Raw genomic sequence first — 111,675 nt, 5'->3', positions numbered from 1 at the left:
GCGGAACCGTGAGGCGACCGGCGTGCGCGGAGCATAGGTCGTAGCAATGCGGTTCGGCATACGTCGCCAGCGGCCCGAGCACGGCGGTGGATTCGGCGTAGACATACGTCAGTGTCGCCACGGCCGATTCTCGGCAAGTCGAGCGCGAACAGAGTCTGATGGATCCCACGAGCAGTAAGCGTACCCGTACCCGGGCCCAATCCGGGGGAGGCCGCGAAGGCGGTTCACGGCGCACCCGAGGTTGGATAGGCTCGGTGCATGCCCCATGGATTCCACATCGATCTGGGCGGAAACGCACCGCGGCGCCCGGACTCCACGGCCCGCGAGTTCGCGCGGCGACGCCGCAACCGCCACGGCCGCGGACTGCGCGGTCAGTTGATGCTTCCGCAGCTGCCCGGGGCGCGGACCCGCTTCGAACGCTTTGAGGATCTGGTGGCCGAGGCCGCCGAGCGCCTCGAGGAGCTGTGGGGGGCGCGCATCGCGGATGTGGCCTTTTCGGTGGAACTCGTCCCCGGGGCCAAGGCCCTGCGGCGGGCCGAGGCTTCCGGCCGGGGCGTTCCGCTCGGAACGACGCGCGGGGCCTCGCCGCGCCGGGCCGCCAGCATCGTGGTCTACCGGCGTCCGGTCGAGCAGTTGGTGGACCATCCCGTCGAGCTTCCGGAAGCCGTGCACGACGTCGTGGTCGAACTCGTGGCCGAATTGCTGGCGATGGCCCCGGAAGATGTGGACCCGACCTACGGCAGGTGGCCGCGCGGGCCCAAATAGGGCCCCGGCACGGACTCTCCGGAGCGCGATAAGGTTTCCCTCATATCGGATGTCGACCTAATACCGGATGTCGACGGAGACGTTCCTCCGACCCTCCGTTGCCGGCGGAATCCCCATCGTCGATATCCCGGCCGTGCCGAGCGTCATGATCTGCGCGCCGTAGACGGGTTCGCCGGACGCGCCGACGATGACGGCCACGACGTCGTCACCGAGGTCCTTGATGCCGATTCCCGAAGTGGTTCCCGCGGTCGGTTCGACCATCCGTTCATCGCCGATCGAACCGTCCGCCGCGACCGGTCGAAGCGAGACCGCCGAGTCACCGCCGATGGAGCCGAAGGAGAGGCGGGCGTTGCCGTGTTCCGGCACCACCACCAGGTGTTGGTTCCCGAGGCGCCCGGCCGCCGCGCTCCACGCGACATCCACGGGCTTCCCCTTGTCCGCGCCCCGGACCACGCGCGCGCCGGCCGCGATGGGCTGGTCCGCCTCGACGACGATCGTGTAGTCCCCCGCCGGCAGCGAGTCCAGCGGGATCCGTGCCGTGCCGCCTCCCGCCGCGGTGTGCACCCCGTTGTCAGGCAGGGTCGCCTCGCCGGAGTCGCCGTACGCCCGGACCTTGAGGCCGGCATTCTGGCCGCCGGGCACGGCCACTTCGAGTTCCGGCGTGGCGTCCGCATAGCCCTCCTGCGACGAGACGTCGCCGGTGTCCTTCCGGTCTTGGATGGCGACTCCGGGCACCACCTGTGTCTGGCCCGCCCGACCGGAGGGTTCAATGTAATCGACGCCGCCGGCAGTGAGCCCCCTGAGGACGCTCTGCTGCACGACGGCAGTGACGGGCGCGCCAGTCGCGGACACGCGCACTGAAACCGCGGGATCGTCGGGCACAAGTCCGCCGAGCACAATGGTGCGCGACTCGCCCGGGGCCAGCACGAGGTCGCGCGTGTTGCCCGCTTCGACGCGTCCCTTCGAGGACAAGAGCTCGAGGTCGACGCTCGAACTGTTGACCGACGGATTCGACAGGACCAGCAACGCGGTCCGGCCGACCTCCGTAGAGGCACCCACGAGCCACTGGTCGTTCGCCGGACTTTGGCACCGCGACGCCGCCAGGCCCTTGAGATCGCCGTCGGAGGCCCGGTAGCTGCGGACCATTCCCGCGACCGATTTGAGGTTGCCGAGGGGCTGCGCACGCAGGATGGTCGCGCCCGTTGCGGGCAGACCGGACTCGGTCGAGGCCGATTGCCCGGACAACCCGTCCTCCCCCGATGTGGCTTCGCGCCCCGCTTCCTCCTCGGACAGTCGCGGGGAGATCTCGCGCAGCGTCTCGCCCTCGGCGTTCAGGATCGACGCACCGGGAGCGCGGTCCGCGGCGTCGCTGAGCACGGTGGCCCTGACCGAGGTCCGCGCCGACTCCGAATCCGGCGCGAAGTCGGGGTCGGTGCCCTGACCCGCGGCTCCCTCGACGAGCCGGACCGACGGCGGACACTCCGCCACATAGTCGCCGGCGGGAACCGTTGCCGCCGGAATGCCGATTTCGCGCGGTTGCACCGCCGGCGCGTTGATCGATCCCGCGGCCACGCCGGCCGTGAGGACCAGCAGTGCGGCTCCGATCCCGGCGGCCGGCAGCCGGCGTGCCCGGGCACGGGCCGCGCCCTGGGGTGTGGGGCTCATCGTGTCGTCTCCAGATCGGTGGCCTGCCCGCGCGCGGGCTCGGCCGTGGGTTCGGCAGCGGGCTCGTGAGCGGCCGCGGCGGTTTCACCGGTGCGGTATTCCCCGTGCCGCCGCTGACCGGACCGGCGCCGCTGGGGAATCGGCAGGGCCAGAAGCAACGCGCTGCCGAAAACCACGCCCTGCAGGAGCGCCACCGGCAGCGCCCACGGATTGACGTACCGGACATCCAGCACGCCGGCGCCCTGCGGCAGTTCGAAGGCCTGCGCCCATCCGACGGCGGTCGGGGTCAGGGGGCGCCCGTCGAGTGTCGCTCTCCAGCCCTGGTCCGCCCGCTCGGCGAGGACCACCATACGGCCGGCGCCGCCGTTCGGGATGCGTTCGTCCTCGACGCGGGCGTCCCGGGACGGAACGAGCCCGGTCGTTGCGCCGTCGGCGTCCACCAGGCGGACGCGGCCCGTGAAGTCGGCCGGGTTGTCCGAACCGGCCAGTGCGGAATTGGCCTGCACGCGCCACAGCCATCCGGAACCGGTCCGGCCGACGGGCGCGAGGCCCGGCACGGAATCGAGCTGGCCTGCGAGGACGTCCGATGCGGTGTCCGTCTGCTGCAGAACCACGAACGCGACGCCGAGCTCCTGCAGTTCCGCCCGGGGATCGATGGACTGTCCGGACATCAGCGACGCGACGGTGGAGCGTACCGCGGCGGTGGCGTCGTCGTCGGCCGTCGGATCCGGCGCCAACGGGTCACCATGAAGCCTGGCTGCCAAGGCGACGCCCGAAAGCTCGTCGAGCGTCGTACCTGTCCCGCCCATCAAGGTGGCGGACACGCCGCCGTCGTCCGCCCGCGAAACAACCAGTGTGCGGTCCTCGTAGCGTCCCGTCCCGCGGTCGGCGGCGGTGGCCGGCAACGTCCTCTCGGAGGCCGGAACCACTTGCTGGGCAGCGCCGAAATCGGCGGGCGGCACGTCCTGGCTCCCTGCGGCAGGTACCGGCGGCGCAGGCGACACGCGGGGGGCCAGCCAGAGCGAACCCGCCACCGCACACGACGCCGTCAGGAGCACGACGGCGACGGCGAAGCCACTCCGCGCCGCGCCGAACCGCGGGCCCCCGCCCGCTCGTCCCTCACGCAGGGCGTCGTAGCCCACGGCGGCGGCAAGCAGGATGCCGAAGCCGAACAGCGAAACGAAGGGGCCCGTGAAGGCGGTGGTCGTGACGCCGCCGGCCAGCGTGGCGGGCGCGAGTTGGGCCAGGAACGCAACGGCGAGGCCGGCGAGGCCGGCGAACCAAGCGGTCCTGGCGATCCATCCGATGCGGCCGATGCGAAAGAGGCCGACGGCGGCGAGGAGCACCAGCGGCGCGCCCACCAACGCCGCCGCGATGCCGGCCCACGGGAGCTGTGCCCACGCGGTGGCACCCACGAGTCCGGCCACGGGGGCCGCGGCGTCGAACACGATCGGGAACCCCAATGCCTGTTGCCACAACGGGGCGGGGGAAAAAGCCATGGGCACGCCCGGGTCCACGAGAAGGAGTCGCGGGTTGGCCAGCGCGCCCGCCAGGGTGGGCGCCGCCAAAGCAAGGGACGGCACGGGGATCCACCAGAGCGTCTTCGCCCCGCGGCCCAAGGTCAGGGCCAGCACGAGCGTGGCGACGAGAGCCACCGGGAGGAGCAACGGAGCGGCAGCCGTGCAGGCGGCGAGGGCCAGTGCTGATCCGGCGGCGGCGGTCCAGGAGGCGACGCCGTTGACACCGGGACGCCGCGGCATGGACGCGGCCTTCGGTCCGGCCTCGGGCCGGTGCCGCGACCGGGCTGCCCCGACGCTGCGTATGGCGCCGAGGACAACGAGCGGCAGCAGCACGTGAACGACGATCGCCCCGGGACGGCCCGAGCCGAGCGCCACCTGCAACGAGGGCGAAAGCCCCCACGCGGTGGCGCCGAGCAGTCGGCCGGAGCGGCTTGCGGTGACCGCGCCCAGGCTGATCCACGCGAAGAAGGCAGCGAGCGGCATGGCCGCGAGAACCAGGACGACTGCCGCCGCATTGGCATGTCCGAGGCCCAGCATCGACAACATCCAGAGGACGGCGTCGAACGGATCCCCGTGCCCTGCATGACCGGACCCCAGCGACTGCCACCAGCCGGTGGCGTTGGACCAGATGTCCCCGGCCCCCGCGGAGAGGGGCAGCAGGGACCCACCGGCCAGGGCGGGAGCCCCCACGAGGGCGCGCAACCCGATGAGGGAAACAGCGAGTGTGGCACCGACGGCCAGGACCGCACCGACTCCGGCGCTGGTCCGTTGCGGGGCGGCGAGCGCGGCGAAGTCGTCGTTGTTGTCCCCCGAGGGGTTGGAAGCCTGCGATGTGGAACCCGAACCGTCGCCGTGGACGCGACCGGATTCCAGACCCTCCAACAGGTGCCGCCGATGGGACCGGACCTCCTTGTAGGGAACCAGCAAGGGGTGGACCATCTTGCGGGGCACCGTGCGGGTGCGGCTCGCCGCCCGCCGGGACTTCGCCAGTCGCACCGGGCGCAGGACGCCGCCCAGCGAGGCTCCCAGTTGCCCGACGGCGTAGCCGGGATCCTTGGCGACCAAATGGGACACGAAGCCGAGGACTCCGCCGAGCACCACGCCGAATGTCACGAACGGCAGTTTCCACAGCGGGGCGTGCTTGAGTCTGAGGTGGACCTCGGCGCGGCGGGCGGCGACCGGGCCCGCCACGGAGCGGACCGTGTCCGCGGCATGGAACATCCGCGCGCGCGGGACCACCACCACCCGGTGACCGGCCAACCGGTTCCGCCAACAGAGGTCCAGATCGTCCCCGATGCCCGGGAGCGCCTCGTCGAAACCCTCCAGGTGTTCCCACGCGTCGCGGCGAACCAGCATCCCGGCGGAATTCACGGCGAAGCTGTCCGTCTTGCGGTCGTGTTGTCCCTGGTCGAGTTCGTCGACATCGATCATCGCGAGGCGTTCACCCCAGCGACTGATGCTCAGGCCGATGTCGAGCAGGCGTCGCGGGGCGTCGCGGTCGAGCTGCTTGCATCCGGCGATGGTCACCGACGGCGCGGTCTCAACGGCCGCCAACAAGCGCTCAAGCGCGTCCTCGGCCGGCGCCGAGTCATCGTGTATCAGCCAGATCCAGTCCTGCGTGGCGGCGGCGGCGGGTGGAAGCCGACCGTCGAGGCCCACACGGACCGAGTGGCCGAATCCGCGGGCGGACGTTTCCGCAAGGGGGGTTCCCGGGGGCAGTCCATCCCGCAGCAGACCGATCGAACCGTCGCTCGAGGAGGCGTCCACGCCGATGTAGCGGTCCACCGGCCGCGTCTGGTGGGTGAGTGCCTGGAGAGTCCGGGGAAGAAAGCGGGCACCGTCGCGGGCAACGACGACGGCGGTGACGCGGACGTGCGAGTGAATCAGACCGCTCGCTTCCTCAGCCTGCGGCGCTCGCGCTCGGACAGGCCACCCCAGATGCCGAAACGCTCGTCGTTGGACAGCGCGTATTCGAGGCATTCCGCCCGGACGTTGCACGCACCGCACACCTTCTTGGCGTCGCGCGTGGATCCACCCTTTTCGGGGAAGAAGGCCTCGGGGTCGGTTTGGGCGCACAAGGCCTCGGTCTGCCACCCCAGCTCGCCTTCGTCCTCCGCGCCGGGGAACCCGGGCATGCCGATCCACAGCTGCTGTGCGGGTCGGGCCTCGGTGACCGTCCGCTCCAGCGGAAGCTCGCGAACCGGAGGCGCGGCCAGCGCGCTCGGTTCCGCCATTCCGGATTCATGCGCCGCGAGGAACGCCGTGGCCTGGTCCTCGATGCTTTGGGCCGCGTCGGCGCGGAACCTTTCCGCGGCGGAGTCGTCCGCGGGATCGAGGAACCAATCCGCGGGCACGCCGCGGGCACCGTACTTCTTCGAGGCTTGGGCCGCCGTCGAAGTGTGTTCGTGAATCCGCTCTACATTCCCCATGGATCTGAGCCCTTCCGCTGGTTGGCTGACATTGAAACGGCCACACCGCGCCCCACTCGCTCCTCGGCCACTGGCCGTGCGGGGAGGTCCGGTGCGAAGACTCGGGTCCGGGAGTGGACTTAAGCCGGTTCGCACTCTAATTACACTGGTGTAACTCCCGGCGCGTCAAGTGGAGGCGGTGATTCTATAGAAACGCACGGGCGGAAACACGTCACGCCACGCCCGGCTTTTTTCGGTTCGGCCCGGCGTGTCACGATTACCGCGGATTCACAGGTATTTACCAGACTACTCAGGAGCGCCCCATGGCCACCGATGCCAATTCGTTAAACTTTACGGACAACCTGCTCTCGCCTTTCCGCACATCCACCTCCCCCCTGCTGGTGTGGCACTCCGCCGACGGGGAGCGCGTGGAACTCAGCGGCCGGGTGTTCGACAACTGGGTCGCCAAGACCGCCAACCTGCTCGTGGAGGAGCTTGACGCCGGGCCGGGAACCGTGGTCGCGCTACGGCTGCCCGCGCACTGGAAGTCCTTGGCACTGGCCCTCGCCGCGCTGCACACCGGCGCCGAACTCCAGGTGGCGCCATTGACAGGGTCCGGCGCGGTGGACATCGTTGTTTCCGACGACCCCGTCGGCGCCGCTCGCGAACACCCCGGCGCGGCCGTGGTCGGCGTGGCTCTCGGGATGCTGGACCTGGCGTTCCGGGGACCGGTCCAGGACGGGATGGTCGACTACGCGGCGGAGGTGCGGGCCTTCGGCGACTATTTCCTGCCCGATCCGGTCGCGGGCAGCGAGCCCGCGCTGCGCGATGCGTCCGGCTCGACGACCTACGCGGAGATCTTCGCGGCCCGGAACCCCGGCGGCACGGCGCTGCTGCGGGCCGACGTCGGACTGGGTGCCGCGCTGCGGGAAGCCGTCGCGCTGTGGGCATCCGGAGTCGCGCTGGTCCTGCTGGGCGACGGGGTGGAGCCGACCGAGCGGCTCCGGGAGTCGGAGCGCGTGGCACGGGTGCTCGGATCCTGAGGCCCCGGGCGATCCCGGGACATGGTGATGCGCGGTGTCCGTTGGCGCGGGTCAGGCCGGAGGGGCCTGCCGCGCCGCGGGTGCCGCCGACTGGGCGGGAGAACTGCCCTGGCGACGCGGTGTATCCGCGGCCGTCTCGGCGAAGGGCGCCTCCGCTCCGGCGTCGTGGTGCACCGGATGGAGGATTTCGTGGTCGTGCTCGAAGGCGGGCTCCGCATCGAGCTCCTCGGTGAAGACCCAGAAGCGGTACGCGAAGAAGCGGAAGATCGTGCCGAGGACGAGCCCCACCACGGAGCCGGCGATGAACAGGCTGGTCTGGTCGGCCAGGCCCAGCCAGTACTTGGTGACCCAGACGCAGGCGGCGGCGATGAACAGGCCAATCCCGTTCATGAGGAGGAACATCGCGAGTTCGCGGACCACGGAGGCGCGGCGGCGGTGCCGGAAGGTCCAGAAGCGGTTGGCCACCCAGGAGAACATGGTGGCCACCACGCCGCCGACGATCTTCGCCTTGACCTCGGAGCCCTCGAGCGGACCGTTCATCATCCACAGGAAGACGGCCGTGTCGATGACGAACGCGATACCGCCCACGACGCCGAATTTCATGACCTCGCGCCACAGTAGCGAGAACAATCCGCTGGCTTTTTCCAACAACCCCTTGAGCATGACCCTCCACTGGCCGAAGACCTCTTAGGCGGCGCCGGAACGGACGCACTGCCTTGATTGGCGCCCGGCTTCGGCACGCCACCGACCCTCAATGATAGGCGCGCCCCCTGTGTGTTTCCTCAGGGATGCCCCCGCACGGGTGCACCGGCAACACCGGAACCGCCCCGGTTCGGTACGCTGTGCTGGTGAAGTTTCCTGTGATTGGCGTGGTCGGCGGCGGCCAACTCGCCCGAATGATGGCGCCCGAAGCGGTCAACCTCGGCCTCGAACTGCGGATCCTGGCCGAGGCGCCGGATGTCTCCGCGGTGGCCGCCGTGCCCCTGGCGCCGGTGGGCGACTACCGCGACCTGGCGACCCTGCGCCGCTTCGCGGAGGGTGTCGACGTGTTGACGTTCGACCACGAGCACGTCCCCAACGAGCACCTCCACGCCCTGATCGCCGACGGGGTCAACGTACAGCCCCGCCCCGCCGCGCTGATCCACGCGCAGGACAAGCTGGTGATGCGCGAGGCGATCGCGGGGCTCGGGCTCCCCAATCCACAGTGGGCCGCCGTGGAGTCTGTCGCCGATTTGGTGGCGTTCGGCGACCGGATCGGATGGCCGGTGGTGCTCAAGACGCCGCGGGGCGGCTACGACGGCAAGGGAGTGCGCATCGTCGACGACGCCGGCGCCGCGGCGGACTGCGCCGACTGGTTCGCTTCCGGTACCCTCCTGGTCGAGGAGAAGGTGGCTTTCGCCCGCGAATTGTCCGCGCTGGTCGCGCGCACCCCGGGAGGCGAGGCGCGCGCCTGGCCCATCGTCCACACCATCCAGGTCGATGGAGTCTGCGACGAGGTCATTGCGCCCGCCCCCGGCCTGGATCCGGCCGCGGCCGCGGCCGCGCGCGACGCCGCGCTGCGCATCGCGGAGGCCTTCGGCGTGACCGGAGTCATGGCTGCGGAGCTGTTCGAAACACCGGGGGTTGGCGTCGGGTTCGTCATCAACGAACTGGCCATGCGGCCGCACAACACCGGGCACTGGACCATGAACGGGTCCGTCACCAGCCAGTTCGAGCAACACCTGCGGGCCGTGTTGGATCTGCCGCTCGGAGACACGTCCGCGCTGGCGGAGGTGACCGTCATGAAGAATTATCTGGGCGGCGCCAACCAGGATCCGTTTACCGCGTTCGCGGCCGCCATGGAGGCGGAGCCACGCGCCAAGATCCACTCCTACGGCAAATCCGTGCGTCCCGGACGTAAGATCGGGCACGTCAATGTTGTCGGAACGCGGGGGGAATCCCCCGAATCCGTCCGCCGGAGCGCGGAACGTGTGGCCGCCATGATCCGCGACGGTGAACCGCGCGCCCAGCCAACGAAGGAGCCCGGTAGATGAGCAACGCAAGGCCGGTTGTCGGCGTCGTCATGGGGTCCGATTCGGATTGGCCCGTCATGCGGCTGGCCGCCGAGGCGCTGCGGGAATTCGGCATTCCGTTCGAGGCCGACGTGGTGTCCGCCCACCGCATGCCGGAGGACATGATCGCGTACGGCAAACAGGCCCACGCCCGTGGTGTCCGTGTCATCATCGCCGGCGCCGGAGGTGCCGCGCACCTGCCTGGAATGCTCGCCTCGGTGACGCCGCTTCCCGTGATCGGCGTCCCCGTGCCGCTGAAGACCCTGGACGGCATGGACTCGTTGCTGTCGATCGTGCAAATGCCCGCCGGTGTGCCCGTCGCCACGGTGTCCATCGGCGGCGCACGCAACGCCGGGCTGCTCGCCGCGCGCATCCTCGCCGCCGGCGAGGACGAGGAGGCCGGACGCCTCCGGGTCCTCCTTCTCGACTTCGCGGACGGACTGCGCCAGACGGCCGCCGACAAGGGCGCGGCCCTCCGGCGAACCGTCGCCGACGAGAACGCCAACGGCTAGTCGCCAATGAACCCGCGAGCGCAACGGCAAACAGACCCCATCCGCAATCCCGAGGGAGCGTCGGCACGGACGCGCAGCAAGCGCGCCCTGTTCCTGCTGCTGCTGACCGTCTTCATTCCCGGCGGGGCGCAGGTCGTCGCGGGCAACCGCTCCCTGGGCCGGAAGGCACTCGCTGTGACCCTGGCCTGTTGGTTCGCCATCCTGCTGGTCATCGCGGTTGGAGTCGTGAACCGCGGCCTCGTCATTCAGATCCTCGCGCGCCCGCAGGCCCAACTGGTTCTGGCCTTCGCGTTGGTCCTCTTGGCCGTCGGCTGGCTGATCCTGTTCGTGAACACCCTGCGCATCATCCGTCCCGGCCTTCTCTCCCCCGGGATGAAGGGCATCATCGCCGCGGTCACCGCCGTTCTCGTCGTGGCCACCAGCGGTGCCCTCGGCTACGGCGCGTACGTCTTGAACACCGGGCGGGGAACCATCGAGAACGTTTTCACTGCCGGTCCCGCCTTCGACCCCGTCGACGGCCGCTACAACATCCTCCTCATGGGCGGGGATGCCGGCGCCAACCGCGTGGGGCTGCGCCCGGACAGCATCTCGCTAGTCAGCATCGACGCGAAAACGGGGCAGACGGCCGTCATTTCCGTCCCGCGTAATTTTCAGAACGCCCAGTTCCCCGCTTCCTCCCCGATGAGCGAGGTCTTCCCCGACGGCTTCGACTGCGGCGACGAATGCATCATCAATGCCCTCTATCCCACCGTCGAAAACGACTACGCGGACCTCTACCCGGGCGCGGCCAACCCGGGCGCCGAGGCCATGATGGACGCCATCGAGGGCTCGACCGGAGTGGAGGTCCAGGCCTATGTGCTGATCGACATGGCAGGTTTCGAGGAGTTCATCGACGCCATGGGCGGAGTGACGCTGGACTCGGGCGGCTGGGTTCCCTACCGCGGGCCGCAGCGGTCCGACTCCCCCATCCGCACCCGCTGGTTCCCGCCGGGCGAGATCAACCTCAGCGGCGCCGACGCGCTGTGGTACGCACGTTCCAGGTATTTCACGACCGACTACCACCGCATTCGCCGCCAGCAGTGCATGCAGCAGGCGATGATCAGCCAGTTCAACCCCCAGACGGTGCTCACCCGGTTCTCCGGAATCATGTCCGCGGGCGAGCGCCTGCTGGAGACCGACATTCCGCAGGACCAGCTGGGAAGCTTCATCAACCTGGCGGACAAGTCCAGGAAGTCCCCGACGGCCCGTCTCACCCTCGGCGCGCCGGACTTCGGCACCAGTTCGGACCGTTTCTCCACGTTCCCCGATTTCGGCCAAATCCACACGCGGGTCGACGAACTGCTCCTCGAGGCCTCCGCGGATGCCCCCGAACCCAGCAGCGCCGCGCCGGCCACCGGGTCCGGCGGATCTGATTCCGGCGCATCCGATTCGCCCGCCAAGTCCCCGGACCGCGAATCCGCCGACGCTGCCTCCACCGCCGTCGCGACAGCCGCGTCGACCGCCGCCCCGGCGAAGTCCTCGTCGTCCGAGACCATCGAGTCCGGCGCGGGCGACGATGTTCCCACCACGCAGCCGGACGGTTCCCCGATCACCGAGGAATACCTGATCCAGCTGGAACTGAACGGGCAGACCGACCTGCTCTCCCGGATCGCATCCAACAACAACGAGTGTTCAGCGCCCTAGGAGCAGCATGCACCGTCTCGAGAATTCGATCCGCGACTATCCGTGGGGGTCCACCACCATGCTGCCCGGGCTTCTGGGCACCGTTCCCGACGGCAGGCCGCAGGCGGAGCTGTGGATCGGTGCCCACCCGGATTCCCCCTCGGTGGTCCGGTTGCCGGACGGCTCGGGGGTCCCGCTCGATGCCCTGGTGGCCGCGGACCCCGGGGGCACCCTCGGCGCCGCCGCCGCCCAGCGCTTCGGTGGGCTTCCTTTCCTGACCAAGCTGTTGGCGGCGGACGAGCCGCTGTCCCTGCAGGTCCACCCCACACTCGAGCGTGCCCGGTTGGGCTTCGCGGCCGAGGACGCCGCGGGTGTCCCGCGCGGCGCCGCGCACAGGAACTACAGGGACGACAACCACAAGCCGGAGATGATCTACGCCCTGACGCCCTTCACGGCGCTGAGCGGCTTCCGCGACCCCGGGGAGTCCGCGGCCCTCTTCCGCTCCCTTGCCACGGCCATCGGTTCCGGCTCCGCGGCCGGCACGGCGGCCCTGTCGGCAACCGGCGCCGCGGAGCGCACCGCCGCGCTCCTCTACGGCGGCGACTTGCGCGCCGCCTTCACGCACCTGCTCGACGCCGGTCCCGACGTCGTTGCGCTCGTGGGGCAGGCGGCCGCTGCCGTGTCCGCGAATCCGGCCCTGGGCGACGACGCCGGCCTCGCCGAACTGCCGTCGCTGGCCGAACACCACCCCGGCGACCCGGGCGTCCTGGTATCGCTGATGCTGAACCACGTCACGCTTGATCCCGGCCAGGCGGTGTATCTGCCGGCGGGGAACGTCCACGCCTACCTCCGCGGACTCGGCGTCGAGGTCATGGCCAGTTCGGACAACGTCCTGCGCGGCGGCCTCACCGGCAAGCACGTGGACCTGCCCGAGTTGCTGGCGACGGTCGACTTCTCCCACCTGCCCGCGCCCTTCCTCGAGCCCGAGACCACCGGCCTGGGCCAAGAGGTCTACCGTCCGCCGTTCGAGGAATTCCAGCTCCAGCGCATCCATCTGCCCGGCGGCGGGCCGGACGCGGCCGGGGGCGCAGGCATGGCCGGGACCGACATTCCGCTGGTGCAGAACGGCCCCGTCGTCGTGCTGTGCGTGGCGGGCGAACTGCTCCTGGACACGCCCAAGGGCGACGAGCGCGTGGGGCGAGGAGAGTCCTTCTTCGTCGGCGCCAACGAGAGTCCCGTGATCGCCAAGAGCCTGGGAACGGAACCGACGCTCGCCTTCGCGGTCACGCTGGCCGAATAGCCGCGCGAAGCCACCACACGACGCCGGCCGGCGTCGTGTGGTGCGGGATCCGCCTAGCGGACGTAGGCCTCCCACTTGCGGGACTGGTGCTCGCCCTCCACGGTGCGGATGGTGCCCGACTTCGAGCGCATCACGATCGACTGGGTGTAGATCCTGTCGTTCTGGTAACGCACGCCCTTGAGCAGATCGCCATCGGTGATGGCCGTCATCGAGAAGTAGCAGTTGTCGCTCGTGACCAGGTCGTTGGTGGTCAGCACGCGATCCAGGTCGTGCCCGGCGTCGATCGCGCGCTGCTTCTCATCGTCGTCGACCGGCCACAGCCGGCCCTGGATGACTCCACCGAGGGCCCGGATGGCGCAGGCGGTGACGATGCCCTCGGGCGTGCCGCCGACGCCCATCAGCACGTCGACGCCCGAGCCTTCACGGGTGGCCGCGATGGCCCCGGCCACGTCGCCGTCCATGATGAACTTCGTGCGTGCGCCGGCCGCGCGGATCTCGGCCACCAGCGGCTTGTGGCGGTCGCGGTCCAGCACGCAGACCGTGACCTGGCTGATCGGCTTGTTCTTCGCCTTGGCGATCAGGTAGAGGTTCTGCTTGACCGGCAGGCGCAGGTCGACGAGCTCGGCCGCCTCCGGGCCCGTGACGAGCTTCTCCATGTAGAACACGGCGGACGGATCGAACATCGATCCGCGCTCGGCCATCGCCAGGACGGCAACGGCGTTGTTGATGCCCAGGGCGGTCAGGCGCGTGCCGTCGATCGGGTCGACGGCGACATCGACCTCAGGACCGCTGCCGTCACCGACGTGCTCGCCGTTGAAGAGCATTGGCGCCTCGTCCTTCTCGCCCTCACCGATGACGACGACGCCGTTGACGGAAACGGTGGAGAGTAGGGAGCGCATGGCGTCGACGGCCGCGCCGTCGGCGGCGTTCTTGTCGCCGAACCCCACATAGGGGCTGGCGGCGATGGCGGCGGCCTCGGTCACACGGACCAGCTCAAGCGCCAGGTTGCGGTCCGGTTCGGCATCGCCGACCGAAAGTCGCGGGGACAGTTGGGAATAGTTCGTGGCTTCTGTCACGGTAGTCCTCGTCTTCGAGTGGATGCTTTGGCCGGTGGACGACCCACTCGATCATATCGTTCGCCGGGACGCGTCCCGCGGGAGCCGTAACATCGGCGACAATGGAGGGGTGACCGAAACGCCCAGCACCTCCCCGCATCCCCCGGCCGGCCCGCCGAAGCCCGTCCTGACCGCCGCGCAGGCGAAGCGCGCGAACCAGTCGCTCAAGGGCATGGTCATCTCCGTCCTGTTGACGGTCGCCGTCGCCGTTCCGGTCATCGCGCTCAATCCCCCGAGCACGGAAAACACGTACAAGCGGGACATCGACGTCGCCGCCGTCGCGGGCCAGGCCGCCGCCGCGGCGGATTTCACGCCGGTCGCGCCGGTCCTGCCCGAGGGCTGGTACCCGAACTTCGCGCGCTGGAACTCCGGCAGCGCCGACGGCATCGACTATTGGGAGGCCGGATTCGTCACTGCGGATGAGGGCTTCGTCTGGCTCCGCCAAACCGGCGACGCCAATCCCACGTGGATCGCCCAGCACACCGAGAACGCGCCGGTGACCGGCGTCCGCGGCGTCGACGGCGTCGACTGGGAACTGCGCGACAGGGAGGGCAAGCGCACGCTCGTCCGCGAGGTGGCCGGCTCCACGGTGATGATCACCGCGGAATCCTCCTGGGAGGAGCTCGACGCGGCCGCCCGAGCCGTCACAAAGGGTCTCGCGGAGGCTCCGAAGGATTAGCCGCCGCGCCGTACCGCCGTCGGCGCGCTAGTCTTTTGCCATGCCTGACGCCGCTTCCCCCGTTGTCCCCGAGTCCCTCACGCCCGCCGATGCCTGGCGCCGCCTCCGCGAAGGAAACGACCGCTTCGTCGAGGGAGCGACCGCCCACCCGAACCAGGACGCGCCCCGCCGCCACTCCCTCGTGGCCACACAGCACCCCTTCGCTGTCATCTTCGGCTGTTCCGATTCGCGGTTGGCCGCCGAGATCATCTTCGACGTCGGCCTCGGCGACGTCTTCGTGGTCCGCACCGCCGGGCACGTGATCGACGACGCCGTGTTGGGTTCGCTGGAATACAGCGTGGCGCTGCTGAACGTTCCCCTGATCATCGTCCTCGGGCACGACAACTGCGGCGCGGTCACGGCCACCATGGAGGCCTTCGAATCCGGCGTCATGCCTCCGGGCTTCATCCGCGACCTGGTCGAGCGCATCACCCCTTCGGTGATCACGGCCCACCGCAACGGCATCCACGACGTGAACTCCAACGTCGTGGAGCACGTCCAGCAGACCACCCGGCGCCTGGTCGACTCGTCGAAGGTGATCTCCCAGGCCGTCGACGGCGGCGACACCGCGGTCATCGGCGTGACGTACCGGCTCGCCGAGGGCAAAGCGGAAATGGTCTCCGGCTTCGGATCCCTGTAGCGCCCCCATCGGTGGAGGTCGATCCGGGCCGGGCGTAGGCTGACCCCATGGCCGACTCCACAGACTTCCGCATTGAACACGACACGATGGGCGAGGTCCGGGTTCCGGCCGACGCCCTGTACCGCGCGCAGACGCAACGCGCCGTGGAGAACTTCCCGATTTCCGGCAAGACACTCGAGCGCAAGCACATCGAGGCGCTCGCCCGGGTGAAGAAGGCCGCGGCGCTCGCCAACGCCGAGCTGGGAGTCATCGACTCCGAGTTGGCGAACGCGATCGCCGCCGCGGCGGACCGAGTCGCCACTGGCGAGTTCGACTCGCACTTCCCGATCGACGTCTTCCAAACCGGCTCGGGAACGTCGTCGAACATGAACACCAACGAGGTCCTCGCCGAGCTTGCCAGCCGCGCGCTGGCGGAGGCCGGCAGCGACAAGGTGGTCCACCCCAACGACCACGTCAACGCGTCCCAGTCCTCCAACGACGTCTTCCCGACGTCCGTCCACGTCGCGGCCACATCGGCCCTCCTGGGGGACCTCGTGCCCGCCCTGGAGCATCTCGCCGCGTCGCTCGAGCGCAAGGCGGCGGAATTCCAGGACGTGGTCAAGTCCGGCCGAACGCACCTGATGGACGCCACGCCCGTCACCCTGGGGCAGGAATTCGGCGGCTATGCCGCCCAAGTACGCTACGGCGTCGAACGCATCCACTCCGCGCTGCCGCGCGTTGCCGAGGTGCCACTCGGCGGCACCGCCGTGGGAACGGGCATCAACACCCCGGCGGGCTTTCCTGCCCGCGTGATCGAACTGCTGGCCTCCGACACCGGACTCCCGCTGACGGAGGCGCGGAACCACTTCGAGGCGCAAGCGAACCGTGACGGGCTGGTCGAGGCCTCCGGGCAGCTGCGCACGATCGCCTATTCGTTCATGAAGATCAACAACGACCTCCGCTGGATGGGCTCCGGACCGAATACCGGCCTGGGTGAGATCAACCTGCCGGACCTACAGCCGGGATCCTCGATCATGCCGGGCAAGGTCAACCCCGTCATCTGCGAGGCCGCCATCATGGTGGCCGCGCAGGTCGTCGGGAACGACACGACCATCGCGTTGTCCTCCACGAACGGGGCCTTCGAACTGAACGTCGGGATTCCCGTCATGGCGGCGAACCTGCTGGAGTCCATCCGCCTGTTGGCCAACACGTCGCGTGTGATGGCCGACAAGATGGTCGACGGCATCACGGCCAACGTGGAGCGCGCCCGCTTCCTCGCCGAGGCGAGCCCCTCGATCGTCACTCCGCTCAACAAGTTCATCGGCTACGAGAACGCGGCCAAAATCGCCAAGAAGGCGGTGGCAGAGGGCCTCACGGTCCGCGAGGCCACTCTCGCGCTGGGCTTCGTCGAGCGCGGCGAGCTGACGGAGCAGCAGTTGGTCACGGCCCTGGACGTGACGACCATGACCTCGCCTTAGTCAGGGTGTTTTTTCGTCGTCTCCTGAGGTGAGGTGCACGGCGGCCTCCGGCGTGGCAACGCGGAAGCTGAACGACTGCTCAAGGTACAAGTGGATGTTCCGGGCGTCGTGGTGGCTGTACCCGATGGAGAGATCCTGGCCAGATTCGAACAGGAAGTCCCCGCCGCGAAGGCTCATCACCACGGCGCCGCGGACCCCGGGCGCCCAGACGATCGGCCCCTCCAGGACGCGGCGGAGGTGCTCGGCGAGCAGATACCCCCCGCGTTCCGTGGCCTGCGTCACCGCCGTATAGTGCCCCGGCCCGAGGGCCAGGCCGAACGGCCCCGAGATGCCCTCCCGAAGCAGTTCGGCCACGGCCGTGGCCACGCGTTGGGGGTAGTCGGAGAAGTCCTCCACCCTGGGCACCGTCGCGAGCGTCGTGGCCTGCGTGATGCCGGTGATGTGTGCCTGCCGCCAGCCGTGGAACACTGCGCGGTTCTCGGCGCTCGCGATGAGCACGGCCGCGGCGTCGAGGTTCGACAGGTCAATGTCCGCGGCGCCGCGGTCCGCATCCAGCAATTCGTCGCGGGAGACCGTGAAGTCCACCCGCATTTCCGCAAGCGGAAGCACGCGCCGGCGCCGCGAGAGGAGGCCGTCGCCGTCGGGTGCCGCCAGGGACTCGGTGCGCCCGAGGTTCGTGGCCGAGTAGTCCCATCCGAACGGCCCGGAGAAATCAACGAGTTTCCGGGCACCGAGGGTGGTCGTGAGCCGGTCGCGCGCCTCGTCGTCGAGCAGTTTCCAGCCGGCCTCCGTGATCGGGGCGAGTTCGCGGAGCAGATGGTTTGCGGTCATGACGCGATTCCTTTCAATGAACCGATGCCGAGGGATCCGTGGGGCGGCCCGCCGGCGGGCCGCACATCGGGTCCGCTGGCCGCACCCGCGACCCCCGATCCGGCATCCGGGCCCGCGGCCTCCTCCGCGGCGCGGCCGTTGACGACGATGTCGCCGTCGCGGAGCAGCGTGCCGCGCGCGATCGCTCCCCATTGGGGTTTCGCCCGCAGGAGAAACTCCAGTTCCATGCAAAAATGCTTGAACTCCTCGCCGAGCGAGTCCTCCATGATGGCGCGGGCCGCGGGGTCGGACTCGAGCGAGATCCGCTGCTGGTACCAGCCAATCGCCTCGGCCTCCTCCGTGAGGTTGGCGCACATGCGCGCGAAGGTCCGGGTCTCGGCGGACAGCTCCGCGGGTGGTTCGTGGTACTGCTCGAATCCCATGTTCGCCCCTTCGGTCCGCGCCACCGGAGCATCTCCGCCCGGCGGTAACCTGTGGTGGTCTGCCTGCCGCCAGCCTAGACCCGGGGCACGGGCATCCACCACCGGTTGGGGGCAACCGATCGGGCAGGCGGGCTTCAGCGCAGGAACTCGGCGGCGGCCCCGCCGGAACGCGCCCACATCAAGGCACGCTCGTGTTTTGGCGGTAGCACGGGACGGTCTATGTCATGAAACCACGCCACGTCCGTGTTCTCGTCGTCGTTGACCCGTGCCTCACCCGCCAGGTATCGACACTCAAGGACGATGTCCAGGTACTGGGCGCGGTCGCCGTTGGGATACGTGACCGGGTCCGTCGTGCCGACCCCGGCGAGGCGCACCACCTCGACGTCGACCCCGGTCTCCTCCTGGACCTCGCGCACCGCGGCCGGTGCGGGCTCCTCGCCGGGCTCTAGGATCCCCGCAGGCAGGGTCCACAGCCCGTTGTCGGCCCGGCGGACCAGAAGAACGGCGCCATCCTCGCGGTGCACCACCGCCTTCACGCCGGGAAGCCACAGGGCGGCCGTGCCGATCTGCGCGCGCAGATCGCGGATGAAATCGGGTACTGGCATGTCCTCAGCTTGCCACGTGTCGCGCTTGCCGCACGCCGTTAGCCGGCCACGACGAGCGCAGCCGCCGTGCCGAGGATCATGAAGGGCCCAAACGGAATGGACGACTTCCGGGTCGCCCTCCGGACCGCGATCATGGCCAGACCGAATACCCCGCCCACGACGAACGTGGCCAACGTGGCCAGCAACAGGTGCTCCCACGTGAGGAAGCCCAGGTACATGCCCAGGATGCCGGCCAGTTTCACGTCGCCGAGCCCCATGCCCGCGGGCTGGATGAGGTGCAGCACCAGGTAGAACGCGAAGAGGGCGGCGCCGGCGAGCACCAGGCGCAGGAGCGCGGCCCAGTCCCCCGACACCGCGGAGGCCGCCCCGAGCAGAACCAGCGCCGCCGGGTACCAGGGGAAAACGATCCGGTTCGGAAGCAGGTGGGTCCGCGCGTCGATCCACGCGAGCCGGAGACCGTTGACCACGAACAGCATCAGGGCCAGCGCCAGGAAGACGGCGGCGACGGGTTGGGCGGCGCGCAACTCGCCGAGGGCGTCGATCATGGAACCACGCTACTGCAAACCCGGGCCCGCCACGGCCGCGGAGTCTAGACTGTGGACATGGGGAACCAGCCCGCATCGACGGACAATCGTGGACCGGCCTCGGCGGCTGCGGCGGCGGCTTTCCGGCGTCTGTGCCGGTCCTCGCCGTGGCGGTGGGAAAACCTGCGCTTCGAGGTCGAATGGTTTCCGCCGACGTCCGCCCAAACCGATCCGGTCCCGGTACCCCGCGTCCGCGCCTGGTTGCGCCGCCCCGACGCGCTGCGGGTCGAGGATCCGGAGGGATCGCTCCTGTTCAGCACCACGCGCATCAACGATTCGCGCGACGCGTTCTATGTTTCCGGCAGCCGCAGGTCCTGGCTGCTGCCTCCCCGGCTGACGACGCCGGTCTACGACCACGACGGACTCGTGCGCCGGCGCCCCGAGGCCGCCTACGGGGATCCGGGGTTCGCGGACCCGCGCTGGGCCGCCATGCTCGATCCGGTGGAACTGGCGGGCAACGCCCCGGTGCCGCTGGAGTTCCCTTTCTCCAACGTGGTGGAGATCCATTCCGTCAGCGACGTACTCCAGGGGGACCGGCCCGCCGTCGAGGCCGTGGTCTCCCCCAACGAAACGTTCCGTCCCGCCTCCGCCGGTAGCCCGCTGATCGCGCCCGGCAAGACCCGGGTGCGGATCGACCGGCAGACCGCGGTGTGCGTTCTGGCGGAGGCGCTCGACGGCGACGACGCCGGTCGCGGCCACAGCCTGCGCATCCTGGCCGTGGACGAGTACATGCTCGACGACCTCTTCGTGGAACAGTCGATGCACCTGACCGATGTGCGGGACCACATTCCATGGATCGTCCACCCTGAGCGCGGCAACTAACGCGCCCTCGGCGCCACTGGTTGGGTACGGCACCATCCGGTGTCCCCCGGACCGTGCCGTACCCGACCGTCGGCAGCTACTGCCCCGAGTCCTCGAGCATGTCCGTCACCAGCGCGGCGATCGGAGAGCGCTCGGAGCGGGTCAGCGTGATGTGGCCGAACAACGGGTGGCCCTTCAGCGTTTCAACGACGGCGGCCACCCCGTCGTGCCGACCGACCCGGAGGTTGTCGCGCTGGGCGACGTCGTGGGTGAGCACGACCTTCGAGTTCTGCCCGATCCGGCTCATCACCGTCAGCAGGACGTTCTTCTCCAGCGACTGCGCCTCGTCGACGATCACGAACGAATCGTGGAGGGACCGTCCGCGGATGTGGGTCAGCGGAAGGACCTCCAGCATGCCGCGGTCCACCACCTCGTCCATGACGTTCGGGCTCACCAGGGCGCCGAGCGTGTCGAAGACCGCCTGCGCCCAGGGGTTCATCTTGTCGTTCTCCGAGCCGGGCAGGTACCCGAGTTCCTGGCCGCCCACCGCGTAGAGCGGCCGGAACACCACCACCTTGCGGTGTTCGCGCCGCTCCATCACGGCCTCGAGTCCCGCGCAGAGGGCCAGGGCGGACTTGCCGGTGCCGGCGCGCCCGCCGAGGGAGACGATCCCGACGTCCTTGTCCATCAGCAGGTCGATCGCCAGCCGCTGCTCCGCCGAGCGGCCGTGCAGCCCGAACACGTCGCGATCGCCCTTAACCAGCCGGACGAGGCCGTCGTCCCCGACGCGCCCCAGTGCCGATCCGCGGTTGGAGAGGATCACCAGACCCGTGTTGACCGGCATGTCCTTGGCGTCCTCGATCAGGACCGCCTCGTTCCCGTACAGCGACGCGACATCCTCGTCGACGACGTCGACCTCGGCCATGCCCGTCCAGCCGGAGTCCTTCACCAGTTCGTTGCGGTATTCGTCGGCCTGCAGCCCCATGGCCGACGCCTTGACGCGCATGGGCAGGTCCTTGGACACCACGGTCACGTCCCGGCCCTCGTCGGCGAAGTTCTTGGCGACGGCGAGGATCCGGGAGTCGTTGTCCGTCCCGCGGAAACCGACCGGAAGGACCTCGGTCGAAATGTGGTTCAGTTCGATCCGCAGCGATCCGCCGTCGTCCCCGAGCGGCAGGGCCTTGTCCAGTCCGCCGTGTTGGACGCGCAGCTCGTCCAGGAGCCGCAGCGCCTTGCGCGCGAAGTAGCCGACTTCGGGGTCGTTGCGTTTCTTTTCCAGCTCGGAGATGACCACGATCGGCAGGATGACCTCGTGCTCGGCGAAACGGAGCACGGCGCGCGGGTCCGAGATGAGCACCGACGTGTCCAGCACGTAGGATTTTTCGCCGACGCTTTGGCGTTCGGCCGTGGCGGGCCGGGCTGCGGCGCCCGGAAGGTCTGCGGTCCTGCCGCCCGCCGGGCTCGTGCCGGGTGCGGACTGGGTCTTTGCTGCCACGATGACTCCCAACCAGGGCGCGAGCCCTAGATAATCGCTACGGGTGTGCCGGAGCGGCCGCGAGGCCGGTTCCGGCCTCCCGCGTTCTTGAGAGAAATCCTCAACGGGTGGCCTTTCCGATCGACTGGCCCTGTTGCCGGCCGATGTCCCAAAAGTAGCCCCGCGGCACGCCAGGAGGGCATCGACGCACCGGCGTTTCGATTAATTTCGGATGAACGGCAGAACCAGGGCACGACGCCGGGGCCCGGCTAGCATCCGAAGCGTCGCTGCCGGTCCGCGAAGTCGCGCAACGCGCGCAGGAAATCGACCTTCCGGAAGTCCGGCCACAGCGCCTCGCAAAAATAGAACTCGCTGTAGGCGCTTTGCCAGGTCATGAACCCGGAGAGACGCTGCTCCCCCGACGTGCGGATGACGAGATCCGGATCCGGCTGGCCACGTGTGTAGAGGAAGCGCGAAACGTCTTCGATCCCGAGTTCGTCGGCGACCTGCGCGGCGGACTTTCCCCGGGCGTGCGCGTCCCGGAGGAGCTCCTTCACCGCGTCCACGATCTCGCGGCGGCCCCCATAGCCGACGGCCACGTTGACGTGCAGTCCCCGTGCCCCGCGGGTGGATTCCGCCAGCGCGGAGAGCTTGTCGGAGAGGTAGTCCGGAAGCAGTTCCTGCGCCCCGACGGGCTGGATCCGCAGTCCGGGATTGGCGCCGAGGCGGTCCAGCATGTTGGCGATGATGCCCATCAGCTGGTCCAGCTCGTCGCTGGAGCGGTTCATGTTGTCCGTGGAGAGCATGTACAGCGTCACGGTGCCGATCCCGAACTCGTCGCACCAGCCCAGGAATTCCAGGATGTTGTCCGCCCCGGCCTGGTGGCCGTGGGACGTCGGCGCGCCGGCGAGCTTCGCCCAACGCCTGTTCCCGTCGACCATCATGCCGATGTGCCGCGGAAGCTTCTCCGGTGGCAGGTCCCTGCTGATGACCCGCCCGTAGAGTCGATAGAGGAGCTTGGGCAACCTCACCACGCGTCCTCCGATTCCGTCGTCGCGGCCCGGCCCACCTCGGGCCGCCGCACAGCCAACGCTACCCGCTACCGCGCCCGTCCGCCCAAGCCCTCAGCACGTGCACCGGGGCCACGCCGCCCGGAAAGGCCGCCCGACGGCCCCTCACCGGGCAACCACCGCACTTGTTACCCGTGAGTACGGATAGAATTGGCTTCATGCCCACGCATGGCGGCGACGCCCCCTTGACCGATGAACTGAAACCGCATCTTCGCGGCTGGCTCCACGCCGGCATGGCGCCGCTGGCCCTCGCCGCCGGCATAGTTCTCGTCGCGTTGGCGCCGTCGGCGGCGGGGAAGGCCGCGTCGGCGGTGTACGCCGTCACCGGCCTCCTGCTGTTCACCGTCTCCGCCATCTACCACCGCGGCAATTGGTCCCCGCCCGTGAAGCGGCTGCTCAAGCGGCTCGACCACACGAACATCATGCTGGTCATCGCCGGTTCCTACACGCCGCTGGCCTGGGCGCTGCTCCCGCAGGGCAAGGCCGCCTGGCTTCTGGCGCTGGTGTGGGTCGGCGCCATCCTCGGCGTCCTGTTCCGCCTGCTGTGGACCGATGCGCCCCGCTGGCTCTATGTGCCCGTCTACATCGTCCTGGGACTGGCGTCGATGCTGTTCATCGGCGACTTCTTCGCCGCCAACGTCGCCGCGGCCGTCCTCGTTTGTGTCGGCGGAGCCCTGTACATCGCGGGAGCCGTTTTCTACGCCCTCAAGCGACCGAACATCCACATCGAGTGGTTCGGGTTCCACGAGTTGTTCCACGCATTCACGGTGGGCGCGTTCACCTGCCACTACATCGCCATCATGTTCGCGGTCCTGGGAACCCGCTAGCCCCACTCGACATGTGCACCATTGCGCACATATGCTAGCCGGATGTTGAGCGTCCTCCGAAACCCCACGTACGCCCGCCTCTTCGCCGCCCAGGTGCTTGCCCTGTTCGGCACGGGCATCCTGACCGTGGCCCTCGGCCTGTTGGCCTTCGACCTCGCCGGCGAGCGGGGCGGAGCCATCCTCGGCACCGCCATGACCATCAAGATCGCGGCCTACGTGTTCTTCGCGCCGCTGGTCTCCGCCGTCGTCGGCCGCTTGCCGCGCAAGGCCGTGCTCATCGGCGCCGACGCGGTCCGCGGGCTCACCGCGCTCTGCCTGCCGTTCGTCACGGAAGCCTGGGAAATCTACGCCCTCATCTTCCTGCTCCAGGCTGCCTCGGCGACGTTCACCCCGACGTTCCAAGCCCTGATTCCGGCGGTCCTGCCCGACGAGCGGGACTACACCCGCGCCCAGTCGTGGTCCCGGATCGCCTACGACATGGAATCGATCCTCAGCCCGCTGGCGGCCGCGGCCCTGCTGAGCCTGATCTCCTTCCACAACCTGTTTTCCGTCACGGCCGCCGGGTTCGCGTGCTCGCTCCTGCTCGTGGCCGCCACCCGTCTGCCGCGCGTCGCCGACTCCGCCCGGGGATCCCTCTGGCGGCGCACGACGGCGGGCACCCGCATCTTTGCGACGAACCCCACGCTGCGGGCGCTCTTGGCGCTGGACCTCGTGGTGGCGTGCGCCTACGCGACGGTGCTGATCAACACTGTGGTGCTGGTCAAGGGGCCGCTGGGCCTGGGGGACGCCGAACTCGGCATCGCCCTGGCGGTGTTCGGCGCGGGGTCGCTGGCGGTGGCGCTCGCCCTACCCCGGTGGATCGACGCCCGCGGCGAGCGTCAAGCGATGCTGGCCGGATCCACCGTGGTGGTGGCGGGACTGGCGGGAACCCTGCTGGTCAGCCAGGGCCCACCGGGCGCCGCCTCGTGGCCCGGCCTGCTGGCCTCGTGGCTGCTGCTCGGGGCCGGAACGTCGATGATTTCGACGCCGGCCGGGATACTCCTGCGCCGCGCGTCGTCGCCCGAGACCCGCACGGCGGTCTTCGCCGCCCAGTTCTCGCTCTCGCACGCCTGCTATCTGCTGACGTATCCGCTCGCCGGTCTCGCCGGGGCGGCACTGGGACTGGGGACGGCCGCATCGCTGATGCTGTTCCTCGGGCTGGTGGGCACGGCCGCCGCCGTCGTGCTGTATCCGCGCCGCACGCCTAGGCTGGTGCGATGACCGAGCCCGGCGCTTCCCCGATCCACCCGATGGCGCCGGACGCCGAGCGCCTCGGCGCCGCCGCGTCCATGTTCCGCCTGATGTCCGACGAGACCCGCCTGAACATCCTGTGGTTGCTGACCGAAGGCGAGCGGGACGTCGCGGGACTCAACGCCGCCTGCCCGGGATCACGCACCTCGATCAGCCAGCACCTGGCCAAGCTGCGCCTCGCGGGGATGGTGGACGCCAGGAGGCAGGGACGCCGCGTGCTGTACCGGCTCACGGACGGCCACCTCGTCCGGCTCCTCCGCGAGGGCTACAACGCCGCCGACCACCGCGTGACCGGCGAGGCGCACCACCGCTGAGCGGCGGGGCGGAACCGGCGCGGAACGCTACGGGCGCCCGCGGCCCTCCCCGTCGGACTCGTCCGGCGGGACGCCGTCGCCTGCGGCACGTTCCTCCGCGTCGTCGTCCCGCAGCAGGCGCCCGCGTTCGACCAGCTCCTGCTGGCGATCCTCCGCCTGGGCCGTGTAGCGCACCCGGCGAATGCGGCGGACCATGTCGCGGATCAGGAAGATCACGACGATGACCAATAGGGCGGTGGCGACAAAGCCCGCGAATCCCGGGCCGATCTCGCGGGCCGCATCCCCGGTGGGGACGGACGGCGCCGAGCTGGCGGAGACGGCGAATGGGTACATCAGGTTCACAGGGCGGCTCTTTCTGGTGCGTCGCCGGCCGGCGCCGGCGCACATCCATCCTAGCGCGGGCGCGGCCGGCCCCGCCTACCGCAGCCCGGCGAAAAGGTCGCTTTCCGGCACCGACGTCTCGACCCTGGACGTCACGAGGGTGAAGTCCTCCCACGGCCAGTGCTCGGCGTAGACGTTCGTCGGAACGGCGAAGAAGAACCCCTCGGGGTCGATCTGCGTCCTGTGCGCCAGCAGCGCGCGGTCGCGGTGGCCGAAGAAGTCCGCGCAGGCGATTTGTGTGGTCGTGGAGTGCGGATTGGCCCACGGGAACATTCCCTCCTCCGGGTGCTCCTCCCAGGACTCGACCCGCTCGCGGTAGGGCGATTCCACGCCGCGGGAAAGCATCCCGTAGTGCAGCGCGCGGAAGCGGTCCGGGCTGAAGGCGCGGTCGAAGTACAGTTTCGACGGCGCCCACGGCTCGCCCAGACCGGGGTAGCGATCCGCGTCCCCGGCCGCCTCGAAGGCCTCGACGGCGACGCGGTGCGCCATGATGTGGTCCGGGTGCGGGTAGCCGCCGTTCTCGTCGTAGGTCGTGACGACGTGGGGGCGGAACTCGCGGATGAGACGGACCAGCGGCGCCGCGGCCCGCTCCAAGGGCTGGAGCGCGAAGCATCCGAACGGCAGGGCCGGCAGCGGATCGCCTTCGGGAAGCCCCGAGTCGACGAAGCCCAGCCACCGGTGCGTGATCCCCAGGACCTCGGCGGCCTCGGCCATTTCCTGGCGCCTGAGGCCGGCAAGGTCGCGGTGCGCGTGCGCAAGCTCACCGGCCGCCGCGTTGAGGATGTCGCCGCGCTCCCCTCCCGTGCAGCTCGCAACCATGACTTCGGCCCCGGCCGCCACGTAGGCGGCCATCGTTGCGGCGCCCTTACTCGACTCGTCGTCGGGGTGCGCGTGCACGGCAAGCAGGCGCAGTCCATCGGACGGCGGAATCGGGACAATACGGGGGTTTTCCACTGGGTGTTGCTCCCTCCGGTTCCGGTGCGGCCGGTGGGCAGCAGCCGGAAAGGACATAGACTGGACGGGATGAATTCCCACCAGTCAGCGGCCGCCGGGAGTCCGGACAACGCGCCGGTCTCAAGCCTAGCCAATCGCTATGGCGCGCCCAAGCGCGCCATCGCCCCGCGGCAAAGAAATATCGCCATCATCGTGGCCCTCGTGCTGTCGGTGGCCGCCGCGGGCCTGTTGGCCGTGTGGAACACGCAGGACATCACGTCCAAGGACATTGCCTTCGAGATCAACTCCCCCGCGTCGGCCACCGTGGTCTTCGACGTGGACAAGAACGCCGCGGACAGCGTGGAGTGCTCCGTCCGCGTGCTCAACGAGAGCTACGCCGTCGTCGGCTGGAAGACTGTCGTGCTGGAAGGCGGCAAGGGAAACGGTCGCGAAAAGACGCGGCAGGTCGTCGACATGCGCACGGAATCCCTGGGCGTCACGGGCGGCGTCGGCTCCTGCTGGGAACGCTGACCCGCGGACTTGCGCGCCACATGGCGCGTCGCCGGTTGGGGTTTGGCCAAGATAGTGGCTAAAATGTATCTAATACGATCCACCCCGCCATCGTTGGTGAGCGAATGCCTTCACCAACCCGCAGGCGGGGTCTTTGCTTGAGAGGGCACTTCCCGCCATGGGGAGCGCCTCCTGGAGTCAGAGGAAGTTCTGCGGCCGGACAGGCGTCCGGCCCATCACTACAAGGAGAAGTACGTGCCCACGAACAATGAAGCAGTCGTCTGGCTCACCCAGGAGGCCTTCGACCGCCTGACCGTCGAACTCGAACACCTGCAGGGACCGGGTCGCTCCGAAATCGTGGACCGAATCGAGCAGGCCCGCTCGGAGGGCGACCTCAAGGAAAACGGCGGCTACCACGCCGCCAAGGAGGAGCAGGGCAAGGCCGAGGCCCGCATCACCTACCTCAAGGACCTCCTGCAGAAGGCCCACGTCGGCGAGTCCCCCGCGGACGACGGCATCGTCGAGCCCGGCATGCTGGTCGAGGCCGTCATCGCCGGCGACGACACCACCTTCCTCTTCGGCAGCCGCGAGGTCGCCGGCGACTCGGGCCTCGAGGTCTACAGCGAGCGCTCCCCCATCGGCGCCGCCGTGCACGGCAAGAAGGTCGGGGACAAGCTCTCCTACACCGCGCCGAACGGCAAGGACATCAGCGTCGAAATCGTCTCCGCCAAGCCCTTCCAGGGCTAGCCGAGGCGCCACAAAGGGCGGGCCGGTCACCTTTCGGTGGCCGGCCCGCCCTTTTCGCGCCGGGCCGCCCGACGGACTAGGGGTGCACGACGACGGGTTGGAAGCCCTCGGCGCGGAGGTTCTGCAGCACCTGCTCGGAATGGATGTGGCCCTTGGTTTCCATGTCGATCGTGATGGCCACGTCGCCCATGCTCAACGAACCACCGACACGCGTGTGGTCCACTCGGGTCACATTGGCGTCGGACTCCGCGATGACGCGCGAGATCGTGGCCAGTTCGCCTGCCCTGTCGTCCAGCATCATGCGCACCGTCAGGTAGCGGCCGGCGACGGACAATCCGCGCTGGATCACCTTAAGCATCAGCAGCGGATCGATGTTCCCGCCCGAGAGGATGACGGCCGTCTTCTTGGACTCGATGCCCATCTCGGCCAGCTTGCCCTCCAGCAGCGCGGCGACTCCCACCGCGCCGGCGGGCTCCACCACCAGCTTCGAGCGTTCCAGCAGGAAGACCAGTGCGCGCGCCAGCGCGTCCTCGCTGACGGTGACGACGTCGTCGACGAGCTCCCGGATGATCTGGAACGGCAGCTGGCCCGGGCGCCCCACCGCGATGCCGTCGGCCATCGTCGAGACCTTCTCCAGCGGCACGAGGGCGTCGGCCGCGAGGGAGGGCGGGTAGGCCGCGGCGTTTTCGGCCTGGACGCCGATCACCCGGATGTCGCGGCCCAGCTCCAGCGCCTTGGCCTTGATGGCCACCGCGACACCGGCCAGCAGCCCTCCGCCGCCCACTCCCATGAGGACCGTGTCGACGTCGGGCAGCTGTTCGAGCACCTCGAGGCCGATGGTTCCCTGGCCGGCGATGATGTCGGCGTTGTCGAACGGGTGGACGAAGACCGATCCGGTGGCGTCGGCATACCGTTTCGCCTCGGCCAAGGCCTCGTCCACGTTGTGGCCATGCAGCACGACCTCGGCCCCGTGGTCCTTGGTCGCCGTGAGCTTGGGAAGCGCGACGCCGAGCGGCATGTAGATGCGCGCCTTGATGCCGAGCCTGTCCGCGGCGACCGCGACGCCCTGCGCATGGTTGCCGGCCGAGGCCGCCACGACGCCGCGCGCCCGCTCCTCGGGCGAGAGCCTGGCCATGCGCACATAGGCCCCGCGGACCTTGAACGAACCGGCCTTCTGCAGGTTCTCGCACTTGAGGAACACTTCCGATCCGGTCACCAGGCCGATGGCGCGCGAGTGCTCCACCGGCGTGCGGGCAATCACCCCCTCGAGGAGTTTCGCCGCCGATTCGACGTCCGCGAGGGTGACTGGTGCGGTCTTGGTGTTCATGTCCGGCTTTCTCGAGGGGTCGTTGTTCATGGGGTGCCTACCGTGCCTGGGACGAACGGCCCCGCGCGCGGCGGCCCCTCGCCGTCCGTGTCCGCCGGGGCCTGTCCGGCAGGCGGCGGCGGATTCGCGGCGGGACCGTCGGCGTCCCAACCGCGACCGGCGATATAGCGCACCATCGTGCTCAAGACGGCCATCACGGGAACCGCGAACAGGGCGCCGGCGATGCCCGCGATCATCGAGCCGCCCGCGACGGCCAGGACCACCGCCAGCGGGTGCAGGCTGACCGCCTTGCCCATCACCAGTGGCTGCAGGATGTGCGACTCCGCCTGCTGCACAATCAGGACGATCGCCAGCATGATCAGCGCGTTGACCCACCCGTTGGCCACGAGCGCCAACAGCACGGCCAGCGCGCCGGTCACCAGCGCACCGAGAATAGGGATGAAGGATCCGATGAAGACCAGCACGCCGAGGGGCAAGGCCAGCGGCACCCCCAGGATCAGCGCGCCGAGGCCGATGCCCACGGCGTCCACGAACGCGACAAAGAGCTGGACGCGGACGTAGTTGACCAGTGTCCGCCAGCCCAGGCGTCCGGCACCGCCGGTTGCGGCCTGGGCCTGCCGGGGCATCAGGCCGACGAGGAATCGCCAGATCCGGCCGCCCTCGAGCAGGAAGAACACCAGGGCGAAGACGGCCAGCAGGAAACCCGCCGCGAGGTGCCCGAGGGTGCTGCCCCAGGACAGCGCGCCGGTCACGATGGACGCACTGTTGTCCTGCAGTTCGCGCAGCGCGTTCTCGATGTAGCCGTCGAGTTCCTCGTTGGTGATCTGCAAGGGACCCGTGGCGAGCCATCCTTGGATCTGCGCGAGTCCGGTGAGGGCTTGGTCCCAAAGGGACGCGAAGCCGCGCGCGAGGGTGCGGCCCACGACGGAGAGCGATCCGACGACGACAGCGAGGAAGCCGACGACGGTCAGCGCCGTGGCGACGCCGTTGGGCAGCCCGTGCCGCCGCTGGAAGGAAACGATCGGCGAAAGGAGCCCGGACAACAGCGCCGCGACCATCACCGGGATGACGAGGAGCGACACATGGGACAACAGCCAGACGACGATGCCCGCGGCGAGGATGATGGCGATCATCCTCCACGACCAGGCGGCGGCGATGCGCACACCGTACGGGACGTCCTCGTCCGGCGCCCGCCGCGGCAGCGGTGGCGTCACAGCCATGATTGGATGCCCCAGGTGCCGGACAGGCTTTCGCCGGCGGCCAAGCGGACGAGGCCGTTTCCGCTGTTGTAGGCGTCGGCCGGCGCGGACATGGGCTCCACCGCGACGGCGAGCGGCCGGCCGCGGTAGGTCTCCGTCACGAAGATCTGCGCGTAGGCGAATGTGGCATCGGCCCATAGAGCCACCTTGCGGCCATCGGGGGCCTCGAGGACGTGCCGGTACGGGCCGTCGGCGTCCGGCACCAGCCCGGTGAGGGCCACGTCGACGCGCACTTCGTCGAGGCGTCGTCCGCGGCGGAAATCGACGTCGCCGGTGACGCCCTCCTCCGACGTCGGAATAAGTTGCCCGTCGGTGACCAGCCTGCGGTGTCCTTTCACCGTGAGCACCAGGTCCCCTATGGGTACGTGCCCGATCCGCAGGTAGGGATGCGCGCCGATGGCGGCGGGCGCCGAACCGGCTCCGTGGTTCAGGAGCTCCTGGCTCACCGCCAGGTGTCCGTCGTCGTCGAGGGCGTACTTCGCCGTGTGCGTCATGCGGAAGGGGAAGCCGTGCTGCGGAAAGATCTCCCCCCGCAGCGTCACGGACGCGGGTTCGACGGACACCGGCGCATACCCGGTGTTGCGCAGCAGTCCGTGCGATGCGTTGCCGCGGGACGGTTCGGTGATGTCGAGTTGCTGGACCTTGCCGTCCAGTGTCCACCGGCCGTCGCGGATCCGGTTGGCCCAGGGCGCCAAAAGGATTCCGGAGCCCGACGGCGGAAGCTCGTCGGCCGCGTACGGCTCCACCAGATCCAGGCCGTGCCTTCGGTAGGAACGCAACGAGGCGGCGAGTTCGGTGACCGTGGCCTCGGCGGGCCCGTTGCGGATCGTCCACTGGCGGCCCGTGGCGGCCGGTCCGGGGGCCTCCCGTTCTTGCTCGGTCATGGACTTACGTTAGCGCCATTGCGTGCCGCCGGCGGAATAGGTGACGATGGCGGCACCCGTTCGGGTGCCGCCATCGTTGGTTCGCCGTGAGCCGGGTGGCTACTGGGTCATTTCCCTGATGATCGCGATGATGCGCAGGATCTCCACGTAGAGCCAGACCATGGTCACGGTCAGGCCGAACGCGGCGGTCCAGGAGTACTTCTCGGGCGCGCCGTTGCGGACGCCCGCCTCAATCGACGTGAAGTCGAGGACCAGTGCGTAGGTGGCCATCAGGACGGCCAGTGCGCCGATCGCCAGACCGAACCAACCGGTGCGCATCCCGAACATGCTGTCGGTGACCCCGAACATCATCATGCCGAGGTTCACGAGCGAAAACACCAGGTACCCGACCATGGCGATCATGAACATCTTCGTCATCTTGGGGGTGGCGCGGTACTTGCCCGAGCGGTACAGCACCAGCGTGACGGCGAAAACGCTCAACGTCGCCGCGACGGCCTGGATCGCGATCCCCGGATACAGTGACTCCAGGACGCCGGACAGCCCGCCGATGAAGACGCCCTCGACTCCCGCGTAGAGCAGGATCAGCGCCGGCGAGGGCTCCTTCTTGAAGCTGTTGACGAGACCCAGCACCAGCCCGATCAGCACCGCCGGGAGCATGAGCCCGGGGAGCTGCCAGCCGACGAGGGCGCCGACGACCAGCAGTCCGAAGGACATCAGCGTCTTGGTCACGACGTCGTTGTACGTCATGCGTCCGGTGTCGGCAGGGCCGGCCGAACGCTGGCTGTACAGGTCCTCAAGCTGCTGGGCGTTCATGGTGGCCTGCGACTGCTGCGCCGTGGCCATGCCTCCCATGGAAGCCTGCGGATTGGTCTGTGAGCGGAAGGACTTCGAGTTGAAGACCGGATTTCCCCCGAGTGCCATTGATTCTCCTCAAATGGTTGTTGATGACAAGCCTACTGTTACAACGCGCAACAGCCGCCGATCTATCCCCGGATTGTCCACAGGGCGAAATTTTTCCCCCAAGGGAACCCCCGTCGCACGGCACAGAACCCCGCGCCGCGGTCCAACCCCTGGCCGGTTGTCAAGAATTGACAGTCGTTATCGTATTGCGACCTCCCAGGGAACATTAACTTGACTGACAGGAAACATAGCGGCGCTACGATAAGCGGTACTAGTGACACAGGTCACAGGCTTATCGCCGCACCGTTCATTCCCGCCCACAGGCGGGGACGCCCCCACACCGGAGGTCCACCACGTGATTCACTCCCGACGCCTGACCCGCTGGGGTTTCCTTGGCGCACTGATGCTGGCGCTGCTGGCATCTTTGTTCGCCACCGCGACCGCGGTCCACGCCCAACCATCGACGGCGACCCCGCAGATGGTTGCGGCGCAGGCATCCGAACAAGAGCTCGCCATCCGCGGAACCCTGCGCAACGGCCCGGAACCGTTGGAGGGGGTCCGCATAACCGCCACCGGCACCGGCTTTAGTGGCGAAGCCGTCACGGATGACAACGGACGCTGGGAAATCGTCGTCCCCGAGAAGTCCACCTACCAGGTGGAACTCGACACCGGCACTTTGCCCGACGACGCCCCGCTGGGCGAAGGCCAGCAGAACCCCCGCACGGTGGAGTTCGGAACGACGTCGAACGTCGGCGTGATCTTCCAGGTCGGCGAGGCGGCCGCGGCCACGCAGGTGAGCTTCGTGGACACGCTCGCGGAACGGGCGTTGGCGGGACTGAGCTTCGGCCTCCTGCTGGCCCTCGCCGCCGTCGGCCTGTCCCTCATTTTCGGCACCACCGGGCTCACCAACTTCGCGCACGGCGAGATGGTGACGTTCGGCGCCGTCGTCGCGTTCGCGCTCAGCACGACCGGCATGCCGGTGTGGCTCGCGATGATCCTCGCGGTCGTCGCCGGCGGCGCCTTCGGGTACGTCCAGGACTGGGGACTCTGGCGCCCCCTCCGGCGCCGTGGGTCCGCCCTGGTGCCGATGATGATCGTCAGCATCGGCCTCGCGTTGGCCGTCCGCTACATCATCCAGTTCTTCTTCGGCGGATCCACGCGGCAGCTCCCCGGTGCGCAGAGCCCGATCATCGAGTTCGGCACGGTGGGCATCACGCGGAACAACCTGACTTCTCTGGTCATCTCGCTGGTGGTCATCACCGTCCTCGGCCTGCTGCTCCTGAAGACCCGCTGGGGCAAGGCCACGCGTGCCGTCGCGGACAACCCGGCGCTTGCCTCCGCGTCGGGCATCGACGTCGATGCCGTGATCCGCATGGTGTGGGTGGTCGGTGGCATGCTCGCCGCGCTGGGCGGCATCCTGTGGGCGTACTACCGTCCCGGGGTGTCCTTCAACATGGGCCAGCAGATCCTCCTCCTGATCTTCGCGGGTGTCACCCTCGGCGGACTAGGCACCGTCTTCGGGGCCCTGATCGGGTCCGTCCTGGTGGGTCTCATGGTGGAGATCTCCACGATCTGGCTCGAAGCCGACCTCAAATACGTCGGGGCACTATTCGTTATGATCGCCGTCCTCCTCTTCCGGCCCCAGGGCATCCTAGGCCGCAAAGAGCGAGTGGGCTAGGAGAAAACCATGGACTTCGCAACCATCTTCGGAAACGCCCTCGGCGAGATCGTCAGCCCGCAAACGGCCGCCTACGCACTTGGCGCGCTCGGACTCGCCGTGCACTTCGGCTACGGCGGCCTGCTGAACTTCGGCCAGGCCGGCTTCATGGCCGTGGGCGCCTACGGCTTCGCCATCTCCACGCTGACCTTCGACGCGCCGCTCTTCGTCGCGGTGCTCGCGGCCATCGGCTGCTCGGTGGTCTTCGCCCTGCTGCTCGGCATACCCACGCTCCGGCTCCGGGCGGACTACCTTGCCATCGTGACCATCGCGGCGGCGGAGATCGTCCGCTATGTGGTGACGACCAACTCCCTCACCAGGGTCACGGGATCCGCCAACGGCCTCGCGTCCTTCGAGCGGACGTTCTACGCGATGAGTCCGTTCACGGCCGGATCCTACAATCTCGGCCCCCTGCGCTTCAACGATCGCAGCCTGTGGATCACACTGGTGGCATGGACGGTTGTGCTCCTGTGTGCCGGCATTGTCATGCTGCTGATGCGCAGCCCGTGGGGACGCGTCCTCAAGGGCATCCGCGAGGACGAGGACGCCGTTCGCTCCCTGGGCAAGAACGTGTTCGTCTACAAGATGCAGGCGCTGATCATCGGCGGCATCTTCGGCTCGCTGGCGGGCATCATCTTCACGCTGCCGACCGGGGCCGTACAACCGGCCAACTACGGCACGGAACTGACGTTCTTCCTCTGGACGGCCCTGCTGCTCGGCGGCATGGCCACGGTCTTCGGATCCGTGATCGGGGCAATGATCTTCTGGGTCGTGCTCTCGCTGACGCAGGGCATTCTGCTGGGTCTGATCCAGGCGGACGTCATCACGTTCCTGAGCGCCGCCCAAGCCGGGCAGTTGCGCTACATCCTCGTGGGCGTGGCGCTGATGGCACTAATGGTCTTCCGTCCGCAGGGAATCCTCGGCAACAAGAAGGAGCTGGCATTCGCATGAGCCACGCCGCACAACCGGCCGGATCCCCCCGGGACCACGGCGCAACCCTCACCGACGACAACCACATGACCGACAGCCGGCCCATCGCCACCGGCCCGGCCGGCCCCGGGTGCGCCAAGCGCGACCCCATCCTGGTCGCCCGAAACGTCACGCGCTCGTTCGGGGCGCTCAAGGCCGTCGACGTCGACTATCTGGAGATCCCCCGGCACAAGATCACCGCACTGATCGGCCCCAACGGCGCGGGCAAGACGACGCTCTTCAACCTGTTGACCGGCTTCGACGTCCCGAACAGCGGCGACTGGGAGTTCGACGGCCGCAAGCTCGCCGGCGTCGCCCCGCACAAGGTGGCGCGCATGGGCATGGTCCGCACGTTCCAGCTGACCAAGGTCATGGGCAAGCTCACCGTCATCGAGAACATGCGCCTCGGCGCGGACCGGCAACCGGGCGAGAGCCTTGCCAAGGCCCTGTTCGCCGGCCTGTGGCGGAACCGCGAAAAGGAGATCACGACGACGGCCGACGGGCTGCTGGCGAAGTTCAAGCTGGACACGAAGCGCACCGACTACGCGGCCTCCCTCTCGGGCGGACAGCGCAAACTCCTGGAGATGGCCCGTTCCCTGATGACCAACCCACGGCTGGTCATGTTGGACGAGCCCATGGCCGGCGTCAACCCGGCTCTGACCCAGTCCCTGCTGGACCACATCAAGAACCTCAAGGGCGAAGGAATGACCGTGCTGTTCGTGGAACACGACATGCACGTGGTCCGCCACATCGCGGACTGGGTCGTCGTCATGGCGGAGGGACGCGTCGTCGCGGAGGGTCCGCCCGCCGAAGTCATGCAGGACAAGGCCGTCATCGACGCCTATCTCGGCGCCCACCACGACGTCGATCTGGGTTCGGAGCACGGCGCCGAGGTGCTGGAGGAACAGCTCGCGGCCGACGAGGAGTCGGTGATCGGAACCCAGGATGCCCGAATCCTCCCCGGACCCTCCGGCTCGGACGCCTCCCCCGGCGGGCGATCCGCCACCCCCGAGGGACGAACAGACGACACGCAGGACGATTCCACGGAGGGCAAGCGATGACCAGGCACCAGGGCAACTCGGAGGCCGCGCGCGCCCAGGACTCCGACGCGGTCGTGACCGTGACGGACCTGGTCGCCGGGTACCTGCCGGGGGTGAACATCCTCAACGGGTGCAGCATCGAGGCCCGCCAGGGCGAGTTGATCGGCATCATCGGACCCAACGGGGCCGGGAAGTCGACGCTCCTGAAGGCCATGTTCGGACTCGTCAAGGTCCATTCCGGATCCGTCGTGGTCCGGGGGCAGGATCTGACGGGACTCAAGGCCAACCGGCTCGTGGCCCGCGGCATCGGATTCGTCCCGCAGACCAACAACGTGTTTCAGACGCTGACCATCGAGGAGAACCTCCAAATGGGCATGTACCAGCGCCCGAAGGACTTCTCCGAGCGATTCGACTTTGTCGCGTCGCTCTTCCCCGAACTGGGCAAACGCCGCGCCCAGCGCGCCGGATCGCTTTCCGGTGGAGAGCGTCAGATGGTGGCAATGGGTCGCGCGCTGATGATGGATCCGGCGGTGTTGTTGCTCGACGAGCCGTCGGCGGGGCTCTCCCCCGTCAAGCAGGACGAGACGTTCCTGAGGGTCCACGAGATCAACCGCGCCGGGGTCAGCGTCATCATGGTCGAGCAGAACGCGCGTCGCTGCCTGCAGATCTGCGATCGCGCCTACGTCCTGGACCAGGGCAAGGATGCCTACACGGGCACCGGGCGGGACCTCATGAAGGATCCGAAGGTCATCGAACTCTATCTGGGCGACCTCGCGGACAAGGTGGCGAACGGCGACAAGTAGCCGTCCGAAGCCCTCCGCAACGAACGCGGCCGCCGCACTCCCTTGGGGTGCGGCGGCCGTTCCCGTGGGGGCACCAGAGCGGTTTGCGCGTCAGCCGCCAACGCGGAGGGCCCGCCGCTTTCCCCCTGCGGCGGGCCCTCCGGATGGTGCGGGTGTTCGTGCGTTAGACCGCCCCTGCCTCTTCCTTCGACGGCTGCGGAACGTTGTTCTCGTCGTACTGGTAGATGCCCATGATGCCCTCCGAGACGTCACCCTTTTCGGAGAAGCTGATCGGACCGGAGATGCCGTCGTAGTCGATGTCGGTTCCGGCGTCGAGCAGCGTCTTGCAGGACGCGAAGTCGTTGCACTTTTCGCCTTCGACCGAGACTTCCTGCAGCTTCTCCGCGACGGCCTTGCCGTCGGTGGATCCGGCGGCCACGGCGGCAAGGGCCACCAGGTTCGTCGCGTCGTAGGACTCGCCCGCGTAGTTCCAGACCTCGAGCGAGTCGTCGATCTCGGCCAGGCGCTCCTTGAAGTCGTCCTTGGCGAAGGAACCGGGCTGGGTGCCGTAGGCGCCCTCCAGCGTTCCCTTGTCGAAGTCCTTCGAGTAGTCGGACAGGTTTCCGTCGACGAAGTACATCTGGTCCGGCGTGACGCCCTTCTGGACGAGCAGCGGGACGATCGACTTCGACTGGTCGAAGGAGATGATCGCAATCGCGTCGGGGTTTGCCGCGACGACGTCGTCCACCTGCGAGGAGAACTGCGAGTCGCCCTCGTTGAACATCGACTCGGCGACGATGGTGCCGCCCGCGCCCTCCACCGATTCCTTGATGTTGGTCGCCAGGCCGGTGCCGTACGCGTCGTTGAGCACGATCATGCCGACGTTGGCCGCGCCCTGGCTCACCATGAAGTTGCCGAGGATCTTGCCCTGCATGACATCCGACGGGGCGGTGCGCCAATACAGGTTGTCGTCGTCCCAGTCCGTGAAGTCCGGCGAAGTGTTGGCGGGCGAGAAGTGGATGACGCCTGCGCCGGTGATCTGGTTGATGACCGTCTTGGAGACACCGGAGGATGCGGCCCCGATAATGGCGGACACGCCCTGGCCCAGCATGTCGGTGGTGGACTGCGTCGCGATGTTGGTCGTGGTGTCTCCCGAGTCGCGGTGGATCACCTCGACGTCCTTGTCGTTGACCCCGCCCGCCTCGTTGATTTCCTTGATGGCCAGGTTCACGCCGGCGATTTCCGGGGGGCCGAGGAAGGCCAGAGCGCCCGTGGTGGGCAACAGGGAACCTATCTTGAGCGCAGCGTCCGACTCCTCGGACGTGTCGCTGGTGGATGCGCCGCCACCACAGGCGGTGGCCATCAACGCGATCGCCGCGCCGGCAGCCAGGAACTTGGCACCGCGGGCAAAGCGGGCATCGTTGGATGCAGTCATATGGGTCTTCTCCTCGGCAAAGAGCGTGATGGGCTCTGTGATGCATGTCTCAGGGTTTCCTGATTACTAGAAAGTAGTCCAGAAAGCAGGCCGCCGTAAGGGTTTTTTGTTACATCCTTGTAACGTCACTCACATTCGCTTCAGAAGTCACCTGTTTTCTGCCTGCGAGGGAACATCCGGTCCGGAAACCGGTCCAGATACGACAACGGGCGCGGCCGGCGAGAGAGCCGGTCACGCCCATGGTTTTGCACTCGTCTAGCTGTCGCAGTCCCTGCAGATGCTCATGCCGCCGGACTCGCCGACGATCTGGGAACGGTGGCGCACCAGGAAGCAGCTACCGCAGGTGAACTCGTCGTCACCCTGGGGAACCACGGCGATCACCAGTTCCTCGTCGGACGGTTCCCCTCCCGGCAGTGTCACGCCGTCGAGGTTCTCCGATTCGTCCAAATCGGCCGAAATGCTTCGCGCGTCGGGGGCGTTCATCGTCTGGACGGTCTTCAGTGTCGCGTTGCTCGCTTCGGCAACGTCCGGACGCATCTCGTCGTAGTCCTGGGCCATGTACAGCTCCTCATTGGGGTGGTGGTTCGTGGGCGGGCCGACCGGTTGGACTCCGGACATGCCGGGGCGCGGGTCGATAAACCTGTACCCCCAGTCGGACTCGAACCGACAACACAGGGATTTTAAGTCCCCTGCCTCTGCCAATTGGGCTATGGGGGCGTGCGGATAGATCCTACCGTGGTCCGCAAGCATGGCGGGGACGGAACGGCGCCTGCCGTTCCGCCCCCGCCGGGAGTGATCTTTCGGCTATTTTGCCGTCGTCGGCTCCGAGATCCTATCAGCGTTCTCCGGCTTGGGCTTCTCGGCCTGCTTGGGCTTCGGCGTCGCGGCCTCCACGAACTGGCGGCGCGGCGTCTGCAGGTCGAAGATCTGCGTCGTATCGCGGTTGAAGAACAGGCTGAGGAACCATCCGCTCACCACGCGGAACTTGCGCTCGAACGTCGGCATCGCCATGCCGTGGTACCCGCGGTGCGCCACCCAGGCCGGCGCACCCTTGAGGTGGACGCCCATGATCTTGGCCACGCCCTTCCAGGCGCCGAATCCGGCGACCGCGCCGAGGTTCTGGTGCTTGTAGTCCTTGATCCGCCCCACGCCGTAGCGAACGGCGTAGATGTTCTTCGCCAGGAGCTTCGCCTGGCGCACGGCGTGCTGTGCGTTCGGCACGCATGTCCCGTCCGGAAGCCCGCCGGTCGTATCCGGCACCGCAGCCACGTCGCCCGCGGCCCAGGCTCCCTCGACGGGGTTGCCCTCGGCGTCGACGATTCGCAGATCCACCCCGGCGGTCACACGGCCGCGGGGCTCGATGTTGAAGTCGGTGGAGCGGACCATGGGGTTGGCCTGGACTCCGGCGGTCCAGATGAGCGTGTCCGCGCCGAAGACGCCTCCGGGGCTCTTGTCCGCCATGTTCATCAGTTCAAGGATCCCGCCCTCGGCCTTGGCGAGCGAGGTGTTGAGGAGGACCTCGATGCCACGCGACCGCATGTGCTCGACGACCCATTCGGCCTGTGCCTCGGTGACCTCGGGCATGATGCGGCCCATGGCCTCGATCATCACGAAGCGAAGCTCCGTGTTTTCGATCCTGTCGTTCTGCGCGACGGCGGCGCGCGCCATGTCCTCGATCTCCGTAATCGCCTCGATGCCGGCGAACCCGCCACCGACGACGGCGAACGTCAGCGCGCGCTCGCGGGCGACGGCGTCGGTCATCGTCGAGGCCGACTCGATGCGCTCCAGGATCTGGTTGCGCAGTGCCACGGCCTCTTCGATGGTCTTCAGTCCGATCCCCGTCTCCGCGAGTCCCGGGATCGGGAACGTGCGGGTGATCGCGCCGGCGGCCACGACGACGTCGCGGTACTCGAACTCGATCGGCTCGCCCTCGGTCGGCACGACGACGGCCTTCCGGTTTGCGTGGTCGATCGCGGTGACTCGTCCAGTGACGAGCTCGGTGTGCTTGAGGTGCATGCGGTGGGAAACGATGGCGTGGCGCGCCTCGATCTGGCCCGCGGCCACCTCGGGCAGGAACGGCTGGTACGTCATGTAGGGAAGGGGATCGACGAGGGTCACGATGCCACCGTGGGCGCGGACCTTCTTCTGCAGTTTCATGGCCACATAGAGGCCGACGTAGCCGCCGCCAACGACGAGAACGCGCGGACGGTCAGAAAGCTGGAGGGTGTTTGGCATACCACCCATGGTACGCGAAATCAGGATATTGTGAAAGTCTTCACTAGCGACTTTCGGGAAGATAGTCGAACGGATCGCGGCGCTTGTCCGCCTCGCTCCATTCGTGCGTGGCGATCGCGCCGTCGTCGACGTTTCCCCTGATCCGGGCCCGGCGCACACGCAGGACGTGAATGGCGCCGGCGCCGGCGACAACGGCCAGCAATCCGCCGAACCCGAGGACCAGAACAGCCGGAAGCGCGCCGCCGGGAACCTCGGGAACCACCGGCGTCGGCGCCGCCACGGGCGGAACCGTTGATTCGGACTCCGGGCTGGCGGTCGGCGCCTGCGCCGGGGCCTCGGCCGGGCCCCGTCGGTGGATCCGAATCCATTCCGCAATGGTGCCCAGCGGATTGGCCCCCACCGGCGCGACGTCCGCGGAAACGGCGGCGGCGGCGTCCAGCAGCCCGTGGCCGTAGAGGCTGTCCGCGCCGGGCTCCCCCGCGTCCCGCGCCGTCGCCAGGATGCGGTTGATGACCTCGGGGGCGCTCAGCTCCGGGTACTTGGACCGGATCAACGCCGCGACCCCGGCGACCAAGGGAGCCGCCCCGGACGTCCCCGACCAGTCGGCGTACCCGCCCCCCGGAAGACCGCCGATGAGCGGATCCGCCGGCGCCGCGACACCGATGCTGATGCCCTGGGTGGACGAATCGAAACTGGCTTCGCCCTGTTTGTCCACACCTGCGACCGTCAGCACACCCGGTATGGTGGCGGGCGCGCCCACCTGTTCCATCCCTCCGGCGCGGTTGCCGGCCGCGGCGACCACAACGACGTCGTTCTGCTCGGCGTAGAGGAATGCCTCGTCCCAGCTCGACGGCCAGTCGGGTGTCGTCGAGCCCAACGACATGTTGATCACCTGGGCACCCTGGTCGACGGCCCACTTCACGGCACGCGGAACCTGCTCGTCGACCTCGATGCCACTCGGATTCTCCGAACCCAGCCACAGCGAGACGGCCAACAGCTTGGCCTCCGGGGCCACGCCGATCATGCCGTCGGGGCCGGGACCGGGGGCGGGGACCTCAAGGGGTTCCGGCTTTTCCGGCGGCTCCTCGTCGTTCTCCTTCGCGTCGGCGACGGCTCGCCTCCAGGCGATGTCCTGCTGCTGCGACTCCGCCTTGGCGCGCGCAACGGCTTCCTTGTTGTTGCCGTGGCCGGCGAGCATGGTGGACACGAGGGTCCCGTGTTCGGGCAGGGCGCCGATCGGCTCGGTTCCGTCCGGGGCGCCGCTGCCGGAGACGTCGACGCCGCCGACAACCGCCCCGGTGATGTCCGGGTGCGTCGCGTCCACGCCGGTGTCGATCACCGCCACCGTCACGCCTTCGCCCTTCGTCTCCTTCCACGCGTCCCTGACCCCGTAGTCGGATAGCCAATACTGGCTGTCCCGGACGTGGTCGACGGTGGCGTACGCGGGGGCGGCCAGCAGTGCGCCGGAGGCGAGAACGGCCGCCAGCGCCATGGCGGCAGAGCGGCGAATGCGGTGCCTCACGTGGCCAAGCCGAGGGCGATACCGTCGAGGATGTCGTGCTCGCTGGCCACGGCGGTCCGGATCCGACCGTCCGTCTCCGATTCCAGCCGGCGCAGGATCGCGCGCCAGATCAGGGCGCCTGCCCCGATGACGTCCACGCGTCCGGGGTGCATGAAGGGCAGGGCGCCGCGCCGGTCGCGGGTGAACGCGAGAAGTTCGGCCGCGGCGGCCTCGACGACGCGGACCGGCAGGCCGGTTCCGTCGATCTGGTCCGGCTGGTAGCTGTCCAGGTCCAGGGCGTGCGCCGTGATGGTGGTGATGGTTCCGGCGACGCCGATGACCCGGTCCGCGTCTCGCAGGGGCACCACCCGGGCGACCGCGTCGAGCGTGCGTTCCACTTCGGCTTCTGCCGCGGCCACCTCCGCCTCCGACGGCGGGTCTCCGTGCAGGAAGCGCTCCGTGAAGCGGACACAGCCCATGTCCACGCTGAGCGCCGCCTCGACTCCCGTCCCCGAACCGAGCACGAACTCGGTGGAACCGCCGCCGAGGTCCACCACCAGCACGCGCTCACCGTCCGCGGGCGGCAGCACGGAGACCGCGCCCGCGAAACTGAGGGCCGCCTCCTCCTCGCCGGTGGCGACTTCCGGGTCGATGCCGAGCCGCGCGCGCACCCCGTCGACGAAGTCCTGCCGGTTCGACGCGTCGCGGGTGGCGGACGTCGCGACGAACCGCACCGCCTCGGCGTCGGCCGCGCGGATCATGCCCGCGTACTCGTCGATGGCCGCGAAGGTGCGTTCGAGCGCCTTGGGCGCGAGCCTGCCGGTGGCGTCGACTCCCTGCCCCAGCCGCACCACGCGCATTTCGCGCACGACGTCGGAAAGCCGGGTGACGCCGTCGTCGTCGGCGATGTCGGCGATCAGCAGGCGGATGGAATTCGTTCCGCAGTCGATGGCGGCAACGCGCATCAGGGCGCACCCCCGTCCGGTGCGATCGCTTCCGGCGCGGCACGCCGCGCGCGGGCCTCGGCCCGTTCGACTTTCTTCGCCTCGGGGTCGCCGGCCTGTGTCTTCACATGGCGGCTGCGGTCCCGCGCCGGCGTCTCCCCGGCGGTGTCCCAAGCCCCGGCGCAGTGGCAGCGCCCGGCCGTCCACCACTCGGAGATGTTGGCCAGCGCCTCGTCGCCGAGCGGATTCACGCCCGGTCCGGCGGCGAGCGAGTGGCCCACCAATACGTGCAGGCACTTCACCCGGGTGGGCATGCCCCCGGCGGACACCCCGGCGATCTCGGGAACGGCGCCCGTCCCCGTCCTGGCGCCGATCGCGTCCCGCGCGGCCAGATAGTCCTCGTGCGCCGCCCGGTGCGCGGCGGCCAGTTCCGCATCGGATTCGATCCGCGCGGTCATCCTGGCCATGTCGCCGGCCGCCTCGAGGCGGGAGACGGCGGCGGTGATCACGGGGTGCGTCAGGTAGAAGGTCGTCGGGAACGGTATTCCGGACGCCAACCGCGGCGCCGTCGTGGCGACCAGCGGGTTGCCGCAGACGCAGCGTGCGCCGATTTCGACGACGTCGCGCACCGGCCGGCCCAATTGCCGGCTCAGCGTGTCGAGGTCCCGCTCGGTCGGAACGCGCTGGCTGGCGTCAAGGCTTTCGTGGCGCGGGGCGCTGGCGTTGCTGTCCACCGGCGGGACCTCCTCGGGTCGTTGGTCAGTCGGTGGCGGAGCGCTTGACGGTGTCCCACAGCGCGTCAACCCACGGCAGGTCCGTGCGGACCTCGCCCGGGCTCTGGCTTTCGACGACGGGGTCCTCCCCCGCCGACCCGATCACCATGTACTTCCGCTCACCGGGCATCACCAAGTTTATGCGATCCCTGGCCTGCTGCTTGATGTAGACCGGATCGTCCCACCGCGCGATCTGTTCGTTGAGTTCCGCCTGCTCCGCCTGCTTGGCCGCGATCGACTCCCGCAGCTCGCCCATTTCGGCGCGCTGGGTCATGTACGTGCCGACGCTGGGCAGCAGCAGGATCGTGATGGCGACCAGGACCACGGCCAGGGCCAGCATGCGGCCGGAGAAGCTCCGCGCGGGTACCGGCGCGGCGGCCTCCGGCTGGGCTCCGCCGACGCCGCCGGCGCCCGGTGGCCGGGACGGCGCCTCCGGCCGCGTGGCACCTGCGGCCATGTTCTTGGGCGCACGGATGGAACCGGACAACTCGACCCGCTCGCGCAGGCGGCGTTCGGAGGCGGGGCGCCGGGGGCGCGCCGCGGGCGCCGCGCCCAGAGGGATGACCTTGGCGGGCGGCTCCGGCGCTCCCGAACGCTCCTGGGCTCCCGCGCGTTCGGGCACGCCGGCATGCGGCGCACCGGCACCCCGCTGGGCACCGGCGTCGCGGTTGGCACGCGGCATGTTCGGACGTCGGGTGGCCATCTTCGCTCCTGCCGGTCGCTCGTGGTGTGTGTGCACTCGGTGTGGTGAATGCCTTGAGGGAACCACCCGTCGGGCGGTTCCCTCAAGACCTTACGCGTTGCCGGTACCGGCTAGGCGGTGAAACGCGGGAAGGCGCCCCGACCCGCATAGACTGCCGCGTCGCCGAGTTCCTCCTCGATGCGGAGCAGCTGGTTGTACTTCGCCACGCGCTCGGAGCGCGCGGGCGCGCCCGTCTTGATCTGGCCGGCGTTCGTGGCCACCGCGATGTCGGCGATCGTGGTGTCCTCCGTCTCGCCGGAGCGGTGCGAGGTGATGGTGCTGTAGCCGTTGCGCTGGGCCAGGGACACGGCGTCGAGCGTCTCCGTCAGGGAGCCGATCTGGTTCACCTTGACCAGCAGCGAGTTGGCCGTCTTGCGGTCGATTCCGTCCTGCAGGCGCACCGGGTTGGTGACGAACAGGTCGTCGCCGACCAGCTGGACCTTGTCGCCGATGGCGTCGGTGAGGGTCTTCCAGCCGTCCCAGTCGTCCTCGTCCAGCGGATCCTCGATGGACACCAGCGGGAAATCGGCGACGAGCTGCGCGTAGTAGTCGCTCATTTCCTGCGCGCTGAGGGACTTGCCCTCGAACTGGTAGGCCCCGTTCTCGAAGAACTCGGAGGACGCGACGTCCAGGGCGAGCGCGATGTCGGAACCCGGCGTGTAGCCGGCCTTCTTGATCGCCTCGGTGATCAGCTCCAGCGCGGCGCGGTTGCTCGGCAGGTTCGGCGCGAAGCCGCCCTCGTCTCCGAGACCGGTGGACAGCCCCTGCTCCTTCAGCACGGACTTCAACGAGTGGTAGACCTCGACGCCCCAGCGCAGGCCCTCCGAGAAGGTGGAGGCGCCGACGGGCACGACCATGAACTCCTGGATGTCGACGTCGGAGTCGGCGTGCGATCCGCCGTTGAGGATGTTCATCAGCGGCACGGGCAGGACGTGCGCGTTCGGTCCGCCCAGGTACTTGTACAGCGGCAGGTTGGAGGACTCGGCCGCGGCGCTGGCGACGGCCAGCGAGACACCGAGGATGGCGTTGGCGCCCAGGTTGGACTTGTTCTCGGTGCCGTCCAGGTCGATCATGACCTGGTCGATCGCGCGCTGGTCCGTGGCATCCAGGCCCGAAAGCGCCGGCTGGATGGTTTCCAGCACGGCGTCGATGGCCTTGCGGACACCCTTGCCCAGGTAGCGACCCTTGTCGCCGTCGCGCAGCTCGACGGCTTCGAATGCGCCGGTGGAGGCGCCGGAGGGGACGGCTGCGCGGCCCAGGGAGCCGTCGGACAGCAGAACCTCGACCTCGACGGTCGGGTTGCCTCGGGAGTCGAGGATCTCGCGGGCGTGGATGGCGTCAATCAGTGCCATGGAAGGTGCTCCTTCGTGGTGGGGTGGTGGGCTGTGTCAGCCTTCTGGGGCGGGGCGACGTTGCCTCGGCACTAGCCTAGCGCGGGCGGGCATCGAGTGTGACCTACGTTGCGTCGGGTGGGCGCCAGTCCCCATCGGTGTAGCGTCCGACGGCGGTGCGCAGCGCGCGCTCCGCGTCCAGCCCGCGGGATCTGGCGTCGCGGACGACGCCGAGGAGCAGCTCGCCCAGCTCCTCCTCCGTCGCGGGTCCCGCGCCTTCCGACGCCGCGGTGACGCCCGCGTCCGGTTCCCACCGGGTGGCACGGCCCAGCGTCTTGTCCGCCAGGGCGAGCGCCGGAAGGGCTCTGGGCAGCCCCTCGAACGGCGAGGTCCGCTCCGGGCGTTCGGCCCGTTTCGCCGCGTCCCACGACCGGATGATTTCGTCAAGGCTGTCCGGAAAAACACTCCGCAGGGACCCGTCGGGTTCGAAGACGTGCCGGTTGCGGCGCACCATCTTGTCCGCGAGCGCTCCGGCGACGTCGTCCAAGGCGAACGCGCCGCGCTCCTCGGCAATGGCCGCGTGCAGCACCACCTGAAACAGCACGTCGGCGAGTTCGCCCTTCAGCTCCGCGTCCGGGTGTCCCTCCTCGATCGCCTCGACCAGCTCGTAGGCCTCCTCGACGAGGTACTCCACCAACGACTCGTGCGTCAGAGCCGCCGTCCACAGGCAATGCCTGCGCAACGCGGACACCACCCGGACAAGGCGGTCCATCTGGCCGGACATGCTTGTCCTCCCCGACTCCGGTCGGCGCCTATAACTCTTCGTCGTCCGCGGGGAATTCGTCATCGTCCTCGTCGTCGGAGAGCTCGTCGTACGCGTTGTTGATGTACTCGACCAGCGCCTCGCGCTCCTCGAGCGGGAGGAAGGCCGCCTCTGCCGCGTTGAGCGTCAGCTCCAGGAGGTCGTCGAGGTCGTAGTCGAAGGCCTCGACCAGGAGTTCGAGCTCGTCGGAGAGCGTGGTTCCGCTCATCAGCCGATTGTCGGGGCTGACCGTGACCTTGAAGCCCGTCTGGTACAGCAGGTCGATCGGGTGCGACTCGATGCCCTCGCCGAATCCGGCGGTGGCACCCGTCTGCAGGTTCGACGACGGGCAGATCTCCAGGGCGATCCCGCGGTCGCGGACCCAGTTGGCCAGCGGGCCGAGGGTCACCAGCCCGGTGTCCTCGCCCACATCCTCGCCGTCGTCGTCCGTCCCGCCGAACTCCACCTCGATGTCCTCGGCCACGCGGACGCCGTGGCCCAGGCGCTGCGCGCGGCCGACGATCAGCGCGTCGGCGATGCTGTCGAGCCCCGCGGCCTCGCCGGCGTGGACCGTGGCCGGGAAGAAGTTGTCGGCGAGCAGCGAGAACGCGTCGGCGAACCGCGACGGCGGGAAGCCGTCCTCGGCCCCGGCGATGTCGAAGCCGACGGCTCCGGCGTCGCGGTGGCGCAGAGCGAGTTCGGCGATCTCCAGGCCGCGGTCGGCGTGGCGCATGGCGGTGATCAGCTGGCCCACCTGAATCGGACGCCCGGAGGCGGCGACCCGCTCCACGCCTGCGGCGAGTCCCGCCTGAACGGCCTCCACGGCGTCGTCGAGGCTGAGGCCCTGCGTGAGGTGCTGCTCCGGTGCCCAGCGGACCTCGCCGTACACGACGCCGTCGTCCGCGAGGTCCTCGACGAACTCGCGGGCGACGCGGAAGAGGCCTTCCTTGGTCTGCATGACCGCGATGGTGTGGTCGAAGGTCTCGAGGTACCGCTCCAGCGAACCGGAGTCCGCGGACTCGCGGAACCACTCGCCGAGCGCGCCGGCGTCGGTGGCGGGAAGCTCGTGGCCGATTTCGGCCGCGAGTTCGATGATGGTGGCGGGCCGGAGGCCGCCGTCGAGGTGGTCGTGCAGCGACACCTTGGGGAGGCTGCGGAAGTCGAAGTCGGGATCGTATGCGGTGTGGATCAGCTCGTCAGTCACGCTCCCAGCCTACTGATCCGCGCACACCGCGGCTAGCGGGCGTCCGGGACGTCGGCGTCGGCGTCGTGTGGCGCGTGCAGAAGTTCGTACTCCGGGGCTTCGATGGGCTTGCCCAACCGCTTGAGCACCGCGTAGATGACCCGGTCGAGCACGTAGCCAAGGACCACCGCGATGACGATCGAAATCCCGATGCCGAGGAGCTTGTTGTGCTCCATCCAGTTCCCCGCCACCGCCCCGATCGTCGCCGAATAGGCCCCCCAAGTCAGGCATCCGAGGACGTCCAGCACGGTGAACCGCGTGATCGAGAACCGCGTGGCGCCTGCGGTGAAGTTCACGGCCACCCGCCCGATCGGGATGTAGCGCGCAGTGAAGATCAGCAGCGCACCGCGCTTCATCAGCTCGTGTTGCGCGAAGGCGAAGACCTTCCGCGCGCGACGGGTGCGCATCCACCGGAACCGGGTGGTGCCCATCCGACGGCCCATCCGGTAGGCGATCTGGTCGCCGGTGATGGCGCCCGCGGCCCCGACCAGGGCCAACAGCGCGATGTTCGGCGTTCCCGAGCCAACGGCCACGCTGGCCAGGCCCACGATCAGGGTCTCGCTGGGGAGGATGGGCAGGAAGCCGTCGATGAGGCAGAAGACGTAGACGATCGGCAGGATCCACCACGCACCGGATGCGTGGACGATCGCCTCGTTGATGACATCCACTGCGTAGGTCCCCCTGAGTCGCCGGTGCCCCGCCCCGTCCGCCCCGTCGGCCGGGGGCACGATCCCCCGTCGGAACCGTTCATCCATTGTGACGCATGCGGCCGCCCCGCGTGACCCGCCCGCGGACAACCCGGGGCGAATGGGTGTGTTCCCCTAGGGGGCGATCCGGTCGATGACGAGGCGCTGGTCCGGCCGGTCCCCGTCGGGCGCGATCACGACGGCGCCGTCGAGCGCCTCGTGCGCGCGGGCGAACTTGTCCGGGGTGTCGGTCAGCAGTGTCAGCAGCGGTTGGCCGCGGCGCACCGTGTCCCCCGGTTTTGCGTGCAGGCGCACTCCGGCTCCGGCCTGGACGGCGTCTTCCTTGCGCGCCCGGCCGGCGCCGAGGCGCCAGGCGGCGACGCCCACGCCCAGGGCGTCGAGCTCCGTCAGCACGCCGTCGGCCTGGGCGTACACCGTCTCGGACTCCCGCGCCACGGGCAGCGCCGCCCGCGGGTCCCCGCCCTGCGCCTCGATCATGCGGTTCCAAGCGTCCATGGCGCGGCCGTCCCGAAGCGCGGCGGCAGGATCCGCGCCGCTGACCCCGGCGGCCTCGAGCATCTCGGAGGCCAGCCGCACGGTGAGTTCGACGACGTCGGCCGGACCGCCGCCCGCCAGGACCTCGACGGATTCCCCGACCTCGATGGCGTTTCCGGCGGTGAGCCCCAGGGGCGTGCGCATGTTGGTCAGCAGGGCAACCGTCCGCACGCCGGCGTCCGTGCCGAGGGCGACCATGGTCTCGGCCAACTCGCGTGCCGAGGCCTCGTCCTTCATGAACGCCCCGGAACCGACCTTGACGTCCAGGACCAGCGCGCCGGTGCCCTCGGCGATCTTCTTGCTCATGATCGAGCTGGCGATCAGCGGGATCGCCTCGACCGTGCCCGTGACGTCGCGCAGCGCGTACAGCTTCTTGTCCGCCGGCGCCAGCCCGGCTCCGGCCGCGCAGATCACGGCGCCGACGTCGCGCAGCTGCGCCATCATGTCCTCGTTGGACAGCGTGGCCCGCCACCCCGGTATGGACTCGAGCTTGTCCAGCGTCCCTCCCGTGTGCCCCAATCCGCGGCCGCTCAGCTGGGGGACCGCGACGCCGAACACGGCGACCAGCGGCGCCAGCGGCAGGGTGATCTTGTCCCCCACGCCGCCGGTGGAGTGCTTGTCCGCCGTCGGTTTGGCCGCGCCGTCCGGGCCGCGCAGGCCGGAGAAGTCCATGCGTTCGCCGGAGTCGATCATCGCCGTGGTCCAGCGGGCGATCTCCGGCCGGCCCATGCCGTTGAGCAGGATGGCCATGTTCAGCGCCGCCATCTGCTCGTCGGCGATGGCACCGCGCGTGTAGGCGTCGATGGTCCAGTCGATCTGTTCCGGCGACAGCGTGCCGCCGTCGCGCTTGGTGCGGATGATGTCGACGGCGTCGAAGGCTTCTGCGCCCATGGCGGCCTCTCTTGGAGCGGTTGGCCGGAGTCCTCCGGCGGATGGGTGGGTTCAGGCGAGGTTCTGCGGCCCGAAGGCGTCGGGCAGGACCTCGTCCATGGTCTTGACGCCGCTGACGGTCATCAGCCGCATGCCCGGCGCGCGGTGTTCGTAGAGCAGCTGCCGGCAGCGCCCGCACGGCATCAGCACGCTGCCGTGGCCGTCGACGCAGTAGAACGCGCGGATCCTCCCGCCGCCGGTGAGCTGGAGCTGCCCCACCAGGATGCATTCGGCGCACAGGCCGACGCCGTAGGCGGCGTTCTCCACGTTGCACCCGCTCAGCAGCCTCCCGTCCTCGGTCAGGGCCGCGGCGCCGACGGGGTACTTGGAGTAGGGCGCGTAGGCGTGCGCCATGGCCTCCCTCGCCGCCGCGGCGAGGCGTTCCCAGTCGGCGTCGGTGGGTTCTCCCGCGACGCGGGACGGGGCACTCGCTTCGTTGTCGGTCACGGCCCTATTCCTTCACGTACGGAATGCCGTTCGACGCCGGCGGCCTGCTCTTGCCGGCCAGGCCGGCGACCGCGAAAATCGTCACGGCGTACGGCAACATCTGCATGAACTGGCTCGGGACCGGCGTTCCCAGGATCGTGAGCACGAACGAGAGGTTGAGCGAGAACCCGAACAGCAGGGCCGCGAAGAAGGCTCCGATCGGATTCCAGCGGCCGAAGATCAGCGCCGCGAGGGCGATGAATCCCTGGCCGGCCGTCATTTCCTTGTTGAAGCTCGAGGACGTGACCAGCGTGAAGAAGGCACCGCCGATTCCGGCGACGACGCCGGCGAGCACCACGTTCCAGAAGCGCATCGCGTTGACCTTGATGCCCACGGTGTCCGCGGCCTTCGGGTGCTCGCCCACCGCGCGGACGCGCAGTCCCCAGCGGGTCTTGAACAGGCCGAACCAGACCAGGAAAACGGCCACGTACATGCCGTAGCCCAGGATCGTCTGGTTGAAGAAGATCGGACCGAAGACCGGGATGTCCGCGAGGCCCGGGATGCGGAGGGAACCGAAGCTCGGCGGGCTGTTGAACCGCGCCGCGTCCGAGCTCATGACCGTGGAGAACAGGAAGCTGGTCAGTCCCGCGACGAGCACGTTGAGCACCACGCCGACGATGACCTGGTTGACCAGGTACTTGATGCTGAAGACGGCCAACACCGCGGACACCAGCACGCTGCCGAACACCGCGGCCATCAGGCCCGCGGCGAGGCTCTGCGTCATGGAGCCGACGATCGCCGCGCAGAAGGCGCCGGCCAGCAGCTGTCCCTCGATCGCGATGTTGATGACGCCCGCCCGCTCGCAAAGCACTCCGGAGAGGGAACCGAAGATCAGCGGAATCGCCAGCGTGAAGGAACCGGCGATCAGGCCGGAGAGGTAGACGTTCGGGTTGTTCGCGCTGCCGATGACCCAGACCAGGAAAGCGATGACGAACACCGCCGCGAACACCGGCGTGGCCCATGCCGGGACGCGCCGGTGCGCCGTCGTGAGATACACGGCGTAGCCCGCGATCGCAAGCAGGACCGCGGCGCCGAGCCAGCCGACCAGCGTGGTCCCCAGGACGACGTCCGGGACGCGCAGCGCGTCGCCTTCGTTCGAGATCCTGAAGCGGGCCGAGCTGTCCGGGCTGCCCAGCGCGAATCCGGCCAGCGCCACGAGAGCAAGGACGGCGAATGTCACCGGCGCCCCCCAGCTGCGAATCGCGGCGCCGTTTCCAGCCGCCCCGGGGGCGGAGGTGGCGGCGGTGGCGGTTGCGGCGGTCACGAGACACCTCCGGCCTGGGCGGCCTTCGCGGCCGGCTGGGTGGACTTCGTCGGGCGGTTCTTCACGCCGATGCGGAAAATGGAGCGCACCAGCGGCGGCGCGGCGATGAACAGCACGATGAACGACTGGACCACCAGGACGATGTCGATGGGGATGCCGGTCTCCGACTGCATGCCCACACCCCCGGCCCGCAGCGCCCCGAACAGGATGCCGGCGAACAGGGTTCCGATAGGACTCGAGCGGCCCAGCAACGCCACCGTGATCGCGTCGAACCCGAAGCTTGCCGCGATGTCGCCGCTCAGCGAGCGCTCCGTACCGGAGATCTGCGCGGTGCCGGCCAGGCCCGCAAGCCCACCGGCGACCAGCATGGCCGTGAGGTACGCGCGGCTGACGTTGATGCCCGCGGTCTTCGCGGCCAGCGGGTTGGCGCCGACGGCACGCAGCTCGAAGCCGGTGGTGGACCGGTTGAGCAGCCACCAGACGAACGCGACCGCGGCCAAGGCCACGAGGAACCCGTAGTGCAGGCGGAATCCGGCGCCGAAGATCAACGGATAGGCCGCCGATTCCGCGATCGGGGGGCTGACCGGGTTGTTGGAGCCCGGCCGCTGGAAGGCGGGCGTGCTCAGGAGATACAGCAGCAGGTAAAGACCGATGTAGTTGAGCATGATCGTCACGATCACCTCGTGGGCTCCGCGTTTGGCCTTGAGCAGGCCGGCGATGCCGCCCCACAGGGCGCCTCCCGCGAATCCCGCCGCGATGGCCACCAGCAGGTGGATGCCCAGCGGCAGGTCCAGCGTGAAGCCGATCCAGCCCGCGAGGGTGGCGCCGAGGATGATCTGTCCCTGGGCGCCGATGTTGAACAGTCCCACCCGGAACGCCAGCGCGACGCCGAGGCCGGCCAGGATCAGCGGGGTCGCCACCGTCAGCGTTTCCGTCAGGGGGTAGATGGCGTTGGCGAAGCCGTCCGCCTCCGTGTTGAGGATGGAACTGCGGAACAGCGCGCCGTAGGCATCGGCCACCGCGTCCCAGACCGCGAGGACCATGTCCGCGGGGCGGGCGAAGAAATAGCCGGCGGTTTCGTTGACGCGGTCGTTGACGACCGCGATCAGGACCGCGCCCACCAACAGCGACAGCGCGATGGCCAGGAGGGACACCAGGCCGTTGCCCGTGACGATCCGCTTCAGGACACCGACGTGTTCGCCCGGACGGTGGCTGGCCTCGGCCAGCTGCGCCGGGGTGTTTCCCTCGGCGGGGCCGCCGGGAACCGACTCCGTCGCCATGGGCTGGTGCGGCGTGCCGTCCGCCTCCGGTTTCGCGCCCGGCAGGTTGGCGTCACTCATTCTCTGCCCCTGTCTGGTGTGGGTTGTGTTGCCGCGCCTCGTCGATTCCGGCCCCGGCCATCATCAGGCCAAGCGTCTCGCGCGGGGTGTCGCCGGGAACGATGCCCACCAGCCGTCCCTTGTAGAGGACGGCGATGCGGTCCGCGAGTTCCACGACCTCGTCGAGCTCGGTGGAGACGATCATGACGGGGGTGCCGACGTCGCGCTCGGCGATAATGCGGCGGTGCAGGAATTCAATGGAACCCACGTCGACGCCGCGCGTGGGCTGCGAGGCGATGAAGAGCTTCAGCGGCCGCGACAGCTCGCGGGCCATGACGACCTTCTGCTGGTTCCCGCCGGACAGCGTGCCGACGTTGACCTGGCCGCCCTGGGTTCTGATATCGAATTCCGCGATCTTGGCGTCCGCGTTCCGGGCAATCACGGACGGCTTCATGCCCAGGCCACGGGCGTACGGCGCGCGGTCGTACTGGTTCAGCACCAGGTTCTCCGCGACCGTGAACGTGCCCACGAGTCCGTCCGTGCTGCGGTCTTCGGGAACGAATCCGACGCCGGAGTTCACGATCTGCTTGACGGTCCGGCCCAGCAGGTTCTCCCCGTCCAACATGACGGCTCCGGTCACGTGTGGCAGCAGGCCCATCACCGCCTCGGTCAACTCCGTTTGGCCGTTGCCCTGGACACCGGCGACCGCAAGGATCTCGCCCTGGGCGATCCCGAACGAGACGTGGTCCAGCGCGACGTGGCCCGTGGCCGTCCGGACCGTGAGGTTCTCGACACGGAAAGTCTCCCGGCCCGGCTGCCCGGACTCCTTGTCCAGGCTCAGGCTCACGGAGCGCCCGACCATCAGGGAGGCCAGTTCGGCGGGGGACGCGGTCGGCTCGGCGGTGCCGACGACCTTGCCCCGGCGGATCACCGTGATGGTGTCGGAGATGGCCTTGACCTCCCGCAGCTTGTGCGAGATGAAGACGATCGCCGTCCCCGATGCGCGCAGCTGGCCGATGATGGACAGCAGTTCATCGGTCTCCTGCGGCGTCAACACGGCCGTGGGCTCGTCGAGGATAAGCACCTTGGCCTCGCGGACGAGGGCCTTGATGATCTCCACGCGCTGTTGCACCCCGACCGGCAGGTCCTCCACGTGGGCGTCCGGGTCCACATGGAAGCCGTAGCGGTCGGAGATCTCGCGGATCCGCCGCCGGGTCCGCTCGAGGTCCAGGATCCCGCCGGCCCGCGTGAACTCGTCGCCGAGGGCGACGTTCTCTGCGACCGTGAACACGGGGACCAGCATGAAGTGCTGGTGGACCATGCCGATGCCCGCGGCCATGGCGTCGCCGGGGCCGTTGAAGCGCACGGGCTTGTCGTCGATGAGGATCTCGCCCTCGGTGGCCTCGTACAGGCCGAAGAGGACGTTCATCAGCGTGGATTTTCCGGCGCCGTTCTCGCCCAGGAGCGAATGCACCTGACCGGATTCGACGACGACGTCGATGTGGTCGTTGGCCACGAACGAGCCGAATTTTTTCGTGATGCCCCGAAGCTCGAGTTTCACTTGCCGTACCTGTTCCCTTCTGTGCGGCCCCTGTGACGGCGGGGCCGCGATTCATCCGGAGCGGTCTGTGCCCAGCGTAACCGCGCGTCCGGCGGGCATGGCCGTAAACGCGCCGCCCGCCCGCGCAGGGGTTCCTGCGGGGACGGACGGCGCGTCGGCGTATGCCCGCCGGTGCGTGGCGGCCGGTGCGCGGAAACCCACCGGCCGCGGCTGCTACTTGGGGCTGGAGGGGGACTCCGCCTTGACGTCGCCGGAGATGATGTCCGCCTTGAGCTGCTCGAGTTCAGACTTCAACTCGTCGGAGACCTCGGAGTCGAGATCGTGGAACGGGGCCAGCGCGACGCCGTCGTTCTCCAGGGTTCCCACGTACGGGGTGTTGTCCCAGTTGCCGTTGACGTCCTCGGTGATGACCTGCTGCACGGCCTCGCCCATCAGCTTCATGACCGAGGTCAGGATGAACTCCTTGCCGTTCGGGACCGTGAGGAAGCCGTCGGAGTCGACCCAGATGACCTTGACGTCCTTGCCGCCGGCGTTGAGTTCCTTCACGGCGTCGAGCGTTCCCAACCCCACCGGGCCGGCGACGGGCAGGACGATGTCCGCGCCCTCGTTGACGAAGTTGGTGGTGTTCGTCTTGCCCTTGCCCTGGTTCTCGAAGTCGCCGGTGAAGGTGCCGTTCTGGGTTTCGGAGTTCCAGCCGAGGACCTCGACGTCGGTGCCCTTCTCCGCGTTGTGGTGCGCGACGCCCTCGGCGAAGCCGTCCATGAAGATGGTGACGGTCGGGATGTTCATGCCGCCGTAGGTGGCGACCTTGCCGGTCTCGGTGGTTCCCGCGGCCAGGTAGCCGGCCAGGAACGCGGCCTGCGCCGTGTCGTAGACGATCGGCTTGACGTTGTCGGCCTCGATCGAGCCGTCGTCGACAATGGCGAAGTGCGCATCCGTATTGGCCGCGGCGATCTTCTTGGTAGCGTCGGCGAGCAGGAAGCCGACCGTGACGGTCAGATCGCATCCGCCCCGCACCATGGAGTTCAGATTCGGCTCGAAGTCCGTCGCCGCCTGGGACTCGGCCTGCTTCGTGGAAATGCCGAGCTCCTCCTTCGCCAGCGTCAGCCCCTCGTAGGAGGACTGGTTGAACGAGCGGTCCTCGAATCCGCCCGAATCGGACACGATGCAACCGGTGTAGTCGGCGGCGCCGGCCGGCGCGGATCCGGCGGCGCTGGACGGTGCGGCTTCGGGTGCGGCGCCGCAGCCGGTGAGCGCGAGTGCGGACGCGCCGAGGACGGCGGCCGCAACACCGGTGGAGCGCTTGAGCTTGCGCAGTGAATTCTTCAAGATTCCTCCAGTAACGAGTAAGCCCAGCACCGATCCACGGCGAGTGTCCGCACGAGTGTTCTGTTTTCGACGGGCGTGCTGAAACACGGGCGCGACCGCGCCCGGAATTAACGAACCAAGACTAGCCGTGGCCCGTCGATGCCCACCACCCCAGGGAGCGCCGGATATCTACATCGTTGACGTTTTGTTACCAAGCCGTAGGGCTATTGGCCGGAACGTCTTTCGAGTTCCGCGGCGGCGCGCAGTGCCGCGGACGCCATCACCCGCACGCCGGTCACGATCGCGCGCTCGTCCGGCGCGTAGTCGCCCCGGTGCAGGTCGTATGTCTCGCCGCCGGGCGTCCGCGTACCCAGGCGCATCATCGAACCGGGGATCCGGTTGGTCATCCAGGCGAAATCCTCGCCACCCATGGACTGCGGCGTCAGCACAATGGCCCCCGAACCGAACTCCGCGCGGGCGGCATTCTCGATGAGGTCCGTCTCCGCCTCCGTGTTAACCACCGGCGGCACCCCCCGAGTGTGCTCCAACTTGACCTCGACGCCGTAGGGAACGGCGACCTGCCGCACCACCTCGTCCAGGAGGTCGCCGGCACCCTGCCAGGCCTCGCCGTCGAGGCAACGCATGGTGCCGGCCATGTAGCCGGTCGCGGGGATGGCGTTCGGGGCCGAGCCCGCGTGGATCTGGCCCCAGACAACGGACACCGCGCTGCGCACGTCGATGCGCCGGTTCAGCACCGCCGGGACGTTGACAGCGATCTCCGCCAACGCGAACACCAGGTCCTCCGTGAGGTGGGGCCTGGACGTGTGCCCGCCGCGTCCCGTGAGCTCGATCTTGATCGTGTCGCTGGCGCTCGTGATGGCACCGATGCGCGTGCCGATGGTGCCGGCGTCGATCCGGGGTTCGCAGTGCAGCGCAAGGATGCGCGGGACGTCGTCGAGCACGCCCTCCTCGATGACGGACAGCGCGCCGCCGGGCATTGTTTCCTCGGCGGGTTGGAAGATGATCCTGATCCGGGCCGCGAGCCGCCCCGCGTCCAAGAGCCTCTTGAGCGTCAGCGCGACGCCGAGCATCACCGTGGTGTGGACGTCGTGGCCACACGCGTGGCACACGCCCGTCCGGGTCGAGGCGTACTCGAGCTCCGTTTCCTCCAGAATGGGAAGCGCGTCGATGTCAGCGCGCAGGCCCAGCGCGATCGGACCCGCGCCCACGTCGACGAACAGGCCGGTGCTTTCCAGCCGCTGGGGCTCCAGGCCGGCGTCGGACAGCGCCTCGACGAGCTTTTCGGTGGTGCGGAACTCCTTGAAGGACAGCTCCGGGTGCGCGTGCACGTCGCGCCGGAACGCGACAAGCTGGCCCACCAGCGGTTCCACCCACTCCCCCAGTGGCGGAATGTGCGGCTCGGCGTCGGTTACGGATCTCACAGGGAAACCCTACGTCCAAGCGCCCGGAAACCCACGATGGGCGCCCGACGCGTCATGAACGCCCTAGAGCACATCCACGTCACCGGAGGCCTTGAGCGCCGCCACCGCCTCCTTGACGGACTGCGCGTGCTCCTTGGTGGTGACCAGCAGCGCGTCGGGGGTGTCCACGATGACCACGTCCTCGATCCCGATGAGCGCGATGACGCGCTTCGAATCGGACACCACGACGCCGGAGGCGCGGTCCGCGTAGACGCGGGCCCCCTCCCCGAGAACGGTGATGTGGCTGCTCTCCGCCGCGGGGTTGAGCCGGCCGATCGCGGCGAAGTCGCCGACGTCGTCCCAGGTGAAGGTCCCGGGGATCATCGCCACGTCGCCGACGGCCGCGGCCGGTTCGGCGACGGCGTAATCGATGGCGATCTTCGGCAATCCCGGCCAGACGCGCGCCATGACCTCGTCGCGTTCGTCGGTGTCCCAGGCCGCCGCGATCTCCAGGAGGCCCCGGTGGAGTTCCGGCTCGTTGCGTTCCAAGTGGGCGAGCATCAGGGCCACCGGCGCCACGAACATGCCGGCGTTCCAGAAGTAGTCGCCCGTGTCGATGTAGGACTGCGCGACGTCCTCGTTCGGCTTCTCCACGAATTCGACGACATCGGTGGCGCTGGGCGCCCCGGCGACCTCCAGCGGAGCACCGCTGCGGATGTAGCCGAAAGCGGTCGAGGCCACCGTGGGGCGGATGCCGATCGTCACGATTTTTCCGCCGGCCGCCGTGTGCACGGCCTCGCGCACGGCCTGCTGGAAGACGTCGACCGGGCCGATCACCTGGTCCGCGGCGAAGGAACCCATGATGGTCTCGGGATCGCGGCGGTAGAGGATCGCCGCGGCCAGCCCAATGGCCGCGGCGGAGTCCTTGGGTTCGCTCTCCAGGACGAGCTTGCCGTCGTCGAGCTCCGGCAGCTGGCCCAGGACGGCGGCGCGGTGGGCCTGGCCGGTGACCACCATGATCCGCTCCCCGACCAGGGGGCACAGGCGGTCGTAGGTGGCCCTGATGAGGGTCGTGCCGGAACCCGTCAGGTCGTGCAGGAACTTCGGCGCGGCGGCACGGGACAACGGCCAGAGGCGCGTTCCCACGCCACCTGCCGGAATGACGCAATGGAAGCGCCCCAACGGATCAGAGTTCATCACCACAGGCTAGCGGATCCGCCCCGCGGGACGGCCCACGCGCCCGTAGCCATTTAGGGCACGTCGACGTTGCCGAATTCGGCCACATTTCGCGGATTTCCGGCCGCGTCGCGTCTCATTGGTGAGGCTTCTCACAAGAGGCGCCGCAATGATGCGGGCGCAACAGCCCCGTGGTCTAAGATCGGGCTTGAACGCTCACGCACCGGCGTCAATTTTTTGTGTGGCAGCCGCACAAGCGCCCTTGCGATGCATGGAGGTTAATTCAGTGTCGAAGACTTCGTCAGGCACCCTCTACCGTGGCCGCGAAGGCCAATGGTCCTGGGTCGGACATCGTGTCACCGGTGTCGTCATATTCTTTTTCCTATTGGTGCACGTGCTCGACACGTCCCTGGTCCGGGTCTCCCCCGACGCGTACGACGCCATCATGGAGACCTACAAGAACCCGTTGATGGCCCTCGGTGAGCTCGGCCTCGTGGCAGCCATCATGTTCCACGCGTTCAACGGCCTGCGGCTCATCCTGGTCGACTTCTGGAAGCAGGGCCCCAAGTACCACCGCCAGATGCTGTGGGGCGTCTTGGCCGTGTGGGCCGTCACGATGATCGGTTTCTCGATCCGCCACCTTTCCCTCGCATTTGGAGGCTACTAAGCCATGGCAACTGAATTCGTAGCCCCGCGTTCGGGCCGCATCGAGGCCCGGTACAACCGCGCCAACAGCAAGAGCAGCAACTTCGAGATGCTGGCGTGGCTGTTCATGCGCCTCTCCGGCCTGGTCCTCGTCGTCCTCATCTTCGCCCACCTCTTCGTCAACCTGCTCGTCGACGAGGGCGTCCACGGGATCGACTTCGGTTTCGTCGCCGGCAAGTGGGCCAACCCGGTCTGGCAGTTCTGGGACCTGACGATGCTCTGGCTGGCCATGCTGCACGGCACCAACGGCGTGCGCACCATCATCAACGACTACGCGGACAAGAGCGGCACCCGTTTCTGGCTGAAGACGGTGCTGTACGTCAGCACGGCCGTGATCATCGTGCTCGGCACCCTCGTGATCTTCACGTTCGATCCCTGCATCGCGGGCTCCACCCTCCCCGTCTGCCAGTAGTACCGGCGCACTGCGCCGACACCAAAGTCTTAGAGAAGAGAGAGCATCCGGTATGCAGGTACATAAGTACGACGTCGTCATCGTCGGCGCAGGTGGCGCCGGCATGCGCGCCGCCATCGAGTCCGGCCAGCGCGCGCACACGGCGGTACTCACCAAGCTTTACCCCACGCGCTCCCACACGGGCGCCGCACAGGGCGGCATGTGCGCGGCACTTGCCAACGTCGAGGAAGACAACTGGGAGTGGCACACGTTCGACACCGTCAAGGGTGGCGACTACCTGGTGGACCAGGACGCCGCGGAGGTCATGGCCAAGGAGGCCATCGACGCGGTGCTGGACCTGGAGAAGATGGGCCTGCCCTTCAACCGGACGCCCGAGGGCAAGATCGACCAGCGCCGCTTCGGCGGACACACCCGCGACCACGGCAAGGCGCCCGTCCGGCGCGCGTGCTACGCCGCGGACCGCACCGGCCATATGATCCTGCAGACGCTGTACCAAAACTGCGTGAAGCACAACGTCGAGTTCTACAACGAGTACTACGTGCTGGATCTGCTCACGGTCGAGGAGGAGGCCACCCGCGAGGACGGCACCACTTTCCTGCAGAAGCGCGTGGCCGGCGTCGTCTCCTACGACCTCGCCAGCGGCGAGCTGCACATTTTCCAGGCCAAGTCCGTGGTTTTCGCGACCGGCGGCGCGGGCAAGGTCTTCAAGACCACGTCCAACGCGCACACCCTGACCGGCGACGGCATGGGCATCGCGTTCCGCAAGGGCATCCCGCTGGAGGACATGGAGTTCATCCAGTTCCACCCGACCGGCCTGGCCGGCCTGGGCATCCTGCTCTCCGAAGCCGCGCGCGGCGAGGGCGCGATCCTGCGCAACTCCGAGGGCGAGCGCTTCATGGAGCGCTACGCGCCCACCATCAAGGACCTGGCGCCGCGCGACATCGTGGCCCGTTCGATGGCCAACGAGGTACGCGAGGGCCGCGGTTGCGGCCCGAACAAGGACTACGTCCTCCTGGACCTGACCCACCTGGAGCCCGCGCACATCGACGCGAAGCTTCCGGACATCACGGAGTTCGCCCGCACGTACCTCGGCGTCGAGCCCTACACCGAGCCGGTTCCGGTCTTCCCGACCGCGCACTACATCATGGGCGGCGTGCCGACCAACATCAAGGCCGAGGTCCTCCAGGACAACGACACCGTGGTCCCCGGCCTGTACGCCGCCGGAGAGGTGGCCTGCGTTTCCGTGCACGGTTCCAACCGGCTCGGCACCAACTCCCTGCTGGACATCAACGTCTTCGGCAAGCGCGCCGGGATCCAGGCCGCGGAATACGCCAAGACGGCGGACTGGGTCGATGTGCCGGAGAACGCCGCGGCGGAAACCGTCGCCCTGCTGGAAGTCGTGCGCAACGGCGGCGGCAGCGAGAAGGTCGCCGCCATCCGCAAGGACCTGCAGGACACCATGGACCTGAACATGCAGGTGTTCCGCAGTGGCGACACGATCACGCAGACGCTGGCGGACATCACCGCCCTGCGTGCGCGCTACGCCAACATCACCGTGCAGGACAAGGGCAAGCGCTTCAACCTGGACCTGCTCGAGGCCGTCGAGCTCGGCTTCCTGCTGGACCTAGCCGAGGTCATGACCGTGGCGGCCATGCACCGCAACGAATCGCGCGGCGGCCACTTCCGGGAGGACTTCCCGGATCGCGACGACGCCAACTTCATGCAGCACTCGATGATCTACCGCGACGCGGCCGCGGAGACCGAAGGCGTCAAGGGCATGCGTTTCGACACCAAGCCCGTGATCTTCACCCGTTACCAGCCGATGGAGCGTAAGTACTGATGAGCACCGAACTTCCCGAACCAGCATCGAAGGTGGACCTCGCAGAGAGCGCGGGCGGCGGAGAGATCCCCCAGTTCGACATCACCCTGCGCGTCCGCCGGTACAACCCCGAGGTCTCCGAGGACGCCACGTGGGAGGACTTCGAACTCACCATGTACGGCACCGACCGCGTGCTGGATGCCCTCCACAAGGTCAAGTGGGAACACGACGGATCGCTGTCCTTCCGCCGCTCCTGCGCCCACGGCGTCTGCGGCTCCGATGCCATGCGCATCAACGGCCGCAACCGCCTGGCCTGCAAGACGCTGCTGAAGGACCTGGACACGAAGAAGCCGATCACGGTGGAGGCCATCAAGGGCCTGCCCGTCGAGAAGGACCTGATCGTGGACATGGAGCCGTTCTTCCAGTCCTACCGGGAGGTCATGCCGTTCCTGGTCTCCAAGGGCCACGAGCCGGCCAAGGAGCGCTACCAGTCCGCCGAGGACCGGGAGCGCTACGACGACACGACCAAGTGCATCCTGTGCGCCGCCTGCACGTCGTCCTGCCCGGTCTTCTGGACCGACGGCCAGTACTTCGGCCCGGCCGCGATCGTCAACGCGCACCGCTTCATCTTCGACTCGCGCGACGACGCCGGGGACATGCGCTTGGAGATCCTCAACGACAAGGAGGGTGTGTGGCGCTGCCGCACCACCTTCAACTGCACTGAGGCCTGCCCGCGGGGCATCCAGGTCACAAAGGCGATCTCCGAGGTCAAGCAGGCCATCCTGGCCCGTTCCATGTAGTTTCCGTTGTGCCGGAAGGCGCCGCTGCCCGCCGGCAGTAAGATTCCCTCGTTCCTCGGGAATCCATCCCGGCTTGGCGCAGCGGTGCCTTCCGCTTTTGTGGTCGGTTAAGCCTGCCATCCGTCCACTACCCTGCGTCCACGAACGCACACATCGAATCGAGTCGACACGCATGGCCCACGAGAAGTTCACCTTTGCCAGTGCCAGCGGCCACGAGCTGGCCGCCGTCCTCGACCTGCCGGAGGGCGAGGTCCGCGGGTGGGGCGTTTTCTCGCACGGGTTCACGCTCGGCAAGGACTCGTTGGCCGCCTCGCGCGTGTGCCGCGGCCTCGCGGCCGAGGGTATCGGCATGCTCCGTTTCGACAACCTGGGACTGGGCGACTCGACCGGGGACTTCGCCGAAACCTCGTTCAGCCTCAAGGTCCGGGACACGGTGCTCGCCGCGCGTGCCCTCAACGAGCGCGGCCACGCGGCGGAGCTGCTCGTGGGCCACTCCCTCGGAGGCGCCGCGGTCCTGGCCGCCGCGGCAGAGGTCCGCCCCCGGGCCGTCGCCACGATCGGGGCGCCCTACTCCCCCGGGCACCTCACGCACACCATCGAGCACCTGCTCGCGGAGATCGAGGAGACCGGAAGCGCCGAACTGAACCTCGGCACACGCAAGCTGGAGGTAACGCAGGCGTTCGTGCGCGATCTCGATGCGCACGACCTGCGGGCCTGCATCAACGGCCTACAGGCCGCCCTGATGGTGATGCATGCCCCCACGGACAACACGGTGGGGATCTCCAACGCCGGCGATATCTTCCAGGCCGCCAAGCATCCCAAGTCGTTCCTGTCGCTGGACCGCGCCGACCACCTGCTGACGCAGCGCGTCCACGGGTCCCGGGCGGCGCGGATGATCGCGGCCTGGGCCGAACAGTATCTGGACTCCAGCCACTAGATCTGGACCCCACCACTCATGGCGACGCGAGCCGTTCAGCGGCGCGCCTGCCACCCGGCGCCGCCGGGGGTGCCTGCCTGCCGGCGTTCGACGGCCTGGCGCTTGAGGCTGAGTTGGCCGGTCCGGGCCGCGTGCCGGGCCTCTGAATCGGCCTTGCCGACGGCTCCCCAGGCCGTGGCGATCAGGTAGACCTGGCTGAGGAAGAAGAACCAGATGAACAGGCCGAGGATCACCGCGAACGACGCCAGCAGGGGGTTCCTCGTGGCGCCGCCCAGCAGTTCGGAACTGAAGTAGCGCAACAGTGTGGACCCGGCACCCGCAAGCAGCGCCGACTGGATCATGACCATCCTGGGCATCCGGATACCGGAGGCGAGCCGGAAGAGCACCACGGCCGCCATGGCGTCCAGTAGAAGCATGACGACGATGCTGGTCAGGCGCGTCATCACGACGGCGAACAGGGATTGGATGTTCAGCAGATCGATCACGACGTCAAGCGCCGCACCGGCGACGAGTCCGACGGCGGTGGTCACCGCAAGGGAGAGGCCCAGAATGGCCAGGACGCCCAGGTCCTTAAGCTTGAGGAAGACGGGGTTCATGGCTAGCGGCGGCAGCCCGAAGACTCCTCGCATGCCCTCCCGAAGACCGGCGATCCAGCGCAGCGAGGTCAGCAGCATGGCGGCCGTGGAGATCGCGAGCGCCAGACCGAAGCCGCCGGAGTTGAAGAGCTGTTCCGGCTTGGCAAGCCCGCCCTCGCCGGTGTCGATGAGTCCGGGCGTCGACTCGGCCACCGTGTCCACCACCGCCTGTTGCAGCCCGGGGTTGCCGCTGGCGACGAGGCCGAAGATGGAGAAACCGGCCACCAGCAGTGCGGCCACGGAAAAGAACATGTGGTAGGCGCTCCCCGCGGCCATCAGCGGGCCGTGTCGCCGGCGGTAGAGGTTCCAGACTCGCATGAGACGCCAACCGTTCAAGAGGGCCAGCAACCAGCCCGATAGTGCCTTCGCACGTGCCGCGGCGGGGGCACCTTCGCGTCTGGCCCGACCCCAAGCCGTTCGTTTGCGCAGCGTTTCGGCCCGCAGCCCCGCCTCATCCAGGGGCGTCGCTGGCTTATCCGGCGAGCGGTCGTCCCCCGCCGGACCGCCGGCCCCGGCCGCGGACCGCTGCGGGGTGGATGCGCTAGTGCGTTTGGTCTCCGGTGCCACCAAGGTGCAACTCCTCACGTAGGGCCCACAGGCCGCGGGAATCGTGCTCGAACAGGCCGACCTTCTCGACCATGAAATCCGCTTCGTAGTCCTTCAACACCGTCATCGCGTGGTCCATGCCGGCCTCCGTGACGTCGTGGGCGACGGTCAGGTGTGGGTGGTACGAGAATTCGGGATCGTGGTCCAGCGGGCCGGTCTGCAACTGCCTGTGCAGCCGGACGCACTCGTCCCACCCGCTCGTGACGTTCAGGTAGACGACCGGGGAGACGGGTCTGAAGGTGCCCGTTCCGCGCAGCCGGACCCGGAAGGGCCTGCCGGAAGCGGTCACCCGCCGGACGTGCGCCTTCGCCCGCTCCCAGTCGTCCGTGGCCGTCCCGGTCACCAGCGTGATGTGCGGGGGCACGACGGCGGCCATCGGATCTCCGAAGGAAGCACGCCAGCGCTCAAGCTCGCCGCTCAGGTCCAGCGGCAACCCGATGACTATGCCGACGCGGTTCATCTCGGCGTCGTGGACCTGGCCCACCACGCCCGTCGCCGCATCGGGCCTCCCCTCGACGCGGCCCATTGCCTAGAGGGCCGTCCCGGCGCGGCTGGCGGCGAGCTTGCCACCGGTCGCGGTGGCCGGCGTCGCCTGTTGCAGGAAACCGACTTTCTCGTACACGTCCTCCAACGTAGCAGACGCCGTTTCGCGTGCCTTGAGCGCCCCGTGGGCCAGCAGCCGGTCGAGCTCCGCGGGGTCGTCCAGCAGTTCGCGCGTCCGATCGCGGATGGGTGTGACACGCTCGACGACGGCTTCGGCGACGGCGACCTTGAGGTGTCCGTACATCTTGCCTTCGAATTCAGCCACCAGCGTCGCCACCGGGATCTCACTGACCGCGGAGAGGATCTCCAGCAGATTGGTGACCCCGGGCTTCCGCTGGCGGTCGTGGGCGATGACCGTATCGTCGTCGGTCACCGCGGACTTGATCCGCTTCGCGATGGTCTTCGGCTCATCCAGGATGTTGACGAGTCCGTTCGGGGTCGATGCCGACTTCGACATCTTGGTGGTGGGGCTCTGGAGGTCGTAGATCCGGGCGCCCTCCTTCTGGATGAACGCCTCCGGGACAGTGAACGCCTCGCCGAACCGGTGGTTGAAGCGCTGCGCCAGATCGCGCGCCAACTCCACGTGTTGCCGCTGGTCGTCGCCGACGGGGACGCCCTGTGGCTGGTACAGCAGGATGTCGGCGGCCATGAGGACTGGATAGGTGAAAAGACCGACACTGGCGGTGTCCTGCCCGCCCTTGGCCGACTTGTCCTTGAACTGCGTCATCCGCGATGCCTCGCCGAATCCGGTGATGCAGTTGAGCACCCAGGCCAGTTGCGCGTGCTCGGGAACCTGCGACTGGACGAACAGGGTGGACTTGTCGACGTCGATTCCGCCGGCGATGTACTGCGCGGCGGTGGTGCGGGTGCGGGCCCGCACGGCCGCCGGATCCTGCGGGGTGGTGATCGCGTGCATGTCGGGGACAAAGAAGTAGCAGTCGTATGCGTCCTGGGTCTTGACCCAGTTGACGAGGGCTCCGAGGTAGTTGCCCAGGTGCAGGGAATCGGCGGAGGGCTGCATGCCGGAGAGGACGCGGGGGCGAACGGCTCCTGCGGAAAGCGATTCAGTCATCGTGGTGTCCTTCAGAACTGGTAGTCGACGACCAGCGGTGCGTGGTCGGAGAAGCGCGTGTCGTAGGAGGCCGCGCGGTCGACGACGGCCTGGGACGCGAGGGCGGCGAGTTCCGGCGTCGCCATCTGGTAGTCGATGCGCCAGCCGGTGTCGTTGTCGAAGGCCTGCCCCCGCCACGACCACCAGGTGTACGGGCCGTCGACGTCGCCGGCGAGTTCGCGGGCAACGTCCTTCCAGCCGATCTCCTCGCCGAAGAAGCGGTCGAAGTAGGCGCGTTCCTCCGGAAGGAAGCCCGCCCTCTTGACGTTCCCCCGCCAGTTCTTGATGTCGCGCTGCGTGTGCCCAACGTTGAGGTCCCCGACGACCAAGGCGAAATCCTTCTCGGCCCGCAACGCCGGCAGCCGGCCCAGCATCACGTCGAGGAACCGGTACTTGTCGACCTGTTTGGGGGTGTCCACCTGTCCCGAGTGGACGTACGCGCTGGCGACGGTCAGGATCCTGCCGTCGCCCAACGGCAGGTCCGCCTCCACCCAGCGTCCCGCCGTCGCGAAGAACTCGTCCCCGATGTGCGCGCGCGTCTGAACCGGCTCCCGGCGGGAGGCGATAGCGACCCCGGCACGGCCCTTCGCCTCGGCCTCCGCGTGCAGGATATGCCAACCCTCCCCGATCAGGTCGCGGAGGATGGCGTCCGGTGCACGGACCTCCTGCAGGGCCAGGACATCGACGTCGCGGTCGGCCAGCCAGTCCGCCATGCCACGCTTGTAGGCGGCACGGACGCCGTTGACGTTGACCGAGGCGACGCGCAGCGCACCTTCGGACTTGGACAGCTTCGATTCCACAGCGGCACTCACCCGATCCAGCTTACCCAATGGGGGCTAGTCGATGACCTCGCCCGAGAGCGGTCCGGAGCCGTTCGCCGGCTTCATCATGCCGCGCGCGTTGTGCGCGGTGATTTCGATCGTCTCGACGGCGCGTTCGACCATGGAGCGGGCTTCTTCCCCGGACTTGCCGACGTGCTCCTTGATGACGCCGGCCTGCACCTGCACGATCTTGAGCGAGTGGTCCAGCTTGAGGTCGCGGTTGCGCGTCGCCTCGTCCACCACGACGGTCTGTCCCGGACCGGCCGAGCGGGACGCCATCCCCGCCGTCGCACTCTTGAGCTGGTCCTGCATCTTCCGCGCGCCACGGCGCAGACCGAAGACCAGGAAAGCCGAGAGCATCAACCATCCCAGCGATACGATGGCCACGATCCAGCCGATGACGTCGTTCTCGTTCGCCGCGAAAACGACGGCGACCAGGAATACCGTCACCATGACGGCCAGCGACAGCGTGCTTGCCTTGAGGGTGATCTTCTTGTCCTGCGCGGTGGTGGCATTGCCGAGGGATTGCATGGGTACATTGTCTCAAACGCAACCGCCTCCCCCGCGCCGTTCTACCGTGGGCGAACAGCGCAACGCTGCGCCGGCGGCCAGACGGGGTTTTACGCCTACCAGGTCACGAGGCAGAACGGATGCCGCTGCGGGTCCAGGTACACGCGGTAGTTCTGCCCGCCGGTGTTCACGGACGTCGCGCCCAATTTCAGCACCTGTTCCTCCGCGAGGTCGAGGTCGTCCACGCGGATGTCCAGGTGCGCCTGCTGCGGGTGCACGTGTCCGGGCCATTCGGGCGGCACGTAAACATCGACGCGCTGGAACGCGATGGCGGGCCGGTCGGGCGCGTCGCCGATGGTGATCCAACCGTCGTCGTCCTCCTGGACGCGCACCATTCCCAGCGCCTGCTCGTAGAATGCCGCGAGGGTGTCGGTGTCCTCGCAGTCGAATACGACGGCATGCCACTTGCCGATCATCGTGCCTCCTCCGGTTGGGGCTATCCAGCCTACCCTCCGCGCGGTCCCTCCGGGCGGGCGCCTACTTGAGAAAGAGCGTGCGCAGGCGTCTGGTGGTCAACACCACGCCCACGACGATCATGACCACGTAATACAGCACGTGGCCGGCCATCGCCCAGCCGAAGGCGCCCACGCCGAGTTGGCGCAGAAGCTCCACGCCGTGCCACAGCGGCAGCGCCTGGATCATCCACTGCACGGCCTGCGGATAGACGTCCAGGGGGTACAGCGTCGCCGAGAAGAGAAACATCGACAGCATGACGAAGTTGATCCATTCCATCTGCTGGAACGTTTTCATGAAGCTCGTGATGCCCATCCCGATCGAGGCGAAGCCGAAGGCGACCAGCACAGAAGCCGGAATCATGAGCAACGCCCACCACGAGGTGATCAGGCCCATCATGCCCATGACCGCGGTGAACCCGGTGGCGTACAGGAATCCGCGCAGCACAACCAACATGTAGGCCCAGAAAGTGATTGGCACAACTCAATCAGAGATGGATTCAAATGTGCCCCGGGGCGGCACGCAAACGGCGCCGGCGCCGCGGGGGCGCCGACGCCACGCGTCGTACCTGTGGGACCCTACCGTCCCTCGCTAGGCACGGTGGCGGGGATCGTGCGGATCCCCGTGGGTGGACCCTGACGGCTTGCCGGTTTCCGGGTCCAGGTCGGGATCCTCCGGACGCGTACGCGGATCGGCATCCTGATCCAGTCCGCGCTGGTCCGCATCGCCGGTGGAGCGTCCTCCCGGCTCCCAGGAGTCCTCGTCCGAGGTAGCGGCGCGAGCGTTCTGGTGGCCCGGCCCACCGTCGTGCTCAGTAGACCGTCCGGCGGAGCCGTCCCAGCCGTCGTCGGACGCTGGCTGCGGGTCGGCGCCGCGCTCCGGGTCCTTGTCATACAGGCGTTGGTGGCTCCCGCCCGCTTCGTTCGGCGCGGCTCCGGCGACCGGCCGGTCGCTGCTCGCGCCTCCGTACTCGGACGAGTCCGTGGCTCGGCCGTGGTCGTCACCGGCGACGCGACTGGGGCCGTCGTCGTCGTCGGCACGCGTCCGGTCGTGGCCTGTTGCGGCGGCACCGGTGCCGGCAGCGGCCGGTGCCGCTTCCCCGCGGGGGTTGCCGTCACCATCGCGCGACTTCCGCTTGCCCACGTCCGGGTCGAGCTCGTCCGCCCGACGCATCTGCTCGTCGGTTTCCTCGCGGCTGGACCGGGCCTCGGCCGCCTTCGCCTCGGCCTCCTGGCGCTTGCGTGCGGCCGCATTGTCGGCTTCCCTGGCCTCGACCTCGGCCTTCTCCGCCTGAACCTCGCGTTCGCGGGCCGTCAGATCCGTCTCCTGCGCCGACGCGCGGATCTCCTGGGCCTCGTGCCGGTCCCGTTCCTGCTGCTTCCGGCGCTGCCGCTTGCCGATGGCAAGGGCGATGCCGATTAGCACCAGCAACACCACCACGGCGACGACGATCCACACAATCTGGGTACTGTCCATTGCTCAAAACCCCTTTTCTGGGCCGTTTTCCTCTGGACCCTGCCAGCCCTTTCTACCACCTTCACGCGTCGCTGGACACAGTTCGGCCTCCGCTCCCCGAGGGGTACGGAGGCCGCTGACTTGACCTTTTGTCTACCTACTGGGCGGGCTCGACGCTGCGCTCGGCCGCCTCGACCACGTTGGACAACAGCATGGCGCGCGTCATCGGACCGACTCCGCCCGGGTTCGGGGATATCCAGGAAGCCACCCCGACGGCCGCGGGGTCGACGTCGCCCGTGACGACCGCCTTGCCATTGCCGTCGTCGACACGGCTCACGCCGACGTCGAGCACGATCGCCCCGGGCTTGAGGTCCTCGGCTTTGATCATGTGCGCCTGTCCGGCCGCGGCCACCACGACGTCGGCGCCGCGCAGATGCGCCGCCAGGTCTGCGGTTCCGGTGTGGGCCAGCGTGACCGTCGCGTTGATGTCGCGGCGCGTGAGCAGGAGTCCGATCGGTCGCCCGATGGTCACTCCGCGCCCGACAACCAGAACATTCTTGCCGGCGAGCGACAACCCGTGGCGCTCGAGCAGTTCGATGCATCCCTTGGGCGTGCAGGGCAAGGGCGACACCATAGGGCGGTTGACGTTCGCGACGAGCCGGCCGAGGTTCATCGGGTGCAGTCCATCGGCGTCCTTGTCCGGGTCCATGGCCTCGAGGACGGTGTCCTGGTCGATGTGTTTGGGCAACGGGAGCTGGACGATGTATCCGGTGCAGTCCGGGTTCTCGTTCAGCTCGCGGACCTTGGCCAGCAGTTCCTCCTCGGTCGTGTCCTCAGGGAGGTCCACGCGGATGGAGTTGATGCCCACCTCGGCGCAGTCCTTGTGCTTGCCACCCACGTACCACTGGGAGCCCGGATCCGAGCCCACCAGAATGGTGCCGAGCCCGGGAACCACTCCTTTGGTTTTGAGCACGGCGACGCGCTCTGTCAGTTCCGCCTTGATGGCGGCGGCTGTGGCCTTGCCGTCGAGAAGCTGCGCCGTCGCCTGCTCCACCGATTTTTCGTGTGCCATGTTAGGTGTTCAACTCCTGTTCTAGTAGGAAGGCTTTCCCGCGTTCGCAGCAGCCTGTAAAACAGCACTCCGCCGCGGGGATGTCGAATTCGTCGGATGCGGCCGCAGCGGAAGCCAAGGCGCCCGCGGGCAAATCCGCATCGCCGGCAGCGCCTGGATCAGCTACCACTGCTCCAGACCCTGGTACAGCGGTAGCCCGGTCGCCAGCTTTTCGACCCGGGCGCGCAGATCGTCGAGGTTCGCCGCGGCCCCGTCGCGCAGGGCGGACGCGATGATCTCGGCGACCTCGGTGAACTCCGGCGCCCCGAATCCACGGGTGGCCAGGGCCGGCGTGCCGATCCGCAGACCGGAGGTGACCATCGGCGGCCGGGGATCGAACGGCACCGAGTTGCGGTTGACGGTGATGCCCACGGAATGCAGGAGGTCCTCGGCCTGCTGGCCGTCGAGTTCGGAGTCGCGCAGGTCCACGAGCACCAGGTGGACATCCGTGCCGCCGGTCAGAACCGAGACGCCGCGGTCCGCGACGTCCGCCTCCGTCAGGCGCTCGGCGAGGATGCGCGCGCCTTCCAGGGTGCGTTCCTGGCGTTCCTTGAACTCGGCCGAGCCCGCGATCTTGAAGGCGACGGCCTTGGCCGCGATGGCGTGCATCAGCGGCCCGCCCTGGTGGCCGGGGAAGACGTTGGAGTTGATCTTCTTGGCGAGGTCGGCATCGTTCGTCAGGATCAGGCCCGAACGGGGTCCTGCGAGCGTCTTGTGCACGGTGGAGGTGACGACGTCGGCGTATGGCATCGGGCTCGGATGCAGCCCGGCGGCGACCAGACCGGCGAAGTGGGCCATGTCGACCCACAGCTTCGCACCGACCTCGTCGGCGATCGCGCGGAACCGCGCGAAATCGAGCTGGCGCGGGTAGGCGGACCAACCGGCGATGATGACCTGCGGCTTCTCCGCAACGGCCTGCGCGCGCAGCTTGTCCATGTCGACGCGGAACGTCTCCGGATCGACCTCGTAGGCCGCGACCTTGTAGAGCTTGCCGGAGAAGTTTAATCTCATGCCGTGGGTCAGGTGCCCGCCGTGCGCCAGCGACAGGCCGAGGATCTTGTCGCCTGGCTTGATCATCGCCGAGAGTGCCGCGGCGTTGGCCGAGGCCCCGGAGTGCGGCTGGACATTGGCGAAACTCGCTCCGAAGAGTTCCTTGACTCGCTCGATGGCCAGGTTCTCGGCCACGTCGACGTGCTCGCAACCGCCGTAGTAGCGGCGTCCGGGGTATCCCTCGGCGTACTTGTTCGTCAGGACGGAGCCCTGGGCCTCGAGTACGGCCCGCGGGGCGAAGTTCTCCGAGGCGATCATCTCCAGCGTGTTGCGCTGGCGTCCGAGCTCGGCGTCCAGAACGGCAGCGATCTCGGGGTCGACGTCGGCCAGGGCCTGGTTGGTGACGGTGTTCTCGTGGGTCACGGGTGATCTCCTGAAGCGGGAAAGTGGGTTGTCTGGGGCAAGGTCGAGTTCTCGGCTCACGCTTCGAACACATGACCTTGGGCCCAGGCGCGCGGTCCGTGGTCGTCTCTCTTGCTGCTCCCCGGTGGTCTTCCACCCAACGCCAGTCGCAACGCGATCAATGCTAGCCGACCGTCGCGTCGCGGTGGGCAAGGAATACGCGCGGATCCGGGATCATTGACGACTATGAATTAAACCTTCAATGATCCGCGGAGTGGCCCGCTCGGGCGACCTCGCGCGGCCGCGGGCTTCGCCGGCTGGCGGTATGGTTTTCCGGTGACCACCACCGAGCATTTCACCGTGTCCCTCTCCTGTGCCGACCGGCCGGGAATCGTGCATGCCGTGTCCGGCGCCCTGCTGGAGGCGGGTTGCAACATCACGGAATCCCAGCAGTTCGAGAGCAGCGAGACCGGCACGTTCTTCATGCGTGTTGCCGTCGCCACCGCGGACGGCCAGGGGCGCTTGAGCGCCTCGCTGGCGCCGGTGTCGTCCGCCTTCGGCATGGACCTGGGGGTCCACCCGGCGAGCCGGCCCCTGCGCACGCTCGTCATGTGCTCCAAGGAGGGGCACGCGCTGAACGACTTGCTGTTCAAGCAGCGCAGCGGCTCCCTGCCCATCCATGTGCCGGTGATCGTGTCCAACCACCCGGACCTGCGCCCGCTGGCGGATTTCTACGGCGTCCCCTTCGAGCACGTTCCGGTCACCTCGTCGACCAAGGCCGACGCCGAGGCCCGCCTTCTGGAGTTGATGGCCGAGCACGACGTCGAGCTGGTGGTCCTGGCGCGCTACATGCAGATCCTCAGCGACGACCTGTGCCGCGCGTTGTCCGGCCGGGCCATCAACATCCACCACTCGTTCCTGCCCTCGTTCAAGGGCGCCCGGCCCTATCACCAGGCGCACGCGCGCGGCGTGAAGCTGATCGGGGCGACGGCGCACTACGTGACCGCAGACCTCGACGAGGGACCGATCATCGAGCAGGAGGTCATCCGGGTCAACCATGCCGGGACCCCCGAACAGTTCGTGTCCATGGGTCGCGACGTCGAGGGCCGCACGCTGGTCCGCGCCGTCCAGTGGCACGCGCAGCGCCGCGTTATGCGCGACGGACAAAGGACGGTCGTCTTCGCCTAGGGTGATGCCATGGCACACATCATCACCATCGACGGCAAGACCCCCGAAATCGCGGACAACACGTTCGTCGCGCCCACCGCGACCCTCTCCGGCGACGTGGTTCTCGGCCGCGGATCCAGCGCGTTCTATGGCGTATCGGTCCGGGGCGACTCGGACGCGATCCGCATTGGAGAGGGAACGAACCTCCAGGACAATGTTGTGGTGCACGCCGACGCGGGAATGCCCTGCACAGTGGGCGAACGCGTTTCCGTGGGGCATTCCGCGGTGATCCACGGATGCACCATCGGAGACGACTGCCTGGTGGGCATGCGCGCGACGATCATGAACGGGGCGGTCATCGGCGCGAACTCCCTCGTGGCCGCCGGCGCGCTGGTGCTCGAGGCGATGGAGGTTCCGCCCGGCTCCCTGGTGGCCGGCGTGCCGGCCAAGGTCCGCCGCGCACTTTCCCCCGAGGAGATCGAGTCGCTCAAGACCAACGCCTCCACGTACCTGGAGCTCGCACGCAAACACCGTGAAGCGACGGCCGATCAACCCTAATTGTCCGTGGACACAAGAACGGCCCCCGTCGCCTAAGACGGGGACCGTTTAAGTGCTGCGCCTCCGGCCCGTTCAACCCGAGGAGCAACCGCATGCGATCAACCCACAGCACAATCATAGTCGTACTTTGACGGGGTTCGTCAAGTCGAGAAGGGGGTCATTTTCCGCTTCGCGGCCATTCGACGGCCGCGCTGTGGAAAACTGGGCTCATGGCCGAGTTCATACCCCTTCCCCCGTGCGCGACCCCGGGCGCCCCGTCCCCCCTCCGCGCGACCGGACGGACGCTCCGCTGGGGAGTCGTATCCACCGGGCGCATCGCCGACAGGGTGGTCGACGACCTCGTCCTCCTCGAGGATTCCGAGCTGCACGCGGTCAGCTCGCGCGACCGCGGGCGCGCCGAGTCCTTCGCCGAACGGCACGGCGCGGCAAAGGCCTATTCCGACGACGGCGCGGCGAAAGCCTACGACCTGATGTTCGCGGATCCGGAAGTCGAAATTGTCTATATCGCGACGCCCCACGGCCAGCACTACGAGGTCGCGAGGGCCGCACTGGAGGCGGGGAAACACGTCTTGTGCGAGAAATCGCTGACCATCAACGCGGCGGAGGCGGAGGAACTGGTGCGCCTGGCCGGCGAGCGCGGGCTGTTCCTGATGGAGGCGGTCTGGACCCGGTTCCTCCCGGCCGTCCACCGCGCCCTGTCGATCGTGCGCTCCGGGGAGATCGGAGACGTCGCCTGGGTGCGCGCGGACCTCGGCTTCCCCGCTGCCTACGACCGCGCGTGGCGCCTGTGGGATCCCGCCGCCGGCGGCGGGGCGCTCCTGGACCTCGCCGTCTACCCCCTGACCTGGTCGCTGGGTGTGCTGGGGTTTCCGCTGTCGGTCCAGGCCGCGGGCATCCTGAACGACGACGGAGTGGACCCCCAGGAGTCCCTCACGCTGACCTACTCCGGAGGACGCCAGGCCCAGCTCATGTGCAGCCTGGTCGGCGCCGGCCCGCGAGACGCCACCATCGCCTGCACCGGCGGCTGGCTCCGGGCCACCGCTCCCCTGAACAACCCCTCGCGCATCGAGGTGCATCAGATCGGGGCGGAGCCGCGCTTCGAGGAGTTCGAACCCGTGGGCCACAACTACACCTACGAATTGCGCGAGACCACCCGCTGCATCCAGGACGGGCTGCTCGAGAGCCCCACCATGCCGTGGACGGACACCGTCAACACCATGCGACTGCTGGACGGGGTCCGCAACCAACTCGGCCTGCGCTACGACAACGACCTGCGCACCCACCGCTAGGGGGAAGTCGGCCGCACCCGGCCGTTCTCCACACCCCATCCGACTCTCGGCCGGCGCGGCGGCGTTCGGCCTGTGGGGCATGGCGCCGGTCGTCTTGGCGACGGCGGCCTGCTTCCTGGCGGGCGCGGCACTGCTGCTCTTCGTCCCGGTCGACGAAACCGTTCGCCACGACCCGGCGGAGGAGACGTGGTGGCAGCGCACGACGGGGGGCTTCACCCACATCCATGCCCACCCGCGGCTCCGGGCGACGGCGCTGGCGTTCATGCTCGCCATGGCCGCGGGGCGTGGTCAATTCGACGGTTTTCGCCACCGTCGACACCGGGCTGGGCATGCCCGTCGGGTTCCTGTCCGTCATGGTGGCCATCCAGGGGGTCGCCTCCGTCGCATCGGGACTCGCCGCGGACGCCGTCATCCGCCGGCTCGGGTTCGAACGGACCATCGTCGCCGGGAGCACGTTGTTCGCCGTCGGGCTGGCGTGCCAAACCTCGACCCTGATGTGGGTGGTTCTCGGCGGCGTCGTTCCCTTCGCCGCTGGCATCCCCTTGATCGTGGCGGCGGCCAACCCCGTTCTGCACGGAGCTCGTGTGGCACGCCCGGGAGCTGCCGGACCGACACGCATTCCCGCGGCAGTGCGGCCGACGGCAACCCCGGTGCCGGAAGTGGCGCACGCGGACCTCGCCGTGGCCCCCGGGCCGACGTCCGACTAGCGTATACAGCCGCGTTCGTTCGCCAGTACGCTCAAGCCATGGGAGCCGAGGTCAGCGCCAAGACATTCAGCCGCGAGCAGCGGACCCGTTACCGCGAACGCCTCATGCAGAACCTGGAGACGTTCGAGGGGCTCCTCTCCAACTGCCGCTTCGCCGACACGGCGACCATCGGCCTGGAGCTCGAGCTGAACCTGGCCAACGACGACTTCACGCCGGCCCTGAGCAATGCCGCCGTGCTGGAACAGATCGCGGACCCGGCGTTCCAGACGGAAATCGGCGCGTTCAACATCGAGCTCAACCACCCGGCGCTCTCCGTCGCCGGACACGGCCTGCGCGAACTCGAAGAGAGCCTCCGCGCCCAGTTGAACCGCGCCGACAGGCGCGCCGAGAACGCTGGCGCCGGAATCCTGATGATCGGCATCCTGCCGACCCTGCGCGAGAACCTGGTCCGCGACAAGGCGTGGATGAGCGCCGGAAAACGGTACGCCGCCCTGAACCACTCCGTCCTGGCCGCGCGCGGCGAAGACGTCCTCATAGACATCCTCGGGGAGGAGCGGCTGCGCTTCTACGCCGCGAACATCGCGCCGGAGGCCGCCTGCACGTCCGTCCAGCTGCACCTCCAGGTCTCCCCCGCGGAATTCGCCCCCGTGTGGAACGCGGCCCAAGTCATCGCGGGACCGCAGGTGGCGCTGGCAGCCAACTCGCCCGTGTTCATGGAGAAGCTACTGTGGCAGGAATCGCGGATCGAGGTCTTCAAGCAGGCCATCGACACGCGGCCGCCCGAAATGCGGAACCAGGGGGTGCGGCCCCGGGTCTGGTTCGGCGAGCGCTGGATCACGTCGATTTTCGACCTGTTCGAGGAGAACGTCCGCTACTTCCCCGCGCTGCTTCCGGAGGTTGCCCGCCGGCGGGCCGAGACGACCATCGCGGGGGCCCCGCAGTTGCACGAGCTGCGTCTGCACAACGGCACGGTCTACCGCTGGAACCGCCCCATCTACGATCCGGGCGACGACGTGCCCAACCTGCGGCTCGAGAACCGGCTGCTGCCCGGCGGACCCACGGTGATCGACACCGTAGCCAACGCGGCCTTCTTCTTCGGCCTGGTCCGGAAGCTGCGGACGGCGGATAGGCCACTGTGGTCCCGGATGGCATTCTCGACGGCCTCGGACAACTTCTTGGCCTGTGCCCGGCAGGGGCTGGACGCCACCGTGTACTGGCCCGGCCTCGGCGACATACCCGTCACGGAACTGATCGTCCGCCACCTTCTGCCGCTGGCCGCCGAGGGGCTCGACGAACTGGCCGTGGACCAGCCGGTCGCGAACCGCTACCTCGAAGTATTGCGCGAGCGGGCCCGGTCGGAGCAGAACGGCGCCGCTTGGCAGGTCGGAGCCCTGCGGAGATTGGAACAACACGGCTTGGACCGCCGCAAGGCACTCCAGGAAATGACTCGACTGTACTGGGAGCACATGCACCATTCCGGCGCGGTCCACGAGTGGCCCCTCCCCTAGGGCGCCTGGCGCAACACCCGCCCCTTCCCCGGACCCCCCCGGCAGGTTCATGCATGCCCCGCAGGACCGCGCATGAAGCTGCGTCCTACGCACGGGCCTGCAACCGTCGGCGGATGTGGACGCCACCAGACTTTGGGAAAACCCTACGAACGCAGATAACGAATTTGCCGAGTTTTGCCCTTACTTCTTGACTTCAATGCCGAATGTGATGCAGGCTACATGTCATGCCTTCGTCAACGCCGACCACAGCGGCCCGCCGGAGCAATCCCGGCTCCCAGTCGGCATTGCGCCACCGCAACCAGCAGCTCGTCATCGAGTGCCTGCTCGGCGGCCCGTCCACACAAGCCGAACTGTCCCGAAGCACCGGCCTCTCGAGCGCCACCGTGTCCAACATCGTCAAGACCATGGTCGACGACGGAATGGTCTCCACGGAGCCAACCACCAGCTCCGGACGGCGCGCGCTCAATGTCCGACTCTCCGGCAAGGGAACCGTCGCCGTCGGCGTGGACTTCGGCCGACGACACCTCCGCGTGGTCCTGGCCTCGCTGGGACATCGGGTCATCGCCGAGGAATCCGTCGCCCTCCCCCTGGGGCACCAGGCCGAGGACGGCATCGAGGCCGCCACGGCCCTCGTATCGCGCCTGATCGACGAGGCAAAGGTGGACCGTTCCGCCGTCGTCGGCGCCGGGGTCGGCATCCCCGGACCGATCGACCGGCGCACCGGCACCGTGGCCCAGGGAGCCATCCTGCCGGAATGGGTCGGCATCAACATCCTCGAAAGGCTCGAGCACGCCCTGCGCATGCCGGTATTCGTCGACAACGACGCCAATCTGGGCGCGTTGGCCGAGGTGACATGGGGCGAACACGGGCAGGTCAAGAACCTGGTGTTCCTGAAGATCGGCTCCGGCGTCGGCGCGGGCCTGATCCTCAACGGCCTGCCGTTCTACGGGCACGTCGGCATCACGGGCGAACTCGGGCACGCCACCATCGACGAGCACGGGCAGGTGTGCCGCTGCGGCAACCGCGGTTGCCTGGAAACGGTCGCCTCGACGACCACCATGATCGAGCTGCTGGGTCGCGGCGGGGACGCCCCCGGCACGGCGGCCGACATCGTCCGCAACGCCCTCGAGGGCGACTCCGCAACGCTGCGCGTGCTCGAGGACGCGGGTGCCGCCGTCGGCCGCGCGCTGGGCAACGTCGCGAACCTCCTCAATCCCGAGGTCATCGTCGTGGGTGGACCGCTGGCGGAACTCGGCGAACTGCTTCTGGAGCCGGTTCGCCGCGGCCTGCTGCGGCACGCGGTGCCGGTCGTCGGCGAAAACACGCGTGTGGCCATGTCGTCGCTGGGTGACCGCGCCGAGGCCCTCGGCGCCGCAGCGCTGGTCTTCCAACACGCCAGAAGCGGGGAATCGTGACGGCCGGCGCCGTACGCGGACTCCGCGCGCCCCTTCCGGACAGCCACCACCGGATCCACCACCCCGTCACTCCAAAGCGAAGGCAGCCAGGCGAATGAAGAACCAGCAGAACGTCCCAGTCATCTTGGAGATGCGCTCGATCACCAAGGAGTTTCCCGGGGTGAAGGCCCTCGATTCGGTGAGCCTGAGAGTCAAGTCCGCCGAGGTCCACGCCATCTGCGGCGAAAACGGCGCGGGCAAGTCCACGCTGATGAAGGTCCTCTCCGGCGTCTATCCGTATGGAACCTACACCGGGGACATCCACTACCAGTCCCAGACGCAACAGTTCAAGGACATCCGGGCTTCCGAACAGGCGGGCATCGTGATCATCCACCAAGAGCTGGCGCTCATCCCCGAACTGTCCATCATGGAGAACATCTTCCTCGGCAACGAACCCACCCGGTTCGGGATGATCGACTGGGCCGAGGCCCGAACACGGTCCACGGAGCTCCTTGCGCGCGTCGGGCTTCGGGAAAACCCGGACACGCCGATCAAGGAGATCGGCGTGGGCAAGCAGCAGCTGGTCGAGATCGCCAAGGCGCTGAACAAGTCCGTGAAACTCCTCATCCTCGACGAGCCGACCGCCGCGCTCAACGAGTCCGATTCCCAGCACCTGCTGGACCTGATCCTGGGCCTCAAGGGCCGCGGGATCACGTCCATCATCATTTCCCACAAGCTCAACGAGATCGAACAGATCGCTGACTCGATCACCATCATCCGCGACGGGCGGTCCATCGAGACGCTGAACGTCAAGGCCGACGGCGTCGACGAGGACCGCATCATCAAGGGCATGGTGGGCAGGACGCTCGAGTCGCGCTTCCCCGACCACGAACCGAGCGCAGGCGAAACGTTCTTCGAAGTGCGGAACTGGAACGTCGGACATCCCCAGGTGCAGGACCGCATGGTCTGCAAGAACTCCAACTTCTTCGTCAGGCGCGGCGAGATCGTCGGGTTCGCCGGGTTGATGGGCGCCGGCCGGACCGAATTGGCGCGCTCGGTGTTCGGACGCTCCTACGGGCGCTTCCAGTCCGGTCAGCTGATCATGAACGGCAAGGAACTGCAGCTCAAGAACGTGACGCAGGCGATCAATGCCGGCCTCGGCTATGTGACCGAGGACCGCAAGACGCTCGGAGTGAACCTTCTGGACGACATCAAAAGCACGGTGGTGTCGGCGAACCTCAAGAAGATCAGCCGACTCAGCGTCGTGGACGACCACGCCGAGTTCGACACCGCCGAGCGCTACCGGAAGTCGCTGCGCATCAAGGCCCCCACCGTGGAGGAAGGCGTCGCGAAGCTCTCGGGGGGCAACCAGCAGAAGGTGGTCCTGGCGAAGTGGATGTTCACCGACCCCGAGCTACTGATCCTGGACGAGCCCACGCGCGGCATCGACGTCGGCGCCAAGTACGAGATCTACGGCATCATCCAGCAGCTGGCCAGCCAGGGCAAGGGCGTCATCGTGATCTCCTCGGAGCTGCCCGAGCTGCTGGGCCTCTCCGACCGCATCTACACGATCTTCGAAGGCGCCATCACCGGCGTCCTGAACAAGGACGAGGCCGATCAGGAATCCCTGATGCGGCTGATGACCACCGCCCGCAAATCCGCATGACGAGCACGACACTTCAGACACTAGGACGGAAACAATGAACGCGATCAAGAAGCTCTTTGGCGGCAACAGCCGGCAATTCGGCATGATCTTCGCCCTCGTGGCACTGATTCTCTTCTTCCAATGGCGCACCGACGGCCGGACCCTGACGCCCGGCAACGTCATCAACCTCTTCAACGGCAACTCCTATGTGCTGATCCTCGCGATCGGCATGGTGCTGGTGATCATCGCCGGGCACATCGACCTCTCCGTGGGATCGGTGGCCGCGTTCGTCGGGGTCGCGGTGGCGTTGGCCATGCGCGACTGGGGCATCCCCTGGTACATGGGGATCCTGCTCGGGCTCGCGCTCGGCGCGCTGATCGGCGTCTGGCAGGGCTTCTTTACCGCTTACATCGGAATACCCGCGTTCATCGTCACGCTGGCCGGCATGCTGCTCTTCAGGGGACTGAACCAGTTCGTGGGGAAGTCCAACACCATCCCGGTTCCCGCCGACTTCCAAAAGATCGGCTCCGGCTACCTGCCGGAGGTCGGGCCCATCACCGGCTACAACAACCTGACGCTCCTGCTGGGCCTGGCCGCCGTCGCCTTCGTCGTCGGCGCAGCCGTCCGCGGCCGGTCGAAGGCGAAGTCGCTCGGCGCTGAGGTACCCGAGATGTGGGTGACCGCCACGAAGCTCACGCTCATCAGCGGCGCCATTCTCTACGCGACGTACCTGTTCGCCACCGGCCGTCCCGGAACCTCGTTCCCGATCCCCGGAATCATCCTGGCCGTGCTGGTCCTCATCTACGGCTTCGTCTCCTCCCGCACCGTCATCGGCCGCCACGTCTACGCGGTCGGCGGCAACCGCCACGCGGCCGAGCTCTCCGGCGTCCGCTCCCGGCGGGTCAACTTCCTGGTCATGATGAACATGTCCATCCTCGCCGGGCTGGCGGGCATGATCTTCGTCGGCCGTTCGACGGCCTCCGGACCGTTCGACGGCGTGGGCTGGGAACTGGATGCCATCGCGGCCGTCTTCATCGGCGGAGCCGCCGTCTCCGGCGGAGTGGGCACCGTGGTGGGCTCCATCATCGGCGGGCTCGTGATGGCGGTCCTGAACAACGGCCTCCAGCTCATGGGCATCGGAGCCGACGCCACACAGATCATCAAGGGCCTCGTGCTGCTGGCCGCCGTCGCCTTCGACATCTACAACAAGTCGCAGGGCAAGCCATCCATCACCGGTCTGCTCATGCGCTCGTTCGGAAACACCGGCAAGCCCAACGGCGCCCGGGAGAACCAACCCGACGAATCGACGCCCACCAAGGACGTCATCACCCACCAAGCCTAATTCCCCACAGCAATCCACACCATCAGAAAGCGAAAAACCATGCACATCTTCGGACAAGCACGCAAGGCGGCCGCCGTGGCCGCCATCGCGGCACTCGCACTGACCGGCTGCGGCCGGGCGGAAACAACGGCCACCACCGGCGAGGACGGCGAGTCGGCCGTCGCCGGCTTCGAGGCCGGATCGACCATCGGCGTCGCCCTTCCGCAGAAGACCAGCGAAAACTGGGTCCTCGCGGAAAGCCTGTTCAACGAGGGCCTGACGGACGCCGGGTTCGAACCCGATGTCCAGTTCGCCAACGGCGGCGTATCGGAGCAGCAGAACCAGATCAGCGCCATGATCACCAACGGCGCGAAGGTCATCATCGTCGGCGCGATCGACGGCGCGCAGCTGGGCACCCAGCTCAAGGCGGCCAAGGAGTCCGGCGCGACCGTCATCGCCTACGACCGGCTGTTGCTGAACAGCCCCGACGTCGACTACTACGTGGCCTACGACAACTTCAAGGTCGGCGAGCTCCAGGGACAGGCCCTGTTGGACGGCCTCGCCGAGAAGAAGGGCGAGAGCCCGTACAACATCGAGCTGCTGGCCGGTTCCCCGGACGACGCCAACGCGAAGGTCTTCTTCGACGGCGCCATGTCGGTGCTCCAGCCGAAGATCGACGACGGGACACTGGTCGTCTCGTCGGGACAGACGTCGTTCGAGCAGGCAGTCACCCAGGGCTGGAAGGCCGAGAACGCCCAGAAGCGCATGGACACGCTCCTCACCGGAAGCTACTCCTCCGACGAGCTCCACGGCATCCTTTCCCCCAACGACACGCTGGCCCGCGCCGCCCTGACCTCCGTCAAGGCCGCCGGCAAGGACACGCCCATCGTGACCGGCCAGGACTCGGAGGTGGAGTCGGTCAAGTCGATCATGGCCGGCGAGCAGTACTCGACCATCAACAAGGACACCCGCAAGCTCGTCGAGCACGCCATCACGATGGCCCAGGACCTGCAGTCCGGCACGGCGCCGGAGGTCAACGACGAGGAGAGCTACGACAACGGCGTGAAGGTCGTCCCGGCGTACCTCCTCGATCCCGTCATCGTGACCGAGGAAAACGTCAAGGAGGCCTACATCGACGATCCGGTGCTGGGCCCCATCACGAAGTAGCCGGTCCCAAGAGCAACCGAACAACTAAACGCCGGCGGCCGGCCATCGAAGGGGAACTCCCCCTCGGTGGCCGGCCGCCGGCGTTTCCGCGGCGGTGCGTCGGGGGCGGTTAGCGGGACCTGCGGCGCCAGATCGCCGCCATGACCGCGCCGGACACGTTGTGCCAGACGGAGAACACGGCGCCGGGCAGGGCCGCCTCGGGCGTGAAGAACTGCTTGGCCAGTCCCGCGGCGAGACCGGAGTTCTGCATGCCGACCTCGACCGCCATGGTGCGGCGGGACGGGACCGGCAGCTTGAACGCCTTCGCCACGCCGTAGCCGATCAGGTAGCCGCTCCCGTTGTGGAGGACAACGGCGAGCAGGATCAGCAGCCCGGCGCTGAAGATGGCTGCGGCGCTGCCGGCCACGACGGCCATGACCACGAACGTGATCGCCAGGACCGAAACCCAGGGAAGCGCCGGAAGGACCCTGGTTACCACCGCCGGGATCAGCGAGCGCGCCACCAGTCCCAGAACCACCGGGATCAGGACAATCTGCACGATGCTCAAAGCCATGGAACCTGCGTCGACCGGCATGTACTGGCCGGCCAGCCACAGGGTCAGCAGCGGGGTGAGCAGGGGCGCGATCAGCGTGGACACGCTGGTCATGGTCACGGACAGGGCGACGTCGCCCTTGGCCAGGTACGCGACGACGTTGGAGGCCGTCCCGCCGGGAGCGCAACCGACGAGGATGACGCCCGCCGCGAGTGCCGGCGGAAGCTGCAGCAGGACCGAGATGCCCAGGCCGAGCAGCGGCATGATGACGTACTGGGCGGCGACGCCGAGCAGGACCGGAAGCGGTCGCTTGGCGACCAGCGCGAAGTCCGGCAAGGTCAGTGTGAGCCCCATGCCGAACATAATGACCATGAGCCCCGGCGTGATGAACGCGGACCATCCGGTGAACGGCGTGGGAAGGAACAGGGCCAGCGCGCCGCCGGCGAGGATCAGCAGCGGGAACAGCGTCACGGCCAGGCGCGCGCTGCGTTCCTCGGCTTCGCTGGGGGTGATGGTTGTTTGGGTGGTCGACATGGTGGATACCTTGCCAAACCCGGTGTGGGGCGGGTGAATTGTGACGTCCCGCCTGAGACACCGGCAAACCCCCGCACGACGGCGGCGCGCCGCCCCTGTCCCCGGATGCCGGTCCGAGGTGGGGCGACGCGCCGCCGTCGTATGGTGTGCCGTGCCGCCCGGGGCTAGCCGAGGGTCGAGACGACCGAGTTCAGCGTCTTGGAGGGACGCATCGCCGCCTCCACCTTGGCGATGTCCGGACGGTAGTAGCCGCCGAGCTCCAGCGGGGCCCCCTGGACGGCGCTGAGCTCGCCGACGATGGCCTCCTCGTTGGCGGTGAGCGCTTCGGCCACGGCGGCGAACGCCTGTGCCAGCTCGGCGTCCTCGGTCTGCGCGGCCAGCTCTTTGGCCCAGTACTGGGCGAGGTAGAAGTGGCTGCCGCGGTTGTCGAGCTCGCCGACCTTGCGCTTCGGAGACTTGTTCTCCAGCAGGAACGTTCCGGTGGCGCGGTCCAGCGTGTCCGCCAGGACCTGCGCGCGCTGGTTGCCCGTGCTCGTGGCCAGGTGCTCGAAGCTGACGGCCAGCGCCAGGAACTCGCCGAGGCTGTCCCAACGCAGGTGGTTCTCCTTCACCAGCTGCTGCACGTGTTTCGGGGCGGAGCCGCCGGCGCCGGTCTCGAAGAGTCCGCCGCCGTTGATCAGCGGCACCACGGAAAGCATCTTGGCGCTGGTGCCGAGCTCGAGGATCGGGAAGAGGTCCGTGAGGTAGTCGCGCAGCACGTTGCCGGAGACCGAGATGGTGTCTTCCCCCTTGCGCAGGCGCTCCAGGGTGAACGCCGTGGCATCGACCGGGCTCATGATCTCGATCTGCAGGCCCTCGGTGTCGTGCTCCTCGAGGTACTCGCCGACCTTCTTGATGAGCTGCGCATCGTGCGCGCGGGTCTCGTCCAGCCAGAAGACGGCCGGGGTCGCGGAGGCGCGGGCGCGGGTGACGGCCAGCTTGACCCAGTCGCGGACCGGCACGTCCTTGGTCTGGCACGCGCGCCAGATGTCGCCCGGTGCCACCTGGTGCTCGATCAGCACGGCGCCCTTGGAATCCAGGACCTGGACGGTGCCGGCGGACTGGATCTCGAAGGTCTTGTCGTGGCTGCCGTATTCCTCGGCGGCCTGGGCCATGAGGCCGACGTTCGGGACGGTTCCCATGGTGGTGGGGTCGTAGGCGCCGTTGGCGCGGCAGTCGTCCAGGACCACCTGGTAGATGCCGGCGTAGGAGCTGTCCGGCAGCACCGCGAGCGTGTCGGCCTCCTGGCCGTCCGGTCCCCACATGTGGCCGGAGGAACGGATCATGGCGGGCATGGACGCGTCGACGATGATATCGGAGGGGACGTGCAGGCTGGTGATGCCCTTGTCGGAGTCCACCATGGCCAGCGCGGGTCCCTCCTCGAGCCCCTTCGCGATCGCCGCCTGGACGCCTTCGCGGACGTCCTCCGGAAGCTCCTCGAGCCCTCCGAGGATCGCGGCGAGCCCGTTGTTCGGGCTGATGCCCGCGGCGGCCAGGTTGTCGCCGTACTGCTCGAACAGCTCCGAGAAGTAGGCCTTCACCACGTGGCCGAAGATGATCGGGTCGGAGACCTTCATCATGGTGGCCTTGAGGTGCGCCGAGAAAAGGATGCCCTCCTCCTTGGCGCGGGCGACCTGCGCGGACAGGAACGTGTCGAGGGCGGCGGCGCGCATGACCGTGCCGTCGATGACCTCGTCGGCCAGCACCGGAAGGGCCTTCTTCAGGACCTTGACCGTGCCGTCCTCGCGGACGATCCGGATGGAGAGCGTGTCGTCCGCGGGGATGACCACCGACTTCTCGTTGGAGCGGAAGTCGTCGGCTCCCATGGTGGCCACGTTGGTCCTGGACTCGGCGGTCCAGGCACCCATCGTGTGCGGGTTCTTCCGGGCGTAGTTCTTGACGGACAGCGGCGCGCGGCGATCGGAGTTGCCCTCGCGCAGCACGGGGTTCACGGCCGAGCCCTTGATCTTGTCGTAGCGGGCGCGGATGTCCGTCTCCTCGTCGGAGGACGGGTTGTCCGGGTAGTCCGGCAGCGCGTAGCCGTGGCCCTGGAGCTCCGTGATGGCGGCCTTCAGCTGCGGGATGGACGCACTGATGTTCGGCAGCTTGATGATGTTGGCGTCGGGGCTCTTGGCGAGCTGGCCCAGCTCGGCCAGCGCGTCCCCGGTGCGCTGTTCCTCGGTGAGGAAGTCGCCGAAGACGGCGATGATGCGGCCAGCCAGCGAGATGTCGCGGGTTTCCACTTCCACGCCGGCGGTCGAGGCGAAGGCCTCGACGATCGGCAGGAACGAATACGTCGCCAGCATCGGCGCCTCATCGGTGTGGGTGTAAATAATCTTGGCCATGGGTAGCGGCTCCCTGAAAGGTCTGCGGTAACTTCACATCCGGTGTGGACTCAACAGGACAAACTTACCGGAAGGACGCCCTCCCATAGGTTTTCCGGGGTCCCGCCCCCTTCATCTTCGGCGGATCCGGCGCGTGTTCCGCGGGCGGCGGAGTCCTATTGTTGGAACCATGAACCACCCACCAAAGCAGACGATCCCCATGCCCGATAAGGTGCTGGCCATCGACGCCGGCCAGACCGGCATCCGCGCCCAGGCCCACGCGATCGGCTCGCGCGAGAGCCCGCACGATTTTCCCGGCATCCGGACGGACCGGCCGCTGGCGCCGCAGCTGCGCTCCGTCGTCGAACGGGTGGGCATGGCCACGGGCGGCACGTTCGCGGCCGTCGCCGTCGGGACCTCCGGGCTGACCGACGCCGGGGGCGAGGCGCAACGCCTCCTGGACGCCTGTTCCGGCCTGGGCGTCGGTCGCGTCCTCGTCGCCCACGACTCCGTGACGTCGTATCTGGGCGCCCTCGGCGACCATCCGGGTGCGGTGATCGCCAGCGGGACCGGCGTCGTCACGTTGGCAGTCGGCGCGGCCAGCGTCGCGCGCGTGGATGGCTGGGGCTACCTCATGGGCGACGCGGGAAGCGGTTACTGGCTGGGCATCGAGGCATTCCGCACCGTGATGCGCGCCCACGACGGCCGCGGCCCGGCCACCGCGCTGACCGCGGTCCTCGCGGAGGACTTCCCGAATGTCGAACACGCCTACGTGGAGCTGCAGACCGATCCGCACCGCGTGCGCCGCATCGCCTCCTACGCCCCGCGGGTCACCGCGCTGGCGGCGACGGACGCGGTGGCCGCGGACATCTGCGCGCGCGCCGCGGCCGAACTGGCGCACTCCACGGCGACCGGCCTGCGCCGCGTCGGCGAGGACGCCCGCCCGGATCCCGTGGTCTGCTGCCTGGGTCGCGTCTTCGGCGCCGGCGAGATCCGCGGACCGTTCCTGGACCGCCTCCGGCAACAGTGGCCGGGAGTCGAACTGCGCGAACCGCTCGGAACGGGGCTCGACGGCGCGGCGCTGCTGACGACGCTGGCCCAGGACAGCGCCCTGGGCCAGCATGTTCAGATCGCGGAATCCACCGGTGCCGCTAGTGGAAGAAGTGCCGCGCGCCGGTGAAGTACATCGTGACGCCGGCGGCGTTCGCGGCGGCGATGACCTCGTCGTCGCGGACCGACCCGCCGGGCTGAACGACGGCCTTGACGCCGGCGTCGAGCAGGATCCGCAGCCCGTCGGCGAACGGGAAGAACGCGTCCGACGCCGCGACGGCGCCGCGTGCGCGCTCGGCCGAACCAGCCGCGTCCGCCGCGCCGGAGGCACCGCCGGCCGCGTCGACATCCGAGGCCACCGAAACGCCCAGCGAGTTGGCGCGCTCTACGGCCAGCTTGCAGGAATCCACGCGGTTGACCTGTCCCATGCCGATCCCGACCGCCGCGCCGTTCGCGGCGAGCAGGATCGCGTTGGACTTGGCGGCGCGGACGGCCCGCCAGGCGAAGGCGAGGTCCGCCAAGGTTGCCTCGTCGGCCGCCTCGCCGGCGGCCAGGGTCCATGTCGCGGGGGCGTCGCCTACGGCGTCGACCTTGTCGGAAACCTGGACCAGCATGCCGCCGGAGACCTGCCGGAGCTCGGTCGGATAACGGCCGTAGCCCTCCGGGAGGGCGAGCAGCCGGATGTTCTTCTTCTTGGAGAGAATCTCCACGGCCTCCCGCTCGAAGGCCGGTGCGATCACGACCTCCGTGAAGATGTCCCTGACGGTCTCGGCCATCGCGCGGGTCACCGTCCGGTTCGCGGCGATGACGCCGCCGAAGGCGGAGAGCGGGTCGCAGGCGTGCGCCTTGGCGTGCGCGTCGGCGATGGGGTCTGCCGCGTCCGCCGAGCCGACGGCGACGCCGCACGGGTTGGCGTGCTTGATGATCGCGACCGCCGGCAGCTCGAAGTCGAAGGCCGCGCGCAGGGCGGCGTCGGCGTCGACGTAGTTGTTGTAGCTCATGGCCTTGCCGTGGAGCTGGTCCGCCTGCGCGATGCCCGCCGGGGCGGCCTTGTCCACGTAGAGCGCGGCCTGCTGGTGGGGGTTCTCGCCGTACCGCAGCACCTCGGATCGCTCGAGGGCGACGCCGGAGTAGGCGGGCCAGTCGATGGTCCCGTCGCCGTCCTCGTCGAGGAACTCGCCGGCGGTCCACGTCGCGACCGCGGTGTCGTAGGAGGCGGTGTGGGCGAAGGCCTTCGCCGCCAGGCGGCGCCTGGTCTTCAGGTCGAAACCTCCGCCGGCCGCCGCCGCGACGACGTCGCCGTAGCTGCCCGGGTCGACCACGATGGAGACCGCGGCGTGGTTCTTCGCGGCGGAGCGCACCATCGCCGGCCCGCCGATGTCGATCTGTTCTACGACGTCGTCCTGTCCCGCGCCCGAGCGCACGGTCTCGACGAACGGGTAGAGGTTGACCACCACGAGGTCGAAGGGCTCGATGTCCATGTCGGCCAGCGTCTGGACGTGCTCCGGCACGCGGCGGTCCGCGAGGATTCCGCCATGCACGCGCGGGTGCAGCGTCTTGACGCGCCCGTCCAGCATTTCGGGGGAACCGGTGACTTCCTCGACGCCCTGCACGGGGATTCCGGCGGCGGCGATGCGCTGGGCCGTGGACCCGGTGGAAACGATCCGCACCCCGGCGTCGTGCAGGCCTCGGGCCAGCTCCTCCAGCCCGGACTTGTCGTAGACGGAGATCAGGGCACGACGGATGGGCACGCGGTCGAGGACGGTTTTGCTCACAAGGCTCTCCCAGGGACGGGGCGGGTGGGGATCGCGGCCAGTCTACCGGCCCGCCGCGCGGGCGCACCGCCCACGTGACGCGCCCCACGGCTCCCGCACCGTCCGCCCCGGGTGGCCTACTTGATCATTTCTCCGTCCGGAGCGGCCAGGTACCAGACCTCGCCGACACCCTGTCCGAGGATGTCGCCGGGCGCCTTGTCCTTTTCGAAGTAGTACAGGGGCATGCCGTTGAGGGTCATGTGCAACTCCCCGTCCGGGCTCTCGATGGTTCCCACCGTTCCGGTGACGCCCTCCACCATCGGCGTATCGCTCGAGGCGACCGCGATGGGCCAGGCAACCAGGCAGTCGCCCGTGCAGGCGCTGGTGTCCGAGTCCTTGGTGTCCTTGGTGAAGTAGTAGAGCGACATGCCCTCGCCGTCGACGACGATCTCGCCCTCCTCCGAGTCGGCGACCATCAGGTCCACCGACGCCGCGGCATCCTCGGAGGGCGACTCCGAGGCGGCGGACGACTCCGCGGGCACGGAGCTCGCGGGGGCTTCGGGCGCATCGGTCGACGTTCCGCCGCAGCCTGCCAAGGCCATGGCGGCGAGCACGGCTCCCGCGAGTGTCAGCGCGTACCTGTTCTTGTCTGCATACATGGTTGGGTTCCTTCCCTATACGGGCCATAGTGGCTAGCCGGCGGTTTTTCCGTTGCCTCGGACCCCTGCCATCTAGGACGCGTTCGGTGCAGGATTGGTTCAATGCGGGTGCGACGACTTCGGTCGGGGGCCGGGCACGACCGGGGGCGGCCTGAACCTTTTGCGCCGCGCGCACGTCCTAGGGGGTGGAAGTGGATCGCAAGAGAGACGGGCAGGGAGCCGGCGTGCCCTTGGACGAGGATCTGGTTGCCGGGATCTACCGGGACCACGGCGAGGCACTGAGGAGGTTCGTCCTGCGCGCGTCCCACGATCCGTCGTCGGCCGAGGACGTGGTGCAGGAGACGGTGCTCAAGGTGTGGCAGGCGGCCCCGCACATCACCGGCAGCCTGCGCAGCTACCTTTTCCGCACGGCGCGGAACGTCATGATCGACAACCACCGCAGGGCCTCCGCTCGACCCCGGGCGGATCTGGGACAGGAGAGGGCGGAAACGATGCCGGACACCACCGAGCGCATCGACGAGCTCCTGGGCCGCGTGCTGATGGAGGAGGCCCTCCTGCGCCTGAGCCGCGAACACCGCCAGGTGGTGCTGGCGCTGCACTACAACCGCTACACGGTCGCCGAGGCCGCCGAGCGGCTGAACATTCCAGCGGGTACGGTGAAATCCCGCGCCTACTACGCGGTGCGGGCCCTGCGCTCGGTGTTGGACGAGATGGGGGTGGAACATTGAGCGGCCCGGCCGAAAACCGCTCCCGGCGCGGCGAACACCAGGAGTTGGGCGCCTACGTCCTGGGCGGACTGTCCGATGCCGAGCGTTCCGCGTTCGAGTCCCACCTGCTCGGGTGCGGGCAATGCCGCGCCGAACTCCGGTCCTCGCGCAGCCTGCCCCGCCTACTGGCGGCCGTTCCCCTGGCTGACGCGCACACCCTCGCCGAAGCCCCCGCGCCGTATGTCGGCGATACCGGTGGCTCCCTTGCCGCGGAACCCCCCGTGTCCGTCCTCCTCGGCCGCCTGTCCACCCGGCGACGCAGGGCACGACGCCGTCGTGTTGGCTTCGCGGTGGTCCTTGCCGCCGCGTGCGTGGCACTCGGGGCGCTTATTGCTCCGGTGTTCACGCCGGCGCCGGAGCCGGGCCCCACTTACGCGCTGAATTCGGCCGACGGCGTCCGCGCCCAGATCGGCTTGGAGCGCAAGGCGTGGGGCACCGAGCTGGAGCTGACGGCCACCAGCCTTCCCACGCGGGGAACCCTGTCGCTGTGGGTGGTCGACCACGACGGCGCGGAGGAACGCGCCGGCAGTTGGTCGGCGACGGAAACGGGGAAGTCCGCGATCGTCGGCGCGGTGCCGCTGCAGGTCGGCCGGATCGCCGAGATCGAGGTGCGGAACGACGACGGCCGGGTCCTGGCCCTTGTGGCGCTGCCCGAGGGGCAGCGCGAACTGTAGCGAAGCCGGGACGTCCCCGCCCGTCGTCGTGCAGACTGGGAGGGTTCCGAAAAGCCGCACTCCCCACCCCTGGAGGATCGATGAGCACCGTGCCCGCCGTGATTGTCTTCGACGTCAACGAAACGCTGTCCGACATGTCCTCGCTGGGCGACCGGTTCGCCGAGGTCGGAGCCCCGGCCGAACTGGCCAAGGTGTGGTTCGCCTCGTTGCTGCGGGACGGGTTCGCGCTGACCTCCACCGGCGACAACACCACCTTCGCCCAGATCGGTGCCGATTCCCTCCGCGGACTCCTGGTCGCCCGCGGCGCGGACACGGACCTGGACGGCGCCGTCGACCACATCATGGGGTCCATCGCCGGCCTGCCGCTGCACCCGGACGTGCCGGACGGAATCCGCTCGCTCGCGTCCGCCGGCCACCGGCTGGTCACGCTGACCAACGGTTCGGTTGCCACCACCGAGAAGCTGCTGACCGCGGGCGGCGTCCGCGAAGAGTTCGAGGCGCTCCTCTCGGTCGAGGACGCGCCGGTGTGGAAACCGGCGCCCGCGTCCTACGGGTACGCGGCGGCGCGGACCGGCGCCGAGCCCGCGGACCTGATGCTGGTGGCCGTCCATGCCTGGGACATCCACGGCGCGGCCCGGGCGGGCCTGCGCACCGCCTGGATCAACCGGTCCGGCGCTGACTACCCCACGTACTTCGAGGCCCCCGACGTCACGGTCGCGGCGCTGACGGAGCTGGCGGAGGCGTTGGGCCGCTGACCCGCGCCCGGGCCCGGGACCACGGCCCGCGCGTCGAGGGGAATCTCCAGGTCGAGGGGAATCTCCAGCCGGACGGTGTCGCCGGCATCCACTGAAAACGCCCCCGCGCCTCCGGCCGCGCCACCGGGACCGTCCCGACGCACCCCGATGCTTTCCTGCCGGACCACCCCAGCCAGAACCCGGCCTAGGCACCGAGCATGGCCGCGGACCAGACGACGGCGACGCCGGCGGCTTACGCGGCCGGTTCGGGCCTCACGCGGCGAGTTCCGGGAAATGCCGCTGGAGTTGTTCGGGCGTGAGGCACCTGCGGAGGATCTTGTCCGCGTGGTCCTCGTCGGAGACGTAGGCGATGAGTTCCGCGTGCTTGCCGGTCGCGAGTTCGCGGCCCAGGGACTCGGTCACCGAACACAGCATCTCGTAGTAGCGCCGGATCGTCGCTTCCCATCCGTGTTTCTCCGCCACCTGCGTCAGTGCGGTGCTCCAGAGATTGGCGGCGGACTCGTCGAAGAGCTCCATGGAACACCAGTGCCACTCGGGCGGGTTCCACTTGGTGGAGTAGAAGCTCTCCTCCACCGGCTCCACATCGTCGTCGTCTTCGCCGTCAACCACCACGGGCGCCTGATCGTGCTGCGCCAGGGAAAGATCGCGTTCCAGTGCCTGTTCGGAGTTCAGCGCGAGAACGGGAAGTTCGATCGCGTCCGCCGGTTCCGTGGACACCCCGTCCAACGCGACCGCGTAGAACACGTGGTCCGGGTGGTGATCGATCACTTCGCGCGCCTGGCGCAGTGCAGACTTGCGGATTGCTTCTTCCAGTGCCGTCCAATCAACTCCCATGACCAGACTCTACTCCCGGTACACGCGGCCCGTTAAGGGCCCGCGCAAAAGCCGCGGCTGTGTCGCATCCACTCCCCCGAGACCGCGAAATGTCAAGGGGGGAGGCGCCGTCCGAACCGATCGGTCGGCGCCTTCCCCCCTTCGGTGCAGCCGCCGCTCGGCGGCACCGCGCGACTAGCCGCCCAGGACCTTCTGGACCGACGTGAACAGCTGGTAGCCGCCCAGCGTGATGAACAGGACGGCGGTGATGACCAGTGCCGTGTTCGTGTGCCACCGGTTGCGCCAGTTCTTCGGCACACCGTACTTTCCGGAGTTCAGCAGCGGCAGCAGCGTGATCGCCAGGAACGGCATGAACAGCGCGCCGAGCACGCCGTAGGCCAGGACCAGGCCGATCGGCTGGTCCAGGGTCAGCAGCAGCATGGACGGGAACGTCAGCCACAGCAGGTAGAAGCGGAAGTACTTTCCGTTGATCTTCGCGTCGGGGTGGTCCGATCCCTTGCCGCGCAGGTTGGCCCAGAAGTCGGCGAACATCAGCGAAACGCCGTTCCAAACGCCCAGCAGGGAGGAGAATGCCGCGGCGAAGAAGCCCCATAGGAAGCCGACGCCGATGACGTCGCCGTACCTGTCCTGCAGCACGCCCGTGAGGTCGAGCAGGCCACGGTCGCCCGCGGAAATGGTGATCCCGGCGACCTGCACCACCTCGACGCCGACAATCAGCATCGAAATCACGAAGATGGCGGTCATGACGTAGGCCATCGTGTTGTCGATGCGCATGACCCTCATCCAGCCCGGGGTGATCCAGCCCTTCTCCCGCAGCCAGTAGCCGTAGGCGGCCAGCGTGATGGTTCCGCCGACTCCGCCGGCGAGCGCCAGCGTGTAGAGCAGGCCGCCCTCGGGCAGCCGCGGGACGAGGCCGGCGAACATCGCCGGGATGTTCGGGGAGGCGATGACGGCGAGCCCGACGATCGTCACGAACATGAGGCCGACGAGCACGGCGGTGATCTTCTCGAAGACGGAGTAGCGGTTAAGCCACACCATCGCGAAGCCCAGCAGTCCGGTGCCGACCGCGAAGACCCACAGCGGAACGGCAGGGAAAAGCGCCGCCAGCGGAAGCGCCGTGGAGGACATCGCCGAGGCGCCGTAGACGATGCCCCAGATCAGGATGTAGGGCCCGAAGTACCAGACCGGCCAGCGGCCCAGCGACCGCCAGCCCTGGAAGATGGTCTTGCCGGTGGACAGCGTGAAGCGTCCGGCCCCCTCGACCAGGACGATCTTCAGCAGCACGCCGAGCACCACGGCCCACAGCAGCATGTAGCCGTAGCGGGAACCGGCGGCCAGCGTGGCGACCATGTCCGCGGCGCCGACGCCGGTCGCGGCGACCACGAGTCCCGGGCCGATGACTTTCCATTTGTGTTTGCGTGCGCGCTCTTCCGAGTCGGCGTTCGCGGTGTTCTCTGCCATGCGGCGAACCTTTCTGGTGGAACCGGCCCGCCGTGGCGGCGTCGGCATTGAGTGACCGTCAGTCATGTTAGCTTGCGCAGGGACTGCGGACGCGCGGTCGGCGCGCCGCCATGGAGGATACTGTCAGCAGGCAGACGACGCCGGCGGCGCCACCGGGCGGGCCGGCCACTACACGGATTCGGGGGTCTTCCACGGCCATGAAGTTACAGAATTCGCCCTCGGGCGAGTCCATCGTCCAGAACCTCCCGTGGCGCTGGGGCGTCCAGGGAAAGATCTTCCTGATCGGCGGGCTCGGCTTCATGTTCGACGCCTGGGACGTCACGCTCAACGGCGCGCTGATCCCCCTCGTCATGGAGGAATGGGACCTCGAACGCACGACGGCGGCGTGGCTGGGGACCGCGAACCTCATCGGCATGGCGCTGGGCGCCTTCGTCTGGGGAACCATCGCGGACCGGGTCGGCCGCAAGACGGCCTTCACCTGGACGCTGTTGATCTTCTCCATCTTCACGGTCGCCGGCGCGCTGGCGCCGGACTTCACGTGGTTCGCGGCCTTCCGCTTCCTCGCCGGCTTCGGGCTGGGCGGGTGCATTCCCGTGGACTACGCGCTGGTCGGCGAGTTCACGCCCCGTCGGCAGCGCGGCAGGATCCTCACGGCCATGGACGGGTGGTGGCCCATCGGCGCCGCCATGGCGTTCTTCGTCTCGGCGGTCATCCAGTCCACCACGGAGAACTGGCGCCTGATCCTGGTGGTCATGGTGCTGCCCGCGCTGCTGGTTTTCTGGATCCGGCGCAGCGTGCCGGAGTCGCCCCTGTACCTGATACGGCAGGGCAGGAAGAAGGAGGCGAGCGCTGTCATCGACGACCTGGTGCGCCGCACCGGGGGAACGCATGTTCCGTACAGCCTGCCCGAGCCCGCCGAGACCCCCGGCCTGTCCGCCGGGTCCTGGGGCGAACAGCTCGTGCGCGTGTGGCGCTTCGACTGGCGGATCACATTCACCGCATGGACCCTCTTCTTCACCGTTCTCCTCGTCTACTACCTGGCCCTCACCTGGATGCCGTCGATCCTCGCCGACGCGGGCATGGCCCAGGTGGCGGCCTTCTTCAGCACGGCCGGGATGGCCGCCGTCGGGCTGCTCGGCGTGGGCGTCGCCGCCCTGCTGGTGGAGCGGGTCGGCCGCAAATGGCTGCTCGGCGTGTCCGCCCCGCTGTCGGCGCTGGTGCTGGTGATGGTGGCGCAGACGCTGTCCACCCCGCGCACCGCCGTCGTCTGGCTGTTGGTGTTCGGCTTCGTGGTCCAGATTGCGATTCCCGTGCTGTACGCCTACGTCTCCGAGCTCTACCCCACCGAGCTCCGCGGCTCCGGATTCGGGTGGGCGTCCACGTTCAGCCGGCTCGGCGCGGGCTTCGGCCCACTGGTGTTCGCGATCGTCTGGCCGGTGTTCGGTCTCGCCAACTCCTTCCTGGTCGCGGGGGCGCTGGTGCTGCTCGCCGTCGTGTGGATGGCGTTCAACGCCCCGGAGACGCGGTCGGTCGCGCTTCACTGATCCGGTCAACAGGCGTCCGCCCCTCCGTGTAATCCGTCCGGCCCCGCGACTAGACTGGCGCCAGCGGGCCACCCATCCCCCGGTCACTGGAAGGACCACCATGCTGAATGCGGAACAACCGTTCACCGACGAAGTCACCACGGGTCGATTCATCGTGGTGTTCGACATCGACGGCGACGACTTCGACGCCCCGGCGCTGCTCTCGGAGTGCGGGCTGGGCGACGTCGCCGATTCGCGCGACTTCTCCACGGCCGCGGAGGGAAGCGTCGCCGCGGCCGGCACCGACACCTACTTCGCCGAACTCGGCATCGCGGTGGTGTCCGCCGATCCCGAGCGCCTGGGCATGCTGCGCTCCGTCGCGGCCGGCCGGCAACGTCCCGTGGCGGTTTCCCCCGAGCTGATGCACCACGTCCTGGCGCCGGCGCACGCCGAATCCCGGGGCCGGACCCGGACCCGAGGCCGCCGGGCGGCCGCCGGAGCCCCCGACTCGCCCACGGCCGTGCCCACGAATTTCGAGGACAACGACGCCTTCACGTGGGGCCTCCAGGCGACCCTGGCCGCCGAGTCGGCCTACTCCGGCCAAGGCATCAGGGTGGCGGTCCTGGACACCGGGTTCGACACGTCGCACCCGGACTTCGCCGGCCGCACCGTCGTCGCCAAATCCTTCGTGGACGGCGAGGATGCCACGGACGGCCACGGCCACGGGACCCACTGCATCGGCAGTGCCTGCGGTCCGCGCGCCCCCGAGGGCTCGCGCGGCTACGGCGTGGCCCACGAGGCGGACATCTACTCGGGCAAGGTGCTCGGCGCGTCCGGATCCGGCACGGACGCCACGATCCTCGCCGGCATCGACTGGGCAGTGGGCAACGGCTGCGCGATCGTCTCGATGTCCCTGGGCGCCGACGTCGCCCAGATCCACCCGCCCTACGTCGCGGCGGGCCAGCGCGCGCTGGCCAAGGGCACGCTGATCATTGCGGCCGCCGGCAACAACGCCAACCGCTCCGTCGGGGACTTCGGCTTTGTCGGCGCTCCGGCGAACAGCCCGTACATCATGGCCGTCGGCGCCCTGGACGGGACACTCGAGATGGCGGATTTCTCCGCGCGCACGCTCCCCGGACGCGGCGGGCAGGTGGACGTCGCCGGACCTGGCGTCGAAATCCATTCCTCCTGGCCCATGCCGGAGCGCTACCGGAGCATCAGCGGCACCTCCATGGCCACGCCGCACGCGGCGGGCGTGGCGGCCCTTCTCGCCGAGGCCACCGGGTTGCGGGGCCGGGAGCTGTGGGCCGAGATCGTGCAGGAGGCGCGGCGACTGGAGTCCGCGTCCGTCGACGTGGGCGCCGGTCTCGTCCAGGCCCCGCCCCCGGCGGATCCTTCCCTGCCGAACACCAGCGGCATGCGCGCACGGGTCGCCGAACCGCTCCCCGGACAGGGATAGGGCCGGCCGATGCGCATCACCGTGACGGTTGATTCGGAACACGCGGACCGGGTGGAGGAGGTCGCCTCCCACCTGAGCGGGGCCGGGATGCGGGTCGACCGCGTCCTCGGCTCGCTCGGAATGGTCTCCGGCACGGCCGACGACGCCTGCCGGCCGGCGCTGGACGCCGTGGCGGGCGTCGCGTCCATCGACGTTCAGCTGGAGGTCGCCATCGCACCGCCGGAGGACGACATCCAGTAGAACCACCGTGGGTCGCGCTAGGGGCGGGCCGGGGTTGACGCCCCGTGCCGGGCGGACAGTTCGCCGAGCGTCCGGATCAGCAGCGCTCGCTCGGCGACCTTGATCCGTTCGTGCAGGGTCTCCTCGGTGTCTTCGGGAAGCACCTCGACGGCGGTCTGCGCCAGGATGGGGCCTGTGTCGACCCCTGCGTCGGCGATGTGCACGGTGCAGCCGGTGACTTTCACCCCGTAGGCCAGCGCGTCCCGGACCCCGTGCGCGCCGGGGAAGCTCGGCAGCAGGGCGGGGTGCGTGTTGATGTAGGTGCCGTCAAACGCGTCGATGAACTCCTCGCCGACGATGCGCATGAAGCCGGAGGACACCACGTAGTCGGGCTCGTAGGACAGGCACTTCGCGGTCAGTTCGTGGTTCCAGGCGCCGCGGTCGCCGAAGTCCCGGAAGTTGACCACGAACGTCTCGATGCCGGCGGCGGCGGAGCGTTCCACGCCGCGCGTGCCGTGGCGGTCGGCGCCGACCGCCGCGATCTCCACGTCGAGGCCACCGGAGGCGACGGAGTCGATGACGGTCTGGAGGTTGGAGCCGGTCCCGGATACGAGGGCAACAATGCGCATGCCCTCCAGTTTAGGCGGTGGTCCGTTGCCCTCCGTCCCGCGCGTCGTCGGACGGAGCGGCGCGCACCAGGCAGGAGCGGCCCAGCGCTAGGCTGGAAACATGACGGCGCCATCAAAGGACTCAGCGGCCCAGGCGTACCGAAGCGTCTCCGCGTGGGTCCGCACCGCCATCGTCCTGATGCTGGGCGCCTACCTGGCCGCCGGAGCCGCCCTGCCGTGGAAACTCGCGGCCGTGGCGCTCGGCCTGGCCGGCGTCGTGGTCGGCACGATCGCGACGATCAAGGTCTTCCGGGCGCAGGTGCCCGGCTTCATGCGGGCCATCATCCCGCTGGCGACCCTCGCCTGCCTGCTCTTCACGCTCTCCACCGGCGTCCAATCGCTGTTCTACGGTCCGACGTCGGACTACGAACAGTGCGTGCACAACTCCGTGACCGAGCGCGCGCAGAGCCAGTGCCAGCGCGACTACCAGGACAAACTCAGGAACATGGAAGGGATTCTCGGCACATGAGCGATTGGACACCGGACACCAAGGACTGGACCTGGACCATCGAACGGGAATGCCCGGAGTGCGGCGTGGACGTCTCGGCGCTGTCGCCGCAGGACGTCGCGGCCGAGGTCCGCTCGTCGCTCCCGCGCTGGCAGGAGGCGCTGTCCCGCGCCGACGTCGCCGCCCGGCCCGCGCCCAACGTGTGGAGCACGCTCGAGTACGGCGCGCACGTGCGCGACGTTTTCCGCGTGATGCACTACCGGCTGGACCTGATGCTGACCCGCGAGGCGCCGGCCTTTCCCGACTGGGACCAGGACGAGACGGCCATCGAGGACGACTACGCCGGACAGGATCCGCACGCCGTCATCACGCAGCTCTCCGCAGCGGGCCGCGGTTTCGCGGACGCGCTCGACGCGGTGCTGCGGCGGGAGCTGGTGCGTCCGGGGAAGCGCGGCAACGGGTCGCAGTTCACGGTCCAGACGCTCGGGCGCTACGCCTGGCACGACGTGGCCCACCACCTGCACGACGTCGGCGCATAGCTTCGGCGCTCCCGCCAGCTAGTCCTCCAGGACGGGGTCGCGTTCGAAGACCGGCGCCACGAGGTATCCAACGACCGTGCCGATGCAGATCTCGGCACCCAGCATCAGGGCCGTCATCCAGAGGTTCGGGCCGATCTCGGTCAGCCGGCCGATGCCGAGCGACCCGCCGGAAAGCCAACTGCCGAGCACCGACAAGAGGCCGGCCGTCGCCCCGATGAACAACCCGAGCGCCAGCGTGGAGGCGGCCAGCGTCAGCCAGCGGGTCTTGTTCTTGATGGAGATCCAGTCGTCCAGATGGTTCTCTCCCTCGCGCAGGAACCACCATCCGGCCACCACCCCGGCCAGCACGGGGACCAGCATGAAGAGCCAGGCGGAGTCCAGCGCGCCGGTGGGCAGCGCGGCGAGCACGGGAATCGCCGGCAGCGGCCCGACAGTCGTCTGCAGCGTGCTCAACGTGCTTCCCACGCCCAGAGTGAATCCTCCCCCGCTGATCCAGGCCAGCGTCCACGCCGCGAGGTTGGGCAGGATGCCCAACTGGCCCACGGTCAGCACCGTTCCCCCGACCGGTCCACCGCGCAGCTGCTGGTAGACGTTGGATATCTCCACCCAGTGGAGGCCCAGGTTGATGGCCAACACCACGCATGCCAACGACAGGGCCGCCACGTAGCCGATGGCGCCGGCACGGAGCACGGCCCACACGTAGGAGCCGGCCCAGCGCGAATGCTGGCTGGCCCTGGCGATCCACGCGGCCACGTCGACGCCGATCAGCCGGCCCCACGAGCCCGCCTCCCGGTAGGCTCCGACGACGACGCCGGCACCGGCCGCGACGAGCGGCACCAGGGCGGCCGCCGCCAGGTTCACCGAGACCTCCTCGGTGTCCACGGAGTATCCCGTGGCCAGCCCGAACAGCAGGTAGGCGACCAGCGCTCCGGCGATGCCCTGCCGGAGTTGGTCGGTGTAGCAGGCGCGGGCGATGCGCCGCCCCGCCCGCCACGAGAGGAAGAACGGTATGAGCGCCAGTCCCAGGGGGACGATCGAGAGGGTGCCGGACAGGGGCTCGGCGGACGAATCGCCGGCCGGCACCACCAGTCCCAGCGGGACGCCGTGGATGGCCAGCCAGACCTGGCCCGCCAGCTTGAACAGCGAATCGAGCGTACGGTCCGCGAACCCGCCGGCGAACCACACGACCACGAGCGGTACCACCACCAGGACCGCCGAGAGAAACGCGCTCTGCAGGAACTCCAGGCCGCCCTGCAGCCACAGCGGCATGGGCAGCCCGTCGCGCAGCGCGGTGCGCAGGGACGCCGCGTAACCGCGCGCACGGTCGGCGCGTTCGGCGTGGTTCCGGTGGGGCAGTCGCTGGTCTTTCATCGACTCAATCGTGCCACCGATCGTGCGCGGCGGTGCCCAGCGACGCGGCGCCGCGCGCGAACGGGTCAGAACGCCTCGAGCAGTCCCTTGGCCAGCGCGGCGATCGCGCCGAGGAATGCGACGCAGATCACGAACAGCCGGGCGTGCCGGTCCCGCACGTGGCGCTGCAGCACCTCCCCGCCGAAGATCCCCGCCACGATCGCGACGACGATCAGCGCCCACGCCCACGGCTCGACGGCCGGCATCTGGGACGGATCCGCGACGAGTTTGGTGGCGATCGCGACGATGCCGATGACGACGAAGAACGGTTGCAGGGTTGCGGCGAAGGGACGTTGTTCCCAGCGCGCGAGAATCGCGTAGGCGCTGACCGCGGGTCCGCCGACGCCCGCCATCGAGTTGGTCAGTCCGGACAGGGCCCCCGCGACGGCGCGCGGGCCGTTGCCGCTCACCACGACGTCCGCCCGGCTCAATACCAGGGACAACACCAACGCCACCAGCACCACGGCGCCGACCGTGATGGACAGGGTGGATGACGGCAGGAGCCCCGCCAGGATCGCGCCCGGAATCGATCCGGCGAGGCTAGCGACCGTAAACCAGCGGAAGACCGACCAGTCGATGTCCCGCCAGACGCGCGGGGCGATCAGCGCCGAGGACACGACGCCGCAGATGTTGATCAGGAGAACACCAGCATGGGGCCCCAGCAGGATCACGAGGAACGGCGAAACCAGCAGGGCAAAGCCGATCCCGGCTACCCGCTGCGCCACGGCGCCGACGACGATCAGGCCCAGCACCAGCACCAGCATTCCGGAATCCACCGGGCAAGACTACCGGCCCGGCAACGTTCACCCGTCCTGGGGCTCCAGTTCATGCGGGCTTCACCGCCGGTGGCGACGCTGGTGGGGTGAAGATCGCAGTCGTCGCAGAGTCCTTCCTTCCGCACATGAACGGTGTCACCCATTCGGTGCTCCAACTGCTGGCGCATCTGCGCCGCGAGGGCCACGACGCGCTGGTGATCGCGCCGGCGTCGTCCTGGTCCGGCCCCGCCTGGGCGGCGAAGCCTGCGCCGGACTCGGTCCAGGGGTACGACGTCGCACGCCTCCCCTCGCTGGCGCTGAACGGCTACCCGAACGTGCGCGTCGCGGCCGGGACGGTGTCCCGCGTGCGGCGCCTGCTCGCGGACTACGCCCCGGACGTGGTGCACGTCGCGAGCCCGTTCGTTTTGGGCTGGCGCGCGATCCAAGCCGCCGAGCAGCTGGGCCTGCCGACCGTCTCCGTCTACCAGACGGAGATCCCCGCGTACGCGGCCCGCTACGGGGCGCCTTGGCTGGAGCAGCTGCTGTGGACGCACGTGGGCGCGATGCACGGGGCCTCCACGCTGAACCTCGTGCCGAGCTCCTATTCCATGGGCCAGCTGCGGGACGCCGGGGTGCCCCGGGTGCGGATGTGGCGGCGGGGCGTGGACGCGCGGCGGTTCCACCCGGGCCGGCGCTCGGACGCCCTGCGTGCCCGGCTGGCGCCGCGGGGCGAACGGCTGATCGGGTTCGTGGGCCGGCTGGCGGCGGAGAAACAGGTGGAGGACCTCGCCGTCCTGGACGCCCTGCCGGACACGCGGCTGGTCGTCGTCGGCTCGGGCCCGCTGAAGGACCAGCTCCGCGCGAAGCTCCCGAACGCGCACTTCGCGGGATTCCTCGGCGGCGACGAGCTCGCCGAGATGGTCGCCAGCTTCGACCTGTTCGTGCATCCGGGCGAGTCGGAGACGTTCTGCCAGACCATTCAGGAGGCTATGGCCGCGGGCGTTCCCGTGGTCGCCGTCGGCCGCGGCGGCCCGCTGGACCTGGTCGACTCCTCGCGCACGGGTTGGGTTTACGCGCCGGGGGACCTCGAGGACCTGGCCGCCCGTGCCCGCGACCTGCTGTACGACGACGCGAAGCGGGCCGCGTTCGGGGCTGCGGCCCACGCGTCGGTGCAGGGGCGGACGTGGGAGGCGCTCTGCGAGGAGCTGCTGGGCCACTACCGGCGGGCGATCGACGTCAAGTCCCGCCAACTCCACGCCGAGGCCCTCGGCTACATCGGACGGTAGACGAGGGCCTCGTGCCGGCAATGACTGCGGCTAGACGCCGACGGACGCCTTCTTCAGGCCGAGCTCCGACGTCGGAATCCGGTAGCTTTCGCGCGCGGTGAGCGCCGACCCCGCGGAAACCAGCGCGATGATCGCCGTGAAGATGCTGATCCGCACCCAGCCGCCCTCCTGGATGCCGCCCAGGGCGGCGACGATCGACGGCGCGAAGCCGGCCATCAGGAAGCCCAGCTGGGTTCCGATCGCGAGGCCCGAGAACCGGACCTTGGAGCTGAACATCTCGGCGTAGAAGGACGGCCACGTCGCATTGGCCGCGGCGTAGGCGAAGGAGAACACGCAAATGGACAGCGTGAACTGCAGCAGGGTGTTTCCGGACTCCATGGACAGCAGGTAGAACGGCATGATCACCGCGCTCATCAGGGCGCCGTAGATGAACACCGGCTTGCGACCGATGCGGTCCGCGAGCATGCCGAACAGGGGCTGGGTGAACAGCGCCACCACGTTGCCGGCCACCACGAGCCAAAGCGTGATGGAGGAATCCACGTCGCCGACCTCCTTGCCGTACGTGATGGCGAGCGTCCCGTAGACGGTGGAAACGGCGGCGATGAAGGCGCACAGCACCACGCGCAGGACGTCGCGCCAGTGGTTCTTGAGCAGCACGCCTACCGGGAGCTTGACGATCTCGTTGTTGGCCTTCGCGTGTTCGAACTCCGGGGTCTCGTGCAGCGACCGGCGAATGAAGTAGGTCACGATGACGACGACGGCGGACAGCCAGAACGGGATGCGCCAGCCGATGCCGAACTTGATCTCGTCCGGGAGCGCGACGACGGGGACGAAGACCAGCGCGGCGAGGATCTGCCCGCCCTGGGTACCGGTGAGGGTCCAGGAGGTGAAAAACGAGCGGCGGCTGTCCGGGGCGTGCTCCAAGGTCAGCGAACTGGCGCCGGCCTGCTCGCCGGCGGCGGAGAGGCCCTGCATCAGGCGGGCAAGCACCAGGAGTACCGGGGCGAGCCAGCCGACCTGGTCGAAGGTGGGCAGGCAACCGATCATGAAGGTCGCCACCCCCATCAGGACCAGGGTGAACATCAGGACCTTCTGGCGTCCGATCCGGTCGCCGAAGTGGCCGAGGATCACTGCGCCCACCGGGCGGGCTATGTAGGCGAAGCCGAAGGTCGCCAGGGACATGACGGTCGCGTTGGCGCCGGCGTCCGGGAAGAAGACGGTCGGGAAGATCAGCGCGGCGGCCGCGCCGAAGATGAAGAAGTCGTAGTACTCGACCGCGCTGCCCATGAAGCTGGCCAGTGCCGCCTTCACCGGCGTGCGGCCCGCGGTTTCCTCCACCTCCGGCGACGGCGGCGTCGCATGGCTTTCGTGGGTCATGGTGTCTCCTTGGCTGTGGGGGCCGACGTGGGGAACGCCGGCCCGGGTTTTCCGGTTGCGCGGTATTCGCACAGCTGTACGGAATGCGTACAATTAGGTCTAGACTAGAGCTACGTCACACCCCTTGGCAACACCGGACCGTTTGCGTCCGGGGAATAGGACACACGGTGAGCACTTTTGGAGAGTCGTACCTGATCGGTCTGATCGGCGACGGCGTCACGCCGTCGCTCACCCCGCCCATGCACGAGGCCGAGGCCGACGCGCAGGGTTTGCGCTACCTGTACCGGCCGGTCGACCTGTCCGCCATCGGCCGGCCGGGGACCGACGTCGGCGAGCTCCTGCGCGCGGGCCGCGACCTGGGCTTCAATGCCTTCAACGTCACGCATCCGTGCAAGCAGGAGGTGCTGCGGCACCTGGACACGGTTTCGGCCGATGCCGAGCGCCTGGGTGCAGTCAACACCGTGTTGGTCCGCGGGAAAAGGTTCCACGGCGAGAACACCGACTTCTCCGGTTTCGCGGGCGCCCTGCGCGGCGGCCTCCCGGACGCGGAACTCGGCCGCGTGGTGCAGCTGGGAGCGGGCGGCGCCGGCGCCGCCGTTGCCTATGCGCTCCTGGCCTCGGGCGTGCGCCACCTGACGCTCATCGATGTGGACGCCGAGCGCACCCGGGAGCGCAGCGACGCGCTGGCGGCGCAGTTCCCGGACCGCACGGTCCAGGCCCACTCCCCCGACGCCATCGCCGCCGAGCTCGCCGCGGCCGACGGGTTCGTCCACGCGACTCCGGTGGGGATGCACCAGCACCCCGGCATGCCCGTGGACGCCGCGCTGCTTGAAGCGCGGCACTGGGTTGCCGAAGTCGTCTACCGCCCCGTGGACACGGAACTCGTGCGCGCGGCGCGGGACATCGGGTGCCGGGTGCTCGACGGCGGCCACATGGCGGTCGGCCAGGCCGTCGACGCGTTCCGCCTGATCACGGGACGGGAACCGGACGCCGGGCGGATGCGAGCGCACTTCCTGGATCTCTTGGCGAAGGGCCTCTGAGCATGCGCACCTCCATCGCGACCGTCTGCATCAGCGGGACCCTCGAGGACAAGATGCTGGCCTGCGCCCGGGCCGGCTTCGACGGCATCGAGATCTTCGAGCAGGACCTCGTCGTCAGTCCGATGTCCCCTCAGGAGGTCCGCGCGCTGGCGGACCGGCTGGGCCTGACGCTGGACCTGTACCAGCCCTTCCGCGACTTCGACGGCGTGCCCGAGGAGTTGCTGGAGGAGAACCTGCGCCGGGCGGAAGCCAAGTTCCGGCTCATGAACCGGCTCGGGGTGGAAACCATGCTGGTGTGCAGCAACGTCGCGACTGCGACCATCAACGACGACGCCGTAATGGCCGCCCAACTGCGCCGGCTCGGGGAGCTGGCACAGCGGTTCGGCGTGCGCATCGCCTACGAGGCGCTCGCGTGGGGGAAGTTCGTGAACACCTACCGCCACGCCCAGCGGATCGTCGACCTGGCGGACCACCCCGCGGTCGGGACGTGCCTGGACAGCTTCCACATCCTGTCCCGCGGTGACGACCCCGCCGGCATCGAGGACATCGACCCGGCGAAGATCTTCTTCGTCCAGCTGGCGGACGCCCCGGTCCTGGCCATGGACATCCTTTCGTGGAGCCGCCATTACCGCGTGTTCCCGGGTCAGGGCGGATTCGACCTTCCCGCGTTCCTCGGGCATCTGGTCCGCGCGGGCTACTCCGGGCCGGTCTCCCTGGAGATCTTCAACGACACGTTCCGCCAGTCCAACGTGGAGCGCACCGCCGTCGACGCCCTGCGGTCCCTGTTGTGGCTTCAGGACCGCACCGCCGAGCTGCTGTCGGGCGAGACGGGCGGCGCCGCCGTCGTTCCGCCCATGGACCTCGCCTCGCTGCCCGCGGTGAAGGCGCCGAGCGGGTTCGACTTCGCCGAGATCCGCACGGACTCCCCGGACGAGGTCGCGCAGATGCTCGCGCAGTTGGGCTTCGAGTTTCGTGGCCAGCACCGCCGCAAACCGGTGCAGCTGTGGACGCAGGGCGAGGCGCGGATCTGCATCAACGGGCAGCGCGCGCGGGGGACGGCGCCGACGATTTCCGCTCTGGGCTTCCAGGTGGCTGAGCCGGACGTGGGCGTGCGGCGCGCCGTCGGCCTGCGCGCCCGGCCGGTCTCGCGCCACAACACCGTGGACGAGCAGCCGCTCGCCGGCGTGAACGCCCCGGACGGCACCGAGGTCTTCTACTGCCCCGCCGAGTCCGCCCCGCGGTGGATGGGCGAGTTCGGCCTGCCGGCCGGGGACGCCGTGCCCGACGGCTCGGCGGATCCGCTGATCCTGTCCGTGGACCACGTGAACCTCGCCCAGCCGTGGAAGGCGTTCGACGAGGCGGTCCTGTTCTACGAGAGCGCCCTGCGGCTGGACACCCGTCCCCCCACCGAGGTCCCGAGTCCGCTGGGTCTGGTCCGCAGCCAGGTCATGCGCACGCGGGACGGGTCGGTGCGGCTGGCGCTGAACATCGTGCCGCAGGTGCTGGACACGGCCGGGGAGGCGCCGCCGTCGTATCCGGAACACGTGGCGTTCCGGACTTCGGACATCGTCGCGGTCGCCCGGCGAGCCCAGGCCGCGGGCATGGACTTCCTGCAGGTCCCGGACAACTACTACGAGGACCTGGCCGCGCGGTTCCCGCTTCCGGCGGAAACGATCGAGCTCCTGCGGGGCCTGGACCTGCTGTACGACCGCGACGAACACGGAGAGTTCCTGCACTTCTACACCGAGACGACCGGCGAAATGTTCCTCGAGGTCGTCGAACGGCGCGACGGGTACGATGGCTACGGCGCGCCGAATGCGCCGGTGCGGCTGGCCGCCCAGTTCGAGCGGAACCGTTTGCGCCGCGGCCAACGGACAAGGATCTAGGGAGTATGGTGGCGGAGCAGTCGCGGGACGAGGGACAGCCTGACTATTACGTGAAGTCGGCGGAGAAGGCGCTGAGCGTGCTGCTGGCGTTCACCGCGGACGAGCCGCTGCTGACCGTCACGCAGGTGGCAGAGGCGGCCGACCTCAGCCGGGCGGCCGCGCGCAGGTTCCTCCTCACCCTGAGCGACCTCGGCTACCTCTCCCTGGAGGGCAACGGATTCCGGCAGACCCCCCGGGTGCTGGACATCGGGGCCGGCTACCTGGCCGGGTTGAGCCTGCCCGGGATCGCCCGCCCCCACCTGACCGAGCTGGCCCACCGCCTCGACGAGACGGCGACGCTGAGCACCCTCGATGGCCAGGACGCCATCTACGTGGCCCGCGTGGCGGCTCCGCGGCTGCACACCGTGACCATGAACATCGGCAACCGCATGCCCGCGTGGGTGACGTCGATGGGCCGTGTCCTGGTGTCGGCTTTGCCCCAGGAGGCCCGCGAGGACTTCTACCGCCAGACGGTGCTGACCAGCTACACCAGCAACACGCTGGGAACCATCGAGCAGTTGCGGACCGAGATCGAGAAGGTGCGCCGGCAGGGCTGGAGCCTGGTTTCGCAGGAGCTCGACGACGGCCTGCGCGGGTTGGCCGTGCCGGTCCGCCGCGGCGACGAGGTCGTGGCGGCCCTCAACATCTCCATCCAGGGCGGGCGCATGGGCAAGGTCTCGGTGGAGGACGAACTGCTGCCAGCCCTGCTCGAGACCGCCCGCCGCATCGCGGAGGATTTCGGCGGACGCACGCGGTAGGCCGCGCGTCCGCCGATCAGCCGATGCCGTCGCGCCGGTCGTTGACGGTGGACGGCGTCGCCTTGGGTTTGAGGAGCAGCGGGAACACCACCAGGAGGAACAGCACCAGGAGCGTCACGCCGCCCCCGATGTAGGCCGCGACCGTCGAGCCGAACATCACGTCGACGATGAACCACACGGTGGCGCTGACCATGATCCCGACGCACACCACCGCGGTCTTGACGATCCGGTGCCCGCTCGTCACCGTGGTCTCCTTCACGCGTTTGCCGAAGAACCGTCGGTGGATCGCCACCGGCGCGGTGATGAGGCCCGTCAGCAGCGCCGAGAAGGACAAAAGCACCACATAGAACACCCGCTGGTAGTCGCTGAGGTCCTCGAAGCGCTGCTGGAAAGGCAGCGTCATCAGGAACGCGGTGAAGATCTGCGCGCCCGTCTGCATCACGCGCAGTTCCTGCAGCAGGTCGTTCCAGTTGCGGTCCAGCTTCTCCTCGAACGTCTCCGGGCGGCCCTGGGCGTTCCGCCGTCCCCGATCGTCTGTGTCCATGTGGACAAGCTACCGGAAACGCGTGCGCATTCGTCCCGCAACCTCGAGTACGTATGCTGTCCCCATGGAGCCGCACCCGTACGACCGGATCACCTCCGACGAGCTGCGCCGCGGCGGCTCGCTGAAATGGACCGGCTACCCGGACATGATCGGCGCGTGGGTCGCGGAAATGGACTTCGGGACCGCTCCGGGGGTTGCCGACGCCGCGGCCGAAACGGTCCGCTCCGGTCTCCTCGGCTACGCCCCGCCCCGCCTGGTCCGCTCCCTGCAGGAGGCGACGGCGGCCTGGCTCGCCGCGCGCCACGGCTGGGTCGTCGACGCCGCGCAGGTACGTCCGCTGCCCACCGTCATGACCGGGCTCGAGGCCGCGATACTGCATTTCTCCCCCACCCACAGGCCCGACGCCCCTGTGGTCCTGTTGACCCCCGCCTACATGCCGTTCCTGGACGCCCCAGGGCGCTTCGGCCGCCGGACCATCCACGTGGACATGGTGCAGTCGGATTCCACCTGGGACATCGACTGGCCGGCGCTCGAAGAGGCCCTCGCGGGCGGCGCGCTCCTGGTCCTGGTCAACCCGCACAACCCCATCGGCAAGGTCTATTCGCGCGCCGAACTGGAGCGGATCAGCACCCTCGTCGACGCCACGGGGTCGCGGGTCTACGCCGACGAGGTGCACTCCCCGCTGGTCTTCGGCGGGGCCGTGCACATCCCCTACGCCACGGTCAACGACGCGTCCTCCGCTCATAGCGTGACGGGCATATCGGCCAGCAAGGCCTTCAACCTGCCCGGGCTCAAGTGCGCGCAGCTGGTCCTCACGAACGACGTCGACCGCCTCCTCTGGGGCGCGATCGGCGGCACGGTGGAGAACGGCGCGGCGAACGTGGGCCTCGCGGCCACGGCGGCCGCGTACGACGGCGGCGCCTCCTGGCTCGGCGGTGTGGTGGACTACCTCGACGGCAACCGGAAGCTCCTCGGCAACCTGATCCACAAGCACCTTCCCGCGGCTCGCTACATCGAGCCGGAGGCCACGTACCTCGCGTGGGTCGATGTCTCCCGGCTGCGGCTGGGCCGCAACCCCGCCCGGTTCTTCCGGCACCAGGCGGGCGTCGCCACGGTACGCGGAACCGATTGCGGGGAATCGGGACGCGGTTACGTCCGGCTCAACTTCGCGACGCCGCGGCCCGTGCTCGAGGCCATGGTCCACCGGATGGGAGCGGCCGTCGACGGCTGCGACATCAACGACTCGGGCGACATCGACGACTACCTCTGATATCCCGCGGGCCAGAAGTCCGGCTCGAAGTCCTCGAAGTAGGACGGCGCCCACGCGCGCAACGACAGCCTCCGGCGTCGTCCGCCCTGGGTTTCGCCCGGGCCTCCGGCGGCGGCCGGGGTTCCGGCGGCTACCGGACGGTCCCGCGCGGCCGTGAGCTCGGCGTCGGCCAGCCGCAGCATCGCCAGCGCCTTCCCCACATCCACCTTGTTCACTTAGCACACGCTATCGGCGGCCACCGACACGTTGCCCGGGTGGCGCTCAAACGCCGGATTTAGCGACAAGCGATATCCCTAGATCTTCGAGTGGCCGAAACGTAACGTGAGTCCAGACGGCCGCCAACGGGGCGGCGCGAACGCGAGGAGGTTCTGATGGTCGCCAAAAACGGCACCAAGGCAGCATTCACGGTTCCCGGACTCGGAGTGGAGGAAGGCCACAAGGTGGCCGACATCCTACAGACCCGGCTGCATGCGCTCAACGATCTCCAACTCACCCTCAAGCACGCGCACTGGAACGTGGTGGGACGCGACTTCATCGGGGTCCACGAGATGCTGGACCCGCAAATCGAACTGGTCCGCGGCATGATCGACGAGACCGCCGAGCGCGTGGCCACCATGGGCGTCGCCCCGAACGGATTGGCCGGCGCCTTGGTCAAGGCCCGCGACTGGGACGACTATTCGATTGGCCGCGCCACGACGGGAGAGCACCTGGCCGCGCTGGACATCGTCTACACCGGGGTCATCTCCAGCCACCGCGAGGCGATCGAGACGGTCGGGGAGATCGATCCCATCGCCGAGGACATGCTCATCTCCCAAACGGCCGCGCTGGAACTGTTCCAGTGGTTCATGCGATCGCACCTGGAGAGCGGCGACGGCCAGCTGTCCGACGCCGGTGCCACCACCGAAAAGGCGGCCGCCGCCAAGTCGAAGTAACGCGCCGCCGTCTCAAGAAACCGAAACAACACCGTTCGGACGCGGGGGCATCGGCCTCCTCGTTGAATCTACGAAAGGAGCCCGTGATGGGTTTGGATGACAAGATTTCGAACAAGGCCGAAGAGGCCAAGGGCAAGGCCAAGGAGTCGGTCGGCGACGCCACCGACAACGAGCGTCTCGAGGCGGAGGGCCAGTCCGACCAGCTCTCGGCGAACACCAAGCAGGCCGGCGAGCACGTCAAGGACGCCGCCAACGACGTCCGGGACGGCTTCCGGAAGTAGGCCGACCCACCGCTAGAGAGGCCGTCCCGGAAAATCCGGGGCGGCCTCTCCCGTGGTGTGCAGGATGCGTGCGGGTGTGCGGCGTGCGGCCCGCCGGGCGCTAAGCGGGGGTGATGTTGCCGAGGAGCTGCTCGAACGGCAGCGAGTCCATACGCGTGTCCGCCCGTTTCTCCGCGGACGCGCCCTCCACGGCCAGTGCCAATTCGCGGCCCGCCCGGGTGGTTCGGTCAGAAAGCTGCCCGTGCCCCGTGTCCCCGCCCCAGTCCTCCGGGGAGGCGAACACTCCGGTGGGCATGATCGCGGCTCGCAGGTAGCCGAAAATCGGCCGCATCACGTAGTCCAGGACCATGCTGTGGCGCGCGCTTCCGCCGGTCGCCGCGACCACCACGGGTTTGTCCTCGAATGCCTTCGGGTCCAACACGTCGAGGAACGACTTGAAGAGCCCGCTGACCGATGCCGTGAACACCGGGCTCACGGCGACGACGGCGTCGGCGCCCGTTACCTTCCCGATGACTTCGGCGAGCCGGGGCGCCGCGTAGCGGGCCACCATGTTGTTGGCGATGTCCACGGCGTAGTCCCGGAGTTCGACGACGGTGACCTCGGCCTCGACGCCGCGGTCCGCCAGCGCTGAGCGCGTGGATTCGGCGATTTGGTCGCCAAGCATGCGGCTGGTGGACGGGACTCCGAGTCCGCCGGAGATGACGATGATCGACTTGGACATGTTGCGGTTCCTCACTGTGGGTTCATGCGTTTGCATATAAAACCCACAGCGGGTGGTTTTCATTCCCGCGGGCGGTCAATCCCGGGGATCGGCGGCGTTGTCCGGCGTGCCGCCGGGCGTTCCGAAGCCTCCGACCCCCCGGTAGACACCGTAGGAGATCATGCCGATGCCGGCGAACATCCCGAAGAACAGGACCCCGGAGGAATCGGTGCCGCCCAGGCCGATGGCGCTGAAGGCCGCGCAGAGAATCAGGACCACCAGCCCCCAACCGGCCAGGACCGTGCCCGGTACGTGTACGTGCCTGGGACGGAAACCGTGTTGGCTTCTGCCGCCCGCCGCTGCAAGTTGACCGTGTCCCATGGTTCGCTCCTTCGCGTGCCGGGCCGGTCGCCGTGCAACCGGCTGGTATCTCCACGGTAGGCCCGCCGCCAGCCCCTTTCAAGGGCTCCGCATACCGATTGGGGTACGTTCCCATCGCGCCCGGCGCCCATCCGTAGTAGTGGTGGACGTACGCCACAACAGAGGAGGATCGATGGAGACGGCCATCTTGGTGATCGACATGCAGCGGGGGTACTTCGAGGACCCCGCGTTGGCCGGCCGGGAGGCCGAACTCGTGGCCGCGACCAACCGCCTGCTGGGGTTCGCCCGCTCGTCGAAACTGCCCGTGTACATGGTCGCCACCGAGCACGACCCCGAACGGTCCACCTGGACCCTCAACATGCTTGACGACGACCAGGGCTTCATGTTCCCAGGTTCCGACCAGGCCGCGTTCCTGC

The 111,675-nt window shown here is 68.7% G+C and carries 111 protein-coding genes, 1 tRNA gene and 1 riboswitch (2 of these 113 only partly in view); of the genes, 50 read left to right on the top strand and 62 right to left on the bottom strand.

The genetic code is table 11. The annotated features are described in order from the left end of the window. Window positions 1–169, bottom strand: the start of a protein-coding gene (locus ACHAAJ_RS08185) for a DUF3499 domain-containing protein (protein WP_435727585.1). It extends 236 nt beyond the left edge of the window; 169 of the gene's 405 nt are visible here — the first part of the coding sequence; it begins with the start codon at window positions 167–169; its stop codon lies beyond the left edge, outside the window. An 89-nt stretch (window positions 170–258) separates the two neighbouring features. On the opposite strand from ACHAAJ_RS08185, the gene ACHAAJ_RS08180 reads away from it, so the two are divergent. Beyond that, entirely contained in the window at window positions 259–765 is a 507-nt protein-coding gene (locus tag ACHAAJ_RS08180; RefSeq protein ID WP_435727584.1) for a metallopeptidase family protein, read from the top strand. Between the two features lie 57 nt (window positions 766–822). On the opposite strand, the gene ACHAAJ_RS08175 is transcribed toward ACHAAJ_RS08180, so the two are convergent. The 3 genes from ACHAAJ_RS08175 to ACHAAJ_RS08165 are packed head-to-tail and all read right to left on the bottom strand — an operon-like array spanning window position 823 to window position 6,379. Further along, window positions 823–2,430: a DUF5719 family protein gene (locus ACHAAJ_RS08175; RefSeq protein WP_435727583.1), complete on the bottom strand. Its 1,608-nt coding sequence runs from the start codon at window positions 2,428–2,430 to the stop codon at window positions 823–825. Further along, a complete protein-coding gene (locus ACHAAJ_RS08170; RefSeq protein ID WP_435727582.1) occupies window positions 2,427–5,930 on the bottom strand; it encodes a glycosyltransferase in 3,504 nt (1,167 codons plus the stop codon). Before ACHAAJ_RS08170 ends, ACHAAJ_RS08175 begins: the two co-directional genes overlap by 4 nt. Further along, window positions 5,834–6,379, bottom strand: a complete 546-nt coding sequence (locus ACHAAJ_RS08165; RefSeq protein WP_435727581.1) for a WhiB family transcriptional regulator — start codon at window positions 6,377–6,379, stop codon at window positions 5,834–5,836. Before ACHAAJ_RS08165 ends, ACHAAJ_RS08170 begins: the two co-directional genes overlap by 97 nt. A 302-nt stretch (window positions 6,380–6,681) precedes the next feature. On the opposite strand from ACHAAJ_RS08165, the gene ACHAAJ_RS08160 reads away from it, so the two are divergent. Next, window positions 6,682–7,401: a TIGR03089 family protein gene (locus ACHAAJ_RS08160; RefSeq protein WP_435727580.1), complete on the top strand. Its 720-nt coding sequence runs from the start codon at window positions 6,682–6,684 to the stop codon at window positions 7,399–7,401. A 51-nt stretch (window positions 7,402–7,452) separates the two neighbouring features. Here the strand turns inward: ACHAAJ_RS08160 and ACHAAJ_RS08155 are convergent, their stop codons facing one another. Further along, window positions 7,453–8,064 carry a GtrA family protein gene (locus ACHAAJ_RS08155; protein WP_435727579.1) on the bottom strand — a complete coding sequence of 204 codons (612 nt, stop codon included), beginning with the start codon at window positions 8,062–8,064 and terminating at the stop codon, window positions 7,453–7,455. A gap of 185 nt (window positions 8,065–8,249) precedes the next feature. On the opposite strand from ACHAAJ_RS08155, the gene ACHAAJ_RS08150 reads away from it, so the two are divergent. From ACHAAJ_RS08150 to manA, 4 genes are read left to right on the top strand one after another with little or no spacing between them, the layout of a single operon-like run. Beyond that, complete coding sequence (locus ACHAAJ_RS08150; protein ID WP_435727578.1) at window positions 8,250–9,434, top strand: 5-(carboxyamino)imidazole ribonucleotide synthase; 1,185 nt, start codon at window positions 8,250–8,252, stop codon at window positions 9,432–9,434. Next, entirely contained in the window at window positions 9,431–9,964 is a 534-nt protein-coding gene (gene purE, locus ACHAAJ_RS08145; protein WP_435727577.1) for a 5-(carboxyamino)imidazole ribonucleotide mutase, read from the top strand. Before ACHAAJ_RS08150 ends, purE begins: the two co-directional genes overlap by 4 nt. A 6-nt stretch (window positions 9,965–9,970) precedes the next feature. Further along, on the top strand, window positions 9,971–11,647 hold the full coding sequence (locus tag ACHAAJ_RS08140) for an LCP family protein (RefSeq protein ID WP_435727576.1): 1,677 nt from the start codon (window positions 9,971–9,973) through the stop codon (window positions 11,645–11,647). A gap of 7 nt (window positions 11,648–11,654) precedes the next feature. Beyond that, window positions 11,655–12,926, top strand: coding sequence for a mannose-6-phosphate isomerase, class I (gene manA, locus ACHAAJ_RS08135; protein ID WP_435727575.1), 1,272 nt, complete (start codon window positions 11,655–11,657; stop codon window positions 12,924–12,926). 53 nt (window positions 12,927–12,979) lie between these two features. Here manA and glpX read toward each other — a convergent pair whose 3' ends face one another. Next, window positions 12,980–14,002, bottom strand: a complete 1,023-nt coding sequence (gene glpX / locus ACHAAJ_RS08130; RefSeq protein WP_435727574.1) for a class II fructose-bisphosphatase — start codon at window positions 14,000–14,002, stop codon at window positions 12,980–12,982. Between the two features lie 109 nt (window positions 14,003–14,111). On the opposite strand from glpX, the gene ACHAAJ_RS08125 reads away from it, so the two are divergent. From ACHAAJ_RS08125 to ACHAAJ_RS08115, 3 genes are read left to right on the top strand one after another with little or no spacing between them, the layout of a single operon-like run. Then, entirely contained in the window at window positions 14,112–14,720 is a 609-nt protein-coding gene (locus ACHAAJ_RS08125; protein ID WP_435727573.1) for a DUF4245 domain-containing protein, read from the top strand. Window positions 14,721–14,760: 40 nt separating this feature from the next. Further along, window positions 14,761–15,399 (top strand): carbonic anhydrase, encoded by a 639-nt coding sequence (locus ACHAAJ_RS08120; protein WP_435727572.1) that lies wholly within the window; start codon window positions 14,761–14,763, stop codon window positions 15,397–15,399. 47 nt (window positions 15,400–15,446) lie between these two features. Then, a complete protein-coding gene (locus tag ACHAAJ_RS08115) occupies window positions 15,447–16,856 on the top strand; it encodes a class II fumarate hydratase (protein WP_435727571.1) in 1,410 nt (469 codons plus the stop codon). Here ACHAAJ_RS08115 and ACHAAJ_RS08110 read toward each other — a convergent pair whose 3' ends face one another. The 4 genes from ACHAAJ_RS08110 to ACHAAJ_RS08095 all read right to left on the bottom strand — a co-directional run bounded on the left by ACHAAJ_RS08110 (window position 16,857) and on the right by ACHAAJ_RS08095 (window position 19,259). Then, window positions 16,857–17,687 carry a family 1 encapsulin nanocompartment shell protein gene (locus tag ACHAAJ_RS08110; protein ID WP_435727570.1) on the bottom strand — a complete coding sequence of 277 codons (831 nt, stop codon included), beginning with the start codon at window positions 17,685–17,687 and terminating at the stop codon, window positions 16,857–16,859. Beyond that, window positions 17,684–18,109 (bottom strand): ferritin family protein, encoded by a 426-nt coding sequence (locus ACHAAJ_RS08105; RefSeq protein ID WP_435727569.1) that lies wholly within the window; start codon window positions 18,107–18,109, stop codon window positions 17,684–17,686. The genes ACHAAJ_RS08110 and ACHAAJ_RS08105 overlap by 4 nt, the downstream gene beginning before the upstream one ends. A gap of 134 nt (window positions 18,110–18,243) precedes the next feature. Next, complete coding sequence (locus ACHAAJ_RS08100) at window positions 18,244–18,714, bottom strand: NUDIX hydrolase (protein ID WP_435727568.1); 471 nt, start codon at window positions 18,712–18,714, stop codon at window positions 18,244–18,246. A 38-nt stretch (window positions 18,715–18,752) separates the two neighbouring features. Continuing rightward, the gene (locus ACHAAJ_RS08095; RefSeq protein WP_435727567.1) at window positions 18,753–19,259 is read right to left on the bottom strand and encodes a prepilin peptidase; all 507 of its coding nucleotides are present in this window, start codon (window positions 19,257–19,259) and stop codon (window positions 18,753–18,755) included. Between the two features lie 57 nt (window positions 19,260–19,316). Here ACHAAJ_RS08095 and ACHAAJ_RS08090 point away from each other — a divergent pair, with 57 nt between their 5' ends. Further along, window positions 19,317–20,120 carry a hypothetical protein gene (locus tag ACHAAJ_RS08090; RefSeq protein WP_435727566.1) on the top strand — a complete coding sequence of 268 codons (804 nt, stop codon included), beginning with the start codon at window positions 19,317–19,319 and terminating at the stop codon, window positions 20,118–20,120. Between the two features lie 76 nt (window positions 20,121–20,196). Here ACHAAJ_RS08090 and phoH2 read toward each other — a convergent pair whose 3' ends face one another. Both phoH2 and ACHAAJ_RS08080 read right to left on the bottom strand, forming a co-directional pair. Further along, on the bottom strand, window positions 20,197–21,471 hold the full coding sequence (gene phoH2 / locus ACHAAJ_RS08085) for an RNA 5'-3' helicase PhoH2 (RefSeq protein WP_435727614.1): 1,275 nt from the start codon (window positions 21,469–21,471) through the stop codon (window positions 20,197–20,199). Window positions 21,472–21,842: 371 nt separating this feature from the next. Then, window positions 21,843–22,604 carry an isoprenyl transferase gene (locus ACHAAJ_RS08080; protein ID WP_435727565.1) on the bottom strand — a complete coding sequence of 254 codons (762 nt, stop codon included), beginning with the start codon at window positions 22,602–22,604 and terminating at the stop codon, window positions 21,843–21,845. Between the two features lie 197 nt (window positions 22,605–22,801). Between ACHAAJ_RS08080 and trhA the strand changes: the two genes are divergently transcribed. From trhA to ACHAAJ_RS08065, 3 genes are read left to right on the top strand one after another with little or no spacing between them, the layout of a single operon-like run. Continuing rightward, entirely contained in the window at window positions 22,802–23,470 is a 669-nt protein-coding gene (gene trhA, locus ACHAAJ_RS08075) for a PAQR family membrane homeostasis protein TrhA (RefSeq protein ID WP_435727564.1), read from the top strand. Window positions 23,471–23,512: 42 nt separating this feature from the next. After that, window positions 23,513–24,730: an MFS transporter gene (locus ACHAAJ_RS08070; RefSeq protein ID WP_435727563.1), complete on the top strand. Its 1,218-nt coding sequence runs from the start codon at window positions 23,513–23,515 to the stop codon at window positions 24,728–24,730. Continuing rightward, a complete protein-coding gene (locus ACHAAJ_RS08065; protein ID WP_435727562.1) occupies window positions 24,727–25,074 on the top strand; it encodes an ArsR/SmtB family transcription factor in 348 nt (115 codons plus the stop codon). The genes ACHAAJ_RS08070 and ACHAAJ_RS08065 overlap by 4 nt, the downstream gene beginning before the upstream one ends. A 27-nt stretch (window positions 25,075–25,101) precedes the next feature. Here ACHAAJ_RS08065 and ACHAAJ_RS08060 read toward each other — a convergent pair whose 3' ends face one another. Next, entirely contained in the window at window positions 25,102–25,407 is a 306-nt protein-coding gene (locus ACHAAJ_RS08060; protein ID WP_435727613.1) for a hypothetical protein, read from the bottom strand. Between the two features lie 84 nt (window positions 25,408–25,491). Beyond that, window positions 25,492–26,409: a mycothiol conjugate amidase Mca gene (gene mca / locus ACHAAJ_RS08055; protein ID WP_435727561.1), complete on the bottom strand. Its 918-nt coding sequence runs from the start codon at window positions 26,407–26,409 to the stop codon at window positions 25,492–25,494. 69 nt (window positions 26,410–26,478) lie between these two features. On the opposite strand from mca, the gene ACHAAJ_RS08050 reads away from it, so the two are divergent. Both ACHAAJ_RS08050 and greA read left to right on the top strand, forming a co-directional pair. Beyond that, entirely contained in the window at window positions 26,479–26,919 is a 441-nt protein-coding gene (locus ACHAAJ_RS08050) for a DUF4307 domain-containing protein (RefSeq protein WP_435727560.1), read from the top strand. A gap of 234 nt (window positions 26,920–27,153) precedes the next feature. Further along, on the top strand, window positions 27,154–27,645 hold the full coding sequence (gene greA / locus ACHAAJ_RS08045; protein ID WP_435727559.1) for a transcription elongation factor GreA: 492 nt from the start codon (window positions 27,154–27,156) through the stop codon (window positions 27,643–27,645). 76 nt (window positions 27,646–27,721) lie between these two features. On the opposite strand, the gene ilvA is transcribed toward greA, so the two are convergent. From ilvA to ACHAAJ_RS08025, 4 genes are all read right to left on the bottom strand, one after another. Continuing rightward, window positions 27,722–28,972, bottom strand: a complete 1,251-nt coding sequence (gene ilvA / locus ACHAAJ_RS08040) for a threonine ammonia-lyase (protein ID WP_435727558.1) — start codon at window positions 28,970–28,972, stop codon at window positions 27,722–27,724. A gap of 26 nt (window positions 28,973–28,998) precedes the next feature. Then, on the bottom strand, window positions 28,999–30,192 hold the full coding sequence (locus ACHAAJ_RS08035) for an AI-2E family transporter (RefSeq protein ID WP_435727557.1): 1,194 nt from the start codon (window positions 30,190–30,192) through the stop codon (window positions 28,999–29,001). Then, window positions 30,183–31,115, bottom strand: coding sequence for an aldose 1-epimerase family protein (locus tag ACHAAJ_RS08030; protein ID WP_435727556.1), 933 nt, complete (start codon window positions 31,113–31,115; stop codon window positions 30,183–30,185). Before ACHAAJ_RS08030 ends, ACHAAJ_RS08035 begins: the two co-directional genes overlap by 10 nt. Before the next feature lie 99 nt (window positions 31,116–31,214). Further along, window positions 31,215–32,036, bottom strand: a complete 822-nt coding sequence (locus ACHAAJ_RS08025; RefSeq protein ID WP_435727555.1) for a Bax inhibitor-1/YccA family protein — start codon at window positions 32,034–32,036, stop codon at window positions 31,215–31,217. A gap of 382 nt (window positions 32,037–32,418) precedes the next feature. Between ACHAAJ_RS08025 and ACHAAJ_RS08020 the strand changes: the two genes are divergently transcribed. The 4 genes from ACHAAJ_RS08020 to ACHAAJ_RS08005 all read left to right on the top strand — a co-directional run bounded on the left by ACHAAJ_RS08020 (window position 32,419) and on the right by ACHAAJ_RS08005 (window position 36,544). Further along, a complete protein-coding gene (locus ACHAAJ_RS08020) occupies window positions 32,419–33,693 on the top strand; it encodes a branched-chain amino acid ABC transporter permease (protein ID WP_435727612.1) in 1,275 nt (424 codons plus the stop codon). Between the two features lie 9 nt (window positions 33,694–33,702). Then, entirely contained in the window at window positions 33,703–34,683 is a 981-nt protein-coding gene (locus ACHAAJ_RS08015) for a branched-chain amino acid ABC transporter permease (RefSeq protein WP_435727554.1), read from the top strand. 65 nt (window positions 34,684–34,748) lie between these two features. Then, the gene (locus tag ACHAAJ_RS08010) at window positions 34,749–35,762 is read left to right on the top strand and encodes an ABC transporter ATP-binding protein (protein WP_435727611.1); all 1,014 of its coding nucleotides are present in this window, start codon (window positions 34,749–34,751) and stop codon (window positions 35,760–35,762) included. Then, entirely contained in the window at window positions 35,759–36,544 is a 786-nt protein-coding gene (locus tag ACHAAJ_RS08005) for an ABC transporter ATP-binding protein (RefSeq protein ID WP_435727553.1), read from the top strand. Before ACHAAJ_RS08010 ends, ACHAAJ_RS08005 begins: the two co-directional genes overlap by 4 nt. 163 nt (window positions 36,545–36,707) lie before the next feature. Here the strand turns inward: ACHAAJ_RS08005 and ACHAAJ_RS08000 are convergent, their stop codons facing one another. The 20 genes from ACHAAJ_RS08000 to ACHAAJ_RS07905 all read right to left on the bottom strand — a co-directional run bounded on the left by ACHAAJ_RS08000 (window position 36,708) and on the right by ACHAAJ_RS07905 (window position 58,256). Then, window positions 36,708–37,958: an ABC transporter substrate-binding protein gene (locus tag ACHAAJ_RS08000; protein WP_435727552.1), complete on the bottom strand. Its 1,251-nt coding sequence runs from the start codon at window positions 37,956–37,958 to the stop codon at window positions 36,708–36,710. A 255-nt stretch (window positions 37,959–38,213) separates the two neighbouring features. Beyond that, window positions 38,214–38,516, bottom strand: coding sequence for a DUF4193 family protein (locus ACHAAJ_RS07995; RefSeq protein WP_435727551.1), 303 nt, complete (start codon window positions 38,514–38,516; stop codon window positions 38,214–38,216). A gap of 85 nt (window positions 38,517–38,601) precedes the next feature. After that, a tRNA-Leu gene (locus ACHAAJ_RS07990) sits at window positions 38,602–38,675 on the bottom strand. 87 nt (window positions 38,676–38,762) lie between these two features. After that, window positions 38,763–40,193, bottom strand: a complete 1,431-nt coding sequence (locus ACHAAJ_RS07985) for an NAD(P)/FAD-dependent oxidoreductase (RefSeq protein WP_435727550.1) — start codon at window positions 40,191–40,193, stop codon at window positions 38,763–38,765. A 43-nt stretch (window positions 40,194–40,236) separates the two neighbouring features. Continuing rightward, window positions 40,237–41,685 (bottom strand): S8 family serine peptidase, encoded by a 1,449-nt coding sequence (locus ACHAAJ_RS07980; protein WP_435727610.1) that lies wholly within the window; start codon window positions 41,683–41,685, stop codon window positions 40,237–40,239. A 26-nt stretch (window positions 41,686–41,711) separates the two neighbouring features. Beyond that, complete coding sequence (locus tag ACHAAJ_RS07975) at window positions 41,712–42,662, bottom strand: Ppx/GppA phosphatase family protein (protein ID WP_435727609.1); 951 nt, start codon at window positions 42,660–42,662, stop codon at window positions 41,712–41,714. Continuing rightward, window positions 42,659–43,372, bottom strand: coding sequence for a DUF501 domain-containing protein (locus ACHAAJ_RS07970; RefSeq protein WP_435727549.1), 714 nt, complete (start codon window positions 43,370–43,372; stop codon window positions 42,659–42,661). Before ACHAAJ_RS07970 ends, ACHAAJ_RS07975 begins: the two co-directional genes overlap by 4 nt. A 25-nt stretch (window positions 43,373–43,397) precedes the next feature. Next, complete coding sequence (locus ACHAAJ_RS07965) at window positions 43,398–44,114, bottom strand: FtsB family cell division protein (RefSeq protein WP_435727548.1); 717 nt, start codon at window positions 44,112–44,114, stop codon at window positions 43,398–43,400. Between the two features lie 110 nt (window positions 44,115–44,224). Further along, window positions 44,225–45,505, bottom strand: a complete 1,281-nt coding sequence (gene eno / locus ACHAAJ_RS07960; RefSeq protein ID WP_435727547.1) for a phosphopyruvate hydratase — start codon at window positions 45,503–45,505, stop codon at window positions 44,225–44,227. Between the two features lie 103 nt (window positions 45,506–45,608). Then, window positions 45,609–46,268: a MazG nucleotide pyrophosphohydrolase domain-containing protein gene (locus tag ACHAAJ_RS07955; RefSeq protein WP_435727546.1), complete on the bottom strand. Its 660-nt coding sequence runs from the start codon at window positions 46,266–46,268 to the stop codon at window positions 45,609–45,611. A gap of 28 nt (window positions 46,269–46,296) precedes the next feature. Next, a complete protein-coding gene (locus ACHAAJ_RS07950) occupies window positions 46,297–47,490 on the bottom strand; it encodes an adenosine deaminase (protein ID WP_435727544.1) in 1,194 nt (397 codons plus the stop codon). A gap of 32 nt (window positions 47,491–47,522) precedes the next feature. Beyond that, entirely contained in the window at window positions 47,523–48,284 is a 762-nt protein-coding gene (locus ACHAAJ_RS07945; RefSeq protein ID WP_435727542.1) for a DedA family protein, read from the bottom strand. 66 nt (window positions 48,285–48,350) lie between these two features. Further along, window positions 48,351–49,661: a thymidine phosphorylase gene (locus ACHAAJ_RS07940; protein ID WP_435727540.1), complete on the bottom strand. Its 1,311-nt coding sequence runs from the start codon at window positions 49,659–49,661 to the stop codon at window positions 48,351–48,353. A gap of 51 nt (window positions 49,662–49,712) precedes the next feature. Beyond that, window positions 49,713–50,147 (bottom strand): cytidine deaminase, encoded by a 435-nt coding sequence (locus ACHAAJ_RS07935; protein WP_435727538.1) that lies wholly within the window; start codon window positions 50,145–50,147, stop codon window positions 49,713–49,715. A 4-nt stretch (window positions 50,148–50,151) separates the two neighbouring features. Further along, window positions 50,152–51,450: an ABC transporter permease gene (locus tag ACHAAJ_RS07930; protein WP_435727536.1), complete on the bottom strand. Its 1,299-nt coding sequence runs from the start codon at window positions 51,448–51,450 to the stop codon at window positions 50,152–50,154. Next, window positions 51,447–52,790 (bottom strand): ABC transporter permease, encoded by a 1,344-nt coding sequence (locus ACHAAJ_RS07925; protein ID WP_435727534.1) that lies wholly within the window; start codon window positions 52,788–52,790, stop codon window positions 51,447–51,449. Before ACHAAJ_RS07925 ends, ACHAAJ_RS07930 begins: the two co-directional genes overlap by 4 nt. Next, a complete protein-coding gene (locus tag ACHAAJ_RS07920; protein ID WP_435727532.1) occupies window positions 52,783–54,330 on the bottom strand; it encodes an ABC transporter ATP-binding protein in 1,548 nt (515 codons plus the stop codon). The genes ACHAAJ_RS07925 and ACHAAJ_RS07920 overlap by 8 nt, the downstream gene beginning before the upstream one ends. 213 nt (window positions 54,331–54,543) lie before the next feature. Further along, on the bottom strand, window positions 54,544–55,659 hold the full coding sequence (locus ACHAAJ_RS07915) for a BMP family lipoprotein (RefSeq protein WP_435727530.1): 1,116 nt from the start codon (window positions 55,657–55,659) through the stop codon (window positions 54,544–54,546). Window positions 55,660–55,862: 203 nt separating this feature from the next. Continuing rightward, window positions 55,863–57,080, bottom strand: a complete 1,218-nt coding sequence (locus ACHAAJ_RS07910) for an amidohydrolase (protein ID WP_435727528.1) — start codon at window positions 57,078–57,080, stop codon at window positions 55,863–55,865. 63 nt (window positions 57,081–57,143) lie between these two features. Then, on the bottom strand, window positions 57,144–58,256 hold the full coding sequence (locus ACHAAJ_RS07905; RefSeq protein WP_435727526.1) for a mannose-1-phosphate guanylyltransferase: 1,113 nt from the start codon (window positions 58,254–58,256) through the stop codon (window positions 57,144–57,146). Window positions 58,257–58,506: 250 nt separating this feature from the next. Between ACHAAJ_RS07905 and sdhC the strand changes: the two genes are divergently transcribed. From sdhC to ACHAAJ_RS07880, 5 genes are all read left to right on the top strand, one after another. Beyond that, on the top strand, window positions 58,507–58,902 hold the full coding sequence (sdhC, locus tag ACHAAJ_RS07900; protein WP_435727524.1) for a succinate dehydrogenase, cytochrome b556 subunit: 396 nt from the start codon (window positions 58,507–58,509) through the stop codon (window positions 58,900–58,902). A gap of 3 nt (window positions 58,903–58,905) precedes the next feature. After that, complete coding sequence (locus ACHAAJ_RS07895) at window positions 58,906–59,352, top strand: succinate dehydrogenase hydrophobic membrane anchor subunit (protein WP_435727522.1); 447 nt, start codon at window positions 58,906–58,908, stop codon at window positions 59,350–59,352. Window positions 59,353–59,404: 52 nt separating this feature from the next. Further along, window positions 59,405–61,192 carry a succinate dehydrogenase flavoprotein subunit gene (gene sdhA, locus ACHAAJ_RS07890; RefSeq protein ID WP_435727520.1) on the top strand — a complete coding sequence of 596 codons (1,788 nt, stop codon included), beginning with the start codon at window positions 59,405–59,407 and terminating at the stop codon, window positions 61,190–61,192. Next, the gene (locus tag ACHAAJ_RS07885) at window positions 61,192–61,971 is read left to right on the top strand and encodes a succinate dehydrogenase iron-sulfur subunit (RefSeq protein ID WP_435727518.1); all 780 of its coding nucleotides are present in this window, start codon (window positions 61,192–61,194) and stop codon (window positions 61,969–61,971) included. The genes sdhA and ACHAAJ_RS07885 overlap by 1 nt, the downstream gene beginning before the upstream one ends. Window positions 61,972–62,143: 172 nt before the next feature. Next, window positions 62,144–62,908, top strand: a complete 765-nt coding sequence (locus ACHAAJ_RS07880) for an alpha/beta hydrolase family protein (protein ID WP_435727517.1) — start codon at window positions 62,144–62,146, stop codon at window positions 62,906–62,908. Between the two features lie 35 nt (window positions 62,909–62,943). Here the strand turns inward: ACHAAJ_RS07880 and ACHAAJ_RS07875 are convergent, their stop codons facing one another. The 10 genes from ACHAAJ_RS07875 to glyA form a co-directional block, all read right to left on the bottom strand. Then, entirely contained in the window at window positions 62,944–63,861 is a 918-nt protein-coding gene (locus ACHAAJ_RS07875; RefSeq protein ID WP_435727515.1) for a YihY/virulence factor BrkB family protein, read from the bottom strand. A gap of 223 nt (window positions 63,862–64,084) precedes the next feature. Further along, window positions 64,085–64,675 (bottom strand): 2'-5' RNA ligase family protein, encoded by a 591-nt coding sequence (locus ACHAAJ_RS07870; RefSeq protein WP_435727513.1) that lies wholly within the window; start codon window positions 64,673–64,675, stop codon window positions 64,085–64,087. 3 nt (window positions 64,676–64,678) lie between these two features. Beyond that, on the bottom strand, window positions 64,679–65,764 hold the full coding sequence (gene trpS / locus ACHAAJ_RS07865) for a tryptophan--tRNA ligase (RefSeq protein WP_435727512.1): 1,086 nt from the start codon (window positions 65,762–65,764) through the stop codon (window positions 64,679–64,681). Between the two features lie 11 nt (window positions 65,765–65,775). Next, entirely contained in the window at window positions 65,776–66,624 is an 849-nt protein-coding gene (locus tag ACHAAJ_RS07860) for an exodeoxyribonuclease III (RefSeq protein ID WP_435727608.1), read from the bottom strand. A gap of 15 nt (window positions 66,625–66,639) precedes the next feature. Further along, a complete protein-coding gene (locus ACHAAJ_RS07855) occupies window positions 66,640–67,155 on the bottom strand; it encodes a hypothetical protein (RefSeq protein ID WP_435727510.1) in 516 nt (171 codons plus the stop codon). 95 nt (window positions 67,156–67,250) lie between these two features. Further along, a complete protein-coding gene (locus ACHAAJ_RS07850; protein WP_435727508.1) occupies window positions 67,251–67,610 on the bottom strand; it encodes a VOC family protein in 360 nt (119 codons plus the stop codon). 61 nt (window positions 67,611–67,671) lie between these two features. Further along, window positions 67,672–68,127 (bottom strand): ABC transporter permease, encoded by a 456-nt coding sequence (locus tag ACHAAJ_RS07845; RefSeq protein ID WP_435727507.1) that lies wholly within the window; start codon window positions 68,125–68,127, stop codon window positions 67,672–67,674. 111 nt (window positions 68,128–68,238) lie between these two features. Further along, a complete protein-coding gene (locus ACHAAJ_RS07840) occupies window positions 68,239–69,123 on the bottom strand; it encodes a hypothetical protein (protein WP_435727506.1) in 885 nt (294 codons plus the stop codon). 136 nt (window positions 69,124–69,259) lie between these two features. Beyond that, complete coding sequence (locus tag ACHAAJ_RS07835; RefSeq protein WP_435727607.1) at window positions 69,260–70,156, bottom strand: bifunctional methylenetetrahydrofolate dehydrogenase/methenyltetrahydrofolate cyclohydrolase; 897 nt, start codon at window positions 70,154–70,156, stop codon at window positions 69,260–69,262. Between the two features lie 180 nt (window positions 70,157–70,336). After that, window positions 70,337–71,626 (bottom strand): serine hydroxymethyltransferase, encoded by a 1,290-nt coding sequence (gene glyA, locus ACHAAJ_RS07830; RefSeq protein WP_435727505.1) that lies wholly within the window; start codon window positions 71,624–71,626, stop codon window positions 70,337–70,339. A 74-nt stretch (window positions 71,627–71,700) separates the two neighbouring features. Continuing rightward, window positions 71,701–71,786, bottom strand: a riboswitch (ZMP/ZTP riboswitch). A 155-nt stretch (window positions 71,787–71,941) separates the two neighbouring features. Here glyA and purU point away from each other — a divergent pair. The 9 genes from purU (at window position 71,942) to ACHAAJ_RS07785 (ending at window position 82,361) form a co-directional block, all read left to right on the top strand. Next, window positions 71,942–72,793 (top strand): formyltetrahydrofolate deformylase, encoded by an 852-nt coding sequence (gene purU, locus ACHAAJ_RS07825; protein ID WP_435727504.1) that lies wholly within the window; start codon window positions 71,942–71,944, stop codon window positions 72,791–72,793. 9 nt (window positions 72,794–72,802) lie between these two features. Beyond that, window positions 72,803–73,330, top strand: coding sequence for a gamma carbonic anhydrase family protein (locus ACHAAJ_RS07820; protein ID WP_435727502.1), 528 nt, complete (start codon window positions 72,803–72,805; stop codon window positions 73,328–73,330). Between the two features lie 209 nt (window positions 73,331–73,539). Then, window positions 73,540–74,619 (top strand): Gfo/Idh/MocA family protein, encoded by a 1,080-nt coding sequence (locus tag ACHAAJ_RS07815; RefSeq protein WP_435727501.1) that lies wholly within the window; start codon window positions 73,540–73,542, stop codon window positions 74,617–74,619. Between the two features lie 284 nt (window positions 74,620–74,903). Further along, complete coding sequence (locus tag ACHAAJ_RS07810; protein ID WP_435727499.1) at window positions 74,904–75,326, top strand: hypothetical protein; 423 nt, start codon at window positions 74,904–74,906, stop codon at window positions 75,324–75,326. 38 nt (window positions 75,327–75,364) lie between these two features. Continuing rightward, window positions 75,365–76,834: a glutamate-cysteine ligase family protein gene (locus tag ACHAAJ_RS07805; RefSeq protein ID WP_435727497.1), complete on the top strand. Its 1,470-nt coding sequence runs from the start codon at window positions 75,365–75,367 to the stop codon at window positions 76,832–76,834. A 224-nt stretch (window positions 76,835–77,058) separates the two neighbouring features. Next, window positions 77,059–78,249: an ROK family transcriptional regulator gene (locus ACHAAJ_RS07800; protein ID WP_435727496.1), complete on the top strand. Its 1,191-nt coding sequence runs from the start codon at window positions 77,059–77,061 to the stop codon at window positions 78,247–78,249. Between the two features lie 94 nt (window positions 78,250–78,343). Then, a complete protein-coding gene (gene mmsA / locus ACHAAJ_RS07795; RefSeq protein ID WP_435727494.1) occupies window positions 78,344–79,894 on the top strand; it encodes a multiple monosaccharide ABC transporter ATP-binding protein in 1,551 nt (516 codons plus the stop codon). 34 nt (window positions 79,895–79,928) lie between these two features. Further along, window positions 79,929–81,215: a multiple monosaccharide ABC transporter permease gene (gene mmsB, locus ACHAAJ_RS07790; protein WP_435727493.1), complete on the top strand. Its 1,287-nt coding sequence runs from the start codon at window positions 79,929–79,931 to the stop codon at window positions 81,213–81,215. Between the two features lie 39 nt (window positions 81,216–81,254). Further along, window positions 81,255–82,361 (top strand): substrate-binding domain-containing protein, encoded by a 1,107-nt coding sequence (locus ACHAAJ_RS07785; RefSeq protein ID WP_435727492.1) that lies wholly within the window; start codon window positions 81,255–81,257, stop codon window positions 82,359–82,361. Window positions 82,362–82,470: 109 nt separating this feature from the next. On the opposite strand, the gene ACHAAJ_RS07780 is transcribed toward ACHAAJ_RS07785, so the two are convergent. Beyond that, window positions 82,471–83,427 carry a bile acid:sodium symporter family protein gene (locus ACHAAJ_RS07780; protein WP_435727491.1) on the bottom strand — a complete coding sequence of 319 codons (957 nt, stop codon included), beginning with the start codon at window positions 83,425–83,427 and terminating at the stop codon, window positions 82,471–82,473. A gap of 164 nt (window positions 83,428–83,591) precedes the next feature. Beyond that, window positions 83,592–85,811, bottom strand: a complete 2,220-nt coding sequence (locus ACHAAJ_RS07775) for an NADP-dependent isocitrate dehydrogenase (RefSeq protein ID WP_435727489.1) — start codon at window positions 85,809–85,811, stop codon at window positions 83,592–83,594. Between the two features lie 169 nt (window positions 85,812–85,980). On the opposite strand from ACHAAJ_RS07775, the gene ACHAAJ_RS07770 reads away from it, so the two are divergent. Then, window positions 85,981–86,970: an N-acetylglucosamine kinase gene (locus ACHAAJ_RS07770; protein ID WP_435727487.1), complete on the top strand. Its 990-nt coding sequence runs from the start codon at window positions 85,981–85,983 to the stop codon at window positions 86,968–86,970. On the opposite strand, the gene purH is transcribed toward ACHAAJ_RS07770, so the two are convergent. Together purH and ACHAAJ_RS07760 are read right to left on the bottom strand one after the other, a co-directional pair. Next, a complete protein-coding gene (gene purH, locus ACHAAJ_RS07765) occupies window positions 86,942–88,615 on the bottom strand; it encodes a bifunctional phosphoribosylaminoimidazolecarboxamide formyltransferase/IMP cyclohydrolase (protein ID WP_435727486.1) in 1,674 nt (557 codons plus the stop codon). The two genes, ACHAAJ_RS07770 and purH, sit on opposite strands and share 29 nt — an antisense overlap. Before the next feature lie 116 nt (window positions 88,616–88,731). After that, complete coding sequence (locus ACHAAJ_RS07760) at window positions 88,732–89,253, bottom strand: COG4315 family predicted lipoprotein (protein WP_435727484.1); 522 nt, start codon at window positions 89,251–89,253, stop codon at window positions 88,732–88,734. A gap of 224 nt (window positions 89,254–89,477) precedes the next feature. On the opposite strand from ACHAAJ_RS07760, the gene ACHAAJ_RS07755 reads away from it, so the two are divergent. From ACHAAJ_RS07755 to ACHAAJ_RS07745, 3 genes are all read left to right on the top strand, one after another. Further along, window positions 89,478–89,981 (top strand): sigma-70 family RNA polymerase sigma factor, encoded by a 504-nt coding sequence (locus ACHAAJ_RS07755; protein WP_435727606.1) that lies wholly within the window; start codon window positions 89,478–89,480, stop codon window positions 89,979–89,981. Continuing rightward, window positions 89,978–90,694, top strand: a complete 717-nt coding sequence (locus ACHAAJ_RS07750) for an anti-sigma factor family protein (RefSeq protein WP_435727482.1) — start codon at window positions 89,978–89,980, stop codon at window positions 90,692–90,694. Before ACHAAJ_RS07755 ends, ACHAAJ_RS07750 begins: the two co-directional genes overlap by 4 nt. Window positions 90,695–90,774: 80 nt before the next feature. Further along, window positions 90,775–91,449, top strand: coding sequence for a haloacid dehalogenase type II (locus ACHAAJ_RS07745; protein ID WP_435727481.1), 675 nt, complete (start codon window positions 90,775–90,777; stop codon window positions 91,447–91,449). 252 nt (window positions 91,450–91,701) lie between these two features. Here the strand turns inward: ACHAAJ_RS07745 and ACHAAJ_RS07740 are convergent, their stop codons facing one another. Continuing rightward, a complete protein-coding gene (locus ACHAAJ_RS07740) occupies window positions 91,702–92,283 on the bottom strand; it encodes a DUF4303 domain-containing protein (RefSeq protein WP_435727480.1) in 582 nt (193 codons plus the stop codon). Between the two features lie 174 nt (window positions 92,284–92,457). Then, window positions 92,458–93,744, bottom strand: a complete 1,287-nt coding sequence (locus ACHAAJ_RS07735; RefSeq protein WP_435727479.1) for an Nramp family divalent metal transporter — start codon at window positions 93,742–93,744, stop codon at window positions 92,458–92,460. A 197-nt stretch (window positions 93,745–93,941) separates the two neighbouring features. On the opposite strand from ACHAAJ_RS07735, the gene ACHAAJ_RS07730 reads away from it, so the two are divergent. The 3 genes from ACHAAJ_RS07730 to ACHAAJ_RS07720 all read left to right on the top strand — a co-directional run bounded on the left by ACHAAJ_RS07730 (window position 93,942) and on the right by ACHAAJ_RS07720 (window position 96,966). Further along, window positions 93,942–95,288, top strand: a complete 1,347-nt coding sequence (locus ACHAAJ_RS07730; RefSeq protein ID WP_435727477.1) for an MFS transporter — start codon at window positions 93,942–93,944, stop codon at window positions 95,286–95,288. A gap of 100 nt (window positions 95,289–95,388) precedes the next feature. After that, entirely contained in the window at window positions 95,389–96,726 is a 1,338-nt protein-coding gene (locus ACHAAJ_RS07725; protein ID WP_435727475.1) for a S8 family serine peptidase, read from the top strand. A 9-nt stretch (window positions 96,727–96,735) separates the two neighbouring features. Further along, a complete protein-coding gene (locus ACHAAJ_RS07720) occupies window positions 96,736–96,966 on the top strand; it encodes a hypothetical protein (RefSeq protein ID WP_435727473.1) in 231 nt (76 codons plus the stop codon). Between the two features lie 17 nt (window positions 96,967–96,983). Here ACHAAJ_RS07720 and purN read toward each other — a convergent pair whose 3' ends face one another. After that, entirely contained in the window at window positions 96,984–97,574 is a 591-nt protein-coding gene (gene purN, locus ACHAAJ_RS07715) for a phosphoribosylglycinamide formyltransferase (RefSeq protein ID WP_435727471.1), read from the bottom strand. 100 nt (window positions 97,575–97,674) lie between these two features. Here purN and ACHAAJ_RS07710 point away from each other — a divergent pair, with 100 nt between their 5' ends. Continuing rightward, complete coding sequence (locus ACHAAJ_RS07710; protein WP_435727469.1) at window positions 97,675–98,082, top strand: hypothetical protein; 408 nt, start codon at window positions 97,675–97,677, stop codon at window positions 98,080–98,082. Beyond that, complete coding sequence (locus ACHAAJ_RS07705; protein ID WP_435727467.1) at window positions 98,079–98,600, top strand: DinB family protein; 522 nt, start codon at window positions 98,079–98,081, stop codon at window positions 98,598–98,600. Before ACHAAJ_RS07710 ends, ACHAAJ_RS07705 begins: the two co-directional genes overlap by 4 nt. Window positions 98,601–98,618: 18 nt before the next feature. Here ACHAAJ_RS07705 and ACHAAJ_RS07700 read toward each other — a convergent pair whose 3' ends face one another. Continuing rightward, window positions 98,619–99,869, bottom strand: coding sequence for a cell division protein PerM (locus tag ACHAAJ_RS07700; protein WP_435727605.1), 1,251 nt, complete (start codon window positions 99,867–99,869; stop codon window positions 98,619–98,621). 167 nt (window positions 99,870–100,036) lie between these two features. Next, complete coding sequence (locus tag ACHAAJ_RS07695) at window positions 100,037–100,786, bottom strand: sulfite exporter TauE/SafE family protein (RefSeq protein ID WP_435727465.1); 750 nt, start codon at window positions 100,784–100,786, stop codon at window positions 100,037–100,039. An 86-nt stretch (window positions 100,787–100,872) separates the two neighbouring features. Between ACHAAJ_RS07695 and ACHAAJ_RS07690 the strand changes: the two genes are divergently transcribed. Then, window positions 100,873–102,051: a glycosyltransferase family 4 protein gene (locus tag ACHAAJ_RS07690; RefSeq protein ID WP_435727463.1), complete on the top strand. Its 1,179-nt coding sequence runs from the start codon at window positions 100,873–100,875 to the stop codon at window positions 102,049–102,051. Between the two features lie 30 nt (window positions 102,052–102,081). Here the strand turns inward: ACHAAJ_RS07690 and ACHAAJ_RS07685 are convergent, their stop codons facing one another. Then, a complete protein-coding gene (locus tag ACHAAJ_RS07685; protein WP_435727461.1) occupies window positions 102,082–103,428 on the bottom strand; it encodes an MFS transporter in 1,347 nt (448 codons plus the stop codon). A 167-nt stretch (window positions 103,429–103,595) separates the two neighbouring features. Between ACHAAJ_RS07685 and ACHAAJ_RS07680 the strand changes: the two genes are divergently transcribed. Genes ACHAAJ_RS07680 through ACHAAJ_RS07670 form a run of 3 tightly spaced genes read left to right on the top strand, consistent with a single transcriptional unit; the run spans window position 103,596 to window position 107,151 of the window. Next, window positions 103,596–104,468, top strand: a complete 873-nt coding sequence (locus ACHAAJ_RS07680) for a shikimate dehydrogenase (protein WP_435727459.1) — start codon at window positions 103,596–103,598, stop codon at window positions 104,466–104,468. Window positions 104,469–104,470: 2 nt separating this feature from the next. Next, complete coding sequence (locus ACHAAJ_RS07675) at window positions 104,471–106,354, top strand: bifunctional sugar phosphate isomerase/epimerase/4-hydroxyphenylpyruvate dioxygenase family protein (RefSeq protein ID WP_435727457.1); 1,884 nt, start codon at window positions 104,471–104,473, stop codon at window positions 106,352–106,354. A gap of 5 nt (window positions 106,355–106,359) precedes the next feature. Beyond that, window positions 106,360–107,151, top strand: a complete 792-nt coding sequence (locus ACHAAJ_RS07670) for an IclR family transcriptional regulator domain-containing protein (protein WP_435727455.1) — start codon at window positions 106,360–106,362, stop codon at window positions 107,149–107,151. A gap of 16 nt (window positions 107,152–107,167) precedes the next feature. Here the strand turns inward: ACHAAJ_RS07670 and ACHAAJ_RS07665 are convergent, their stop codons facing one another. Next, window positions 107,168–107,695: a DUF6328 family protein gene (locus tag ACHAAJ_RS07665; protein WP_435727453.1), complete on the bottom strand. Its 528-nt coding sequence runs from the start codon at window positions 107,693–107,695 to the stop codon at window positions 107,168–107,170. 64 nt (window positions 107,696–107,759) lie between these two features. Between ACHAAJ_RS07665 and ACHAAJ_RS07660 the strand changes: the two genes are divergently transcribed. Further along, entirely contained in the window at window positions 107,760–108,965 is a 1,206-nt protein-coding gene (locus ACHAAJ_RS07660) for a MalY/PatB family protein (protein WP_435727452.1), read from the top strand. On the opposite strand, the gene ACHAAJ_RS07655 is transcribed toward ACHAAJ_RS07660, so the two are convergent. Next, on the bottom strand, window positions 108,956–109,180 hold the full coding sequence (locus ACHAAJ_RS07655) for a hypothetical protein (RefSeq protein WP_435727450.1): 225 nt from the start codon (window positions 109,178–109,180) through the stop codon (window positions 108,956–108,958). The two genes, ACHAAJ_RS07660 and ACHAAJ_RS07655, sit on opposite strands and share 10 nt — an antisense overlap. 156 nt (window positions 109,181–109,336) lie before the next feature. Between ACHAAJ_RS07655 and ACHAAJ_RS07650 the strand changes: the two genes are divergently transcribed. Together ACHAAJ_RS07650 and ACHAAJ_RS07645 are read left to right on the top strand one after the other, a co-directional pair. Next, complete coding sequence (locus ACHAAJ_RS07650) at window positions 109,337–109,897, top strand: Dps family protein (RefSeq protein WP_435727448.1); 561 nt, start codon at window positions 109,337–109,339, stop codon at window positions 109,895–109,897. A gap of 86 nt (window positions 109,898–109,983) precedes the next feature. Further along, window positions 109,984–110,178: a CsbD family protein gene (locus tag ACHAAJ_RS07645; protein ID WP_435727446.1), complete on the top strand. Its 195-nt coding sequence runs from the start codon at window positions 109,984–109,986 to the stop codon at window positions 110,176–110,178. Between the two features lie 100 nt (window positions 110,179–110,278). On the opposite strand, the gene ACHAAJ_RS07640 is transcribed toward ACHAAJ_RS07645, so the two are convergent. Both ACHAAJ_RS07640 and ACHAAJ_RS07635 read right to left on the bottom strand, forming a co-directional pair. Further along, window positions 110,279–110,899, bottom strand: coding sequence for an FMN reductase (locus ACHAAJ_RS07640; protein ID WP_435727444.1), 621 nt, complete (start codon window positions 110,897–110,899; stop codon window positions 110,279–110,281). A gap of 75 nt (window positions 110,900–110,974) precedes the next feature. Next, the gene (locus ACHAAJ_RS07635; RefSeq protein ID WP_435727443.1) at window positions 110,975–111,259 is read right to left on the bottom strand and encodes a hypothetical protein; all 285 of its coding nucleotides are present in this window, start codon (window positions 111,257–111,259) and stop codon (window positions 110,975–110,977) included. A 172-nt stretch (window positions 111,260–111,431) separates the two neighbouring features. Here ACHAAJ_RS07635 and ACHAAJ_RS07630 point away from each other — a divergent pair, with 172 nt between their 5' ends. Further along, window positions 111,432–111,675 carry the 5' portion of a cysteine hydrolase family protein gene (locus tag ACHAAJ_RS07630; RefSeq protein WP_435727441.1) on the top strand. Its footprint extends 308 nt past the window's final position, so only the first 244 of its 552 coding nucleotides appear in the window; the start codon lies at window positions 111,432–111,434; its stop codon lies beyond the right edge, outside the window.

It is taken from the genome of Arthrobacter arnarulunnguaqae (assembly GCF_051262515.1).
Lineage (GTDB): Bacteria > Actinomycetota > Actinomycetes > Actinomycetales > Micrococcaceae > Arthrobacter_N.
Note: the sequence above shows the minus strand (reverse complement) of the source record. Positions and strands in the feature narration are given on the sequence as shown.

Coding starts and splice junctions, on each gene's coding strand:
- ACHAAJ_RS08035 (WP_435727557.1), bottom strand. CDS start 30,192: ATGGCTGTGACGCCACCGCTGCCGCGGCGGGCGCCGGACGAGGACGTC.
- trpS (WP_435727512.1), bottom strand. CDS start 65,764: ATGACTGAATCGCTTTCCGCAGGAGCCGTTCGCCCCCGCGTCCTCTCC.
- trhA (WP_435727564.1), top strand. CDS start 22,802: ATGCCCACGCATGGCGGCGACGCCCCCTTGACCGATGAACTGAAACCG.
- ACHAAJ_RS07650 (WP_435727448.1), top strand. CDS start 109,337: ATGGTCGCCAAAAACGGCACCAAGGCAGCATTCACGGTTCCCGGACTC.
- ACHAAJ_RS07735 (WP_435727479.1), bottom strand. CDS start 93,744: ATGGCAGAGAACACCGCGAACGCCGACTCGGAAGAGCGCGCACGCAAA.
- sdhC (WP_435727524.1), top strand. CDS start 58,507: ATGGAGGTTAATTCAGTGTCGAAGACTTCGTCAGGCACCCTCTACCGT.
- ACHAAJ_RS07685 (WP_435727461.1), bottom strand. CDS start 103,428: ATGACCCACGAAAGCCATGCGACGCCGCCGTCGCCGGAGGTGGAGGAA.
- ACHAAJ_RS07895 (WP_435727522.1), top strand. CDS start 58,906: ATGGCAACTGAATTCGTAGCCCCGCGTTCGGGCCGCATCGAGGCCCGG.
- ACHAAJ_RS07675 (WP_435727457.1), top strand. CDS start 104,471: ATGCGCACCTCCATCGCGACCGTCTGCATCAGCGGGACCCTCGAGGAC.
- ACHAAJ_RS08010 (WP_435727611.1), top strand. CDS start 34,749: ATGACCGACAGCCGGCCCATCGCCACCGGCCCGGCCGGCCCCGGGTGC.
- mmsA (WP_435727494.1), top strand. CDS start 78,344: ATGAAGAACCAGCAGAACGTCCCAGTCATCTTGGAGATGCGCTCGATC.
- ACHAAJ_RS07635 (WP_435727443.1), bottom strand. CDS start 111,259: ATGGGACACGGTCAACTTGCAGCGGCGGGCGGCAGAAGCCAACACGGT.
- ACHAAJ_RS08070 (WP_435727563.1), top strand. CDS start 23,513: ATGTTGAGCGTCCTCCGAAACCCCACGTACGCCCGCCTCTTCGCCGCC.
- ACHAAJ_RS08065 (WP_435727562.1), top strand. CDS start 24,727: ATGACCGAGCCCGGCGCTTCCCCGATCCACCCGATGGCGCCGGACGCC.
- ACHAAJ_RS07945 (WP_435727542.1), bottom strand. CDS start 48,284: ATGGATGAACGGTTCCGACGGGGGATCGTGCCCCCGGCCGACGGGGCG.
- ACHAAJ_RS07995 (WP_435727551.1), bottom strand. CDS start 38,516: ATGGCCCAGGACTACGACGAGATGCGTCCGGACGTTGCCGAAGCGAGC.
- ACHAAJ_RS07940 (WP_435727540.1), bottom strand. CDS start 49,661: ATGGGCGCAGAAGCCTTCGACGCCGTCGACATCATCCGCACCAAGCGC.
- ACHAAJ_RS08020 (WP_435727612.1), top strand. CDS start 32,419: ATGCTGGCGCTGCTGGCATCTTTGTTCGCCACCGCGACCGCGGTCCAC.
- ACHAAJ_RS08160 (WP_435727580.1), top strand. CDS start 6,682: ATGGCCACCGATGCCAATTCGTTAAACTTTACGGACAACCTGCTCTCG.
- sdhA (WP_435727520.1), top strand. CDS start 59,405: ATGCAGGTACATAAGTACGACGTCGTCATCGTCGGCGCAGGTGGCGCC.
- ACHAAJ_RS07725 (WP_435727475.1), top strand. CDS start 95,389: ATGCTGAATGCGGAACAACCGTTCACCGACGAAGTCACCACGGGTCGA.
- ACHAAJ_RS08120 (WP_435727572.1), top strand. CDS start 14,761: ATGCCTGACGCCGCTTCCCCCGTTGTCCCCGAGTCCCTCACGCCCGCC.
- ACHAAJ_RS07775 (WP_435727489.1), bottom strand. CDS start 85,811: ATGGCCAAGATTATTTACACCCACACCGATGAGGCGCCGATGCTGGCG.
- ACHAAJ_RS08140 (WP_435727576.1), top strand. CDS start 9,971: ATGAACCCGCGAGCGCAACGGCAAACAGACCCCATCCGCAATCCCGAG.
- ACHAAJ_RS08155 (WP_435727579.1), bottom strand. CDS start 8,064: ATGCTCAAGGGGTTGTTGGAAAAAGCCAGCGGATTGTTCTCGCTACTG.
- ACHAAJ_RS07760 (WP_435727484.1), bottom strand. CDS start 89,253: ATGTATGCAGACAAGAACAGGTACGCGCTGACACTCGCGGGAGCCGTG.
- ACHAAJ_RS07870 (WP_435727513.1), bottom strand. CDS start 64,675: ATGGGCCGCGTCGAGGGGAGGCCCGATGCGGCGACGGGCGTGGTGGGC.
- ACHAAJ_RS08050 (WP_435727560.1), top strand. CDS start 26,479: ATGAATTCCCACCAGTCAGCGGCCGCCGGGAGTCCGGACAACGCGCCG.
- ACHAAJ_RS08175 (WP_435727583.1), bottom strand. CDS start 2,430: ATGAGCCCCACACCCCAGGGCGCGGCCCGTGCCCGGGCACGCCGGCTG.
- ACHAAJ_RS08090 (WP_435727566.1), top strand. CDS start 19,317: ATGGGGAACCAGCCCGCATCGACGGACAATCGTGGACCGGCCTCGGCG.
- mmsB (WP_435727493.1), top strand. CDS start 79,929: ATGAACGCGATCAAGAAGCTCTTTGGCGGCAACAGCCGGCAATTCGGC.
- ACHAAJ_RS08025 (WP_435727555.1), bottom strand. CDS start 32,036: ATGGCACTCGGGGGAAATCCGGTCTTCAACTCGAAGTCCTTCCGCTCA.
- ACHAAJ_RS07840 (WP_435727506.1), bottom strand. CDS start 69,123: ATGGACAGTACCCAGATTGTGTGGATCGTCGTCGCCGTGGTGGTGTTG.
- ACHAAJ_RS07645 (WP_435727446.1), top strand. CDS start 109,984: ATGGGTTTGGATGACAAGATTTCGAACAAGGCCGAAGAGGCCAAGGGC.
- ACHAAJ_RS07705 (WP_435727467.1), top strand. CDS start 98,079: ATGAGCGATTGGACACCGGACACCAAGGACTGGACCTGGACCATCGAA.
- manA (WP_435727575.1), top strand. CDS start 11,655: ATGCACCGTCTCGAGAATTCGATCCGCGACTATCCGTGGGGGTCCACC.
- ACHAAJ_RS07780 (WP_435727491.1), bottom strand. CDS start 83,427: ATGTCGACCACCCAAACAACCATCACCCCCAGCGAAGCCGAGGAACGC.
- ilvA (WP_435727558.1), bottom strand. CDS start 28,972: ATGAACACCAAGACCGCACCAGTCACCCTCGCGGACGTCGAATCGGCG.
- ACHAAJ_RS07730 (WP_435727477.1), top strand. CDS start 93,942: ATGAAGTTACAGAATTCGCCCTCGGGCGAGTCCATCGTCCAGAACCTC.
- ACHAAJ_RS07670 (WP_435727455.1), top strand. CDS start 106,360: ATGGTGGCGGAGCAGTCGCGGGACGAGGGACAGCCTGACTATTACGTG.
- ACHAAJ_RS08115 (WP_435727571.1), top strand. CDS start 15,447: ATGGCCGACTCCACAGACTTCCGCATTGAACACGACACGATGGGCGAG.
- ACHAAJ_RS08030 (WP_435727556.1), bottom strand. CDS start 31,115: ATGACCGAGCAAGAACGGGAGGCCCCCGGACCGGCCGCCACGGGCCGC.
- ACHAAJ_RS07665 (WP_435727453.1), bottom strand. CDS start 107,695: ATGGACACAGACGATCGGGGACGGCGGAACGCCCAGGGCCGCCCGGAG.
- ACHAAJ_RS07805 (WP_435727497.1), top strand. CDS start 75,365: ATGGGAGCCGAGGTCAGCGCCAAGACATTCAGCCGCGAGCAGCGGACC.
- ACHAAJ_RS07815 (WP_435727501.1), top strand. CDS start 73,540: ATGGCCGAGTTCATACCCCTTCCCCCGTGCGCGACCCCGGGCGCCCCG.
- ACHAAJ_RS07965 (WP_435727548.1), bottom strand. CDS start 44,114: ATGGCCACCCGACGTCCGAACATGCCGCGTGCCAACCGCGACGCCGGT.
- ACHAAJ_RS07875 (WP_435727515.1), bottom strand. CDS start 63,861: ATGCGAGTCTGGAACCTCTACCGCCGGCGACACGGCCCGCTGATGGCC.
- eno (WP_435727547.1), bottom strand. CDS start 45,505: ATGGCACTGATTGACGCCATCCACGCCCGCGAGATCCTCGACTCCCGA.
- ACHAAJ_RS08105 (WP_435727569.1), bottom strand. CDS start 18,109: ATGGGATTCGAGCAGTACCACGAACCACCCGCGGAGCTGTCCGCCGAG.
- ACHAAJ_RS07720 (WP_435727473.1), top strand. CDS start 96,736: ATGCGCATCACCGTGACGGTTGATTCGGAACACGCGGACCGGGTGGAG.
- ACHAAJ_RS08015 (WP_435727554.1), top strand. CDS start 33,703: ATGGACTTCGCAACCATCTTCGGAAACGCCCTCGGCGAGATCGTCAGC.
- ACHAAJ_RS08165 (WP_435727581.1), bottom strand. CDS start 6,379: ATGGGGAATGTAGAGCGGATTCACGAACACACTTCGACGGCGGCCCAA.
- ACHAAJ_RS07700 (WP_435727605.1), bottom strand. CDS start 99,869: ATGCCGCTGTGGCTGCAGGGCGGCCTGGAGTTCCTGCAGAGCGCGTTT.
- ACHAAJ_RS07800 (WP_435727496.1), top strand. CDS start 77,059: ATGCCTTCGTCAACGCCGACCACAGCGGCCCGCCGGAGCAATCCCGGC.
- ACHAAJ_RS07745 (WP_435727481.1), top strand. CDS start 90,775: ATGAGCACCGTGCCCGCCGTGATTGTCTTCGACGTCAACGAAACGCTG.
- ACHAAJ_RS07980 (WP_435727610.1), bottom strand. CDS start 41,685: ATGGCGCTGGCGGCCGTTCTCGCCTCCGGCGCACTGCTGGCCGCCCCC.
- ACHAAJ_RS07770 (WP_435727487.1), top strand. CDS start 85,981: ATGAACCACCCACCAAAGCAGACGATCCCCATGCCCGATAAGGTGCTG.
- ACHAAJ_RS08000 (WP_435727552.1), bottom strand. CDS start 37,958: ATGACTGCATCCAACGATGCCCGCTTTGCCCGCGGTGCCAAGTTCCTG.
- ACHAAJ_RS07660 (WP_435727452.1), top strand. CDS start 107,760: ATGGAGCCGCACCCGTACGACCGGATCACCTCCGACGAGCTGCGCCGC.
- ACHAAJ_RS07880 (WP_435727517.1), top strand. CDS start 62,144: ATGGCCCACGAGAAGTTCACCTTTGCCAGTGCCAGCGGCCACGAGCTG.
- ACHAAJ_RS07955 (WP_435727546.1), bottom strand. CDS start 46,268: ATGTCCGGCCAGATGGACCGCCTTGTCCGGGTGGTGTCCGCGTTGCGC.
- ACHAAJ_RS08095 (WP_435727567.1), bottom strand. CDS start 19,259: ATGATCGACGCCCTCGGCGAGTTGCGCGCCGCCCAACCCGTCGCCGCC.
- ACHAAJ_RS08180 (WP_435727584.1), top strand. CDS start 259: ATGCCCCATGGATTCCACATCGATCTGGGCGGAAACGCACCGCGGCGC.
- ACHAAJ_RS07785 (WP_435727492.1), top strand. CDS start 81,255: ATGCACATCTTCGGACAAGCACGCAAGGCGGCCGCCGTGGCCGCCATC.
- ACHAAJ_RS07985 (WP_435727550.1), bottom strand. CDS start 40,193: ATGCCAAACACCCTCCAGCTTTCTGACCGTCCGCGCGTTCTCGTCGTT.
- ACHAAJ_RS07820 (WP_435727502.1), top strand. CDS start 72,803: ATGGCACACATCATCACCATCGACGGCAAGACCCCCGAAATCGCGGAC.
- ACHAAJ_RS07740 (WP_435727480.1), bottom strand. CDS start 92,283: ATGGGAGTTGATTGGACGGCACTGGAAGAAGCAATCCGCAAGTCTGCA.
- purE (WP_435727577.1), top strand. CDS start 9,431: ATGAGCAACGCAAGGCCGGTTGTCGGCGTCGTCATGGGGTCCGATTCG.
- ACHAAJ_RS08170 (WP_435727582.1), bottom strand. CDS start 5,930: ATGCCTCGAATACGCGCTGTCCAACGACGAGCGTTTCGGCATCTGGGG.
- ACHAAJ_RS07640 (WP_435727444.1), bottom strand. CDS start 110,899: ATGTCCAAGTCGATCATCGTCATCTCCGGCGGACTCGGAGTCCCGTCC.
- ACHAAJ_RS08100 (WP_435727568.1), bottom strand. CDS start 18,714: ATGCCAGTACCCGATTTCATCCGCGATCTGCGCGCGCAGATCGGCACG.
- ACHAAJ_RS08110 (WP_435727570.1), bottom strand. CDS start 17,687: ATGACCGCAAACCATCTGCTCCGCGAACTCGCCCCGATCACGGAGGCC.
- ACHAAJ_RS07850 (WP_435727508.1), bottom strand. CDS start 67,610: ATGATCGGCAAGTGGCATGCCGTCGTATTCGACTGCGAGGACACCGAC.
- ACHAAJ_RS08060 (WP_435727613.1), bottom strand. CDS start 25,407: ATGTACCCATTCGCCGTCTCCGCCAGCTCGGCGCCGTCCGTCCCCACC.
- ACHAAJ_RS08005 (WP_435727553.1), top strand. CDS start 35,759: ATGACCAGGCACCAGGGCAACTCGGAGGCCGCGCGCGCCCAGGACTCC.
- ACHAAJ_RS07710 (WP_435727469.1), top strand. CDS start 97,675: ATGACGGCGCCATCAAAGGACTCAGCGGCCCAGGCGTACCGAAGCGTC.
- ACHAAJ_RS07855 (WP_435727510.1), bottom strand. CDS start 67,155: ATGCAATCCCTCGGCAATGCCACCACCGCGCAGGACAAGAAGATCACC.
- ACHAAJ_RS07905 (WP_435727526.1), bottom strand. CDS start 58,256: ATGAACTCTGATCCGTTGGGGCGCTTCCATTGCGTCATTCCGGCAGGT.
- ACHAAJ_RS07885 (WP_435727518.1), top strand. CDS start 61,192: ATGAGCACCGAACTTCCCGAACCAGCATCGAAGGTGGACCTCGCAGAG.
- ACHAAJ_RS07925 (WP_435727534.1), bottom strand. CDS start 52,790: ATGAGTGACGCCAACCTGCCGGGCGCGAAACCGGAGGCGGACGGCACG.
- purN (WP_435727471.1), bottom strand. CDS start 97,574: ATGCGCATTGTTGCCCTCGTATCCGGGACCGGCTCCAACCTCCAGACC.